Source organism: Flavihumibacter profundi (assembly GCF_020076305.1).
Lineage (GTDB): Bacteria > Bacteroidota > Bacteroidia > Chitinophagales > Chitinophagaceae > Flavihumibacter > Flavihumibacter profundi.
Window position 1 is genome coordinate 1,729,076 of the sequence record NZ_JAIQXE010000001.1, and the last position, 115,343, is coordinate 1,844,418.

Here is a 115,343-nt window from a genome sequence, read left to right on the forward strand (position 1 = left end):
TATAATGGCTATACTGATGCAGAACCCAATATAACGAGTGGCCAGGGAAACAGCAGCAGCCGATGGTCCCAGAGATACAGGCACAGATGAAATAGTATATACAATGGTTGGCACCATAATTATTCCTACACCAAGTCCCTGGATAAATAAAGGTAAAAAGTAATTTTCTTCATTTGCCTGGGTATCAAACAGGAAAAACATACTGATATGGAATGCCAGCAAAAGTAAAAAACCAGGAAGCCAGATATAGCGTATCCTTTTCTTTTGCAAGATCATCGCACAGGCAACAATAACGCCAATTACAATACCAGCCAGGTTGAGGAGGTTAATGTAAGAAACATGCATAGGGTCAAACTTCAGGACAGACAGGAAAAACGTATTGGAGATACCTGACGCGAAACGACATATATACATAATGAACAGTAAAAGCAAACCAATTTTGCAATTCTGAAATTTGAATATGCCAAGGTTTATATAAGGGCGTTTCATTCTTTTTTGCCTTGTGATCCCAATTAAGGATACACAAGCCATAGCCACTACACTGTACCTTATCCGCCTGTCTTCAAGCCAGTAATATTCCTGCCCATAGATCATAATATACCCTGCCAGGCATAAAATAATGCTGTACAGGGAAAAACTCTGCCAGTCAAGCTTATACAGAGGGAAGCGGATGTTTAGCCTGACGTTATTCATAGAGAGCAGAAGTAAAAAGAACCCCGGGACATAGGAAAATACGGCAGCCTTATAAACCACATTAAAATTATAGGAATCAATCAGATCTGCGGTTACGAAATTATTGAATGGTATGGCGCAAAGCAGCGTACCAAAAAAAACAGAAAAGCCGATTTCCCTGGCACGTTCGCTGTGCATCCTTGTAAACATCAAGGAAAGTGAAAGGTTTACAGTACTTGAAAACAGCATACCCTGGATAAACCTGATGGGAAAAAGGATAAACAGGTCATGCGTATGGTAACAAACAATTGCAGTAAGTACCTGGAGGAAAGTAAATGCAATAAAATATTCCTTTGTAGCCAGGTAAACGAAAAACCTTCGTTCCAGGCTGTAGAAGCCCGCGTAGCCAGCATAAAACAACGCCACAGCAAACTGTATGTCTGCCGGTTCGCTGCCGTAGAATCCGGCAGCTGCGTTAATATTGGCCAATGGAAGAAAGAAAAGGACAATGCTGGGCAATGGTAAAATGAACAGGATCACTTTAGCCAGCCAGCCCGGAACCCATTGCCTGAATATTGGAAATCCATTATCCATGATGGCTTTGTTTTTTCGGCACAAATACATTTACATTCATGCCAACCTTCAATGCATCTATCGCCTCTTTACTCCCATCCACGCGTATCCGCACCGGGACACGCTGAACGATCTTTACATAGTTACCAGTAGAATTATCCGGGGGCAATAAAGAAAAGCTGGAACCTGTAGCCGGTGACAAGGAAATGATGGTACCCTTAAACTCTTTATCCGGGAAAGCATCTGCTGTAAACTTCACGGAATCACCAATGTGCATAGCTGCGACCTGTGTTTCCTTATAATTGGCAATCACCCATTTATCTGTCTCATTATCTACTATAAATGCCAATACCTCTCCGGCATTGATCATCTGACCTGTTTCTATCGTCCTCTTACCCATCCTTCCATCATATGGGGCCGTTATTACTGTATAGCTGACATCCAATTTGTGCCTGTCAAGCAGCGCTTTCAGTCTTTTTATTTCTGCCGCTACGACTGTTTTTTCCGTTTCTATATCATTGATTTTAGAGAGAGAGGCATCATAGTTATCCAGTGAGGCCTGGTAATCGCTTTTATTGACATCCAATGCAGCCTGTATATTTTCAAGTTGTTGCTTAGTTGCAGACTCATCTTTGTACAATTGTTGATAGCGGTCATAATCAAGTTGCTGCCTCCATACTTTGGCCTTATTGGCAGCAATCTGGGATTTAACCGCCTGCGCAACTTTTTCCGTGGTATGCATATTGCTTTCCAATACCCGCAGGTGAGCTGCTTCTTTTTCTATGGATGCTTCCGTTTGTTCCTGCTGTATCAAATATTCCCGGTTATCAATCAAAAGCAAAGTGTCGCCTTTTTTGACCTGTTGGTTTTCTTCAAATTTCACTGCAACAATAAACCCGCCCGCCCTTGATATAACAGGGTTAACGTATTCCTGCACCTGGGCATCATTTGTCTGTTCATAATTATAGTACCCCCACAAGGTTTGTATTCCCCAAAGTGCCAGTACCACAACTGTGGCCCCCGCTATCCAACCCGTTATCCTTGTAATAATCCTGTCTGTGACTGTATATTTTTTCTTCATTTTAAAGGGTTCCAATAATGTTTTGCAGGAAATAATATTTGTTCTGGGCCAGTATATTAGCCGCAGCAAGCTCAAACCTTGTTTGAAGCACCTGGACATTCGCATCCAGCAAGTCTGTAATCAACGCTGCCTGGCTGAAATATGCATGCCTGATGATTCGTGCATTCTCTGTTGCATGGTCCAGGTTTATTTTTGCTACCTGTATTTGCAACAAAGCCTCCTCATACCTCAGGTAAGATTCCTTTACCTGCTACCTTACTTTATCCTGGGTATCCTTATGAGCTTCTTCCTCTTTTTCCAGTTCCATTGTTGCAGCACGAACCTTATGCACATTGTGGTATAAAGACGAAATTGGGAACGAAGCTTTGATGCCGCCAATGCCTAATGAATACCAATATGGGTTATATGGGTAGAGAAAAATCTGCGGATTGGCATAATAGAAGTCGCCATACATACCGATCTTAGGGCTGGCATTGGCTTTCGCCTCCTTCAAATGGATTTTGCCTAACTGGGTTTGCTGTTCAGAAACATGGTAAGAAAAGGAATGCTGCATTGCTTCAGCGAGGCAGGAATCATACTTACTGATGAAATTATTTTGTACATCCAGGCTGTCAGAAGGGTAGATTACTTTTTCATCCGGCTCACCAATAATGATATCCAGCTTCTGGCTGGCGATAAGGATGTCGTTTTCGATCTGTACCAATACCATCTTTCTTTTCGAGAGTTCCAGTTCAACTCTTAATACATCACTTTTAAGTACCACACCATTCTTATGCAATGCCCTTATCTCTGTCAACTGTTTTTCCTGGTCGGCTATATCTTCAACCATAAGCGACCTGAAAATCATGGATTTTTGAAGGTCAAGGTAAAGGGCAGCCGCTTTATACCTTATATCTGAAATGGTCTGATCCTGCTGTATAACAGCTATTTTATGCAATGTTTTCTCTTCCTGTATTTTCAGGTTCAGTTTATTGCCGTTATATATATTTAAATAGAGATCTGCCCCAGTCCTGTACAGCGTATGAATGACTTCATGTTGTACAGGTGGCTTGAAGAGCCCATTTTCATAAATGGGAATATTTGTAGCTTTTTCAATACTACCGGAAACCCCGATTTCGGGGTAGCGCTCCATTTGGGCATCTTTTATCTCCTCATAGTGTATTTCTGCTGACTTCCTTTTTATTTCAATAGCCCGGCTATGGCTGTCGGCTTTCTGCCATATTTCCTTAAGGGATATCCGAAGTGTGTCATTTTCCTGTGTCTTAATTTGTGAGTAACAAATGCTGCTGCATATGCTTGTTAAAGCAGCAACAAATAGCTTGTATTTATGCTTCATATCAATTCGTGCGCAAAATTATTGAACGGGCACAACGCAGCGTTTTTGTAAAAAGTCAATCATTTATTGATTCCAGCCAAAAACATAGTTTTGTGGTCAAACTTAATTGATGGGATTAATAGCGTCCTTACCGGAAATCGATAAGCAGCCGGAAGCAGTATTTGTAATGCACGAGAAATCAGAGAAACTTATTCCACTGCATTCCCATACCAAGGGGCAGTTGAGTTATGTAGAAGGTGGAATTGCCTATATAACTATAAACTTCAAAACCTATGTAGTTCCGGCACGCCACTATTTCTGGATTCCACAGGGCATGCCTCACGTTCTTAGGATCGGCCGTTTTGCAACAGTACTTCGCTCCTTATATTTTTATGTAAGAGATGATGCCAATGATGCTTTTTACGGCACCCTGGGTATATACCCGGCAAGTGAATTGCTGATACAAATGATTAACTACACAGAACGTTGGGATGGCAGGAATATCAGTGATAAAGATGATAATTTCGAATTCCTTGTAGCGTTAAAAAATATTCTTCCCCGGCAAAATAATACATCACTGCCCATTATCCTTCCAATTACCGACGACGAACGGATGGCGAAAATCATTAAATACATAGAGCAGAATATAGGGGAGCCTGTCAGTTTAAAAACCTTAAGTAAGAAATTCAATATGAGCGAGCGGTCCATATCCAGGATGTTTCAGTCGCATCTGCAAATATCGTTTCTCCAGTACCTTAAAACACTTCGTATGGTTAAAGCCATCGAAATGATACTCAAGACAAAAAAATCAATAAGTGATATAGCTTACCATGTAGGCTATGATACTTTAGGTTCATTTAGCAATACCTTTTATGCCTTTACCCAATCACGGCCTTCTGATTTCAGGAAATCATAATATACAGGGTGAATTGTATGGTGGGGTGAAAGAATAGTTGCATAACAAAGAATTAAGAAAACAAGCCATCGGTAGCCCTTTACAGGCAGGTGTTTCAGCGCATAAAAAAGGCCCCTCATTCAGAGGGGCGTTGTACCCCGGACGGGAATACGACTATTTCTATATAACTTAATGCATTATTGACTTTTATCGATTTTATGTATTGCCAAAGTGACGCCTGAGTGACGATAATTGTAAAAACGTGGACTTGGGGGTCAAAAATCAATCCCTGATACAACGAACAGACATACCGAATCGTTTGTTGAATTGGCTCTTGTAAAGATAGCCATCGTAGTAACCCAGAAGGCGGAACCAGGCGTCTGCTGGACTGCCTTCTGAAGAACTCCACCAGTAGCCGTAGTTCACAACACTGCCGAACGAACCATCGTCAACACGAGTGCCGCCTGGAAGGCCAGTGAATCCGCTACTATTTGTGGCACCGTCGTTTGGTGTTAACCAATGTGTGGTACCTGTTTCTTTCATTTTACCACCAGCAACTGGATCGCCGCCTAAACCTGTTGATAGTGAAGTCCATTCCACATCACTAGGCACATGCCAGCCTGTGGGGGCCAAACCTCTTGGGTCATGAACAGCATACCAGTTGTATAACTTGCCATATGTAGAAGCATAAGCAGCAGAATCATTATTATACCAACACCATGCTCCAGTAGTTAATCCAACCCAGGCTGTTGGGTCGGTTACCTCTGGTATGACATCCCCATTTCTATAACGAGTGGTCTTCAAGTTTTCTTTCATCCAGAGTTGACTACCAATACTTATAGTATCGTAAACATTGCCATCTATATCTTTATTAATAGGTGGAACAGAGGCTGGTGTTGAGCTTTTACTGCAAGCAGCAATTAAAATAATCATTGCAAATAGAGAGATTACCTTTCTTGTACTATACATAAAATCATTTTTAAAATTTACCGCCTACTCTTTTTTCAGTTTTTCGGCATTCACTGCTTCCATCGATGGTAATTCAAAAATAATTTCACTTAACCCCTTATACTAATTAGATCTTGCATGGTGGTGGTTTCATTCAGTAAAAAATACTAAACCCGTGCACCTGAAATTGAGAATAGCCTTATTTCTTGCAATTACTCCTGTGAATTTTAATGGAAATGGTTTGAATTAATAAAACATTTAAAGGAGAATAGTATTAATCACAAAATATTTCTACCTATCCTTTCCAGGGCCTTTTTGCCTTTGCCCCTTCCGCTTACCCAATCGCAGGTATTCAGGGCTGTGCGTTGAAGTCATGACACAATCGAAGTACCTGATATTCTCCTGACCCAGGCGTTCACAAGCCAAATGGCATTAGTGCTGTTGCAGAAACCGATATCGGCCGAGGAAACCTCTTTAAGGCATTCCGGTTTCTTGCCCGATGCGGTAACTTCCTTTGCAAGCTGCAGATTGCCTTTTATTGGTTCTTCGTTTCCCTTAGGAATGATTTATTTTCAAAACGTCACTTCAAGTGATGCCTGAGTGACGCTTTTTGCGAAAAGAAAAGAAGACGGCTGAAACCATTTTCAGGCAGGAGTTTCAGCGCACAAAAAAACCCCTCATTCAGAGGGGCCTTGTACCCGGGACGGGAATCGAACCCGTACTCGCTTTTTCGGCGAACAGGATTTTAAGTCCTGCGTGTCTACCTGTTCCACCACCCGGGTGGGTCTTTGCTGGAAAGCAAATGTCCTGCAAAAAAAAATCCAAACACAAGGTTTGGAATTTTTTAAGAGAGCGGAAGACCGGGCTCGAACCGGCTACCCCGACCTTGGCAAGGTCGTGCTCTACCAAATGAGCTACTTCCGCTTATTCCTAAAGAACTTTTTTCGATTGGGATGGCAAAGATAAGGACTCCACCATTTCTGCCAAATTTTTCCGCCGCTTTTTTACTTATTTGTACTTCGGCGTGTATTGGGTGCTTTCCTGAACATTCACCTTCGGCTTTCCTTTATAACGATGGGTATATAATCCATAGCATCCGCCTAAAACGAAGGCAGTTACACAGAAAACGGTCAGGTAAAATAGAAATGTAGAAGAATTAACCCAGTTATGTTTAAAATCCTTTTCAAGCGGATTTTCGAATTCATGAACGTTATGTTGCGACATAGTTAAATTATTGCTGTGCAAAAATAATGTTTCAGGCTATAAATTCATTTATTCCCTCCTACAATTTCAGAAAAATGTTTCTTTCCTTTTACAAAGTGCTGCCACACTACACTTCCCGGATACCAGCCTTTAGGTTTCCCGGTTTTTATTTTCGGGAAAACACTTTTATGGCGGCGTATCAGCAGCCAGCCCATAAAACCAATATGCGCTTCAAGGATTGCTTTAAAATAGGTCCGCTGACCATCAAAGAGGCTTTTCCAGGCCGAAATAGAATCCAGGAAAAACCGCAGCGGTATTTTCCAGACCGACTGGTGCAAAGGCAGGTTCTTGGCCAGCATAACCAGGTTATTGCGAAAATTCAGGAACACCTTCAATTCATTGCCTTTCGGTAAAGTACCGCCTCCCACATGGTAAACAACTGCCGGCGGACAAACCATTACCGTATATCCCGCCAGTTGCAGGCGCCAGCAGAAATCTATTTCTTCCTGGTGCGCGAAAAAGAATTCATCCAGTCCGCCCAGTTCATGGTATAACCTGCCCCGCACCAGCAAAGCCGCGCCACTGGCCCAGAATACGGGTTGTATATCGTCGTATTGCCCATGATCCGTTTCACAAAAATCGAATATCCTTCCCCGTGCGAAAGGGTAACCCAGTGCATCCAGCCAGCCACCGGCAGCCCCGGCATACTCAAACCTCGATTTATCATCATACATCCTGATTTTCGGCTGGCAGGCACCGATAGTTGGGTCGTTGTCGAGTAACGCCACCATCGGTTCCAGGAAATGCGGGGTCACTTCAACATCAGAATTCAGCAAAAAATAATAATCTGCAGCAACCTGTTTCAGGGCTTCATTGTATCCCTTTGCAAAACCATAATTTACCGGTAATTGTACGACCCTGACTGAAGGCCATGTAGCTTTAAGCCAGGCCACAGAATCATCAGTAGAGGCATTATCCGCCACAATAAGTTCCATATCCGGGTAACCACATGACGCTACAAAGGGCAGGAATTTCTCCAGGTACCTTTTACCATTCCAGTTCAGGATAACTATTGCAACGCTTGATGCCAAAATCGTTCAGAAATAAATTAGTGGGCAAAAATACAGGAAGCAAACTATTTGAATAGCTAAATTAGATGGATGATACCTTCCCTTTCCAATTGGCGCACACTCCTGGCCATACTAGCACTGGTTATTGTAACCGGTACAATTTTTTATTCCAGGTACCTGGCCAATAAAATTGCTGTGGAAGAAAGAAAGAAAGTGGAACTGTGGGTAACCGCCAGCAAAGCGATCTTCGATAACCCCGACCAGCCGCTTATTCTGCCCAATATGATCCGCAATGACCAGACTACCATACCTATCATTGAAACGAATGAGCAGGACAGTATCGTGAATTTTGTTAACCTCGATTCGGCAAAGGCCATGCAGGACAAGGATTTCCTTCCCGGGAAACTAAAAGAATTCAAGGGTGACAATGACCCTTTTATCCTTGTATTGAGTGATACGCCATATATAGCCAACAAATATTATTACGGCAATACCAGCTTATTGAAAGAAGTGCAGTATTACCCCATCATCCAATTGGTAATTGTCGGCATCTTATTATCCTTAACCCTGATGCTGTTGACCACGCAGCACCGTTCGGCGCAAAACCAGCTGTGGGCGGGACTTGCGAAGGAAACGGCACACCAGTTAGGCACACCGCTTTCTTCGCTGGAAGGATGGGTGGAAATGCTGAAAGAATCCGGACAGCAGGATAATATCACGAAAGAGCTGGAAAAAGATGTGGACCGCTTAAAACTGGTGAGTGAGCGGTTCAGTAAAATTGGCAGTACCCCGCAGGTTGTGTATACGGATATAATACAACAGGTAGAAAATGTAGTAGACTACATAAAAAGAAGGGCATCCGGCAAGATCCGGTTCGAATTACATAAACCAGGAATATCTCCATTAATGGTCCCCCTGTCCCCTACTCTATTTGACTGGGTAATTGAAAACCTGCTGAAAAATGCGCTGGATGCCATGGAAGGCATGGGCCAGGTCAGTGTAGATATTAAAAATTCAGACAATACGGTAATTGTAGATATAACTGATACCGGCAAAGGAATCCCTTCAAATGCACTGACAAGGGTATTCGAACCTGGGTTTACTACGAAAAAAAGAGGCTGGGGATTAGGTTTAAGCCTTTCGAAGCGGATTATTGAGCAGTACCACAAAGGCCAGCTCTTTGTGAAGCAGTCGGAACCCGGTAAGGGCACCACTTTCAGGATCATTTTACCCCATACTTCGGGATGATTTTTGGAAAACAGTTGGAAGCAAAGCCATGAAATACTTACATTTGCATCCGCTTTTAGCGAAGCCCGGGTGTTGAAACTGGTAGACAAGCCACCTTGAGGTGGTGGTGCTGGAAACGGCGTGCTGGTTCGAATCCAGTCCCGGGCACAAAAAAAACAAGGAACCCTTGAGAGTGTAAGCTTTCAAGGGTTTCTTCGTTTTTCAGGGGACCCGATGAATTAAATCTCAATTCACAAGGTCAGCCAAATTGAAGTCGCCACCTTAACCAGGGTTCCCACTTTGCTTCTGAAGGCAATTTAAGTTACCATTACGATGATCATTATAGTATAACAAATCTCTATGCCATCAAAATAATTGTTATGCAGGTTTAACAAAGTACAACTGAAACTGCTAATCCCCCTTCTGAGGTTTCTTTATATTTTGTATTCATATCTTTTGCCGTTTGTGCCATGGCTGCAATAGTAGTGTCAAGATCAACCCTTCTTTGTTCTGGTATTTCCTCACTGGCAATGCAAAATGCTGTCCACGCTTTGATGGCTCCATAAGCGCAACGTTCGATACAGGGAACCTGCACATATCCGGCAACAGGGTCGCATGTCATTCCCAGGTGATGCTCAAGAGCTGATTCTGCTGCATTGGATACCACTTTAGGGCCATACCCCATTGCCTGGGCAATCATTGCAGCACCCATTGCAGAACCAACACCAACCTCTGCCTGGCAACCACCTTCGGCTCCTGAGAGTGTAGCATTGTGTTTACATAGGTAACCAATTGCAGCTGCAGCCAGGAATCCTTCCCGAATATTATCATCAGGTATATTTAAATCTTTAAGGGATTTAAGCACAGCTGGAATGATACCTGCAGAACCGGCAGTTGGCGCTGTTACAATAATATGGCCGCGCGCATTTTCTTCACTCATGGCAAAAGCATAAGAGGCAACCTTTGTTATGGTTTTACCGGCTTCTCCCTTTTTTGTGTTTTTAAGATTTCGCTGCAACTCAGCAGCCTTGCTGTGAAGCTTGATTGGACCAGGGAGAATGCTATCCGTTTTAAGACCTGTTTCCACACCACGTAACATCACTTCAATAACCTGGTCAAGAAATTCCGATATCTCTTTTTCACTTTTACCCGAAATCGCCATTTCATTTTCCAATAATAATTTTGCCAGCGGGATATTATCATCAATGATATATTTCTTCAATTCCCCGGCATGCGCATAGGGATATTTTGGTTGCCCCTTTTTTGGCGCTTCATATCCTTTCCATTCAATAAAGCCACCGCCAACTGAATAATATTCCAGCTCATACAATGTTTCGTTACCAGCAAGAAGCTTTGCAGTCATTGTATTTGGATGGTAAAATTCACCTTTAGGTGCATCGAAAATGATGTCTTTAATTGTCAGATCCAGGGTAGCAGGTCCGATGGTTACCTGGTGAATCTCATCGGGGTTTGATGCAAGGGCATCCAGGAATTCAGGTGGACAAGTAGCCGGAGATTTACCCAGCAAACCAGCAAGGGCAGCCCTGTCAGTACCATGGCCTTTCCCTGTGGCACTAAGGCTTCCGAACAGGTGAACTTTAAGGGCTGTAGCCCGTTTTAGCTGATCTTCCGGTAGTTTGGAGATACGTTGAAAAAAATCATAAGTAATCCGCATAGGGCCCATCGTATGGGAACTGGATGGACCAGGACCAATTTTATAAAACTCTTCCAAAACAGTCAGGATAGGGCCTTTCGATTTCTGAACAACATTTAGTGCAGGTGAAAGACCTGATGCCAGTGAGTCTGGTTTGACTGGAATTTCAGTGGCCTTCTTTGGAGACTCTGAGCAACCAAAAAGCAATGCACCTGCAGATGCAGCCAGTATGGTTTGCCCAAAACTTCGCCTGCTCAATAAAGACTGATGCTGCTCCCCGTTCTTTACAGATTCCAAGGCATTACATCCTTTTGAACTACAGCTGCTACAGTCGTTTGCTTTGTTACTAAATAACTCATTTGTATTCATCCTATATACGTTTTAATTTCCAGTGAATAGTTAAAACAGGAAATACCTGATGGTGTTATTTTACTAAGCATACATGTAACAACAAGTAAAAGGCCTTTACCACAATTGCGGTGAGGTGAATACTATACTTTTCCTGCTTTCGCAATTAATTCATCCAAGGCATCCAGTTGTTCCCATGTGAATTCCGGTCTCCCGAAGTGTCCGTATGTGGCAGTTTTAAGATAGATAGGTGTTCTCAGTTTCAGGTGATCGATCATACCTTTAGGGGAAAGCGGAAAAACTTTACGAACGATGGCTGCCAATTTATTTTCATCGATCTTTCCGGTTCCATAAGTATTCACCATAACCGATACAGGGTCAACAAGACCGATACAGTAACCCAGTTGTACCAGGCACTCATCCGCCAAACCCGCTGCTACCAGGTTCTTGGCAATGTAGCGAGACATGTAACCCGCAGAGCGATCTACTTTTGTAGCGTCCTTACCACTGAACGCACCACCGCCGTGTACGGCCCAACCACCATAGGTATCGACCATGATCTTACGGCCGGTCATACCTGTATCACATTGCGGCCCGCTGACGAGGAACTTTCCGGTACCGTTAACCGTAATTTTGGTTTTAGTATCGATCAGGTTCCCGATTACCGGGTACACCACTTTTTCAATGATTTGTTTTTTCGCTTCTTCAGTGGTGAACTTGCCATCTGCAGTAATAACCTCATCGGTGTGTGAGGCGGCGATCACCACATAATCTACCCTTATCGGTTTACCATCCTGATACTCGACCGTCACTTGCGTCTTGCCATCCGGACCAAGGTATGGGAGCACGCCCTGTTTACGCACGGCTGAAAGCTGCATGGCGAGCTTATGCGCCAGCATGATGGGCAATGGCATCAGTTCTTCAGTTTGCCGACAGGCGTAGCCAAACATCAGGCCCTGGTCACCGGCTCCGATTTCGCCGCCCTCCCGGGAAACGCCAAGGTCGATATCAGGAGACTGGGGATGAATGGTTCTGATAACGGCTGCAGTATTGGCGTCAAAGCCAAATTTCGGTGACGTGTAACCGATGTTATTACCGAGTTCGCGGACTACTTTGGCAACATCAAATAGGGCCTTGGTGGTGACCTCGCCACCAACCAATAGCAAACCCATAGTAACTAAGGTATTGCAGGCAACGCGAGACATCGGATCGTGCCTGAGGCATTCGTCGAGTACAGCATCAGAGATCTGGTCGGCTACTTTATCTACGTGTCCTTCACTGACTGATTCTGAGGTGAAGAACATATTTTTTGGATACATTGACATGGTATAAAGTTTAGTGTGAAGTGATCGAACCTGCGCGTGTCCGAACCATCAGTTTTATGCTGCTTAATTATTGTATGGGCCCTGTACATTTATTGGATGCCGGGTAAGCCATTTCGTGGTTCTAATTCCGCACCACCATTTCAAGATGCTGCCTTTTGTCCCTGTGGCCTTCTGCAGGAGCCATTATTAACGCAACAGCGTTTTACACGAATGCTTACATCTTAGCCGTCTTCGCTACATCGGCCTCGCCTTGCGCAAAATCCTTAGCGAAGCTGAACTCAATAATCTCGCAGTCAACCGGGGCGTTCTTGTCAATGATCATGGTATGATCCTTTGGAAGGTAAAACACATCCCCAGCCTTAACGATCTCTTCAGTCCCATCTTTGTAACGCATGATCATCTCCCCCTTGAAGCAGTAACCCCAGTGAGGCACCGGGCACCACCCTCCAATTCCTGCGAATGCGGGGGTAATATCTGTTCCCGGAGCAAAATGGTGGACGGCACACACCATGCCGCCATGCTCCTCTCCCCAAATCTTGATATCAAAGTTCTCCGTAAAGTAGCTGTGCTTAGGGGTCATTTCATAAATGTTCTTTCTCATTTTCTTACTCCTTTTTTTTAATATGAATTGTAATATAGGTGGCGATAGTCAGTCGTAAATAAGGCGACTATCTTTTTCCTGTTCTTTATTTCTCCTGCGTATTGCGCCCAAAGGCTTCGTCAATTATGCCCCGCAAGTGCTGCAGTAATTCATCTGAAGGCGACTCAAAGTCTTTCAATTCATACACCTTTCCAAGGAACTCATACTTGCCTGTTCCGTAACGGTGGTATGGCAACAACTCATAATCAATCACGTTTTTGTATGGCCTGATAAATTCCAGTACCGCACGAATATGTTCTTCCGTGGCGTTGATCCCCGGAATAGTTGGTGTGCGCGTAATGAACTGCTTTTCCGGAAACATTTCATATGCTTTTTTGAAGTTTTCCAGGATTCTCTTATTATCAACGCCTGTCCATTTTTTGTGGCGCTCCGCATCCATCAACTTGTTATCGTGCAGCATCAGGTCTACATATTGCAGCACTTTTTCCATGTATGCCCACGGAACATTTCCGGCTGTTTCTATCGCTGTGTGGATGCCGCTTTCCTGGGCTCCGCGCAATATGGCAGCCGTAAAATCGGGCTGTAGGAGGCACTCGCCACCGCTTATGGTCAGGCCACCTCCGGTATTGCGGTACATGCTTTCATCCTTTAGCACTTCATCAAGTACTGCACGGGCGGTCATTTCCCTGCCAAATATGCCAATTGCTCCCGTAGGACATAAACCGGCCATCTCTTCTGTTATATTGGCCAGGTCCCAGTTGGCATGAACCTTATCATCCGGGCCATCCACCACATAAAATGCACCCTGAGGGAACGGTTCTTTCAGGCATTTTCCACATGCCGCTGCTCCTTTGCACAGTTTCCGGTCATAGTCCAGTTCGTACTTTTGTTTGATACTTTCAGGGTTACTGCACCATTTACAACGAAGGGAGCAGCCTTTCACAAAAACGGTCGTCCTTGTTCCGGGTCCATCCTCGCCACAATAGCGCTGTATGTTGAGCACCCTGCCTTTTATATCTAAATAATTTTCCATGACAATATTTTTTATTCTCCGGTAAAAATTCCCAGTGAGCGGGCGATTTCAATAAAATAGCTTTCCTCCTGTACGGTGCGCACTTTATTAAGCGAGTCAATAAGTGGCACAAATTGCATGGAAGGCGGCATAAAGGAGACCATGGTACCTGATTGCCCGGACTGTAATGCGCGAACTGATGCCGAACCATAGGCCAAACCGAGTTGCCGGTCTACTGCTGTGGCCGATCCACCGCGTGTCCAGGGACCCAACACCAGGGGAAAGATTTCTTCCGTCATCATGGACTGCAGCGCATTGCTCAATACCGCAGCGGCTTTCCCACTCCGGTTGATCACAAACTGGCCGCTTTCTTCTTCTTTGGCCAGTGGTGAAAGTGCTTTTTTTAATGCCATCGACTTTTCGGAAGTAGTCGTACCGGACAGGTTAGTAAATGAAGCCCCCTCGGCCACCACCACCAGTCCATATGGACGATCACGGTTGATCCGGCTTTTCAGGTGTTCGGCCAGTCTATTTACATCGCAGGGATATTCCGGCATAATCACCGCATCAGCCAGCACGGCGGTGCCGCTTTGCAAGGCCAGCCAGCCAGACTTTGCGCCTAAGACTTCTATTACGCCAACCCGGTGGGCGGACTTTGCCGCACCCTTTGCCCGGTCGAGCATTTCAATAGTAAAACTCAGGGCACTGTTGAATCCAAAACTTACAGCGGTGGCTGCCATGTCGTTTTCAACCGAACGGGGGATGCAAACCGACTGCAATCCTTTGAGATTTAGTTTGTGCAGGATACTGAGCCCACGTCCCATCATGATGGCGATGACGGCATCAATATTTTCTTTTTTCAAATTCTGCAATAACAGATCCGACATGTCCACCTCTTCCACCATGTCCAGGTCGTTGATGGACCTCACATTGAAAGGATCAACCATGGAGGCTGTACCCATGGCATCACTTTCCAGCGGGTTCAGCTTGCTAATGGTGTCAGCGTTTAAGTCAATTAATCCCTTATTGGGGTATCGCTCAGGGAAGAGTAATCCCTCAAAGCCATCTATGATCCCAACTACCTGCCAACCTAACCGGTGGGCGGAAATAGCAGCACCCATAATGATGGCATTTACACCGGGCGTGAAACCAGCTCCCAGTGCAATGGCTACTCGTTTTATTTCTTTCATAATTAGTTATGATTTTATGTTGATCGAAGAGAAAAGAGGTTGAATCTTTTATCTGACCCAACCTCTTTCTCATTTCAATTAATGGAAAGTCTGAAGCGTACGCTCGATGACTTCGTTTTGCACCCCTACATCCAGCTTGGTGAAGAAGGCACTGAAGCCGGCCACGCGTACTACCAGGTCGCGATAGTTTTCAGGATGCTTCTGCGCATCACGCAGCATTTCGGTATCCAGGCAATTGAACTGAATGTGATAACCATCATTGTCAAAATAAGTCTTGACAAGGCTCAGAACCTGATCCCTGCCCTTGCGGGATTTCAACTGATCGGGCTGCACCTTCATGTTCATGTGCGTTGCGGTGTATTTAACGGGATCCTGAGCTTTTGCTGCGGACATTACCAATGCGGTAGGGCCGTTGGTGTCCGTTCCCGGCATGGCCGACAGACTTCCATCGGTGAGCGCAACCCCGGCTTTCTTGCCGGTAGGCAATGCGCCTGTTACTTTTCCCATCAGGTTGTGGATGCTCTTGGTATAGGCATCAGGCGCTGATTTGATATCCTTACTGAGGTAGTTACCTCCGCCATCTACGTTATCGAAAGCATCGAGGATACTTTCATACACCCTATGCACCATCCTGTTCACTTCCGGAATATCATTGCCATGTTTAGGGGCTTCGTAACACAACTTCCTGACATTATCATATTCTCCCTCGAAGTTGGCTAACAGGGCCTTCTTCAATTCGGCCATGGTCAGTTTCTTTTCGTCAAAGACGAGATGTTTAACTGCCATGAGCCCATTGGCCGCGTCAATCCCACCAACAACAATCTGGGCGGTTGTGTAATAATTGGCTCCGCCATTCCATACCTCGGTGCCGGTTTCAATGCAACCTCCGGTCAGAATTGAGCGCCAGGTAACAGGCAGGAATTCAGCGCAAAGCATACTGGCGATCCATGCACCCCTGCGGAGGACGTCCTCACAGAATTGCAACTGCTGCTCGAATGCCGCGTACAGTTCTTCAAAGTTCTTGAATGTCTCCGGATCTCCGGTCTTGGGACCTACCTGCTGCTGGGTGCGGGGATCGAATCCATTATGCATCGTCAACTCAAGAATCTTGCCCAGGTTGGGTTGCCCTTCCACCGGGTGTCCGGTTTCGTATGGAATGTAAGAACCAACACAGGCACCAATAGCAGTCCGCCTGGCTTTTTCCAGGGTGATACCCTTTTCAGAAGAACCGAACATATTTAAAGCCCGTTTCAGCATCACATCGCCATTCACGAACTGTGGCATACCGATACCGGTGCCTATTACATCCAGCACCTTTTCCAGGAATTTGCCACTCATCTTTTCTGTGTAGATAACCGACAATGGTGGTTGTGGCAAATGCAGGTAATTACAAGCATCCAGGATCACATAATCCATTTCTGCGGTGGCATCCTCACCATCTTCGGTATAGCCTCCCAGCGAGATACTTTGTCCCAGGTCTGCAGAGTTCTGCAAGAGTACCTTCTCTCCATAATAATAGCCGATTTCGTTCAGCTTAATGACCAGGTTCTGGAACATAAAAGTTGCTTCTTCATAGCTAACCAGGCCAGCTTCCTTGTCACGTTGATAGAATGGTTCAAAGTTCTGGCCCAGGTAGGCCTCTGAATAACCACAACCCACCTGCTCGATTTCTGCCAGCACGTGACATAAAAAGTGACACTGGATGGCTTCTCTCAGGTTGCGGGCCGGATGCTCAGGCACCTGCTCGCAGGTCTCGGCTATTGCAATCAACTCCGCTTTGCGGGTTTCGTTTTTTTCTTTCGCAGCCATTTCCCGTGCCAGTTCAGCATAACGGTGAGACAGCCGGATAATGGCTCTCATTAGAATGAGACTGGCTTCATAGAAGTAGAACTTCTCGGCATTCGGTAAACGCATGTCGAGGGCCATTTGCCGCTCCTCTACCTCCTTGATCATACTCGCAAGCCCATTGTTGTAAACCCTGGGATAATTAAGGTTGCCTCCGCCACCGGGCCAATCAAAGAAACTAATAACAAAGCCGGAATCGTATGAAGGATTGGGATCAAAACCATACCTCTTTTGAAATATCTCCAGCGTACGGGGTTTCAGCGAACGCTTTTCCCAGTATTCAAGGGCCCATTGGTTTGCGGCCCGGTCTTCAGCAGTCTTTGACTTTTCAACGGTTTTCTCTTCTTTCATCCAATCAATGTTCCATTCCGGATAGGTGTAGATACCATTGACGGTGCTGGCCATGCTGCCCACAAAAAGATTTTCGTCTATGTAAATTTTTTTCCGCTCAAGCAGGGTTGCCATGAATTTGGCTCTGCGGATGATCTGCTGGTAACCGGCAGTGTCATCGTACACTTCCTTCATAATCCTGACCCGCTCAAAATCTACTTCAGCAGGTGTACTCCTGAGTTGTTCTTTAAGCCGGTCAATCCGTGCTTTATCGGCCGTTACTTTACCTGAACCTGCATAAGGTTTGCCGCTTAGTTTTCTTCCTGATCTTAAATAGGGATAAATACCTGAATCCGGTTTTTCTATTGTGCCAATTGTTTCTATTCCGTTTTTCATGTTAAAAGTTTTTTTTGATTTATTATTATTGTTTTTGTTTCTCTGATACAAACTGTTTTGTGTGCTGCATTAATGCTACAACCAGTTACCTGAAGCTTGATATTTCCCCTCTTTGCTTTTCAAAAGCTCATTTAGCTCTTTAGCGGTTCTTATTCGTTTCGAGACAATTTCCAGAAGCCCTTTCCTGAAACTGTGGAGGGTTAATTTGAAATTATCTATATCGTATATTTCACACACGGCACTATGATCAGTTGGATCATCGCCTTCCTGCTTACACTCATGCATAAAGCCATAAATAAAATTTACTCCGTTTATTTCCTCCTGTGATGTCCATTGCAACTCTCCACTGCCTCCAAATTCATTATGCCAGGTGCAACACCACCTGGATACATCGCTGCGCCATCCGGCTATAGCTACCTGATGGGTTTCATCTATTGCGCCTTTTTCAGTTGTAACCCCAAATCCTTCACCACTACTTAATGCTGAGTATTTTCCAAATAATTGCAGCCAGTTTAAAATTATTTCGCGTTGAAATTCTCCGTTTTTTGTAACCTTACCGGACCAGCTTCCGCCAAAATAATCCCGAAATAAATTAGCTGTTAATTTCGCCATGATACTGCTGCAAAAAGGTTGTATTCCGTCTAATATTCCTCTTTTCAGCTTCATAAAATTAAACCAGCTGTGATCCCCGGACTATACTGATGTTTGAGTATTTTTCTATATATTTAAAACTCAATCTTTCTATTTTACACTTTACCTATAATGAGAGGCAGACCATATAGCTACAGTATTTTTTTTGATTTTATTGACTCTTACCTGCCTTCGGGGTTCCGGATTATTAATGCGGAAGATCCTATTGTCCAGCGGCTTGATGAGTTGATGGAAGCACATGACCAGTTTTTCCTGATTATGGACCTTACACAGGTTAGTATCATTTATGCGAGTAAAAGATGTTTAAACATGATTGGTGTTGCTCCTGAGAAATTGACACCATACGAAATGATGGATGCCGTTCATCCGGAAGATGTTTACCGCTTTGGCATGGGAAGAACCAGGTTATTGAATTTGGATAAGGATTTGTATATTAACCAAAAAGGCAGTTCATTATTATCTACTACCATAAGAATGCGCAGACCTGATCAGGGATATTCAAACCTTCTTTTTCAATGCTATTTATTTTATAGCCCTATCCCGCATAAAGCAGTTTATGAAATTCAAATACATACCAATGTAGATTGGTTTAAATTCAAAAAGGGTCAATTCCATTATTATACCGGAAATGATATGTCATTATTCAGATTTGTGGACGAAGCCTTATTGAATATTAGTCATCATTTATCTTTACGGGAATTGGAGATTCTTAAACTGATTGAAAAGGGAATGAGCACTAAGCAAATCGCTGAAAAATTATTTATAAGTGTATTTACAGTCAATACCCATCGCAGTAATATGCTGGAAAAATCAGGAAAGATACTTGTTTCGGATTTGATTTATGAACTAAAGGAACAGGGGTTGCTTTGAAAAAGCAAGTGATTGCATAATTAGCCTCAAATTCACTTCCTCGCCAAAAGATGGGTTCATAACTGCCCTTTCTCCGCACCGATTAAATGAAAATGCTACATGAAGTTTGATATTAGGGCATTAACAAAATCATAGAAAGTTGAATGATTCGTTTTTATAGCACAATACATTAATTCTTTGTAAGAATCATCAGCTTCGATGTTGTACACATTTTTGAACCCGGCTTCAGGGAGCTTGTTTACAGCCATCACGCTACGACTACCAGAGCGGCGGGCCACTAAAATGATGTCACCAGGTTAAAAAAACCGCCAGTAAGTGTACTTAGAAGGTAAACGAAAAAAAAGGACAGTTCCGAAGAACCACCCACTTTAGTTAAGATTGGTTTACAACAACAAAACTTCACTAATGCATGAAATCAGAAAATTTCCCGGACAGCCGGTACTGTCTCAGATATTAAGTGTTATTCCAGGTTCTATTTTACATGCAGCAAATAGAAAGCATAAGTCAAACCGGTACTATAAAAGGTTACCCCCTTCGGGTTCATTTATTCAGCCTGTTTTATAAGGTGTTCAGCTTGTAAACAATTCATTACGGATTACTCAAACAGTACCACAGTTTTATCCCGGATTGCCAGTTGAAGGGATTAAGTATCAGGAATCAGAAGATTATTAACAGCACTACCAATCAACTTTTTAGCGAGATCCTGCGGTGTGTGGGTTGTAACCCTTTTCAGCAATGAGTTACAGTAAATAATAACCCGACTTTAGTCGGACAACACTGACAGAAAATCTAACAAATAACCATTTCAGTTTTTCCATAACCGGCTGAGCTGCCCGGATGCCTTCAGGTAATCAAGCCAGTAAACACCCATCTGCATTTTACTGAATTCGTATTCGGCTTGCACGCGCTGCAGGTCTGCCTCTTCCGAATTTAATGTGGAAGCGGACTCCTGCCCCTCAGCTACGCGGTCCTGAATAATCTGAATCGTTTCCCTGGACAGCGAAATATTTTCCTCCAGTGTTCGAAGTTGTTCCCGTACGCGGTCCATTTTTATTTTTGCTGTAACTGCATCCTTCGTATACTGCGCTGATTTGTCTTCGCGTTGTTGATTGAACTGCAATGCCTGAAGCTGCAGCTGCTGTATTTTGCTGTGTTTGTCTTCTCCAAAAAGCAGCGGATATTTCAAATCCAGGCCTATATAACTGTAACCGAACCAGGAACTGCCATCAACGGGATTAAAAGCACCCGTATATTGGTTGGCACCCAGGTATCCCTTCAGGCTCAGGGTAGGCTGGTACTTGGCTTTCTCTGAGTGCTGCTGTAAAACCGTAAGGCGCGCCTGATAATCCAGTTGCTGCAATTCCGGAATTGAATCATTTAATATTTTATAATTTTCACTTTGCCACTGATATCTATTTAAATCCAGGATGTCTGTTCTGATATCTGCCTTAATATTTGAATCTCCCATCAAAAACAACAAATACACCTTATTTTCCACCAGTTGTGAAATGGCATCCCTGAATTTCTGGATGGCATTGCCATGATTGACAAGCGCCTTATTTAAGTCAGATTTCAAGAGGCGTTTAGCGTCAAATTTATCTTTCAGAAGTTGATAACTGATCCAGGTTCTGCTGGTATCCGCCACAGCTGAATGTATCTGCTGCTCCTGAAGGTTGATATTTATATAGGCCTGCGCAACGTTATAGGCAAGATCATATTCTGTCTGCATTTGTGATGCCGCTGTTATTTTTTCCTGCAGTTCATATTCGTTAATTTGTCTTCTTATGGAAGCGTCCAATAAAGGTTGCGTAACGGTTGCGCCTGCTGCCTGTGACCATGGGGTTCCAAACTGGATGTTCTTGTATGCATCGGGAGGATAGGACGGATTGAACTGCCCGATGGGAAGAATGGAAGTCTGCAGAATTGGATTATACTGAAAAACATATTCCAGCGATACTTGTGGCCAGTATTTCCTGAACAACGCTTCTGTCTGCAATTTCCTGATCGTAAGATCTGATTTACCGGATTGTATTATTTTTCTGTTAGCCCAGGCCTTGTGAATAGCCTGTTGCAGAGACAGGGGTGTCTGCGCAATGGATTGAAATGACACAACCAACAAAAAAAGAATTATTTTAGGGATCATTTTATTCATTTAAACATTATCTGAAAACAGCAGCAGGTTCCACGCTACTGATCCTCCGCAAGGCAAAAGATGCACCGCCAAGGGAAATCAGCGCGATGGTTAAAAACATACCGGCGATCAGTAAGGGTGAAAAGCTGAAGATCAAACCAGAAAGGGCTACACCACTTCTAAAACCCTCCAGCAAAAGGAATCCGATGGTAAACCCTGTAATGGCGAATATTAAAGCCTGTGTTAAAATCAGCCGGCTGATATAGCGGTTACCTGCGCCGATTGCTTTGAGCGTGCCATAATCTTTCAGCCGGTCAAGCGCAGAGGAATACATCGTCAGGCCAATAATAAAAAAGCCGGAAATCAATGCAAAAATGATCAGGGTGCCGGTGCTTAATGCGATTCCGCTGCTGGAGAGTATTTTCTTAACCGTGGAAGCAGCCAGTTTTTTAGATGGCCAGGCGCGCACTCCGTATAATGTATGATTGATTCTTGAAGAAACCTCTTCCACATTAGCCCCGGGTTGAAGTTTCACCAAAACAGCACTGATGTTGTTCAGGGACTGGTTTGAATAAAAACGGGCCCTTTCAATAGTCGTAACACAAAAACTGCTGCCAAAACCGCGAAAGCCTTTTGTCTGCAAAGCAAAATATGCCCGCTTCCCATTGATCTCGAATTCAGTTCCGGGATCAATCTGATCTCCCAGGTTTTTCTTTTCAAAAAATTCACCACTTACTGCACCATCAGATTGAAGATCTGTTGGCCTTCCGGCAATTATTTTTCCCGAATCCAATACGGCATTTAATTGGGAAATATCCACACCAATAAGTGTAATGACCGAACTGGTTCCATTATTGAAATTACAGGAAGCACTACTTACAAGCAAAGGGAAGGCTTCCTGAACACCGGGTAAACCCTGTATTACCCTCAGGTTTCTGATATCCAGTTTGCCCAATTGGTTTACATCCTGCGTCTTACTGTCTACCACCCATATGTCGGCCTTCACATCCATTGCCAGCGCCTGCATGAGGCTGGTTAAAAAATTAAAAACACCAACCTGCTGCCCAATCAGGAAAGTGCTGATCAGTATGCCTACTATGACACCGATGCTTTTCGCCTTATCAAAACGAATGAATTTCCAGGCAGTCTTTAACACCTTGTTATTGTTTTTGAGTTACTGAAATATCGATAACACATTCAATTCTTGCGTTCAGTAATAATTTTGCGGGCTGGTCCAGTAAAATTTTTATTTCTCTCACCCTTCGGTCCTCTTTTTCTCCTGCCTGATCCGTAAATAATGATTTCTTCTTCATAAATGACGCCGTAAAATAAACTGTTCCGGTGGTCAGCGTATCCAGAGAACCCATATTGCGGATCCATGCCTTCTGTCCTTCCATCATTTTATCTGCGAACAATTCATCGATCTCGCAAACGGCAATGGTTTTCCCCCGGGGGCTTATTTGTGCAAATGCCTCTTTGCTATCAATTGAACTACCAATAAGTGTGCTGATCTCCAGCAATTTTCCATTCACCGGCGAGGTTATTATTTTCTGATCCCTTTCCCGTTCTGATACCACTAATGCAGCTTTTGTTTCTGCCAACCTTCTTTTGGAAACATCAGCAATCGCCCGAAGCCTGCTTAGATTAGACTGGTACGACTGCATATTGGTGCTGGCATCATCAACTGCTTGTTGCGTTTCAGCTCCTTTCGTTAGCAACTTTTGAAGTCTCTGAAGTTCCAAAATCGCATTATCATATTTCGCCTGGTATTCCTGGATGGCAGCTTCATCTGCTATTACCTGGGCATATTGCGTATTTACCTGGCTTACCAACTGTTTGATTTTGGCATCCTCCACCTCATGGTCCAGTTCAAGTATTATTTCCCCAGCCTTTGCTGAATCATTTTCACGCTTATTTATTTTTTTTACAATACCACTCACGGGAGAAGATAACTGGATGATATCAAATTCAGGTTCAATTTTTCCAATACCCACCACCTGACTGACTTTTACCTGTGCAACGGCTGCCTTTGCATCTGCCGAAGCATTTTCATTTAAGTTGGGATTGCTGCATCCGGCGAAAAGGAAAATCACAAGTACGATATATATATTCCTCTCCATATTACAAATTTATTGATATGCAATTTCATCCTCTATGGGCTTGTCGCTGATCGCGCCATCACTGACATATACTATACGATCGGCAAACGGCCTCAACCGACTGTCATGGGTTACTACAGCAACTGCTTTCCCATGCCTTGCCAGGGACTTCAGTTCTTCCATCACGATGCTGACGCTTTTTATATCCAATGAGGCTGTAGGCTCGTCACATAACATCATTTCCGGATTTGTAACAAGTGCCCTGGCGATGGCAACACGCTGTTGCTGGCCACCACTCAAATCGCCGGACAGGTTTTTAAGCCGGTCCCCCATACCTACTTTGATGAGTGCTTCTGTTGCTTTCCCTTTAGCTTCTTTGTCGGTAAAGCCTTGAAGCTGCAGGGGCATCATAACATTCTCAAGTGCCGTGAGAGGTGCTATCAGGTTGAATTTCTGAAATACAAATCCGATTTTCTGTAACCTGATCTTAGCCAGTTTTTTTTCACTGAGCTCATTTACCTGTACTTCATCAATCCAAACTTCTCCATAACTGGGGTAAATAACACAACCCAAAAGTGAAAGTAAAGTGGTTTTACCTGAACCGGACGGCCCAATGATCAGGGTAAGTTCGCCTGATTTCAGATCTATAGAAGTAGCCTGCAAGGCAGTAATCGTTGTATCTCCTGTTTTATACTCTTTGCCTGCTTTCAGGAGCCTTGCCACAATTTTTTTATCGACTTGCATTCCCACCAGTAATTTACTTTTACTAATTTTTTCAAAGTTAAATCTTATAAAGGCTGAACACCTGAAATGTTTTCATACTCCAAATCAGCTTCTATATGTTTAGGAGGATCATGTAGTCACCGGAAATAACTGGCGTAGAAAAATAGAAAAAATAAGGATCGCAGACAGCCGTTTGGATGAATTTATTTTGGGGTCCAGCTTTTTTACAGCCTTATCAGAAACGTATGTTCCGCGATTTATTCGTATTTGAAATGATTGTTGCTGACGAGCCGTCGTAGTTGCCAGGTGATGGCAAGAGGCTTTTGAAATGCATGTTCCGAAACGAAAACAAGGTTTGAGAATTGGTACGTATATAAAGCACATACCCAACGGCATCATGTACATAAAAGAATATGCCTTCACTCTGATTCCTGAAAATTTGAAGTTCCTGGAGATTCGTCACCAGACCGGCAGTCGGGCTAATGGTAAAAACACAAAAAGCACTGTGACAAATAAAATTAAAAATAAAAAATGGGCTGCCGAACCTACGCACCCACTTCTTGTATTCCATGAAGCAGGCTATGAAGTTAATCTGGTTTTAACCGAAGGTGGACAGTTAGAAATTTACGGTTACTCTAACCCATCTGATGCAGGTGGTTATTCGGCTCAGGATGCTATTTAGCTGGGTTATAAGCAACAAAATTCGTTCAACAAAATACTTGAAAATACCAAAATATTATCAGATGCCAATGCCAGGGAATATGGTGCTATTTTCCTGGCAGGCAGTAATGCTTTATGGGGTTGTAATGTTTTTGCATTTTATCTACTGAGAAGGCATATTTAGGCCGATATGAAATTAATTCCTTACAACAGGATGGTACAGTAAAGCAATATAATCCCTGCCATTTTGTGTTTTACACCTATTCCATTGACTTTGGTATCGGTTTGTTTTTCTTTTATTATTTTTATTGGAATACCCGTATAGCATTTTATACCCGAAGAGTTTCATAATAAAATTATTAGAAATGAATATAGCCATTATAGGTACAGGAAATGTTGGTGGCGCATTGGCTACTAATTGGTCAAAAAAAGGACACACCATAAATTTGGGTGTCCAAAATGTCAGTAGTTTTAAAGGCATTGAACTACTAAAAAACAATAACACAAAAGTTTTCTCAATTAGCGAAGCGGTTGCCAAATCAGAAGTTATTTTGATAGCAGTGCCACCCACAGTCATTTTTGAAATCATTGAACAATTGGGCGATGTTTCCGGAAAAATTATTATCGATGCAACAAATTCAGTTCGTCAAGCACCCGATCCTTACAAAACAGTTTATCATTGCCTGGCCGATAAAACCAAAGCTGAAATTGTAAAATGTTTTAATAGCACTGGCTTTGAGAATATGCTTAACCCTGTCTATAATGGCGAAGGTATAGATATGTTTATGGCTGGCGATAGTGAAAAGGCAAAGTCAGTAGCCACACAATTAGCTTTAGATGCAGGTTTTGGTTCTTGTCTTGATTTTGGCAAGGCCGATAAAGTTGAACTGTTAGAAAAATTTGCACTTTCCTGGATTAATCTTGCGATAATGCAAGGTCAGGGTCGTAATATAGCGTTCAAGGTTGTAAGAAGGTAATTTGTCATTTGAAGTGTGTCGGTATAATGGCATATAACGGCAGGGCATTGGCGCATTAGGGCCCTTCAGGAATGATTAGCCCGCTTGCTGAAAAAAAGGATGTGCTTTCAGAACCTGCAACCAACTATAGTTGATTAACGAGAAGACCTACTGCCCATCACTTGTTTTGTTTTAAAACTATTGCGGTTGGACCAATACCCTATTTTTTTTGTTCCCAGTACATCATTGGTTGCTGCAGGAATCAAAAAAGCTGTCACTACCCCCCATATAAATCCATTTATTTATTACTCTATTGGAAATCTATCCAGTTACCAATTCTTCAGAAAGCCCGCTTTGCCGGGTATTTTCAACCATAATTTCATTTTGCAATATTACAGGTAGAATACACCTTGTTATAAGTCTAACTCCATGGCTCAAATTAAACGGCACCATGGCTTAAAAATTGAGGGCATTTCACAAACAATTATTGTCCCGGATTCCGACATCCATACAATCCTGAAAGGGAAAACTGATGAGTGCACCAATCGGATTTGCCAGTTCCTTTACCAACAAATCATTCCATCCTTACCTGATATTTGGAGAATGGCACTTTTTAAATCATTTTCTTTAGCACACTATGACTCACTGTTGTGTCCAAGGTATTTACCATAATTCCATGCAAGTGTTCGGGTAATTCTGCTGAATTGAACCCGAACTTTTTTCAAGCGAAAAGTAAATGATTACTTCACTAAAACCTGACACCAATGCCTCCCATTGCACTACTGATCCATCCATCCCTATACCAACTGTTTGATGCCCATGCTATTTCATATTCACCGTTAACGAAAATTTTCTCACTAATAAATAACATAATTCCGGCACCTGCTCCCCCATAAAATCCAAAATCATTGCTACTTACACTTAAAGCCCCCTCTCTTTTAAGACTAGCAAACTGCATACCGAGGGCACCTTTAACAAATCCCTTGAATTTGTCCTTACCAAACAAATATTTTGGAGCATAGTATATCGGGATAGAATTGATTGTACTTGTAATTTTTCCATCAGCAGAACTTGAGGTCGCAGCAATACTCATATATCCAATTGATAATCCCTGAGCAACTTTGCTGGATTGTGTTTTAAATTCATATAACCCGTTTAGTCGCCAGCCTGTTGCTCTTGCATCAACGTCCTCAATATTTGCCGATGAGTAACCGCCACTTATTGTTACCATATTGTTTTGTGCGAAAATTCTCATAGTTACCAACATTAACAAGCTTACTAAAATTTTCTTTTTCATGTTTTTGATTTTTTGTTTTAACTATTAACCAATTTTTGAATTCCATGTTTATTTAATTCCGAATCAATGTAGCAGATCAAACGACAAATCCCGCTAAAGTCATATTACTTCATATTTTTTTCGTTGTTAGTTTCCGTTAGCTGAATACGAAGCCAGTTTTCCATATGCAGGACATCCTTCATCCAGCCCTCCATCCAGCCTTCGGGGAAAACCAGGGTTCAAAAACCTTAAAGCCCCAGTAATGCCTTTTCCCTTTCATTTAAAAGATTAAAACTAAATAATAAACTTAAAACCATAAAAGAATGAAAAGACAAAATTTTCTGTAAAAAAATCAAAAAAATATTAAACAACTGATGAAAGGTAAAACAGGATTATTTTCAAAACAAGTAAGGCTTATATAGGGCGAAAAAATCTCTTTACGCAGGATTAAACGCAGATGGCACATGGATTAAGCAGGTTACCATCATTGAAACAGGGGTAAGTTCCGGACTGCAGACCATAAAGATTAGCCACTTTTATTCCCCGGTTTTTGTAACTTCCAAATAAAATATTGCTATGTCTATTTCCCGCAGAAAATTTTTAAAGCAAACCAGTTTTACCATCGCCGGCAGCACTTTCCTTTCCAGCCGTATGATGGCGGCAATGTCTTCAGGCAGCGCGCTCCCTGAACTCACCGGTGTGCAGCTGTACTCCGTTCGCGACGAAATGAAAAAAGACGCAATGGGTACCCTCAAGGCCTTGTCTAAAATGGGCTACAAACATGTTGAACATGCCAACTACATCAACCGTAAATTCTACGGATGGCCCGCCAAAGAATTTAAAAAAGTATTGGACGACCTTGGCTTAAAAATGCCCAGCGGCCATACGGTTATGACCGCCGATCATTGGGATGCCACAAAAAAAGACTTCACAGATGTTTGGAAATATACAGTGGAAGATGCTGCTACCTGCGGGCAGAAATTTGTGATCAGTCCCTGGCTGCAGGAAGACAAAAGGAAAACAGAATCAGATTTAAAAGGCTTCCTGGAATTGTTCAACAAATGTGGTGAACTCTGCCAGAAATCAGGCATGAAATATGGTTACCACAACCACGATTTCGAATTCTCGCAAAAGTTAGGCGACCGTACCGTATTTGATATAATCCTCTCCGAAACAGATCCCCGGCTGGTGATGCAGCAGCTCGACATTGGGAATATGGTCAATGGCGGCGCCCAGGCATTGGATATCATGAAGAAATATCCCGGCAGGTTTGAATCCATGCATGTGAAGGATGAAATTGTTTCTGCCGGCGGTAATGAAAAATATGAATCTACCATTCTCGGCAAGGGTACCGTTCCCGTTAAGGAAATAATTGACCTGGGCCGCAAATGGGGGACCAAACATTTCATCATTGAACAGGAAGCATACCAGGGCAAAGCTCCACTGGATTGCGTAAAAGAAGACCTGGCTATCATGAAAGGCTGGGGCTATTAAAACGCCGATATAATTTCTTCTCCTTCCCAAAAGCCTTGCAGACAGACTGCAAGGCTTTTAAGGGGTTTGAACCAGAATAAATGTGTAGCTTAATACAGCGCCGGTTAACATAGATTAAAAATATGCCCCAAAACCAGGAAACCATAAATAATACTGAGGATGACAACGATTCAAAAGAAGAAACTTTGCTTGCCTCCCTTGGTTATAAACAGGAACTAAACAGGTCCTGGTCGGGGTTTTCGAATTTTGCTATTTCCTTTTCAGTTATCTCAATCCTCAGTGGCTGCTTCACTACGTTTAGCCAGGCCTGGAATAACGGTGGGCCGATCGCTATTTCAATTGGCTGGCCTATCATTTCAATCTTTATTTTAATTATCGGTTTTTGTATGGCTGAGCTCGCTTCAGCTTATCCGACTTCGGGCGGTATTTACTGGTGGGCTTCAAAATTAGGCGGCCCAAAAGCGGGTTTCTTTGCCGGTTGGCTTAATTTAATCGGACTGCTGGCAGTTAATGCTTCGGTTATATATGGTGCTGCTACATTTTTAAATATAATCCTGGGGACTTACTCCCGGGGCTATGCGACCAATTTTTTAAGCGGCGACATAATCAACCAGCAATTTTTCCTCTTTGTTGCAATAATGGTCGTTATCACCATACTTAATTCTTTCAGCAGTCATGTGCAGGCCGTTTTAAATAATATTTCGGTCTGGTGGCATGTATTCGGGGCTGCGGTAATAATTGCCATACTCCTCTTCACCCCCACCCAGCACCAAAGCCTGAAATGGATTTATACGACGCAGATAAACAATTCAGGCTTTGCAGGGGGCGCTACTTACTGGCTTTTTGTTTTGCCATTAGGCTTCCTGTTAACACAATATACCATTACCGGCTTTGACGCATCAGCGCATCTTTCAGAAGAAACCCATGGCGCCCACCTTACTGCAGCCAATGGAATATGGAAGTCTATTTTTTATTCTGCTATTGGTGGTTATATTTTGTTGCTGGCCTTTCTATTTGCAGCAACAAATCCAGAACAAGTGAGTTCATTTGATACTGCTGTAAATCCATATGGAGCAGGTTCAGTAATAGCGATTTTATACAGTTCGTTAAGTCCGGGTATGTTCATGCTGGTAATGGTCATTTCAACTGTCGGGCAATTATTTTGTGCAGTTGCCTGTCTTACTTCCTGTTCAAGGATGCTATTTGCTTTCTCCAGGGATGGTGCCGTGCCGGGGCACAAAAAATGGGCGAAAGTGAATAAAGACCATGTACCGGTAAATGCGGTCTTAATGTCGGCGCTAATTGGTGTCCTGATAACATTGCCGGCACTTTGGAAAAGTCCAAGGGGAATACCCAGTGCATTTTATGCGGTTGTATCCATAGGAGTTATTGGATTATACCTTGCCTTCCTGATCCCTATCTGGTTGCGCTGGCGTGAAGGAAATAAATTTACGCCGGGTGAATGGAACCTCGGTAACAAATACAAATGGATGAACCTTGTGGCTATTCTTGAAATTGTAATAGTGTGTTTTTACTTCATCATGCCCTTTGAGCCGGCTGCCATTCCGGGGAATAAGGAATTCACCTGGATCGCGGTCAATTATGCGCCCATCCTAATGGGAATTAATTTAATTTTCTTATGGCTTTACTGGACACTATCCGCCAAAAAATGGTTTACAGGTCCTAAAAGAACAATTTAAATAATTATGACGCGGCGCAGCCCTAATTTAATACCAAAGGATGCAAGTCTCCTCATAACGAAGATCCCGGCACTTGGCGGTGCAACAGGCATACAAAAACTGGAAGGCGGATTAACAAATACCAATTATCGCGTTGATACACCAAACGGCCCTTGTTTTATGCGGGTCAGTGACAATTCAGCAAACCTGCTTGGCATAAACAGAAAATTTGAAAAAATAAATACGGAAAGGGCACACCAGGCCGGTGTTGGTCCTGCCGTTATTGATTTTTTACCTGCCGAAAAAGTATTGGTCATAGAATGGATCAATGCAAGAACATTACATGCGGAAGATTTCAAGTCACAACCCGGGCTCCTTATTGAAATTGCAGCTGCATTAAGGAAGTTACATTCAGGCCCAAAATTCGAGGGCGAATTCAATTTCCCGAAAGTCAGGACCCGGTACCTTGAAACCGTTTTACAAAATGGTTTTTACCTTCCGGAAGGCTACTTAACTCTTCAACCGCTGGTAATAGCCTTAGAAAAAAAACTGGCAGCTAATCCTGAAGAAACTGTTCCATGCAACAATGACCTGCTTGCAGAAAATTTCATGCAGGATGGAAACAAGATATGGATCATCGATTATGAATATGCCGCGCAAAATGAACCCTCCTTTGAGATCGGGAACCTGGCAAGTGAATCAGTATTAAGTGATGGGGAACTGGCCAAACTCTGTGATGCCTACTGGCAAAATCACCTGCCATCGAAAATTGCAAGGGCAATGGCCTGGTCGATGATTGCAAGATTTGGCTGGGTAATGTGGGCCTCAATCCAGGAAGCAGCATCTTCTATTGATTTTGATTTCAGGAGCTGGGGACAGAAAAAATGGGACTCAGTTTTACCCGAACTCACCGGAGATCGTTATATTAAAGTACTTAACGCATTAAATCAATATTAACCGAAACAAACAAGTTCCATGAGCAATTTTCCGGACAAGGCAAGGATTGTAATTATTGGTGGCGGTGTAGCAGGCGCATCAATTGCGTACCATTTTGCGCTGAAAGGCGAAACCGATGTAGTTATCGTTGAACGAGGTGAATTGACAAGTGGTTCAACATTCCATTCAGCGGGACTAGTCGGCCAGTTAAGGGGGTCTGTTACCCTTACCTCAATGATGATGTACAGCGCTGAATTGTACAGGAAGCTGTCGAAAGACCCGGAAACAGATCCTGGCTGGGTTGAATGCGGTGGAATAAGGCTGGCCTGCACCCCGGAACGTGTGCAGGAATTGAAAAGGCAGGTTGGCTGGGCCACAACATTTGGCTTACCGCTTGAAGAAATAACAGCTGAACGAGCAAAGGAATTATTTCCCCTAATGTCCACTGAGGGTGTTCTGGGGGCTACTTACCTTCCTACTGATGGTTACCTGGACCCAAGCCTGTTATGTTTTTCCCTTGCCAATGAAGCGAGAAGGATGGGTGTCAAAATCTACCAGCAAACAAGGGTTACGGCAATTAATAAAAAAGGCAACCAGGTTGTTTCGGTTACTACGGACCGTGGGACTATAGAAACTGAAATGGTTGTTGCCGCCTGTGGTTTATATACAGCAGAAATAGGCCGCATGGTGGATGTGCGCATCCCGATCATTCCCATGAGTCACCAGTACCTGTATACAGCTGCATTCAGGAAAGTATCAAAAGGCGACGTGAGGCTACCCACGTTGCGCGATCCGGATAACCTTGTTTATTACAGGGAATCCGGAGAAGGACTTGTAATGGGTGGCTATGAAAGAAAATCCGCCCCTTCATTCCTTGACCAAAACCTCGTTGACAACGTGCCCAAAGATTTTAATGGAAAATTGCTCACAGAAGACTGGGACCGGTTTGAAGAAATCATGGTCAATTCGGCAATGCGGGTACCAGCAATGGCTACAGCTCCTATCAGCAAAGTAATTAATGGACCGGAAGCCTTTACTCCCGATAATGAATTTTGCCTCGGCCCAACTTCTGTAAAAGGATTTTTTGTTGCTGCCGGCTTTTGTGCCCACGGCATAGCTGGTGCAGGCGGCGTCGGCAGGGAGATGGCAACCTGGTTGCTGGATGGTTCACCAGGAATGGACCTGTGGGAAATGGATGTCCGCAGGTTTGGCGTACAATACAAATCGTATTCCTACACATTGGCCAGGGTAGTTGAAAACTATGAATCGTATTATGATATCCGTTATCCCGGTGATGACCGTAAATCAGGAAGGCCTTTAAAAATCAGCTCGGCCTATGAATGGCATAAAAACCATGGCGCCTTTTTCGGGGAGAAATCAGGATGGGAAAGGGTGAATTACTATACAGAGAATGAAAACCCATCGTATGAACCATTAAGGCCAACAGGCTGGGCAGGGAAAAACTGGAGTACAGCCATTATAACAGAAGCACTGGCAACCCGCGAAAAGATTGGACTGTATGATGAATCCTCTTTTTCAAAAATTGAAATAACAGGTCCCGGTGCTGCAGGATACCTTGAATATTTATGCGCGAATAAAATAAGCAAAGGCCCGGGACATGTCACTTACACGCAAATGCTGAATGAACATGGCGGCATCGAAAGTGATGTAACAGTTACCCAGGTTGATGCCAATACCTTCCGCATGATTTCAGGGACAGCATTGAATAGTCACGATACCGCCTGGCTTACGGATCATTTACCTTCGGATGGATCTGTTGTGCTGAATGATGTAACGGCCTCGCTCACCTGTTTTGGTGTATGGGGACCATCAGTCCGTGAGATGCTGTCAAAAATCACCAGTGCCGATTTATCAAACCAGGCGATGCCCTTCCTGAGTATGCGTGAAATCAAACTTGGTGATTACCCTGTACAGTTGGTGCGGGTAACATTTGTCGGGGAATTAGGTTATGAGATTTATGCTGACGTGAAACATGGCATGGCTCTATGGGAACTAATTTGGGAAGCAGGAAAGGAATTTGGCATGGTTGCCTGTGGCTATAAAGCGATTGATGCCTTAAGGGCTGAAAAAGGGTATCTCTATTGGGGTTCTGATATAAGTACGGACGTCACGCCTTTTGAAGCAGGCTTAAGTTTTGCGGTTGCAAAAGACAAAGACTTCCTTGGCAAAAAAGCAATGTTGGCAAAACATATTGAAAAGAAACTGGTCACCATAAAACTGGAAGACCCACTGGCAGTTGTACTTGGTAATGAGCCGGTGAGGCTGAATGGAAAAGTTTCAGGAAGGGTAACTTCAGGTGGGTACGGGGCAAGCACCCGCTTTTCCATAGCCTTCGCTTACCTGCCGGTGGAACAGGCAATCGCAGGAAATAAAATTGAAATACTCGTATTCGGGAACTGGATCCCGGGTGATATTGTCCGGGGACCAATATATGACCCTAAGGGACAGAAACTGAGATCATGAGTTTTCCCATGAAAGACATATTGATCGCTGCTTTAAAGCTTGGAGGCAAAACCCTGCTCGGATATTTCAATACGCCATTGGTCACTATACAAAAGGAATCTATCAGCAGTGTAGTTACAGCAGCAGATCTTGAAAGTGAAAGGCAAATTATAAAACTGGTCAGCGAAGCGTTTCCAACGCACAACATAATTTCAGAAGAAAGCGGATTTACCAACCATAATTCTGAATATACATGGATCATTGATCCTTTGGATGGAACATCGAATTTCGCAGCCGGCATACCCTGGTTCGGTGTGCTAATTTCACTCTTTAAACAAAATACACCCATTATGGGCGGGGCATATTTGCCGGTGCAGGATTTACTTTATATTACAGAAGCAGGTAAGGGCGCATTCAGGAATGGGGAACAACTGCCCATGCTGAATAATAAGGACCTGAAAGATTCATTGTTTGCTTTTTGCATGGATGACACACTGGATCAGGATTTATTAAACAGGGGCCTTGAAACCTATAAGCATTTACTTAAGGTATCAAGAAATATAAGATCGACAAATTGCCTTCTTGATTTCCTGTATGTTGCAGAAGGAAAATTCGGAGGGGTCCTGAATTTACATACTAAAGTTTGGGATATTTCCGCGCTTGGTTTAATAATTACTGAGGTCGGGGGTGTAATGAAAAACATGGATGGGGATGACATAAAATATGCAATAAGTGAGCAAATAATTACAGAGAATTTCCAGGTAGTAGCAGGCCCTGTGAAAATCATAACATCTTTAATAAGAAATTAATAGTCAAATGGGAATAAGTATGACCAGGTATTTTCTGGCATTAATCTGCCTTTGTGCATTCACGTTTAACCTGCGCGCCCAGGAATGGAAACCAGCAGGCGGACATATCCAGACAAGCTGGGGCGAAAAACTTGACTACAAAAAACCCCTGCCGGAATATCCCCGGCCGCAGCTCACCCGCAGCTCCTGGAAAAACCTTAATGGCTTATGGCAATATGCCATTGTTCCCAAAACACTGGAGAAGCAACCACAAACGATGGAAGGATCTATCCTGGTGCCCTTTGCGGTAGAGTCATCGCTTTCGGGTGTTGGCCGTACCGTAGGCAAAGACTCCCTGTTATGGTATACAACCCAAATAGAAATCCCTGTGTCACAACGGAAAGGAAGGGTCTTATTACATTTTGGCGCGGTTGACTGGCAATGCACAGTTTTTGTAAATGGCCAACAGGCAGGAATACACGAAGGGGGCTATGATCCGTTTAGTTTCGACATCACGCCTCTTCTTTCAAAAAATAAAATGCAGTCCATTTCCGTGAAAGTCTGGGATCCTACCAATGATGGCCCGCAGCCCGTTGGTAAACAAATGGTCAACGCACATGGCATCTGGTATACTTCTGTAACCGGCATCTGGCAAACGGTGTGGCTTGAAATGGTGCCCACTGATTATATCATCGCCACCAGGCAAACCCCGGATATTGACCAGGAACAATTACGACTATCTGTGCAATTGAATAATTTCAGTGCCGGAGACCAACTCAAGGTGAGTATTGGGGGCGAACAGGCCATTACTAAAAATGTAGCCGGTATCAACACAGCATTCACGATACCCATAAAGAACCCCAAACTCTGGTCACCCGATTCCCCGTACCTATATGACTTATCTATTGCATTGGTACGGAAAGGGAAAGTAGCAGACCAGGTCGGCACCTATTTTGCCATGCGTAAAATTTCAAGTGCAAAAGATGTGAACGGGGTAAAACGGATCCTGCTCAACAATAAATTCCAGTTCCAGTTTGGCCCGCTCGACCAGGGTTGGTGGCCTGATGGTTTGTACACCGCCCCTACTGATGAGGCCCTTCGGTTTGATATCGACAAGACCAAAGAACTGGGCTTTAACATGATCCGCAAGCACGTGAAAGTGGAGCCGGCCCGCTGGTATGCCCATTGCGACAAGATCGGGATGCTGGTATGGCAGGATATGCCTAATGGTGATGATGGCAGTAATTGGGAACCGCGTCCCGGTATTGATGGATTGGGTACTGAAATGGAACGGACCCCGGCTTCTGAAAATATCTACCGGAAAGAATGGTCCGCGATCAGGAATGCTTTATATAATTTTCCCTCCATTGTTGTATGGGTCCCTTTCAATGAAGCCTGGGGACAATTCAAGACTACTGAAATTGCAAAATGGACTGCCGAAGAAGATGCCTCCCGTTTGGTAAACAGTGCCAGCGGCGGTAATTTTTATGATGGTGGTGACATCCTTGATCTCCACAACTATCCCGAACCAGCCATGCCAAGCCCGAAACTCTTTGGCGAAAAATACGCATTGGTATTGGGCGAATTCGGCGGGCTTGGATTGCCCGTCAACGACCATGTATGGACGCCAAAAGAAAACTGGGGCTACCAAACTTTTACGAACGAGGAAGAATTATTTAAGCGATATGATGAACTGGTGAAGCGGATTCCTGCCATGATCAAAAAGGGGTTGTCAGCCGCCATTTACACACAGACCACCGATGTGGAAAACGAGACCAATGGCATATTTACCTATGACCGGAAAATATTAAAAATGCCAGAAGCAAAGTTCAGGGAAACCAACCAGGCATTGTATAATGTGCCCGTGGCGATACATTGACCATAGTGGGTAATCACGGCCTATTATTTTATTGCAACAACCCCGGATGCAACTGCAGGGAATATTGAAAACACTTTTGCATCATGCCCGGGAATAATATACTTTACGCCTGATGCCTGGGTCTTCATTCTTTGCATAGTCTTTACATAACCCGCATTATCCAGTGTGCCGCCTTTTGATGCTGGTACTAAATGGTCGAGGCTATAATACACCCAGATATTATCAGAAGCCAGCACAATTTTTTTACTACCTGTTTCAACCAGAACATACTGCGAATTAAAAGTATGCCGGGAACCGGTAAATACTTTTATACCAGGAATTATCTCTTTATTATCACCATCCACCAACGTTAGCCTGCCTGCGAGGTTCAGGTCGGTAAAAAGCCTTACATCCCGTGGATTAAACCCGCCATGGTCGCCATCTTTCTGCCAGGCTGAACCCACAAAATAATTAAAATCATCTTTCTGCATCCATACATGCGCGTTAGGAAATAAACCCGAGCCGTCAATATGGTCCCAATGCGGGTGACTGATAATAATGTCTGTAATATCCGCGGCTTTTAGTCCAAGTTTTTCCAGGGCTGAATCCGGTCGTACATAATTCACTACGCCAAAATCCTTTGCGTCTTCAATGTCATTCAGGAAACCGGCATCCAATAAAATATTTTTCCCATCCTTCCCTTTGATTAACCAAACCATGAAATCAATGTTTACGCTGTCCTTATCCGGCGCCTGGTCGGACCAGGCCGAAACCGGTGTGGGCTTTCCCATTGAAGCAAACCTTATGGCATAAACGGCATATGAATCCGTTTGCGATCTTGCGCTAAAGGAAAGAGATAGTATCACCAGCACAAACAAGATTATATTTTTCATACTGCCAGGTTAATTATTCTTCAAGGTAAAAAAATTGTACCTAATGATTAAAATCATTCGGTTACTTGACTATTCACATAATTGTTGTAATTTTTTGTGGAGATTTTTGATACCTTAATAATATTCAACGATAGATGCAAGGATTTTTTAAAAAGGCAAGTATTCTCATCGTATTCATAATGGGCAGCAGGCTTGCTGTGAGGGCCCAGGACCTTGAACCAAGGGCCTATACATGGCTTCCTATAAACGTAACCGCTATCACACCAGGCGCAAACTATTCTACAGGTGATGTGGTTACCGACCCGTCAATCCCTATCAAAGACCTTCATGGTAAAATCGCAACTCTCTCATTAGGATTGGCCCGCACATTCAACTTTTTCGGGCTAAGCGCCCAGGCATACGCAGTACTACCTTATACAAAGGCCCAGGCTACTGCTACATTAAATGGGGAACAGCGGACTGAAAACCGTACAGGGCTTGCAGATATGCGCATGCGGATGTCGGTACTTTTCCTGGGAGCGCCAGCCACTAACATTCGTGATTTTGCAAAGAGAAAAGCAGGTCATACTGTACTAGGGGCCAGCCTTACCATCCAGGCACCAACCGGCCAATACTTTCCCGACAAGATAATCAATATAGGCGCTAACCGATGGGGATTCAAACCTGAGCTTGCCTTTTCCCAACCTTTTAAATCAAAATGGCTGCTCGATTTGTATGCCGCAGTCTGGCTATATACCAATAACCCATCCTATTACTCCGGACATAGCCTACGCAGCCAGGATCCGATCGGTGCATTCCAGGGGCATATCAGTTACAATATCAGGCCCAATTTTTGGGCGGCAATTAATACAACGTATTATGTCGGGGGTAATTCTTCTATTGAGGGCATAACAAAGGATGACAGGTTATCCAATTTTCGCACCGGGCTCACACTAATGCTTCCAACAGGAAAGAAAAGTGCTTTGAGGCTTGCCTATAGCAGGGGGGCAATTGTTGTGGTTGGGACAGATTTCGAGAGTTTTTCCCTGGGCTGGACCTATTCCTGGTTTTAATGCATTGAGTAACCTTATTACCTAATATGACGAAGGTCATTATTGGTATTAGTAGTATCTGCTAACTTGTAATTTGTTAATGCAACATACTAATTGATTTATAATGCCATTTAAACAAAAATCATGAGTACTACTAAGGCAGGCATTGAAAAAAAACAACCCAAAAATCAAAAGGAGGAATTACATACTGTGGCCTTTGAAAAGCACTATTCGAGGGCAGAAAGTTATGCAATAGGCAAAACGAGGCGGGAGCTTTGCCCGCGCAATTTCCACGAAAAGTGGAAGGCGCCTTCTGACCGGCTTGATCCTGTCCAGTTTGTGGAGCAATCTGAAAAGGGGCGCGTTGCCGAACTGCTTCCGCTTCGCCACGGGCGCATGGTAGAATCGCCATTTACCTATTACCGGGCCTCGGCCCTCAGCATGTCTGCAGACCTTGCCAGCACCCCTAACTCAGGCATCCGTGTGCAATGCTGCGGAGATGCCCACATGCTCAATTTCGGCGGATTTGCTACCCCCGAAAGAAGGATAATTTTATCAATTAATGATCTCGACGAAACCTTGCCCGGCCCCTGGGAATGGGACCTTAAACGCCTGGCAACAAGTTTCATCATCGGCTGCCGTAATAATGGCTTAAGCGAATCCTCTGCAAAAGATGCTGCAGAAATATGTGCCAACTCATACCGCAAAAGAATGAATGAGTTCAGCGAAATGAACCCGATGGAACTCTGGTATTATTCCCTGGATGCTGATATGCTTACTACGACAATAAAAGATCCCGAAGTCCAGCGTAGGTTGATCAAACGACTTGCGGAAGAGCGTCAAAAAAGCAGGGCTGAAGAGATTTTTCCAAAACTGGCAAAAAATACGGGAGAATATGCCGTTATAAAAGACCAACTTCCGTCAATTTTCCACTGGAAGGACCACACCCCGGGGCAGATCCAGGACGTAGTAAAAAACACATTTGCACGCTACCGCGAAAGCCTGGCTCCTTCTTACCAGCTATTGCTTGATCGCTACGAGTTGAAAGACGCCGCAATTAAGGTAGTCGGCATTGGCAGCGTAGGTACCGCCTGCTGGGTTCTTTTACTTATGGATGGTGATGGGCATCCTTTTTTTCTCCAGGTAAAAGAGGCAAATAGTTCCGTGATGGAGCCTTACGCTGGCAAAAGCATTTACCCTAACCATGGACAGCGGATTGTAAACGGTTACAGGACGATGCAACCATACAGTGATATTTTCCTTGGCTGGACAAGGGGTGATATGGGAAGGGATTTCTTTGTCCGGCAACTCCGGGATATTAAGGTTAGTTTTCGCGCAGAGATTTTCGGAAAAGAAGATTTTAAAACTATTGCTGATTGGTGTGGTTGGGCGCTGGCACTATCCCATGCGCGGGCAGGTGAATCTGCCATGATAAGTGGTTATTTGGGGAAGAGCGATGTATTCGACAAAGCTATTGCAAATTTCTCTGTTGCTTATGCCGACCAGAACGAAAAAGACCATGAGGTATTTAAACGTGCTGTGAAAAGCGGAAAGCTGAAAGCAGTGTATGAGAAAGAAAAATAGTGATTCCCGGGGTAATTAATTTACCCTTTCTGAAATAAAGGTTCCGGCTTCAGTAAAGATTGCTTCCCAGCGGAGTCCACCGAAATAAAATTTTACTTTCCAGGTATTCCCATCTTCTTTTTGCCATTCCATTCGGGATGCTGTGGGATAATATTTTGCATTAAATGCATTAATTACCGGTGATGGAACATTTGATTTAACAATTTGGGATGAATCATCAGAAATATTGGGGTTGACCATGAATTTGTCGCAGGAAGTAATGGCGCTGATAAGAATCATTAAAATGGCTAAATTTTTCATGTTGGTTTTTTTACTGCTTTAATAGATAATTATTAATGAGTAAACCCTGTAACCGGATTTGTAACCAGCACGAAAATATCTTACTTATATTATTTATTTTATAATATGAAACATTCGCCACCCCTTAAAACCTTAAAGGGCTGATTGATTTTATTTGCTTCAATAATGAAATCGTTTACATCTGCCGTATTGAATTCGAACATATCATAATGGCAGGGAATTACAAAGCCGGCATTAATTGCTTTTCCCAATTCAGCGGCTTCCCTGCAATCTAAATTCCCGGCTACTTTTCTTTCCGGTTTATTACCATTGATGGGAAGAAGTGCGACATCCACTGAGAATGGCTTCAGCAGGTTAACCATTTCCTCATACCAAAGTGTATCGCCACTATGGTAAATTTTATAATTACCAAATTCAATTACATATCCCATGTATTTACAATTCCCCAGTTCATCCCTGTCCAGTTCATTATGTTTGGCCGGTACGCCGTGAATTGTAAATCCATCAAAACTTACCGATTGTTTATCATTCAATCCAACAGGAAAACCTATTGCACAGTTTACCCTTTCTGCCACAAAACTCCTGTTGGCCTCGGGGATGATAAATTTTATCCCGGGATTATTTTCTAATACAGGGATCAGGGTTTCAGCATCCAGATGGTCCGTATGGTTATGGCTGGAAGTGACAATTGAAATATTCTTCAGCAGTGCAGGTTTTATAACCAGTTCGCTCATCCTGGTATGCGGCTTATCAGTTGCGGCATATTTTTTTGTCAGGGAATCAGAAAGGTATGGGTCAATTAATATCCTTTTACCCCTCCACTGCAACAAAAAACCGCTTTGCCCAAGCCACCATAGGTAAAAATGGTGCTCATCTTTCAATGATGCATCCATTTCTGCAACCAGGGCCAGGTCTTTCTTTATGGCTGGTACAAGGTTCATAAACTTTCCCTTACCATTTTAGCACCTTTAACCATATTGATCAGTTTCTGCCTTGAAGCCCACCTGGCAGTCTGGCTTAATCCGCAATCCGGGGCTACGGATAACTTTTCGGCAGGAATATATTTCAGGCAACGGTTAATCCTCTCCACTACATCCGTCACTGTTTCGATATAATAATTCTTGACATCAATGATCCCGACAGCCACATTCATTTTCTCTGCAAATGTTTGTAATAATTCAATTTCAGAAAATTCGCGGTTGGCCATCTCGATATGGATTTCATCAACATTCAAATCCAAAAAATCCGGAAGCATGGGTTTAATACTTCTATATCCAACCGGCCGGCCCTTGAAATTCCCAAAACACAAATGTGTACTGAGATTACATTTGCCAACGATTGATTTTACAGTACGGTTGAAAATATCAACAAAGCGTTTTGTGTCTTCTTTGTATGCATAACAGCTCATGCTGGGCTCATCAACTGTAATTTCCGCACAACCAGCTGCCACCAGAGCTTCCAGCTCATTGCTGATCAACGGCAACAATGCCTCCGTAATATCATATCGGTCCTTGTATTTATCATTCGGCAGTAGTCTTCCGCTAAGAGTATAAGGACCAGGAACACTTGCTTTTAATGTTGGTCCGGATGGTGCCAGTTTCTGCAGGCGTTGAAACTCTTTTACAGCACCCAATCCATTTGGAGCAACCAGGTCCCCGACAATATTATTTTTTCCGCGTTGGTCATGGGCTGGCGGACCGAATTTCCTGGTCTCCGTATCATTGTTTTCAATTCCTTTTATGTATCCATAAAAAGATAAATTAAAGTCAAGCCTTGTCTGCTCGCCGTCGGTAATAACATCCAGTCCTGCCGTGGTTTGGTCATGTATTGCAGCAATCACCGCATCTTCAATCATTTCTTCAATATCGGCTTTGCCAAACTGGCTCAAATTCTTTGTAGCAAATTCAAGCCAGCCCGGAAATGGGTAGCTGCCAATAACCGTGGTCCGAATAGGGATTGTTTGCATGTCTTTATTTTTTTAAAAATTCTTCAATACCAGGGAATCTGTCAATTATTTACCGGCATCCGCATATAGCCTGGCGAGCCTGTGTGAATGTTCATCATATGCTGCTTCAAACAATTGCTTCGCTTTATCAGCCCCTACAATTGCCTGTGCAGTTAATACGAAAGGAGGCTGGCCGGCAAGGGTTAACAATCTTGCCACTTCAGCCTTAATACAATTTACGATCATGGCACCACCAACTGTAGAACCGGGTGATACAGGTGTTTCCAGTCCATCAATATATATCATAGAATCCCCAACCGGCGCGCCGGTATCTAAAACAATATCGGCAAAATCACCAAGTTTTTTTCCATCAGTCCTTTTACTCAGGCTTTTTTCAGAATGGTCTCTTGTGATTAAAGCCACGGTTTTAATCTTATTAAGCTGAAAAAGTTCCGCCATTTCAACAGGCACAATATTCGTTCCGCTGGAAGAAACAACCAGTGCACAATCAACCGGGCTTACTGAAAAATTCCGCAATATCCTTTCAGCAAGTCCGGGCACATTTTCCAGAAACATCGCCTGGCGCTGGCCGTTAGCGCCTGTCACATTATTATGATAGGTTAAGGATAACTCAACAATTGGATTGAAGCCGGGGAATGAACCATACCGCGGCCACATTTCCTCCACCATTATGCGGCTATGGCCTGTACCAAAAAGATGGACGACCCTTCCGGCCAGTATGCTTTCGGCAAACCATTGTGCGGCCTGCAGGATCAGGGGCTGTTGTGCTTTTACCCTATTAATTATTTCAGTACACTTATCAAGGTAGGTTTCTGTTAAGGTCATTGTATATTTTTATTACTATCTGTTATTTCATTGCAAAGCAGGCGGCGCCAATCGCACCAGCCATATCCCCAAAAACTGCCTTTTCAATTTCAGTTGTTTTTCCAAGAGGTTGCCACTCAAATTCCTTCATGAAATGTTTAAGGGGTAGAAATAAAGCATCCCCTGCTTGTGTTATTCCGCCTCCTAATACAATTAGTTCAGGGGAAAGGATATTCGCTATTGAGGCAAGCCCTACTCCTAACTGCCTTACTGATTTCAGCCAGACTTCCTTTGCAAAGCCGTCACCGTTCCTGTAAGCTTCCAGCAATTCATACGTTGAGTTGAACTTCCCTTCACTCCTTTTACTGATTGTACAATTGCCGATACAGTCTTCCAGGCTACCGGGCATACCTGTTACATCAGGTTCGCCTTCGTCATTAATAACCATATGCCCAATATGCCCGGCTTTGTTCATAGCACCCTGGTAGGGTTTACCATCGATCAATATTGCACCGCCAACACCTGTTCCCAGGGTCAGCATCACCACGTTTTTTTTATTTATTGCCGCGCCGAATTTTGCTTCACAGATCATGGCTGCGACCGCATCATTTAGTACATAAGTTTCCTGGTGTAAAAATTCGGACCAGTTAAAATTTTCCAACCCCTGCATACGGCCAGGCATACAGGCAATGCAGGTATTTTTATTATCCGGCAAACCCGGCGCGGATAAACCCACATTGAGGTTATGAGTTCCTAAGGCAGACTGCAATTCCTTTACTGCTGAGGCAACTGTTATTTTCCACCCCAGGTCATCCCCATCATTTGTTGGGTGATATTTTTCATGCAAAATATGCCCATCAGCATCTATTGCTACTGATTTAATCCTTGTGCCGCCTAAGTCAATTCCAATTGCAAATGAGCTCATATAAAATTTATTTCCACTGTCCTTCGCTGATGGACCAGCCACCGTCTACCGCCACCACTTGTCCGGTTGTAAACTTAGACAGGTCGCTCATAAAATAAATTGCCAGTCCGTCAAGGTCTTCAGGCTGTCCTATCCTACCACCATCCAACGGTTGTTTTGTGCTGATAAAAGATAAAATCTTTTCATCATTTGCTGCCCTTTGAGCCATTGGCGTTTCAACCAGTGCCGGGGCGATTACATTAATCCGGATATTATTTTTGGCATAATACGCTGCAATTGATTTGGTAAAACCAATGATTGCCGACTTTGCGGCAGCATACGCATGGGTCGTGAAATATTCAGGGGATGGAGAAAAACCCAACACTGATCCCATGTTCAAAATTGTCCCTGCTTTATTAAGCTCCAGGAATTTATTCACTGCCGCCTGGTTGGATAACATTAATGAGGTAAGATTCAATTCCATTGTTTTATTCCAGCCCTCTAAAGTCAGCTCATGCAAAGGGCCATCGCCCATTTTCCTGCCGCTGCCGCCTGCCACATGGTATAACCCATCGAAGCTTCCGAATTGGTGGATGCAGGTATGAATAGCAGTTATCGCGGTATCAGGATTTGCCGCATCACCAGTTTGGGCAATTGAATTTTCCCCTAAAACAGTTTTTGCCCTTTCGGCGCTTTCACTATTCCTCCCGACAACGACAATACTTGCGCCGGCGGCACCAAATGCTTTAGCAGCAGATAAACCGATGCCGGTGGTTCCGCCGATTATGACAATATTTCTACCCTGCAGGAAACTCATATTTACTATTCTATAGAACCCTAAATATATCTTATTCTATAGAATTGGAAACGACTATTATTAAAGCCATTTCCCTGATCCTGAAGGTATTATGGACAGGTTGGAAATTGACTGACAACTGCCAGGTATAAATAGAGGAAAAATGAATTACAACTACATTACTTTCTCAGAAACAAAGGTTCCATCTGCTTTAAATACAGCTTTCCATTGACGGTTATCCAGATCAAATTGCACTTTCCAGGTAGAACAATTATCTGGTAACCAAACAACCTCGGTAGCAGTTGGATACTTTGCGGAAAAAGCAGTCTGGACTGCTGTTGGAACACCTGTGGAGGACTGACTATTATTAACATCTGTAGCTGTACTGTTTAAAGAATCACTTTTAAATCCTTCTACAGTTTTACTACAGGAAGTAACGATTACGGCAATTATGACAAAAAGGATAATTTTTTTCATACTGCAATTTTTTATTATAGATAGTAATGAACCTTAGCTATTAGCTTTCCTGCTCAAATAATTAAATAATTTTAACATATAGCGCTTTTGTTTAATTTTATATCCTATAAAAATGCAGATGCTAAAACACGGGTAATTAGTTTACATCAATTCAATCTGGTTCATAACCATTTCAACAATCCCGTTGCACCTGGAGAGATGGAAATGCATAATATCTTCCCGCCTGTAGTAACCAGCAAGAGATTCCCTCAACATTGCTTTTGCACGATTCAGGCGTACTTTCACATTCACTTCACTGATAGAAAGGCATTCCTGGGTTTCTGAAACATTCATATTTTCAATTTCACGCATTACAAAAACGATCCTGTACTTTTCCGGAAGTTTACGGATGGCGCCATCCAATAAAGCTTTCAGTTCTGAATTAATAACTTTTGTATCAGGAGTTTGGACGTTCATTGATTGCCTGTTTCGAATTGCATAACCTGGATGTTGCCGTAAGGGACCTGGTTATGGCAGTCGGCGCTTTTGCTTTAGCGAAACTCTCAATGGGTTCCACTACAAAAAAAGCTACCCAGCATGTAAGAGCCTGACAATAAAGAAGACACGATAAAATAAAACAGATCCGGATTAAAAAGAAGCGGACTTAAAAGCCCCTACAAGAATGGTACAGTTAAGTTCAGTAGGATTGCTGATATTATGGTTGGTCTTTTGCGGAAAAATAAAAAAATCCCCCGGCCGGCCTTTATATAATTCATTATCTATTGCAAACTCAGGATTTCCTTCCAATACATAAACGTATTCATTTTTATCGGGATGCATATGTTCAGGGTAAATTGCAAAAGGATCGATCTTAATCAGTTTAAGACTCCCGTTTTCAAGGTGGATTAATTCTTTGGCACAAAAACCCTTCACTTTCCCCGAAGTCCATTTTAGAAAAGCTGGTTCAATTTTATTATTCATATACAACAAATTTGAAGTCTCTCTATGCATAACATTAATGACCTTCCCGGGAAAATTCAATCAGTGCATTATGCAGATCCTCCGTAATAAGTACCCGGCAGGCCAGCCAGGCAGGCAAACCAGTTAAACCTGCTTTGCAGATGGTGTTTTTTTTCACCCTTTACTTTCTCTGCATCTTCATCATCAGCTTCCTTCCATGCACCATTATTTTCCTGGTCCTGGCCGGAGAATCATAAACATGGTTTTTATTCTTTTGATCACTATAGTATTTCAAAATAGCTGCAGCAGTAATTACACCAACAGATTGCCTGCTCTCCTTATTATCCAAAACAAGTAAAGTATCCTTGCTATACTTACCCATCATTTCGGCAGCAAGACCAGCATCATCTGTGGTATAAACATACGGAAGGTTAACCTTACCGGCAGGCATATCCGATACAAGTTTTAGCACATTGGTTAATTGCAGTACATCCGGCTCATAGGAATCCGGGGTTTTTACTCCCCTGCGTTTAATCTTTTCTGTCATAATACTTCCTTTCATAAAAAAGAAGGAAACAAAATATGCAGATGCACAGGCAGCCAATAATGGCAACAAACCATTAACCTGGCCTGTTGTTTCCAATGCGAATACGATAGATGTCAGAAAGGCCCTTGATGCACCAGAAAACATTGCTGCCATACCAATAAGTGCAGCAGTTGGCAGGTTAATATCCAATGAAGGGAAAAAATGTAAAGCAGCAGTTCCCAGCAATGCGCCAGAAGCACCGCCAATTGTAAATAAGGGAGCCAGGGTACCACCGGAAGTACCGCTGCCAAGTGAAATAACCCAGGAAATATATTTCAGGAAACAAAGGGTTAATAACATACCCAAAGGCAAACTTCCTGCCAGGAGATCAGTAATATTATTATATCCTACACCCATAGTACGGGGTGCAAAATATCCGGTAATACCGACGGCAATTGCCCCTAGTGCCGGCCACCACATCCAGTGAATCGGTAATTTTTCAAAGAGGTCTTCCACCGCATAAACTGATCTTGAAACAAATGATGCAATAATGCCAATTAATACTCCCAGTATAACATATATAATTAGTGCGCTATTAGACGGAACGGGAATTGCAGGCATTGAAAATACAGGGTTATTATCAAATAGCAGGATATGCATACCAGCCCCTGTAATACATCCGAGCGCAACAGGTATTATGGACCTGGGCGAAAATTCGAATAATAATAATTCTATTGCCAGCAGTACAGCCGCAAGTGGGCTGCCGAATATTGCCGACATACCTGCGCAGGCACCAGCTGTCAGTATAATTTTCCTTTCTGCAGGTGAAATATGCATGGCCTGTCCGGTTAATGAACCAAGCGCACCTCCTGTTGCAATGATAGGGCCTTCAGCACCAAAGGGACCACCGGTTCCAATTGATATGGCAGCTGAAAGTGGTTTTAAAAATGTGATAACCGGTGGGATCTTACTGTCTTCCAGGATGATTTTTTCCATGGCTTCCGGAATTCCATGGCCTCTTATAGCTTTCGAACCAAACCTGGCCATTAAGCCTACAAGCAGGCTCCCTGCAACCGGGATAAAAATAACGAACCAGCCCAAATGATTGCCGGCCGGAGAAGATGACTCAATTGAAAACCTGCCAAAAAAAGCAAAATTGGTAATCAACGCAATGAGTGAGACCAGCAATTTTGCAATTAAACCAATAAATAACGCATTAAAAACTGCCTGGATGGTAAGGTAGAAAACCCGCTTGTCCACCGGTAATTTCCTGGATACCTGCTGCCTTCCAAAAAGTTGCTCTAATGATGGGGAAACGGGCGTACTTTCATCAATTCTGGACATATTTATGGACATCTGATTCTGCAAATATATTGCTTAAGCAATATATTTTATAGCTATTTATAATTATTATTGATTTTATTATTATTTATACAATATTTTATAATCTAAGGTATGAAGGACGAAAAATGTAACCTGAGCAGCTGTTTTTTGTGTAAACACTGTATTCCCGAATGGAAGGAAGTAGTTGCTGCGAAGAAAAAAACCATTCAATTTAAAAAAGGAGAATTGCTATTTAAGGAAGGCCAAAAGGTAAATGGTATCTTTTTTTTGTATTCCGGGGCTGCAAAAGTGCACAAACAATGGGTTGGCGAGAAAGAATTGATCATCCGTTTTACAAGGGAAGGCGACATACTCGGACACCGTGGCCTTGCTGCAGGGGAATTATACCCTGTTTCGGCTACAGCGTTGGTAGAATCAAAAGCCTGTTTCATCACCAACAGTTTCCTTGAAACAACACTTAAGGCAGATCATGGCTTTACATACAGGCTGCTTCAGTTTTATACCACTGAATTGCAAAAAGCTGAAATGCGCATGCGTAATCTTGCACTTATGGAAGTTAACGCCAGGATTGCTGAAACAATATTGGAAATACAGGAAGTATTCGGCAGGAACTCAGACGGATACATTACCGTACCCGTAACACGACAGGATATTGCGTCCTATTCGGGAAGTACTTATGAAACCGTTTTTAAATTCTTTAAGACGCTTACTGCTTCCAAAACGATCAGTGTGCTTGGTAAAAGCATCAGGATTAATAATGAAAAAAAACTTCAGATGATTATTGCAAATGCAAAGTAAGAGGATGCTGGCTCCATTGTAATTACCGCATAGTAGAAAAAAAGTATAATAAAAATCTTCAATTCCCCGGCTACAGCATAAACTTATGTAAACTGATAGTTAAATACGTGTTACCCATCCAATCCATTTTGCCGGGAAATCCATTGCTGGTTATTTTGGCAAAAAATAAGTTGCTGAATTTCATTTGGCAATTTGAAAATAATGTACCTTTTTGCGCTCAAAGAAACATCAAATCAACTGCAAAACATGAAACGAATATTTTCATTTTTATCTATTGCCCTTTGCCTTATCGTATTGACTTCAGCTACCAGGCCTCCGAAAAAAGGCTGGATCTCCTTGTTTGACGGCAAAACCCTGAATGGCTGGAAAGTGGGTACCAATGCGTCCACTTTCTCTATTGACAGCGGCCGGATAAAAGTGTTTGGTCCCACTGCGCATTTGTTTTATGATGGCGAGGTTAATAACCACCAGTTCAAGAATTTCGAATTCAAAGCAGAAGTAATGACAATGCCCGGCTCCAATTCAGGCATCTATTTCCATACAGAATACCAGGAAGGCGGCTGGCCGGCAAAAGGTTATGAAGTGCAGGTAAACAATTCACATGGTGATGATATACGCACCGGCAGCCTGTATGATATAGTAGATACCCATGAAGTCTATGCAAAGGACAATGAATGGTATACTGAATACATAAAAGTGGAGGGCAAAAGGGTGATCGTAAAAATAAACGACATTGTAGTGGTTGATTATACAGAACCCGAACACCCGGTACGTACAGCTGGCCATCCTTTAAGGCTTATTGGAAAGGGTACATTTGCTTTGCAGGGGCATGATCCCAAAAGCATAGTATTCTATAAAAACATCATGGTAAAACCATTAGCTGATTAAACAAAATTGCTATATAATGGGCGACGTTCAACTCAAGAAAAATCCAAAACAATACGATGTCATCATTGTCGGGTCAGGTGCCGGTGGTGGCATGGCCGCATATGTTTTATCAAAAGCAGGCCTGAAAATAGCACTGCTTGAAGCAGGTGCCGATTTTGATCCTGCCATTAATTCTTCCCAACTGAAAAATGCCTGGGATTCCCCGCGGCGTGGCGCCAGTACCAAGTTCCGGCCATTCGGTGATTTCGATGGTTCTTATTGGGGATGGGACATTGACGGTGAACCTTATACAAAGGCAGAAGGTACTAAATGGGATTGGTGGCGTGCCAGGATGGTGGGTGGCCGGACCAACCACTGGGGAAGGATATCCCTCCGTTTTGGGCCCAATGATTTTAAACGCAAAAGCATCGATGGACTTGGCGACGACTGGCCCATCGGATATGAAGATGTAAAACCTTATTACGATAAAATTGATGAACTGATTGGTGTGTTTGGAACCAATGAAGGGTTACCAAATGATCCTGACGGCATATTCCTGCCGCCGCCAAAACCAAGACTGCACGAGCTTTTCATAAAAAAAGCTGCCACCGGGATCGGGGTACCCGTAATTCCATCGCGCTTATCCATCCTTACCAAACAGATCAATAAAGACAGGGGCTCTTGCTTTTTCTGTGCGCAATGCGGACGAAGCTGTAAAGTATATGGCGATTTCTCTTCTTCTTCTGTTTTGGTAAAACCTGCAGTGGCAACGGGCAATGTTGACCTGATCACGCATGCGATGGTAAGGGAAGTCCTGACCGGTAAAGATGGCCTGGCTACCGGGGTTTCTTATGTAAATAAGATGGACCTCACTGAAAATGAAGTGCATGCCAGGGTAGTTATCCTTGCAGCCAGCACCTGTGAAACTGCGCGGCTTTTGCTGAATTCCAAATCAACCCGCCATCCCAACGGCCTCGCCAATTCCAGTGGCGTGGTTGGAAAATACCTGCATGATTCAACAGGTGCAGGAATGGGCGGGATTATCCCATCGCTGTTCGACCGGAAACGCTATAATGAAGATGGTGTAGGCGGATTGCATGTGTATACACCGTGGTGGCTGGATAATAAAAAACTCGATTTCCCCAGGGGTTACCATATTGAATATGGTGGTGGTATGGGGCAGCCTTTATATGGATTCAACTGGGGCATTGAAGAAACGAATGGTAAATTCCTGATCAACGGAAAACAAAAAGAAGCAGGCGGCTACGGAAAATCATTGAAAGAGGATGTTCGCTATCTATATGGTGCTGAAGTTGGTATGGCTGGCCGCGGCGAAGCTGTTGCCAGAGAAGATAATTATTGTGAGATCGACCCGAATGTGGTGGATAAATATGGTATACCAGTCTTACGCTTCAATGTGAAACACTCAACTTATGAGATCAACCAGGCAAAGCACATGAAGCAAACCTTCAAGGAAATTTTACACAGCATGGGGGCAGTGATTACCTGGGGACTCGAAAATGAAGACAATGCTTCCAATAACTGGGGACTGAATGACCCGGGCAATGTAATACATGAAGCGGGCACTGTAAGGATGGGTAATAACCCTAAAACCTCGGCCCTGAATAAATGGAGCCAGGCCCATGATTGTAAAAACCTCTTTTGTGTAGATGGCAGCCAGTTTGTTTCACAGGCCGATAAAAATATCACCTGGACCATTCTTGCTTTATCCATGCGCGCATCAGAATATATTGTTGATCAAATGAAAAAGCAAAATATTTAAGGATATGGACAGAAGGAAATCAATAAAAGCCATGTTTATTGGCACTGTATCCACAAGCCTTATCATTGAGGCCTGCAGGCAAAGTGAAACACCAAAAACCGCAAAGCCGGAAACAGCTGCAGCTGTAGTGGATATGAAAGACCGGATGGCAGAAGAACTTGAACATGATAAAGCACTTCATGAAGAAGTATTTTTCACTCCGGCAGAAATGACCACAATTACCGTGCTGGCTGATATAATTATACCAAAGGATGAAGTAAGCGGCAGCGCTTCGGATGCCAAGGTTGCGGACTTTATTGAGTTCATGGTAAAAGACAAACCGGAACTTCAGGTGCCTATGCGGGGCGGACTGAGATGGCTAGACCTTCATTCCCTGAAATATTATGAAAAGTCATTTACTGCCCTGGATGAAAAGCAGCAATTGGAAATAGTGGATGAAATCGCTTATCCACTTAAAACAAAAGCTGAGTTTAAGCAGGGAGCAGCCTTTTTCACCCTGATGCGCAACCTGACCATTTCAGGATTTTACACGACGGAAATCGGTGTGAAGGATATTGGTTATATGGGTAATAAGCCAAACCAGTGGAATGGTGTTCCCGATGAAGTATTGAAACAATACAACCTGGCCTATACGGAAAAGGAATTGAAGGAATGTATCAGTTTTGATAAAGCCTGATTATTGAATTATAGCAGTGCTAACAGCAAAATAAATAGCAGGCTTGACAAACTTAAAACAATACTCACCAGGGAAAAACTCCGGTATGTTTCCTGCATGCTTAAACCAGAAAACTGGGAGATCACCCAGAAATAGGCATCATTAGTATGACTCACCATCATTGCACCCGATGCAGTTGCGCTAAGCAATAATGATAATAAAAACGGATCCTCAAATCCGGCGACAGGGGCAATTGGTGCCAGTATGGAAGTTGCTATGATGATAGCTGAAGTGGTAGAGCCCTGTGCAGTTTTGAGCAAACAACCAATCGCGTAAGCAATCAATAAAAATACAATGGGTGAAAAGCTTCCGGCCTTCACCCATTGCCCTACAAAATCCGCCAAGGGTGTACTTTTCAGCACATTACCAAAAACGCCACCGGCTCCAACCAATATCAGGATAGGGCCAGCATGAACCATGGCTTCCGACATCCATTTTTTAAAAAGGGTGGATTCTTCCTTTCTGACCAGTAATAAAGAAAGCAATAAGCCACATAATAGCGCTAGTAGAGGATTACCGAAAAACTGCAGGATGCTTTTCATTTTTCCAGGCATGTTTAAGAGTGCGGTAAGAGAACCTCCGGCTATGAAGAATACCGGGATAACAATTGGCAAAATACTTTTCCATAATGCCGGGAGATATTTATTCTCTTCTTCTTTCACTTCATCAAAACTATCCAATCCGCCGGGCTTGTTTAAAAACCTTGATGCAAACCACCAGCAAATCATAGTAGTTGGAAAACTCACCAGCAGTCCGGTCAGGATAACAACACCAAGATTTTGACCCAGTCCAAGATTGGCGGCACCAGCCAAAGTGCCGGGGTGCGGCGGCAAAAAACAATGGGTGATATACAAACCACCTGCCAATCCACTGACAATTGCAGTATAGGACTTCCTGCTTTCCAAGCTAAGCGGTTTAGCCAGTCCATTTAAAATCACAAACCCGCTATCGCAAAAGATGGGAATACCCACAACAGCACCAATTATAGTAATTGCCAGTACTGGCTTATCCTTGCCAAACAAACGGACAATGCCATTTGCTATGCGCAACGTTGCACCTGTTTTTTCCAAAACCGTCCCGATGAGTGTGCCCAATATAACGACCAAACCGATATGTGTCATCATATTGCCAAATCCTTCATTTGCTATATTGGCAATATCCTTTATGGGCAATCCAACAAACAACCCGGTAAGTAAGGCGGTAACAAGCAAAGCCAGGAAGGGGTGCCAATGCAACCGCGAGCAGGCTACCACTATAAAAAGGATAGCCCCGGCGATTATGAACAAAAGTGGCAGCCCGGTTACCATTTTTTGAAATGAATATAGTTCAAATTAGAAATGTATTGCTCCCCCTACTCCACTATCACCACAACAAGATCCATCACATTTGTTTGTGTTGCCCCGGTTTTCAATAAACCACCTGCAGCTTCAAAAAAATGATAGGCATCCTGGTTATACAGGTATTGCCCGGGATCCAGTCCTTGTTCACCCGCGTTAACCAAAAGGTCGGCGTCTGCGATAGCACCGGCTGCATCAGTTGGCCCGTCGGTGCCATCGGTCCCTGCAGCCAGCAAAGTGATGCTATGATTCAATATGGTTATTCTTTCACTTGCCAAAACACAAACTGCGCTTAAAGCCAGGTGCTGGTTTCGGCCACCTTTGCCGCTGCGGGTGACCGCTACCGTTGTCTCCCCCCCATAAAGAAAACAGGCAGGTATATGCCCGGTATAGTTCCCGCAGGAATGGATTATTTCCCTTGCAATTAAGGCGGCATCTCCATCCAGTTTACCGGCCTGCAGCGGCACTGCATATCCCAGATCCTTTGCCTTTGCTGCAGCCGCATCAAGGGCAATGTGGTTGCTGCCAATGATTTTGTTCTGCACTTTCAAAAAAACAGGATCGTTGTTTTTGGGGGTTTCGGGTATTGATCCCTGTAAACCATTTCGAATATGCCGGGCAACGGATACAGGCAGTTTGTCTGCTAAACCATATTTTTCCAGTATTCCCTGGACATCAAAAAAATTGCTGGTATCAGGCACAGTTGGACCACTGGCAATAACCGACAAGTTATCACCCGGCACATCAGATATAATTAATGAAAACCAATTGGAATCGGGGGCATAGCGCAATAGTTGTCCGCCTTTAATAGCCGAAATATGTTTCCGGACAGTATTAAATTCATCAATACAAGCACCGCTGTTAAGCAATAACCGGAAAGTCATTTGCACATCTGCAAGGCAAGCACCATCGGGAATATCAATCCATAAGGCAGAAGCCCCGCCACTTATCAGGCAAATAATAATATCGTTTACCCCAGCCTGTTGTAGCAATTCAATTGTTTCAGCAGTAGCAGCCAATCCCTTTTCATCCGGAACAGGATGTTCGGCTTCCCGGCACCGGATGGTACTTAAAGGAATACAATGTGCATATTTAGTAATCACAATGCCAGCAGTTATACGGTTACCCAAAATATCCTCCACTGATTTTGCCATAGCTGCACAGGCTTTCCCGGCCCCTATTACATAAATATTTCGTGGCTCAGTCAGATCAAACTCCTCGTTAAAAACCTGCAGTGTATTATTTGAATAGTGGAGATGGGCCGGAATCAATTGTTCCGGCTGAACAGCAGATACCGCAGCTTTGAAAATTTGTATCGCTTTATCCCTGGTTGTCATTTATATGGATTAGCTGGTTTAATAAGCAGAAAATACATTAGAATATCTATTAAACAAAAAGAACTATCAAGACCTATATTTCGGTTCAGGAATAATTTCTTAAATTCAATGGCCTTATCTTTTTCATATCCGGAGAATTCCAACTCCTGACCAACAAACCAAACTGCTAAATTTAAATACATGAAAAAGATTTTTAAGTTCCTCGGCTATATTGTATTGTTATTAATACTATTTGTAGCGGGAATCCTCGTTTATGTAAAAATTGCACTCCCCAGTGTTGGTGAGCCGGAAAAATTGACCATCGAATATACACCCGAAAGGATCGAACGGGGAAGGTACCTGGCCAATAGCGTTACCATTTGTATGGATTGCCATTCCACCCGCGACTGGACAAAATTTTCGGGGCCGATAACACCCGGCACACTCGGTCAGGGTGGCGAGCGGTTCGACCAATCCGTTGGGTTTCCAGGTGTATATTATTCCAGGAATATTACGCCTGCCGGTATCAGCCGGTATACAGATGGCGAACTTTTCCGGGTAATCACAACCGGTGTTACCAAAGAAGGCAGGGCTATGTTCCCTGTGATGCCTTACCAGCATTATGGGCAAATGGATCCTGAAGATATCAAGAGCATCATTTCGTATATCCGTACATTAGATCCCATTCAAAAAGAGGTTCCGGAATCTGTATCTGATTTTCCCATGAATTTTATCATCAATACAATTCCAGCCAAAGCCAATTTGCAGAGAATGCCTTCTAAGTCCGACCCCCTTGCTTATGGAAAATACCTTGTTAATTCTTCAGCCTGTATCGACTGCCATACCCAGGTGGATAAAGGCAAGATCATTGAAGAAATGGCATTTGCCGGTGGAAGGGAATTTAAATTCAAAGACGGATCAGTAGTACGTTCGGCAAACATAACACCAGATAGGGAAAGTGGACTTGGCAGCTGGACAGAAGAAATGTTTCTAGCCAGGTTTACAGCATTTTCAGATTCATCTTACCAGCCACGTACAGTTTCTAAAGGTGAGTTCAATACGCTGATGCCCTGGAGCATGTATGCACATATGAATAAAGAAGACCTCTCTGCAATTTTCACCTACCTGAAAAGCCTGAAAGCAATCAACCATAGCGTAACAAAATTCACACCGGCCCAAAAATCATTATGATAAAATCTCCATTAGCGAAAGTGGCAGTTTCGCTCTCTATAATTTTTGCCACATCCACCTTACATGCGCAAACCGTTGACGGGAAATATTTAAACGCCATGAAATGGCGGATGATAGGTCCGCATCGTGGCGGCCGGACTGTTGGTGCTGTCGGGGTACCGCAACAACCGAATGTATTTTATATCGGCGTAAACAATGGTGGCGTTTGGAAGACCACAGATTATGGCCGGACCTGGTTCCCGATTTTTGATGACCAGCCAACCGGTTCCATTGGTGATGTGGCTGTTGCGCCATCCAACCCATCTGTTATTTATGTGGCCAGTGGTGAAGGTATCCAAAGACCCGACCTTTCTGTTGGTGATGGCATATACAAATCGGGTGATGGCGGTAAAACATGGGTGAATACCGGTTTAAGGGATGGACAACAAATTGGCGGATTAGCCATCGACCCCAATAACGAAAACCGTGTCTTTGCTGCTGTGCTTGGGCATCCTTACGGACCTAATACAGAAAGGGGCATTTACCGCACTATAAATGGTGGAAAATCCTGGGAAAAAGTATTTTATATAGACGAAAATACCGGGGCAATACAAGTGGCCATTGACCCGAAAAACCCGGATATCATTTATGCAGACCTATGGGCAGGCCGGCAGGGGCCCTGGGAAAATGGTGAATGGAACGGCGATGAAAGTGGATTATTCAAATCAACAGATGGAGGTAATACCTGGAAACAATTGACCAAAGGATTACCAACCACCAAACAGGGACTTGGCCGAATTGGTTTTTGCATAGCCCCCACCAATCCAAATCGGTTATACGCTACTGTTGATGCAGGTGAGTTTGGTGGTGTGTATACAAGTGCGGATGCAGGTGAATCCTGGACCCTGCTCACGAAGGATAGCAGGCTGTGGGGCCGGGGCGATGATTTCGCCGAAGTTAAAATTGATCCCCAGGATGAAAACATTGTTTATATCGCCGATGTGGTGGTTTGGAAATCGAAAGACGGAGGCAAATCCTGGAAAGATTTCCGGGGAGCGCCAGGAGGTGATGATTACCACCGGATCTGGATCAATCCCAATAATACAAATATTCTCCTCATAGCTGCCGACCAGGGCGCAATAATTACGGTAAATGGCGGCGAAACCTTTTCTTCCTGGTATAACCAGCCAACTGCCCAGTTTTATCATGTCAGCACAGACAATTCATTTCCCTACAATGTATTTGGCGGTCAACAGGAAAGTGGCTCAGTGGGCATTTCCAGCCGCGGGAATGACGGGCAGATTACATTTCGCGAATGGCATCCTGTAGGTGGCGAAGAATATGGCTATGTGCAGGCCGATCCTAAAAATCCTGATATCATTTACAGCGGTAAAATTGCGAAATACAATAAGCGCACAGGCCAGGTGCAGAATATTTCACCGGATGCCATAAGAACCGGTAAATACCGGTACATCCGCACCATGCCCATCGTTTTTTCACCGATCGATTCCACTACTTTATACTTTGGCAGCAATGTTGTTTTCTCTACCAGGAATGGCGGTGACAGCTGGAAAACCATCAGTCCGGATTTAACCAGGGAAACCTGGGAAATTCCCGCGAGCGTTGGCGTTTATTCCAGCGATGCACTGAAGAAAATGCCCCGTCGCGGCGTAGTCTATACCATTGCGCCATCTTTTAAAGACATCAATACCATCTGGGCGGGTACAGATGATGGTTATATACAGGTTACGCATGATGGCGGAACCAGCTGGACAAATGTTACCCCACCCCAGGTGACTTCCTGGAGTAAAGTATCGATGCTGGAAGCCAGTCACACCGATGTTAATACTGCCTATGCGGCGGTAAACAGGATTCGCTGCGACGACCTTCATCCGCATATTTATAAAACCAATGATGGCGGAAAAACATGGAAAGAAATTGTAAACGGATTACCAGATGATCCCATCAATACGATCCGTGAAGACCCTGAACGCAAAGGTTTACTGTTTGCAGGCAGCGAAAGGAAAGTTGAGGTATCTTTTGATGAAGGTGAACACTGGCAGTCCTTGCGATTGAATATGCCAGCCACCTCCATCCGCGACCTGGTCATTAAAGATAATGACATAGTTGTAGCTACCCATGGAAGGAGCTTTTGGATCCTTGACGACATAACTCCCCTCCGCCAAATAAACAATGAAGCCGCAATTGCACCTGCAATTCTTTATAAGCCGCAGCAGGCCATAAGGGTCCGTTGGAATATGAATACCGATACCCCATTGCCGCAGGAAGAACCAGCCGGACAAAATCCACCTGAGGGCGCCATTATCAATTATTTCCTGAAAGAAAAAATAAACGGGGAAATGAGCCTGCAAATAAAAGACCAGCAGGGCCGGGTAATCAGGAAATTTTCAAGCAATGATACATTATATACTATTCCACCATCAAATATTCCTTCCTATTGGATCAGGCCACAGCAATTGCTGTCAACTGATGAAGGTGCACATAGATTTCAGTGGGACATGAAATACACGCCGCTTGATGTACCTCCATCCTACCCCATAGCTGCTATTTACCAGAACACAGACCGGAATCCAACTTCACCCTGGGTAATGCCAGGCAGTTATATAGTAGAACTACAGGTAAATGGGAAAACATATTCACAGCCATTGATTATTAAAATGGATCCGCGGGTAACCAGTTCTATGGCCCAGTTGCAACAACAACATGATTTATCCTTACAGTGTTATGAAAACAGGAAAGAATGCCAGCGACTGTATAAAGAAATAAGCGGATTCAAACCGGCAAGCAAAAACGCAAAAACTAAAGCAGCAGATACCCAAAAATACCAGGGCTATAGTAACCTAGCGCAACAGCTGGAAAACAGTTTTGCCAGTTTGCATGGCATTCTGCAGGAAAATGACAATGCCCCAACCTCACAGGCAGTAAGCGCATGCGCAGAAGCCAATAACCAATTGCAGTCATTAAAAGAAAAATGGGCCGCCAGGAAATAATAACATGAAAAAACTTGCCATTTTAATCGGGGTATTCATTAGCGTGGTTCAAGGAATCCACGCGCAACTCTATTACCAGGCAGATATCCTGGGAAATGGTTTTCAAATGGCCACCATTCAACAACCCGATGATTATGAGGGCAAGGTAACCTGCACACTGGTAAGAAAGCCGGCAACAACCAATAGCACCAAAGCAGTGTTGTATATCCATGGTTTCAATGATTATTTTTTCCAGGAAGAAATGGCCAATCAGTACACTAGCCAGGGCTTCAATTTTTATGCATTGGACCTACGGAAATACGGCAGATCCTGGTTGCCTAACCAAAAGATGAATAATGTTAGGGACCTTAAAGAATATTTCGCAGATATTGATACCGCTTTACAGATTATTAAACAGGAAGGTGCAGTTTATACTTTATTGAGCGGACATTCCACCGGTGGTTTAATTGTTACTTATTATGCCCAGCAACATTATGGCAGTAAATTATTGCAGGGGCTCTTCTTAAACAGCCCGTTTTTTGATTTCAATTTACCACAGCCAACAAAGAAAACCGGGATACCAAAAATAGCCAAACAAGGTGTAAGGGAACCAGACCTCTTAAGGAAACCCGGAACATCCACACTATACGGAGAAAGCTTGCATCAATCAGGCAAAGGGGAATGGAATTACAACCTCACATGGAAACCATTCATTGCACCGGCTCCGAATTATGGATGGATAAATGCCATTTATACTGCGCAGAAAAAAGTAAAAAAGGGCGGCAAAATTTCCCAGCCCATATTGCTCATGTATTCAGACAATTCGGTATATACACAAACCTGGACAGATCAGATGTTCAAAGGCGATGCTGTGCTGGATGTAAAGGATATCGCGGAAAGAGGTGCAAAACTGAAGGGCAACAAAACAATTGTCGTCATCAAAAATGGTATGCACGACCTGGTACTTTCCCCCAAACCTGTAAGAGATACCGTTTATAAACAGCTTTTTACCTGGCTTGTAAAACAGTAATTGGCAGAAAAAATAACTCAAAGGGCTTACCTTAGATAGACTTGAAACTCTATATCAAATACATGGTTAGCATTCGTTGCAAAATGATTGTAAAAGCCGAATTGGAAAAACTAAATCTTCATTTCAGTTCAATTGATTTAGGTGAAGCAGAAATTTCAGAAGACATTACCCCTTTTCAATGGGAAAGCTTAAAGAAATCGCTTTTAACATCAGGCTTAGAATTGATGGATGATAAAAAAGCCATCCTGATAGAAAAAATAAAGAATGTAATCGTAGAAATGGTTCATTACTCAGATGAGCTACCAAAAATAAAGAAATCTGTTTTTATCAGTGAAAAACTAAACCATGATTATACATATTTAGCGAATCTTTTTTCTGAAACGACTGGCATAACTATCGAACAATTTATTATTGCCCATAAAATTGAAAGGGTAAAGGAAATGCTTTTATATGATGAACTGAACCTGACTGAAATTTCCTATAAACTGAACTACAGCAGTGTAGCCCATTTATCTACCCAGTTTAAAAAAGTTACGGGTCTTACACCCAGCTTTTACAAAAAGCTGAAACAAAAAAAACGCATTAACCTTGAAAATCTGTGAATACTCAGGACCCAATTTCCCATCACCTATCTAACCAGCAATTAGAAACCTACTAGCAGGGCATCACAGCTTTACAAACCACTATTTTTTTTCATGAGCCAAAACAGGCAGGAAGAAAACCTAATTCTTCCATATGTGTGGATTATGTAAGTAATAACCATATTTATGTAACATACGATCCGGTTATACCCGCGACCTTTGTACTGCATTTTTTTAATTACCTATCCTGCAATTGCAGGGACAAATTATAAACAATGAACACACAGGAAACAAAAGGAAACTGGAATGAAATGAAAGGAAAACTTAAAAAAAAGTTTGCCATCCTTACCGATAATGACCTTATGTATGAAGAAGGCAAAAAAGATGAAATGTTTGGAAAGCTTCAGCAAAAATTGGGCAAAACAAAAGACGAATTAAACAAGTTAATTGAAGCCCTTTAAACAACCCTTATCTGTGGTAAAATACCGTATGCCAGCATATGTGGCATACGGTATTTATTTTACATCCAATCCAATTTAATTCCGGTAATAAATTATTTATGGACACACCTGAAATAGAAAAATCAAAAGCACATATTACCGTAGAAATAATTGAATATGTTGCAAATTCTGTGGTTATCAAAACCATTCTTAAAAAATCGACAGGAAACATCAGTGTTATATCCTTTGACAGCGGGGAAGGATTGACAGAAAAAACATCACCCTTTGACAGTTTTGTCCAGATAATAGAAGGGAATGCCGAAATAGTAATCAGCGGGGATTCGCATTTCCTGGTTACAGGACAATCCATTGTTATACCTGCTCATGCAGCAAATTTCGTACGTCCAAACGGAAGATTTAAAATGATTCAAACTATTATTAAAAGCGGATATAACTGAAATGCACGGAAAATGGAATCAATAACCAGACCAGTGAATTATACAATTATAACCCAAAGTACTGTAATGATTGAAGAAGGATTACGACCGACCTTTGGGCAAGTATGAGAGTTTCATTATTTATTATAGCAATTATACCAGTTGGTTTGGCACTATTTCAAACATATGTAAGCGGTTCAGGCAACAAAACAAAAGTCCAGCAATACAACGTGGTCAGGCTTGGAAATGACTTTGAAGTACGATATTACCCGTCTGCGATGATGGCCACCATCCAATCCTCCGAAAAATCATACAAAGCAATTGGTCGCAAGGGATATACAAAATTGGTCAATTTTATTTTCGGTAACAATAGCAGGAAGCAAAAAATCACAATGACAGCACCGATTCATATGCAAGTGAATGCAACCTCATCTTCCATGTGTTTTGTAATGCCTTCCATTTACAATAAGGGAAACATACCCCAGCCTATTGACCCTGATGTAATGATCACTTTATCACCTAATGAATATGTTGCTGCAATAAAATTTAGTGGCTATGCCAACGATGAAAAAATTAATTATTATATCGAAAAGCTAAAGCAATCGTTAAAAGAAAATTCGATAACATATACCGGCGACTTCAGTTTTCTTGGATATAGCCCTCCATACCAGTTGTTTGACAGGAAAAATGAAGTAATTGTCAATATCAACTGGCATTAACAAAATAATACAATTCAAATCATGGAAAGGATAGAAACAACAAGGAAAATGCCGGATAATGAAGCAAAAAAAGAAAAAATAATTACTGATGACGTACCGGGAAATAAAGTCGATCTATCGGGCTCCAATTTAGATGATGCAATGGAAAATAAAGGTATTGAAGTTGAAGAAAAAAACTACTACAGCATTGGCATTGATGACCATAACAAGCTTAGAGAAAACAAAGAAGACTGATAATCACAAAAAATGAAATAAATAAAAAATGAGAAAAAGGAATAATGACCTGAGAATAGTTCTCGACAATTTTAAAGACAGCGGGAAAGAAGATCGGGTAAAATTTAAAACTGATTTCGATAAAGACATGGAAGACTTTGGAAATGCATTTAAAAACATTAAATAATATAATATGGGAAATCTTTTATATGCCATTGCGGTAATTCTTATTATACTATGGGCAATTGGCTATTTCGCTTTTAGCGCCGGCTACCTGATCCATCTGTTACTGGTAATTGCCCTGATCGTAATAGTACTTAGGCTAATTAAGGGCGAACGGGTACTTTAAAAAATTCAAACAATGATAAAAAATAAACTTTCGCTATTTAGTATAGCACTATTGATTCTGGTCGCAATATCATCCTGCGCCAAAAAGATAACCTTTCAAACATCCCCATATGTTCCGGCAGCGAGAGGGTATGTTAAAGTAAAAAAAGATAGTAACAAAAATTACGTGGTACAAATTCACTTAAATGATTTAGCCGAGGTTCAACGTCTGGAACCGACTAACCAGACTTATATAGTTTGGCTGAATACAGCTGAAGAAAAGCCTAAAAACATCGGCAAAATAACCAGCTCGGCAGCCACTTTTTCAAACAACCTGAAGGCCTCATTTGAAACTGTTTCATCAACCAGGCCCACGCAAATTTTTATTACTGCAGAAGAGGATCCGGGTGTGCAAATGCCGGGTTCAAAAATCATTCTTACAACAGATAGTTTTTAAGTACGGTTGGTTATGTTGGATTGATGGGTACATGCTTTGCATGTACCCTTTTTTAGGCCTCCACTATCATCTTCCCGGTATTTTCCCCTTTGAACAAACCGATTAAAGCATTCGGTAATTGATCAAAACCATGCAGTACAGTTTCTGTAAATTTCAACTGCCCGTTTTTTACCCACTGTAATAACTGTTGCCTTCCCTCGGGGAATAAATGCTGGTAATTGAAAATAATAAACCCCTGCATTAGTACGCTACGGGTTAAAAGCATGGGCTGCAACCTGGGACCCATTGGTATTTCAGTAACATTGTATAAAGAAATTTGTCCGCATAAAGGTATCCTTGCGTGAAAATTTATATTGCTGATCACAGCATCAGATATTTCACCACCAACATTATCAAAATAGATATCCACGCCATTTGGACAAGCCTCAGCAATTGCTTTTTTAATATCAGTAACTGTCCTGTAATTAATTGTCACATCAAAGCCAAAGTCTTTTTTGAGCAAGGCACATTTTTCATCCGAACCGGCAATGCCAATTACCCGGCAACCCTGAATTTTTGCAATCTGTCCGACCACCATTCCCACAGCCCCTGCTGCACCGGAAACTACCACCGTTTCACCTTCTTTGGGTTTGCCAATGTGCATCAATCCCACATAAGCGGTTAATCCGGGCATACCCAATATACCAAGGTAATAACTGGGTGGTGCGATTTCACCATCAATAATCTGCAGTTGCTTTTCCGACACAACCATCTGCTCCTGCCATGGCAACATACCAATAACCAAATCACCTGTTTTAAACTGATTCGAATTACTTTTTACGACTTTTGCCACTACCCCGCCTTCTATGTGTTGATCAAGCTGGAAGGGGGGTGTATACGATTTTGCCTCATTCATCCTTCCGCGCATATATGGATCAACAGAAAAAAACAGGCCGCGAACTAACACTTCACCATCATTAAGAGGTGACAATTCTATTGTTTCGATTTTAAAATTCTCAGGGATGGCAATTCCTATTGGCCTGGATTTAAGCACAATTCTCTTAGTGACCATAATATTTACTGATTTTTTTTCGCTGACAAAGACTTTTCTCCCCCACTTGCGCGAGTTTTGGTGAATATCGCGCATATGTTTCAATATTGGAACAAATAATCCTTGCAGTCGCTATCAGAAGCGGCTTACTGCATAATGTGTGAATGATGCAAATACATCTAACAATTGTATAATAATAAATACACTATCAAGCCTACTTTGCATGGTGATTTCACCAAAAAAAGTATATGAAAAAGACGATCATGAATTTTGCAATAGCTGGCCTTATATCCGGCTTAATATTAACCAGTTGCAGCAGCCCTTCCGAAAAAGTGGATAAGCAACAGGAAAACGTGGTAAAGCAGGAAGAAAAAGTGACAGAAGCTAAAGATGACCTCGAAAAAGCACGCCAGGAAAACAGGGCTGAAATTGAAAATTTCCGCAAAGAATCTGCCGAAAAAATTGAAGCCAACAACAAAAAAATCGCAGAATTGAAAGCAAGTATTGAAAAGGATAAAAAAGCAGTAAAGGCCGACTATATTAAAAAATTAAATGAGCTGGAAAAAAAGAATAAAGAACTGAAAATAAAACTTGATGAATACAAAGAGGAAGGCAAAGACAATTGGGAAAAATTTAAAACCCAGTTCAATAGTGATATAGATACAATTGGTGATGAATTCAAGAAACTAACGAACAATAAAAAATAAAAAATCCCTGCAACTGAAAGAAAGTTGCAGGGATTTTTCATTTTCCGGAGTAAACCAAATTCACTTCTACGTTATGTTCGACATGGTCATTGGTCATAATCACCATATTACCCTTTTGCTCAACACCATCAACGAATACGGTTATTAATTCTGCTTCACCTTTGGCCTGACTAAAATTTATCTTATAGCTGGTTTCTCCAAACCTGTATAAGACATAAAATGAATTCCATTCCCAGGGTATGCATGGATTCAGCAGTAATGAATCACCCACCCTTTGCAATCCAAGCACTGACTCCAATATCAACCTGTACATCCAGCCAGCTGAACCGGTATACCAGGTCCAGCCACCACGGCCACTGTGCAGGTCAATGGAATATACATCAGCAGCAACCACATATGGTTCCGCTTTATAAACAGCTATTCGTTCAGCGGTATTACCATGGTTAACAGGATTGATCAAGGAAAATAATTCCCAGGTCCTTTCTTTTTTCTTCATTGCTGCAAAAGCCATGACCAGCCAAATTGCTGCATGGGTATATTGCCCTCCATTTTCCCGGACACCGGGCACATACCCTTTGATATAACCCGGATTAAGATCCGACTTATCAAATGGCGGGTCCAATAATTGAATCAATGCTTTGTCTTTTCGGACCAGGTATTTATAGGCAGATTCCATGGCTACTGAAGTGCGATCGGCATCACCGGCATTGGATAATACAGACCAGCTTTGCGCAATGGAATCAATCCTGCATTCCTGGTTTTCTGCGGAGCCAAGTACTGCGCCATTGTCAAAATACGCACGTCGGTACCATTCTCCATCCCATGCGGACTTTTCAATATTTACTTTCAACCGATCAGCTTCATCAAGGCATTGTTCAGCAAAAACAATATCATTTCTTTTTCCGGACAGCACACTAAACTTCTTCAAAATATCATACAGGAAAAACCCGAGCCACACACTTTCCCCTTTCCCTTGGTTGCCAACTTTATCCATACCATCATTCCAGTCACCCGACCCCATCAAAGGCAAACCATGGCTGCCAAACTGCAGGCCATGTTGAATAGCACGCACACAATGATTATAAACACTGCCAGCATCGGAAGACCGGCCGGGCAGGTCATAGTAAGATTCTTCTTCATGATTCAGCACGCGACCTTCTAAAAACTGGACAGATTCATCCAGAATGGAAGAATCACCTGTACACAAAATATACCTGTAGACCGCATAAGGCAACCAAAGGAAATCATCAGAACAGCGAGTCCGTACACCTCTTCCGGTTGGGGGGTGCCACCAGTGCTGCACATCCCCTTCTTTAAATTGCCGGGATGCACAAAGCAGAATATGGTCTCGTACCATTTTTGGTTCTGCATGAAGGATAGCCATGGCATCCTGGATCTGGTCGCGGAATCCAAATGCACCGCCAGATTGATAGAACCCGCTGCGCGCAAAAAACCGGCAGGCAAGGGTCTGGTACATCAGCCAGCCATTACCCAGTAAATTGAATGATTTATCGGGTGTTTCAAACTGTACTGCACCTAAGGTTTTTTGCCAGTACGCACGCACTTTTTCGAGTGCCATAGCAACTGCCCCCGGTGCCCTGAACCGCTGCACAAGGCTTGATGCTGCACCTGTATTAATTCCGGTTCCCAATAGAAAAACAATTTCCTGTTCCTGGTTATCAGCCAGGTCGATAACGACCTGTAATGCACCGCAGGGATCCAATGCGGCACCTGTTTTACCGGATAGCCTGCTTCGACTTAATGCATCGGGATTATTCAGCGAACCGTTACGGCCAATAAACTCTGCCCTGTCTGCCGTAAAGGTCCTGGTTGCATCATTTACATCGAAGAAACAAACCTTGTCATTAAATTCCTTATTGTAAGGATTTTTCGCAAACAAAGCCCCTGTTTTGGTATCGACTTCTGTAAGGATATGCATGGCAGATTTTGGCCGCAAGTCTCCCAGCACCCATTCAACATAACCTGTTACAGAAAGTTTCCGTGGCCTGCCGGACATATTCCGTATACGCAATACCGTGAATTTCATGGTCGCCTCCAGGTCAACAAATACCTGCATGTTTGACTGAATGCCTTCTTCCACGTGCTCAAAGATGCTATACCCGAACCCATGCCTTGTTCTGTAATCAGACTTACCTCTTATTGGTAAAGCAGTTGGGCTCCAGAACTGTGCAGTTTCTTCATCCCGTATATAGAAGACCTCACCTGCGGTATCGCTTACAGGGTCATTATTCCAGGGTGTAAGGCGAAACTCATGTGCATTCTCTACCCAGGTATAGGACTGCCCGCTTTCTGAAATAACTGTACCAAATTGATGATTGGCAATTACATTCACCCAAGGCAATGGAGTAACCTGGTTTTGATGTGTGGTGATAACATATTCCGATCCGTCCGGTGAAAATCCGCCAAGGCCATTAAAATGTTGCAGTTTCTGTGCAGGTAATTCCAATTTAATTGCCGGCAGAAGATTTGTCCTGGTCACCAATTGTGGTATAACCGGTTTTAAAACAGGCCGCCTGTTTACCTGGCTTACAAGTGTTCCCTTATTATCGGAAAGCACCATCCTTGCAACCGTTTCAATGAGTATCCTGTCCTCCGGCGCGATCTGTTCGGTTATGCGTACAAAAATGCCACCGGGACGTTCAGTAGCTTCCATACCAACTCCGGCACTGATTAGTGCAAGCAACTGATTTTGTAAAAGCTGACGGTAGCCGCCATAATCTTCATTCCAGATAACCAGATCAACAATTAATCCTTTAAGGCGCCAGTAAGCATGGGCCTGCACCAATTGCCTGACAAGACTTATATTTTCAATATCCGCAACTTTTAAAAGCACAATGGGAAGGTCACCGGAAATGGAATAGCTCCACAGACCTGACTGTCCGCGGTGATTTTTCAGCAGTATGGACGGGTCTGCCCTTAAAGAAGTATTGGCATAAATAACAGAACTGGCAAGCCTTGCATATAACTGGGCATCTGCCTCAGTTGCATTAATTTGCCTTAATACCACCTGGCTATGTGTCCAGGCCAGTTCGAAGGCACGGTCCATAAAGGAAGGATCCTGGTATTTTTCAATAAGACCTTCTGTTGCCTCGAGTGTTTCACTTATACCATAAACCATATCAACTGTAACCGATTCCTGCGGGTCCAGAATTATCCTGTATTGAATACTCACTATCGGTTCCAGGACAGGACCTTCTGTTCCGCTTAAACCCTTATCTGTAGTCATTGCAGCCGGATTTGCGATGCTATTTCCCCTGCCAATGAATGACATGCGATCTGTTTCAAAGGATACCTGACTGGCATTTCCACTATTGGTTTTCATAACATGGAACATCCAGGGGCAACGCTCATCAGCCGAACGTGGCCGGCGGGTACAAAGTATGGCGTGCTTCTGTGGGATAATTTGGGTTTGTACAAAAAGATTGCTGAATGCCGGGTGAATTGTATCTGCGACAGCTGAAGTCAATACAACCTCCGCATAACTGGTTAACTCAATTGTTCTTTTCCTGCGTGACCTGTTGGTAATATGCACCCGCCTGATTTCAACATCATCTTCCGGAGATACTACTATTTCAGTATGGGTTTCAATATCATTATCCCTGCGGCGAAATTCTGCGCGACCCTGTGAAAAAACAGCTTCATAATTCTTTGCGGTTTTAATAGTAGGCTGGTGGCCAGTTGACCAGAAAGTACCCGTCTCGCTGTCCCGGATGAAACAAAAACTACCCCAGTTATCACAAGTACTATCCTCACGCCAACGGGTAACCGCAATATTCCTCCACCGGCTATATCCGCCTCCCGCATTGGTAACCATAACATGGTAGTTGCCGTTGGACAACAATTGCACTTCAGGAATGGGTGTATCAAGGTTCCTGATAACCCGCATTTGGGGAGCATCTGAAACGATACTGATATCAGCAATATCAGGAGGTGGGGAAAAGAATTTAATGGCTTTTGGAATACGTTCCTGCAACAAAAGCAAGGTGGCCTGGAACCGCGGTTCACTGGCAAATCTTTTCTGCATAGGCTGATCCAACAACAGGTAAGCAAGCGATAGCAGGCTCATGCCCTGGTGGTGTGCCATATACGACTTAATGGTAACACTGGTCTGGCCTCTTGGAAGTCTTGAAGGGGTATAATCGATAGCTTCATAAAATCCAAAAACTCCTTCATACTCGCCTGCTGTTAATCGTTCCATATTCTGGCAGGCTTCTTCAGGGTCCACCATCAATGCCAGGACAGTTGCGTAAGGTGCAATTACAAGGTCTTCGCTGAGTCCTCTTTTCAAGCCGAGTTCCGGAACACCAAATGCGCGATACTGATAGTTGAGGTTCGCATCTACCAGGTTGTATCCCGATTCGGAAATACCCCATGGCACCCCTAGTTGGTTACCATATTCAACCTGCCTTTTCACCATTGCCCTGCAGGTTTCATCCAACAAAGTATTTTCATAGGTTGGCATTACCAGCATTGGCATCAGGTATTCAAACATCGAGCCTGTCCATGAAAGCAACACTGACACCCCCCCCGCATTAGTAAGTTGCCGGCCCAGGGAAAACCAACTTTCCTGCGGTAATTTCCCCTGTGCGATACCAACAAAAGTGCTTAGCCTGGCTTCAGAAGCAAGCAGGTCATAGAAGCTGGGATCCCTGCGCTGTTCATCTGCGTTGTATCCGATGGCCAGCAAATGCTGCGACTTTTCATAAAGGAACTCGTACTCTACATCTGAAAGATCTAAACAGACCAGGGCAAGTTGTTCAATCAATAACAGTTTTTCCCGCGCTGATCCTGCCAACTTTTCCAATTGAAATGCGAAATTGACAAGTCCCTCTTTTTGAGCTGTATTAAGATTTCCAAGAAGTAATTCTTCTAATTCTATAGTTAGCCTGTTATCCAAATGAATGATATCTGACAAGGACGGAATTTCTCCCAGCTTCAGTATTTGCGCAATTTCTTCCGGAACCTGGGGTGGCGTTATCCAGGGCTTGAGCAGACCCAACTCTTCCTTTATTTTTATGGTCTGCAACAACAAGGCATGCACCCAAATATACAGGCTGCTTCCTGTTTCAGCAGTATGTTCTTCCACAACTTTTTCAGCAGCCTCCACCAGGCTATCAGTTAAACCATTGATCGCCGGCAAGGTAAAAGGCAATAGCCCGAGAAGGGAAAATAAAGTTTTTTGGAATGCGTGCAAAGTGACTGACTTTGGGATTTCTGCTATCACCAACCTGAGCGTATCATTTAAACCTTCAAATAATTTCGGTTCAATCATTGGCTGATTGGGCAAAGCCAAAATCCCCTGCCTCAGTGTCAAAAGGTGCCCTACGAGGTTACCGCTATCAACAGTTGAAATATAACGTGGCGGCAATGGGTCCATGGAAAGTGTATCATACCAGTTGTAAAAATGGCCCCGGTGCCTTTCCATTTTCTGCAAAGTGCTGAAAGTGTTAGATGTCCGTTCAAGGAACTGTGTATTGGTAATATATCCAAAATCCGATGCAGCCAGGTTCGCCATTAATGAAAGCCCGATATTCGTTGGAGAAGTCCGGTGAGCGATCCTTTCAACCGGATGTTCCTGGTAATTGTCGGGTGGCAGCCAGTTATCCACCGCAGTTACAAATTGTTCAAAATAAGCCCAGGTCCTCCGGGCTGTTTTGCGCAGGAAAATGATTTGCTGTTCATTCAAATCAGCCTGCTGTTTCTTCAATGGACGGCTAACCAACCATGCAGCAGCGGGAGAAAAGATCCAAAGTATTAATATGGGGTCTGCAACAAAATGATCTAATGGGGAGTAAAAAGAAAGAAATACCAGGCCGGCAAGGCCCAGAAAAGGTGCTATCCACATCGATTGGTAAGCTTCAGACAAACCACCGGAATGATGGTGTTTTGGGTTGCTGTATGGATTCCATTCGAGCAGGTGTTTGTGGCTGATCAACATCCGCCAGTTGGTGCGGAAAATTGCATCTATTGAGTAATATGCTTCATAAGGAAGGCATGTAATCGTGAAAAGGGTTTGTAAAAGGTTATTGACAACAGTATGTATTGAATCTGAGAAATGTTGTTTCAGCAATATTTCCTTTGGCTTATGCAGTATATCAAATGTTGCCGCAATAAGTGAAGGCAACAACAATAGTGCTGTAACCACCAGTGTCCAGAACCAGGCATCATATAAAACCGACCAACCCAGCAATAACAATACCATAAGCGCTGATGGCACCAGGCTCCTGCGGATATTGTCGAATATTTTCCATCGCGACAAAGCGGATAAATGGTTTTTATGCCAGCCTTTCCCCTCTGCCGGAATAAAGGGCAGTATCCAGGCTGCGATCTGCCAGTCGCCCCTGATCCAGCGGTGCCTGCGTTTTACATCAGCACTGAATTTTGAAGGGTACTCCTCATAAAGCTGTACATCACTTAACAATCCGGATCGCAAATAACAACCCTCCAGTAAATCGTGGCTGAGTATCCTGTTTTCCGGGAAACGGTTATCGAGACCCTGCCTGAATATATCCACCTCATAAATACCTTTCCCGATAAATGATCCTTCATCAAACAAATCCTGGTAAACATCCGATGTTGTTCTGGTATAAGGATCAATGCCAAGGTCACTGCCATGCATACGTGCAAAAAAGGAATTATGAGTACCGGGTATACTAAGTGCTACTCTTGGCTGAAGTATGCCATACCCTTCGGTTACCCGCTCTTTGTGTTCATCGTATTTTGCCCTGTTCAGGGGATGGGCCATGGTCGCTATAATTTTATAGGCGGCATCCCTTGGTAATTGTGTATCTGAATCGATAGTAATGACATAACGTATTTCAGGGAATATGTCCTTCCGGCCAACTATATGCGTAAATGCATCCCGTGCCTCACCTCGCAATAATGCATTGAGTTCGGTTAACTTTCCTCTTTTCCTTTCATAACCCATCCATTGGCGGTCTTGCCCATTCCATTTTCTTGGGCGGTGGAACAAAAAGAAAATATCACTATCGGTTTGGGCATATTTCGCATTCAGTTCTGCAATCCTTTGCGACGCTAACTCAATCAATGGCCCATCTTCAGGATCCGTTTCAGTAGCTGCGTCTTTGAAATCGGTCAACAAACCAAAATGTAAATGCTCAGCTTTATTCGCCAGAAAATGTACTTCCAACGCTTCCACCAAACCTTCAATTTCTGGCTTACTGGTAAGCATAGTTGGAATAATAATCAGTGTGCGGCAATCAGGTGGTATGCCCGATTCAAAATCCATGCGCGGCAATAATTGGGGGCGGATAAAAAGAGTAGTGAGCCAATTCACCAACGTAATTGCAAAATGGCTGGCACCGAAAAAAGATAAAAGGCAAACAGACGCTAAAATCCAATATCCTGTTCCGTCAGCATTGGCTTTGGTAAATAAACTCCATCCGACAAAAAGGGTAACCAGTAAAATTGTTCCTACGTAGAACAGCAATGGAAAACGACGCACAATTTCTTGTAGCCTGTCTTTTACCGGCAGATCCAATTTTATGCCTTTCTCAATATGCTGCAGCCCTTTTCCCACCAGAAAATAGCCAACATGTGCGGACCGGTCAGCCGGACCAATTTTTATAGCAGCATTTGCTGCTAATCGAACAGCCATCCCCGCAATATCCTGTTCTGACAAATCACTGTACCTGCTTAGCTTTTCTACAACATGGCGATAATGATCGCGCGTTGAAAAGTCCATTTTACTATAAATCCCACCTGTATCTTTTCTCAGCACCTGGTCAACTATGCTGAGTGATTCCACAAAATCACGCCAATCCATTGTTCCCAAAAAGCGCAGGCTTCCAATACTGTTACTCATGGAAACCTGGTCTGCGGCCTGCTTCTGGATCTCAGTATTAATCAGGTCTGCACTGGTTTGTCCTGTTTCCGATAACCGTTGTTCAATCCAGTTTAAGGGCAATGCCAGAGCCGGGCCTTTACCCTGTAATTGCCGGGTAAGTTCTGCAACAAAGGAACTCACCATTGGCGGATGTGACCTTGCCATATCTGCAATAACCAGTATAAGGCTTTTCGGATCTTTTTCGGCAATGGAAGTCATCTGTTCCACCCAATAATCTGCCAGGTTCTGGTTTATGCGGTCAAATGCAATTTGGGTGGACAGGCGACGGAGGTTTTCGATCAGCGCAAGCCTCAGCATAATGGGAATGGCCCACAATTCGCCCAATTGAAGCGGCGTAATTTCCTGGTAGGCAGCAATAAAACTGGCCAGGCTTTTAAGGTCCACACGGCCATCACTATGCGAAATAATTTCAATCGCAATATCATATACACGGGGCAACCCTGCAGACGCGCCTCTTAACAGGCGGGGCAAATTTTCACTATAGCCTTTTGGAAGGTGTTTTTTGCCGGTGCGTATCTGCTCCTGGATCAGGTAAAAATTATCCAGTAACCATTCGCCTGCCGGAATAATGCGCTGGTTGGTTTTAATTGCGTCTGTGAGCAAGTGGTGAACTTCCAGCAATAATTCTTCGTTATCGGCTAACCTGTTCAGCAATATATTTGGCGCCCTGCCAGCAATCAGTGCGTGCCTCTCGGCCAATATTTTGCCATAATGTTCCATCTGGTCTGCACTGTACAATTCAGAACGCAACGGAGGTTTCTCATTTGCATATTTCTGCATCAGGTTTTTACCTGGAAATGATATTCCGATGGAGGATAGGATATCCTGTATTGGATTAATTTTCACTGCTTATTTTTTTGAATGCCAGCTTACCTGTACAAAATGTCTGTTTTGTAAAGGATACAGCAGAATTTGTTCAACTAATAAAAAAGATCGTAACACAAATGATGCCTCTTTAAAGACATGCTCAGAGTAAGTGAGATACGGGAATTCTGGTATGGAATATTAATATTAAATAATAATCCACTACATAAATTGCAGTAATTTAGGCTAGAAACTTGTTCTGTAAGGTAAGTAAAATTGCGGGGAACAGGTGCGGGATGGCAAACAAAGGTAAAAAACCTGGAAGATTAAAACTCCAGGTGCCCCCTGATTGCAAAAACATGTACGGGACCACGATCCTTATTATATGCCGGATTCTGTACAAACTGGTAATCAGCAGACAGGAAGAAATTGGTAAATAATTTTGCCTGGTAATAGAGTTCAGTGATTGCTTCAGCACCATAATTCAGTTTCCCATCACCAATGATAAAACCATAAAGGCCTGCATTTAAAAAATCCTGGTGTTCGTGTGAAATACCATTTACAACTTCTGCAATACCAATATGATCATTGGGCCGCTTCCAGCCGGTTCCATTGATATGTAAGCCGGCACTGGCACTATGGTCTATTTCTGTAAATGCCCATGTGGCAGTCTTCCCGTCATTCCAGCTGGCCTTAAAAAAAGCACCAATGGATTTGCTGATTTCCTGTTCTGCATTTATCCCAAAACCAAACTTTATTCCACCATATACTTTCCATTCTTTCACCCCTGTATAAACATCAACACTGGTACTGTCACCAACTTTTATGTCTGTAAGGGTTTTGATGTAAGTGGGTGCTTGTGATGCAGTCCTGAATAATAAAAACCGAACCGCTCCCGGCCTTTTTAGTTCCCAGTTCTTCTCGAATTCAAATGTTTCAGAATGGGCTTTTGTTACCTTGTAATCCAGTTCCAGGCCGTTTGCTTTACGCGGGACAAGTGCCGAAGAAAAACGGATGGCCCACCCTGGTTTCACCAACTCAGCAACCAGGCCCTGGGTGTATCCCCGGGTATCAGCAGGATAATCCCATCCTCCGTTGCCCATTAAAGACCAGTTCAGGAATTGCGAACGCGGGTCATGGCTATAGGCATTATTATCAAAATAATCAGACAAGCTGATCTTACCCGCAGTAATGGTAATCCGTGAAGTAGGTATACTCTCCGCTACCTGATTATCATCAGATCTAACAAAAGCGTATGCCGAATTTTTCAAGGGGATATACTGTCGCAGGTAAAATCTTGCGATATACAATTTCGGATCAGCACTTCCAATCCTGAAAGTTTCACCATTGGTAAAGCCTGCAATTCCTCTGGCAGCACTGAGGCCTGAGCCACCGGCTATTTCAGGGTTAAAATAGGCAGATGCATTTTTCCAAAGTTTTCGCCCGACAAATAAAGTTGTAGTTACTGATAATTTACCGCCCTCCCTTTCTGATAACAAACTGTTTTCACCAGAATATTTTGCTGAAAAAGACGGGTGCGACTGACTGACGGCTGTCAACTGGAAATGGTAACTCCAGTTACCCAAAGTATCCTTTGCAGGTTGTGCCATAGCGACTGCAACCACACAAAATAAAGCCGCTAATAAAATTGTCCTTTTCATTAGCGGCGAAAGTATAATATTAACCAGGCGTCGAAGAATGAAAGGAGCCATTTAACCAATGGTTTACATCATCTTATTTCTTTTTTAACGAAGAGAGGTAATCCAGCAGGTTGGCCAGGTCCTGGTTGCTCATGTTTTGGTATAGCCCGTCAGTCATCATGGAAGACTTCATTTCCTCCATCGCAACTACTTCATTGGCTTTGAATTTCTTATGCGACCCGCCGGGGAATTTCACTTCAATATCTGTCTCGGTTTTACTCACGATCAACCCCGAAAACCCTGAACCATCCTTCATTTTGAAAGTCCAGCCTTCATACCCAAAACCTATACCTGCAGAAGGATGTACAATTGCTTCCAGTAAACCTTCCCTGGGCAGCTTTGACCCTATTTCTGAAAGGTTAGGGCCAAAATCAAGGCCCATACCTGGTACCTTATGACAGGTACCACAATTGTTTGAAAAAACTGTTTTGCCCTTTTCAGGATCAGGAACCAGTCCCTTCAGGTCTTCCATAGTAGGCGCATTCCTGGCCAATTTACTTTTACTGTCTTGGGGAAGGTAACCTGCAGCTTCATCCCGAACAGATTTCATCCAGGCTTCATCAACACTGGCTACTACATCCGGAATAAGTTCTTTAGGCACTTTATGTTGCTTTAGGATTTCCAGCACCCGGTTTTCGCCAGTGCCGCTTTTTCCTATTTTGGAAGCTGCCTGCTTTCTAACATCCATTTTATAGCTTTTTGACAAGGCAATGGATTGCAATAAATCCACGGAACGCTTGCTGCCAACGTATCCGAGGGATGCTAATAAAGATCTTGTAGCTAGGCTGTCTTTCCCCTTAATAGTTTTTATAACCAGGGGCTGTCCATCGAATTGCAATAATAACCCTGCAGCATCCTGCCCTAATGTTTCACTGGAATCAGTAATCGCCATATGCAGCAAAGTTTTATTCTCGGTCTTAACCGAAAACCTCGATAGCAATTCTATGAACTCGCTGGTACCCTTAACCGAATCAATCACCTGTTTCAATGCCTTTTGCGCAACGGGTGATTTTTTTACAGTGGCCACATCAAGGGCGTGCAATACCAGTTTATTGAGGGCAACATCCTGCGACTGGTTACCCTTGATTATATTCAGCAACAAAGCATATTTTGTTGGCCCGCTATTAAAATCGAATGCCCTGAAATACCGCTGCCTCTCTTTGACCGAAACTGTTGGATCGGCTGCCAGTTTTGCCAGGTATGGAATTGCCTTTTCACTGCGGGCCCGCCAGATAATATCTTTACCTGCAGCTGTGGCAAGCGGATCTTTCACTTTTTCCAGGTAAGCAACAAGGAACTTATCCCATTGGTTATCTGCGCCAATACCCAATGCTTCGAGGTACCAGCGATCTTTCCCATCATGCGCAATTGCCAGGCTTGTCCACCATTCTGCAGCCATTGGCATGGTCTGGTGATACAAGGCAAGAGCAGCTTCACGACGAACAGCAATATCCTGATCTGCAATTAATATGGGCAATACCAATTCCAGTTGCTTTATTTCGACCGCAGCCCTGATTGCTGCGATCCGGAAATCAGGATTTTCACTGCCGGCGGCTTCTGCCAGATATCTTTTCAGATCGGCACCAGGCATTTTCAATAAAGCCCATAATGCCCGAGCACGCATCCTGGGATTACTATTTTCTTTCCAGCATTTTTCCAGTTCAGGAACTGCCCCCTGGCCCATCAGTTGTAAAGCAGAAAAAGCATGGAACCGGACAGAAAGGTTTGGGTTTTGCAAGGCAGTCACCGCACCGGCAGCGGTGGTGAAATCAAGCTTTGGCTGTTTGTATTTCGCACCTGGTGGCGCAACCCGGTACACCCGGCCACGAACCTGGTCCCCGGCTGCATGCCCACCCACGCCCGGATCATACCAATCCGCTATATACAAGGAGCCGTCTGGCGCCACAGAAACATCGGCAGGCCTGAACCAGGGATCTTTATCTCCCTTTAAAATATTCTCTATTGTGGCTGTATACCCTGCACCACTTTTCTGCACAAGATATGACCGCACCACATTCGGACCCGCATCGCAATGGATCAGCTGGTTGCGGAATGTTGCCGGCAGCAAATCACCTTCATATACTACCATACCCGTGGGTGAACCAGCAAATGTTTGCAATAAATTAGGCACTTCGCCGGGATCATTAAGGTGCCAGTGCCGCAAAGGAATGGAGTCTTCCATATTCGTGCGGCTCGATTGCCAGGATGCCCCCGTCATTTCATCAGTATATCCGTAGTTACCGTTGGGCATCACGAAATTGATCCGCGTTCCCCGGTTACCATCATCATCGTTATCACTTTGCCAAAGTGCGCCATAGCTATCAACAGCAACTTCATATGGGTTCCTGAAATTATCGCCCAGGCATTCTACCTGGCTGCCATCGGGATTACACCGGAAAACCATTCCCTGCCTGTATTTCTTCGGACCTATTACATCACCATCCTGGTCCAGCACGTCTTTACCGGATTTATCTTTCAGCGTATGCGCTTCATTACCGAAATTGAAGTACAATTTTCCATCCACACCAAAACTGAAAGCATGCGCGCCATGGTCGTGCTGCTCACCACCAATTCCCTGGAAGAGTATTTCCTTACGGTCGGCTTTGTCATCTCCATTATCGTCATAAAAAGACCATACATAAGGACTTTGTGATACAATCACGCGGTTACCCAAAACGCAAATACCAAGTGGCGCATTGATTTCAGGACCCTGGTAGAATACCTTGGTTGTATCCGCATGCCCATCCCCGTTAGTATCTTCAAGTATGATAATCCGGTCACCAAGCGGATTTGTTGGATTGCCATTAACAGCAGGCCGGTAATTATACGCTTCTGTTATCCATACCCTGCCTTTTTCATCCACATCCATATTCGTTGGGTTCTGCAACATGGGTTCTGCCGCAAACGGCAATACTTCAAGTCCTCCAGCCACTGTTAGTCCTTTCAGCGCATTTTCAGGAAGCCGCTTTTGTGCTTCTGACAGGGTATCGGGCTGCTGTTGGGGCTTGGGTTTGGGTTCCGGGGTATTACAGGAAAAAACGCCGGTAAATAAGAAGATTATTAATGCTAAGGTGAATACTGCAGGCTGCCGTTGGAAGATTTTCATTTCCTAATCTACCCCATGAAAATGAAATGGCAAAATGACATTTTTCGCTAAATTGCCCGAATATGCTTACGAAAATAAAATGCCCCAATTGTGGCCACGAGTTTCCCTTAGACGAGGCTTTGAATGATGAGCTAAAAGAGGCTATTGAGGAACAGAAGCAGGAATTGCGTCAGCAAATGATCGAGTACAAGAACAAAAAAGAGGAAGAATTACGCATTAAGGAAGAAGCATTTGAACAATTTAAGCGGACCCAGGAAGATCGCTTCCAGGTACAATTGCAGGCTGAACTGAAAAAACAAAACCAGCAACTGGAAGAAAGCATCCGCAAAAGCACACAGGCAGATTTTGAAAACCAGTTACGGATGCTTACCGATACCAATAAAGAGAATGAAGAAAAACTGCGGATGTCGCGCCAGAAGGAACTGGAATACCTGAAGAAAGAACAGGATCTGAAGACCAGGGAAGCAGAAATGGAAATAGAGCTGCAGAAAAAATTGCAGCAGGAAAGAGGTAAACTGTCTGATGAGCTTCGCAAAATTGAAGAGCAAAAAATCGCTGCCAAGGAAAATGAATTCAACATGCGGTTGAAAGAGCTCGAAAAACAATTGGAAGACCAGAAAAAATTAGCTGAGGAAATGCGCAGGAAAGCCGAACAGGGCAGTATGCAATTACAGGGTGAAGTGCAGGAACTGGCCCTCGAGGAAATGCTGAAAACCACTTTCCCTTTCGATGTGATCAGTGAAGTAGGTAAAGGCGTTCGCGGGGCTGATTGTATCCAGACCATACGCAATCCATTCGGACAGGAATGTGGCCGGATCATTTTCGAAAGCAAACGCACCAAGATATTTACGGCCGACTGGATCGAAAAACTGAAAGCAGATATGCGCAGCCAGGGAGCTGATATTGCTATATTGGTTACCCAAACGATGCCGGCCGACCTGGTACAGTTTGGCGAAAAAAATGGCGTCTGGGTCTGCAGTTTTGCTGAAGTAAAACCACTGGTCCAGGTTTTGCGCGATGGCATAATCAGGGTTTTTAATGCAACCCGCAGCCAGGAAAATCGTGGCGATAAAATGCATATGCTATATGATTACCTCACCAGCAACGAATTCAGTGAGCAATGGAAAGCAATCCGTGAAGGATTTATGAGTATGAAACTGTCGATACAACGGGAACGCGACGCCATGGAAAAGCTTTGGAAAAGCAGGGAAAAGCAATTGGAAAAAGTGTTGCTGAATGCAGCCCATGTCCGCGGCAGTATTGAAGGCATTGCCGGCGCTGACATGGTTAACCTGCAACTGCTCGACCATGATGATACACCAGAATTAGGAGAATAAAAAAGTCCCGCTAAATAACGGGACAAATTTTTTTCAGAGACGATCTTTAACAAACATTCATAGAATCAGGTTACCTACTATTGGCCATTGGTTCAACTTTTAAATATCTCTTTTCGTTTTTCAAAGGATCGGATAATTGAGATCAGGTACGTTCATTTTTTCTTAGGATGATGGTCACCTGGTCATCAAAGGATACGGTTTGGTTTGGACTTAGGGACTAAAACAGGTTGCTGATACAAAGATGGCACAGGTTCTCCCGTTTCTGAAATCTCTTCGATAAGGGAGCCAATACTGTCGATTTTCGGGAGGATATGCCCGGTAAATCATTTTTCATAACAGTGTACATAAAAAAAGTCCCACTAAACAGTGGGACTAAATTATTTTTCCGGGAGACGATACCTTCAACTTTGGTTTCATGGGATTAGATTCCGGATCTTCTGCTGTTTCTTTGGTTTTCCTGGACTTTCTGTGGTTTTCAAAGGTTTGGACGATTGGGCCCGGATAAGGTTAATTGTATTTTCATAAGAACCTGGATAATTGAGCTTTCAAAGGATACGGTTTGGTTTGGACTTAGGGACTAAAACAGGTTGCTGATACAAAGATGGCACAGGTTCTCCCGTTTCTGAAATCTCTTCGATCAGGGGGCCAATACTGTCGATTTTCGGGAGATATACTTCGATCAGAATTAAAAAAAGGCTGCCCTTTGGGGACAGCCTGCTTTTCAATGTGCTTTAGATCGGATAAAGCCGGCCAGCGTCATGCCTGCATTACCGTAAGCTTCTGCAATTCTTTGGCCTGTATCAAAATCATTTTCGAACCAGGCACCACCAGGTGATTTTTCAATAAGTACTTTGGCAAGCACTTTATCTTTATTGGCAGTTTCAACCAGCCAGGCTTCCATGTTAATCCTTGCGTTTTCGCGATGAACAACAATATTAAAACCCGGTTCAGTAAACGTAGTTTTAAGCTTTAGCGTGTACTTGGCAGCAGCCATTGGCCCGGCAGTCATACCACCGCTAAACTGGTTGAAAGACATAATGAATTTTGGTTCAAAGCGTGTCTGTCGGTCGTCAACCCAGGCTTTAGCCCAGGTATCCCCCCTACCAGCTTCCTTTTTGTTGTACTCGTCTTTTTTCTTGTTTACATAATCTTCCTCGCTCATTTTTCCTACGCGCATATTGGAATATTCAAATTCCAGGTTTAATTCCTTTTGGCCAGCCAGGGGCGATAGGTCACCTTCCGAAAGGGAAACTTTTTGCGCCTGAACACTACTGAAAATAAAAGGGGAAAAAACCAGCAATATGCCGAACAATTGCTTTTTCATGTCTTGACTGTTTTATATCAGAAATTTAATTAATATTCTAATGCCAGCCAAGAGATTATGTATTATAACGCAATCAGGTAATTACATAGGCCAGGACGAGCGGTTCAAAAATCCTGGCGTGAAGCGTTACTGGTACTGCTTCTTCTTTTTTAAATAAAAAAGGCAGGGTCATCCATTCATTGGACGCATAATTTAACGGGCCATTTAATTGCATATGCTGGCGAAAATCAACCTGTCCATCGCCGTACCATTTGAACAGGGCTTCCTTGGAACTCCACATCACGGTGGTCAATTCCTGTTGCAGCAGGTCAAATAACCGCCACTGCTGCAAAAAGGCTTTTTCCTCTAAAGACAAAAACTTATGGGCAATTTTTTCAATACGGGGAGAAACAAGTTCAATATCCAATCCTACCCTTTTGTCTCTGCTGGCAATTGCTGCGGCGAAGTTGCCACTATGGGAAACAGAAAAATGGTACTTTTCTCCGGGCAGGTAGGGCTTACGAGTGTCGGCCACCATAATTTCTTCAAGGGGAAAATCATCAAACAAAGTGGGCAAAAGGTACCTGCCGGCCAGGTGCTGCAACCGCTTGTAGGGATGGGTAACTTCCTTTTTAATGGGAACCTTTTCCAGGAAAAAAGCTTCCGGCTCTTCAATACGCCAAATCCCCAGTCTGGTGGTATGGTTGATATTATGTTGATAAAATAAGGCCAAGGTTGCAAATTTGCTGGTAACATTGCAGCAGCCAAAATGGCTACCGCTATTCAAATATAAATTAAGCAAAGCAAATGATACTGTCGGATAAGCGTATCCTTGAAGAAATGGAACTGGGTACGATCAAAATTCAACCTTATGAGCGCGAATGCCTGGGCAGCAATTCATACGATGTTCACCTTGGCAAATGGCTGGCTACTTATAAAGAACATATCCTTGATGCCAAAAAACACAACCAGATCGAATATTTTGAAATTCCCGAGGAAGGCTTTGTGCTTTATCCGCATATATTTTACCTGGGAGTAACCGAAGAATATACCGAAACGCATGCCCACGTTCCTTTCTTGGAAGGCAAATCCTCAACCGGCCGCCTGGGAATTGATATCCACGCTACTGCAGGTAAAGGGGATGTTGGCTTCTGCGGTAACTGGACCCTCGAAATTTCTGTCAAGCAACCGGTCAAAGTTTACAAAGGAATGCCCATTGGCCAATTGATCTACTTCCCGGTAGAAGGAGAAATTGAGGTGAAATACAACCAGAAGAAAAATGCAAAATACAGTGGCCAGCCCGATAAGCCAATTGAAAGCATGATGTGGAAAAATTCATTTTAATAAGTAAGGAGCACTGCTCCCTACTTTACCACCAATGCCTTATCAATAAGGAACGCCAGGTTCATCCTGTGTGCCTTGGTCTGCTCATTAGTACTAACTGCACCAGAAAGCATATTCTTAACTTTTTTTAGTGTCAGCATGGCTGCAGCCCTGGATGAATTATCATAACCGGATGGTGCAGCAACAATAGCAGCTAGAGCTTTTACAAACTCAGTCTGCAGGTTCTGTCTATATAGATTCACGTTTCCTTTCAGGTCCTCATTGAAAATTCCTTTGGCCATATCTCCCATAACATCAGCTACACTATAAGTATTTCCATAAAGGCTGCTATTGCTGATACGTGCCAGTGTATTGGGATGCAGGATATGTGCCAGGGTTGGCATTTGAACATTCGAAATACTGGACTGCGCTTTAAAGTCTTCCCCAACACCAAAGAATTCAAAACCCCGTCTTTGTATCTGCAGGAAAGGGAACAATCTGGAATCTGTTTCAAAAGCGGTTGGCGAATACAGGTATTTGGAAAGCAGCGCCATAGCCTTCTTCTGGTATTCTACCGGAACAACCGTAAAGGGTTTGTTACTGCTTTTTTGTCCGGGATAACTTCTATCCACATACACCCCACCAATATAACGGCTAACAGCACTTGCCATTTGGCGGCGTTGGCCTTGTAACATCAGGTATCTTGCCCGTAACTCGTTCCAACTCTGGTCTGGACGGGCAAACCGGTCTTTAAGTTTTGGGATCATTGAATTAACCAGCTTGAAGCGATCTTCAGCATAAGCAACCATATCATTGCTAAGATCACCAACCATTACACGCGGATCAATGCCACCTGAACCACGCATATCATCTGCATCATTACCAAATGCAAGCTGCGGATCAGTGCTCCTGCCCAGGATCTTTGCCAGTCCAGCTTCTTCTTCAGCGGCACTAAATGGCGTATATCCATATTCGATAGCCCAAAGATCATAGGGGCCTGCCTTGGTTGTATAATAATCACCCTGCCTGGCCCGGTTGCTGTTTACGTTCACAGCCGGATAATCCATCACAGAACCCTGCAAACCAATTTTAGATGTAAGGTCCTTATCATGAACCTGGGCCGGACTCAGCATCTGACTAGCCTTCATATTATGGTTCAGTCCAAGTGTATGTCCCATTTCATGCATGATCAGGTAATAAAGGAACTCCTTATGCATTTCACTGATTTCCGATCCTGCCTTCCCATTTGCCGGAACCCCATCCAGTACTTCAACAGCAGTAAGTCCGGTTTGGAACTGGATGGCCAATTCCCTGGCCATACTGCAGGTTTCAAGATGCCTGGGATTGAACCCTCCAAATGAGGCGGCTGCCTGCTTCACTGCATCATCCGGGTTCTCCCATGGGAGGTCGGTAGCAGTAGTTGAGAGACCACCATTGAAAAGATCATTTAACATGGGAATACCTGCACCACTTCTCCACTCAACAGTAATATCAGCACCAAGTATCTGTCCTGTCCTGGGATTGAAAAAGCTGGGACCAATGGCTCCATACTGTGGATAGGGACTGCTCACCCAACGGATCACATTATAACGGATATCGGCTGGATCCCAGTCTGCATCATCCGGCATGATCTTCATAACAATTGCATTTTTGAAGCCAGCCTTTTCAAAAGCTTCATTCCATTTTTCCCCTGCTATTTTAATGGTTTCCCTTAGCTCCAGGGGTGTTGTATTCTCGATCCACCAAACTATAGGTTCAACGGGCTCACTAATAGCCGCGGAAGGGTCCTTCTTCACCAGGTTCCACCTACTTATAACATCTTTGTAAGGGGTAAAAGAGATAGAAGTAAGGTCATCTACCTGGGCCCCAAAATAGCCCACCCGTGGATCATCCCTGCGAGGATGGTAATTGTTTACCGGCATTTCGAGGAAGGAATGCTGCAACTTCACGCGCACAAAACGGGCGTCCGTAATATCTTTTCCACCCCCATTCAATGGCATTGGATTATCATAAGCCAGTTCCACAAGCACGTCGGTATTATTCGGGAAAGAACGCACCATACCATATTTACTCTTGGCGGTATTCAGGTTACCCAGGTTGAAAACAGAACCCGGGGGAAGGGTTGGCGGGAATATCGGCTTAACCTGGTCGAGTTTGTCGCCCAGCAACAGTCCATCCACTGGTATCAGGTAACCCAAACTGTCTTCCGCACTATATTTATCTGAAAAGAAAACTGCATCACTCACATCTACATTCGCAGACTTGCTTACTGCATTATTCTTATCATAGTAAAAATTCGTGTTCAATTGGAGGAACTCGAGTTTGTCGTAAGATTTCTGCACTTTAAAAGGAAAAGTTGCCCGTAACATGTTCTGGTTTAGAAACAGTTCGGTAGGTCCGCCTATGGAAAAGCTTTGGTAGATATATTCTTTACCCAACTGATCTTTTTTCAGGTACATCTGCACGCTGCCTGTTACGGTATCCTGGTAAAGGGTGAACATACCATCGATCTTTTTGCTGGACTTGACTTTATCTTTTATTGAAGTTTTGGCCGGAGCATCGGCAGCTGCTTTTTTCACTGTATCTGCCACAGGGGCAGGTGGTATATTATTCTTTTTCTGCGCGTTTGAGCTGGCCGCAATAAAAAGAGAAAAAAGCAGCAATAAACTGGCACTTCGCATACGTATTTATTATAATACAATTTGCGATAATTCCTTCAATATCCTTTAAGTTTTATTTTGATCGGTAAACTAAACCTCATCCATACCATATTTCCTTATATAAGCGATCACCAGCGCTACCACCTGGTTATAGCTCATCATCCCTCCGGGTTGCTGGTTAACCCGCAGGTATTGTGCATATATACTGCGCACTAAAGGTTCCAGGAGGCCAACATGCTGGTTGTTGAATTCGCGGAGCGCGATCAAATCATCTTTAACGCCCGGGGATAAGCGCTCAAACAAGATTTTTGAGCGGGCTGAATCGCGGGTATACAGGTCGCGCATGGCATAGAGATATACATCGAAATAAGCGGAATATCGAAAAGCCGCACTGGCACTATGCTTAGCAGTAAGGAACCCCGCCATGTTGGCTTCATTTTCTTTCGCATAGCCCAACTGGTGGCCAATTTCATGGCAGGTAGTAAAAGGCTGGACAAAAACCGGCACAGTAGTATTAACCTGTGCCTCTCCGGTAAATGGATTATAATAGCCGGTAAATCCAAGGTAATTACCCAGGTAGCTAAACAGCGACGGCTTCACTGACTGTCCACGAAACTTCAAAAACGGCAATTCTTCCGATGGCACCTGGTATGATTGAAAGGAATTCCGGAATAAAGTCCTTTTGCGCACAAGGTCATTTCTTTCAGGAACACCTGCATCCCTTAACCTATTCATGCGGTCGATTAGCGTTACTACAAGTGTATCCACTTCTGCATTATGATATTCCGTTACATTCAGTCCGGCCTGATCTGCAATGCCCAGGCGATTATAATTCAATCCCCAGAAAACATTAAAAATGATATATACCCATAACCATACCGTCATAACCTTGACACCCAATCGAAGTAACCAGTCAAGGTTGACTTTTTTCTGCCTGATGGACCTGATTAATTTCCAGCAACCAGCCAGTAAAAGCAATGCGGCTATTGCATAAAAAATATCGCCAATACTGAAAGGAATCCACCCGAATAGCCACCTTAATACCCTTGAAATAACCGGGTAAGCGCCATTGGAATAGTATTTTTCAATAGCCGAAGGAAAAAGGGAAAAAATTTTAATGAACAATGCCACTCCCACTAAAGTGAACAGCATTGCGTAGCGGTATATTTGATTCATTGGCCAGAGGTTGGGTATAAAACTACATGCAAAAATGAATTGTTCACCGTAATTACCTGATACTAACAGCCGTTTGTTTTTCGGTTGGCTTCTCCGTACTTTGCGGCATAACCGGAACCAGCCATGAATATTGAACAGAACCGTAATGAAGATGCCCTGAAACTTCAGCTTAGCGAATTAAGATCGCGTTTTGAAAAAATCAGTTTAGGTGGTGGTAAGAAAGCCAAAGAAAAGCAGCATGAAAAAAATAAACTGACCGCAAGGGAAAGGATTAGCTATCTCGTAGATGATGCTGCCCCGTTTATTGAAATAGGTTCTTTTGCAGGTTATGAACAATATGAAGAGCAGGGCGGATGCCCGGCTGGTGGAACAGTTGCCGGCATAGGTTATGTAAGCGGCCGCCAATGTGTTATTGTAGCCAATGACCAGACTGTTAAAGCCGGCGCCTGGTTCCCGATTACTGGTAAGAAAAACCTGCGCATGCAGGAAATAGCAATGGAAAATTTTTTACCGGTCATTTACCTGGTAGACAGCGCAGGTGTTTTCCTGCCGATGCAGGATGAAATTTTTCCTGATAAAGAACATTTCGGCCGGATCTTCCGAAATAATGCAGTCATGAGTGGTATGGGTATTACCCAGATTGCTGCTGTGATGGGCGCCTGTGTGGCAGGGGGTGCCTACCTTCCCATAATGAGTGACGAAACACTGATGGTAGAAGGTAACGGGTCAATATTCCTGGCCGGCCCCTACCTTGTTAAAGCTGCTATCGGGGAAGACATCGATACAGAAAGCCTCGGTGGGGCAACCACACATACTGCGATAAGTGGCATTGCCGATTATAAATTTGCTACTGAAAAGGAATGCCTTGACCAGGTGAAAAAGATAATGGGAAAATTAGGCCATCCTTTAAAAGCCGGATTTGACCGCATTGCGGCAGTTGCTCCCAAAAATGCAATCGAAGATATCTACCGTATCCTACCGGAAGGCGGCGGTAAAACATATGATATGCGCGATATCATTGCCTGCATAACGGATAATTCAGAATTTGATGAATTCAAGGCTGATTATGGCAAAACTATTTTGTGTGGGTATGCGCGGATTGACGGGTGGGCTGTTGGCATCGTTGCCAACCAACGCCTCATTGTCAAAAATAAAAAGGGGGAAATGCAGATGGGTGGTGTAATTTATAATGACAGCGCCGATAAAGCAGCCCGGTTTATCTTGAACTGTAACCAGAAAAAAATCCCGCTGGTTTTCCTGCAGGATGTTACTGGTTTTATGGTAGGCAGTCGCAGTGAGCATGCCGGCATCATTAAAGACGGTGCTAAGATGGTAAATGCCGTGGCCAACTCAGTAGTACCAAAAATCACTATAATCATAGGCAATTCCTATGGTGCAGGTAATTATGCCATGTGCGGTAAAGCCTACGACCCCCGCTTCATCTATGCCTGGCCAACAGCACGCATTGCCGTGATGGGTGGCGACCAGGCTGCCAAAACTTTATTGCAGATACAGGTTGCCGGTATGAAGGCACGCGGATTAACTATTGCCCCTGAAGATGAACAAAAATTACTGGATGATATAAAGGGCCGGTATGAAAAACAAACATCACCATATTATGCGGCATCACGATTATGGGTAGATGAAATAATTGATCCAGCCTCCACCAGACTGGTTATTTCGCAGGGCATACACGCTGCAAACCATAACCCGGTAGTTGCTAAAATGAATACCGGCGTCTTCCAGGTCTAACCCATCACCAATTCACCATTCACTATTTACTATTTACCAATTGGTACAATCTATTTTCTTCATCGATGCATTCACTGAAAATATTTTCGGCGGCAACCCGGCTGCAGTATTATCGCTGGCAACCATTCCTGCAAGGGGCGTAATATGTACTGCAAAAGGCGATGCCACTGATTTTGTGTCACGCTGTTTTTATCCGCATACTGGCATTAATGAAGACCCGGTTACTGGTTCTGCCTATACTATCATGGTGCCCTTTTAGGCCGACCAATTGAATAAAAATTCACCCGATGCCTTGCAATTATCCCAACGTAAAGGATATTTGCGTTGTTCATTACAAGGAAACAGGGTATTGATGACCGGTAAAGCCATCACCTACCTGGAAGGAACAATACACATATGATGCAACAACATGGAGGGTTGGTGATATACACAGATGGCGCAAGCAGGGGCAATCCTGGTCCGGGCGGCTATGGTACAATTTTAAAATGGGGCAGCAAGGAGAAGGAAATTTCCCAGGGTTACCGTAAAACCACCAATAACAGGATGGAATTAATGGCTGTGATCGCCGGACTTGAAGCTTTGACTAAAACCGGACTGAACATTGCCATTTATAGTGACAGCCAGTATGTGGTAAAAGCGGTGGAAGAAGGCTGGCTGCGCAACTGGATTGCCAATGACTTTAAGGGAGGCAAAAAAAACAAGGACCTCTGGACCCGCTTCTACAGGCTTTCCCTGCAACACCAATTGAAATTCCACTGGGTAAAAGGACATGCCAATAATCCCTTTAATAACCGATGCGATATATTGGCTACAACTGCAGCAGACAGCAGGCACCTGTTGGTTGATGAAGGATATGAATCTGGTTTGGCCGGTTAGTTTCACATCCGAAAAATGTTGGATATTTGATTGATGAGTAAATCAATTCAGGCAGAAGACTTGCTGATTCTTCAGCTGCCGGAAGGCCAGTCGCCGCCAATGGATCTTCTGTTGCTGGCTGACCCGAATCCACAACAAATCAACACCTATATTGATTTTTGCCTTATCCTGCTTGCGGTAATTAAAGGAAAAACCATTGGTGTGCTAACCATAAGCCCGGAAACAAAAGAAAAAGCAGAGATCCGGAATATTGCCATTGCCCCTGATTACCGCGGCAAAGGTTACTCGCGGCAATTAATCCACGAAGCTTTTATCCGCGCTACCAGGTTGGGATATTCTTCCGTACAGGTGTGCACGGGCAATTCCAGTACCAGGCAATTTAAAATTTACCAGCAATTTGGCTTTGAATTAAGCGATGTTCGCTGGAATTATTATACCCAGCATTTCCCTGAACCAATTATTGAAGACGGCATTGTTTGCAGACACCAGCTTGTTTTGTCAAAACAACTGGGCAGATCCCGGAATGAAGCCTCTAAATAATTGCGTCCAATGCTAAATAATACCATAATTTATTTTAAACACCGGCCAAGCCGGAGCATTGGTTTTTTATTCATGGTTTCCAGCCTGTTACTAGGCATCTGGGTGGCAGCCATCCCACAAATTAAAACCAGGCTCGGTTTGTCTGATGCCTCATTAGGCTTGTCTTTGCTGCTCGCCCCAATTGGTGCATTAACCGGAGTCGTTGTATCCCCTTTTGTTTTTAAAAAAATAAAGGTTGGCAAATGGCTGGTAACAGGCCACCTGGCTTACTGCTGTATTTTCATTCTGCAGGTTATCGCGTTAAACCCCATTATGCTTTGGCTGAGTTTATTCGGCAACGGACTTATTGGGTTCCTGAACGGCGTATCTGCAAATGCAGTAGTTGACCAACTGGAAAAAAAACACAACCGCCATATCATGAGCACCAGCCATGGCATGTACAGCACAGGTGGGTTTGTAAGTGCAGGCCTCGCCGCCATTTTTTACTCTTTTCAAATGAGTCCTTTCTGGCAGATTATTATCGTTGCAGGGGCGCTCATAATAATTATTTTGTCTTTGCGCCAACATCTTTTCAGCTACCAGGATAATATTGAATCTGACAGTGGATTCAGCCTGCCCTCAGGCAGTTTAATCGGTTTAGCCTTTATCTGTTTTGTAACTTTTATGGGGGAAGGTTGTGTCGCAGACTGGAGTGCCATTTACATGAAAGAATCCTTACATAGTTCAAAAGCGATAGCCGGATTAGGATTCGCAGGATTTTCTATTGCCATGGCTATCGGCAGGTTGAACGGGGACAACTGGATACCAAAGTATGGCAGTAAGCGATTGGCCATTACCGGTAGTTTGGTCGCTGCATTGGGATTCTTACTGGCTATCGCATTTTCAACCATCCCAACAGCAATTGCCGGATTCACATTAATTGGAATTGGTTTCTGTTGTATAGTACCCATCCTGTTCAGCGCTGCTACCGGGGTGCCGGGAGTTAGTCCGGTTAAAGGTATTTCAGCTGTTGCCAGTGGAGGGTTAATTGGCTTCCTTGCGGGCCCTTCAATGATTGGCCTTGTTGCAGAGCAATACAATGTGGCTGCAGGCTTATCCATTGTTTTTTTCCTGGCTGTTGCAGCCGCTATAGTTGCCTGGAAGAATGATTTCCTTATGAACAAGAATTCAAGGGCACCAGAAGTGAATTACCTGGACCAGCATTTTTGAGTGAATCGTAAATGGTGAATCGTAAATCGCGAGATAGTGCTTAGCCTTTTACTTGTTGCATTTTTCGTTGTGCTACAATCATATAATAGCCACCAAATAAAACAGCACAAAATACTATTGTAGAAACCAGGTTACCCCTGTAAAAAGGAAGGCCGTCAGCAAAGCATTCCAGCAAACCGCCAAATGTTTTAGGCCGCTGAAAACCTGCGCCGGCAGCCCATACGAAGAAATTAGATAAAAGGAAATAAACTGTTGGTGCTACCAATGATGCTAAGGCAACTGAAAATATATTGACTTTGCGAATTGCAAAACCAATCAGCGTTAATCCTGCGAACAAAATATAATTGGTCAGTTGACCTTCATAAAAACCTTGTATATCGCTCATACCTGCACGGTACAACAATTCGTATAAGGCGTCACTTAGGAACATAGAGAATATCGGCAGCGCAAAAGCCCATTTGCGGTCCTTAATTATTGCGCCCCCGAATAAGGCCATAGCTATATGCGGTACAAACCCAAGCGGGCGGGAAGGTATAATGCGGTACAATGCGGCTACAATAATAAGCAGCACCAGGGAAATCAATATAGATCTATTCAGTTTCATATATTATTAACTATGTGTGGGCAAAAATAACTGAAAACTTGCTATTTGCCAGTTTAGATTCTTCAATCTATGCTGAAGGCACAGTTGCTTTATAAATAAGCGCTCCTTTAGCGGAAGTCAAAACAATATCCGCTCCGTCTGTCAGCAAAAGGCTTCCCCCCTGGTGAACAGCCAGCGCCGGGCTACCAGCTGAATCCGCATTTACCTCACCTTCTATTACGATCAGGATTTCTACAGTACTGGCTTTCAGCGGATACCTGTCCCCTTTGTCCAGGTGAATTTCATGTAATTCGAAATCTGCAGCCGGAGTGGGATACCTTTTCTCATAGGCATTCATCGTTTCCCCCTTTAAAATCGACGGCACAACCGGTGCAAACCGCACATGTTTCATTAATTCCGGCACATCAATATGCTTTGGGGTTAATCCGCCCCTCAATACATTATCAGAATTCGCCATAATCTCCACATTCTGCCCTTCAAGGTATGCATGCAAAATGCCGGAATCCTGGAAAATGCCCTCGCCCTTATCCATACGCACGAGATTTAGAAGATACACTGAAAAAATTCCGCGGTCAATTGAACCAGGCTGGTTAAATGTAAGGGCGGCCCGGGCGGCCCAGAAATCGGGACTGGCCTTGGACAACCTGTCTGCCTGGTATAATGGTATGATTCGATCTAGTAATGGTTGCAATCTTTCTTTCACTTCCAAAACATCCATTTCCATCACCAGGCGGTAAACTGCTTCATAATCGCCTTTCTTAAAAACCGGCAACAGGAACTGCAATTCCGGTTGTTCCTGCAGGATATTAATCATCGATGCGGGTGCCCTGAATCCGTGCAATAGCCAAAACTCTCCCAAAGCTGCCATAAGCTCGGGTTTATGGTTATCATCCTTATAATTCCTATAAGCAGCAGTTAACGGTATGCCCTTTTCATTTTCCTGCTTAAAGCCGGCTACAGCATCAGCTTTGGTGGGGTGTAATTGTATGGAAAGCATATCCCTTACATCCAGTATTTTCAGCAGGTATGGCAGGCTGCCGAATTTAAGCCGCACTACTTTTCCAAGTGCTTCCGGATGCTCCCGGAGAAAACCATCAAGTAATCCATTTCCGGCAATTTGAGACGGCCCCTGCACATGTGCCCCCAGCCAGTATTCGGCAAAAGGCTGCTGTTGTTCATTTGACCGTGATAACAACTTAGGCAGGTAGGTGAAACCACCCCATTGATAATGCTGCACTTTGCCTTCCAGCGCAAATATTTTATTTTGTTTTCCCATAGTAGTACTTCGAAAATACAGTAAAACAGGAATATTGTCCACCCATTTAGACATCGGCCGTTTTGGCGAACAGATTGCCGCAGAATGGCTGTTAAAGCAAGGTTACGATTTGTTGTCCAGGAACTGGAAATACAGGCGCAAGGAAATTGATATTATTGCCTGTAAAAATGGGATACTACATTTTATTGAAGTAAAAACAAGACGTGCAGATTTTTTCGGCCTGCCTGAAGAGCAGGTAAACCGGAGAAAAATAAAACACTTGCAGGAAGCCGCTGCCGCTTACCAGGAAGAGCATCCGCAGTGGCGAAGGATGCAATTCGATATCCTGGCCATAAACCTCAACATAAAAGGGAATTCCATTTTTTTACTGGAAGATATTTCCTGATGGTGAAATCAGGGATTCAGCCTGGCTTTCATTTTCTCAACCATTTTGTAAGTAGCCGGACAATACTCAATGTTTTGTTTATGTGTATCCACATGATCCACCAGCTTCTTTTTGGTAAGGTGGGGAAAACCGGCACAGTCAGCAGGCCTCACCTCATAAATTGAACACATATTGGTTTTGAGGTCAAGGAACTGGCAGGGTTGTTTTACGTTCATCCAGTCTTTGTCCTTCTTATCAAAAAACAACCACTTTTCCTTGAAGGCCGGAACGGTCATATTGAGATGGGCTGAAATGCGGGTGATATCTTTTTGCGAAAAAGTGGGGCTCATTTTTTTGCAGCAGTTCGCGCAGGTAAGGCAATCCACTTCTTCCCAAACTTCCTTATCTAAAACCGGTGTAAGCTTGTCCAACCCCCTGGGCCTTTCCGTTTCGATTTTAGTTAGGAATCTTTTAAATTTCCTTTTATTATCCTTTACCTGCTTCTTAAACTGACGAAGGTTTACTGCGCGGGGATTGCTCTGGGCACTCATGCTGGCTTTTGTAATTTTTAAAACCGCAATATAAAGGATTCAATGCTTAATTTGCCGCAGAATAAATTTTGTCTGCACAAATGTGGGTAGCTTATAAAAAAGGATTCAAGGCATGGTTGCGACTGGAGAAATCTTTATCGGACCATTCCGTATCGGCTTACCTGCACGATATAGAAAAACTCACTCAATACCTGCAGCTGCAGGGTTGGATGTACAATCCCGACCAGCTGACCATGGAGCACCTCCAGCAATTTATCCGCTGGATCGGGGAATTGGGCATGACACAAACCAGCCAGGCCAGGATACTTTCCGGTTTACGCAGTTTTTATACCTATTGCCTTACGGAACAAATTACCAGGGAGGATCCAACTGTTTTGCTGGAATCACCCAAACTGAAAAGGACCTTACCTGACACCCTGAGTTTCCCTGAAATTGAATTATTGATAAATGCCATTGATCGCAGTAAGCCCGAAGGTGAACGAAACAAAGCCATCCTTGAAACCATGTACAGCTGCGGATTGCGGGTGAGTGAAGTGGTTGGCTTACAGATTTCCTGCCTCTTCCTGGAAAGCGGATTTATACGAGTTGTCGGAAAAGGCAATAAGGAAAGGCTGGTACCGATTGGTGATAACGCAATCCGCCAAATTGGAATATACCGCGAACATACCCGGCGGTTCCAGGAAATCAAACCCGGCAATGAAGACATCCTATTCCTTAACCGACGGGGAACTGCATTAACAAGGGTAATGATCTTTTTGCTGATTAAGGAACTGGCGAAAAAAGCCGGCATCACTAAAAGTATTTCACCACATACCTTCCGGCATTCCTTTGCCACACATTTGGTTGAAGGGGGTGCAGACCTCAGGGCTGTACAGGAAATGCTTGGCCATGAAAGTATTACTACTACTGAAATCTACACCCACCTCGACCGGGAATTCCTGCGCAAGACGCTGGCGAATTTCCATCCGGCTTTTCACTGATTAATTATCACTCAGGTCGCTTTCTTCAGGTTCACTTGTCACATATAAAACAGCTGATTTTTTCACCAGCTTAATGAATTCCTTACGGTATCCATGTTCATCCACACCTATTGATTTGCCAGCCATTTTTATAATATGCTCAAAGGATGACTCCTGTTTAAATAAGGAATTATTCAACAACATTCCCCACTCTGCTACGGCCGCTGCAAAAAGAAAGTTTTGCGAGGCTTGCGGCAGCATCAGCAGGTCCTTTTTCTCAATAGTCCTAACAATCAATCTGCTCTCATTACCATCAGGTTGCTTATACCTGAATTTCACCTGCATTATTTCACCATTCGCTGCTACCGGAACTGCTGGTAATTTTTGGTATTTTAAAACATCTACGCTGTCAATGAAAACATCTTTCACACCAGTTGGGATTATTTCATATAAAGCAGTAACCGTATGGCCACTGCCCAGGTCACCCGCATCTTTTTTATCATTATTGAAATCTTCTTTCTGCAATAACCTGTTTTCATAACCGATCAGGCGATAGGCGGAAACATTAACCGGATTAAATTCAATCTGCAGCTTTACATCTTTGGCAATGGTGAACAGGGTTCCGCCAAATTCATGCACCAATACTTTTTTGGCTTCAGCAATGCCGTCTATATAAGCATGGTTGCCATTTCCCTTATCGGCCAACAACTGCATTTTACTGTCTTTGTAATTCCCCATTCCATACCCAAGGACTGTTAAAAAAATGCCCGATTCCCGCTCTTTTTCAATCAATTTTTCCATATCGGCATCACTTGATGCACCTACATTGAAATCACCGTCGGTACAAAGGATTACGCGGTTATTCCCCGCCTTGCTAAAATTTTCCTTTGCGATTTTATAGGCCAGCCTGATCCCTTCGCCACCTGCTGTGGAACCCCCGGCTTCAAGGGCGTCAATGGCTTCCTTTATTCCTGTTTTATTTGCTCCACTAGTTGCTGGTAAAACCACTCCTGCATTACCGGCGTATACCACCAGGGCAACCTTATCCTGTTCCCGCAATTGGTCCGTTAATAATTTAAGGGATGTTTTTACGAGAGGCAATTTATTCCAGCTCATCATCGAACCGGATACATCGATCAGGAAAACAAGGTTGCTGGGCGGCAGGTTATCCACCGGGATTTTCCTGCCTTGCAGGCCAATGGAAACGAGGTGGTGGTGCCTGTTCCAGGGACATTCCACTATTTCGGTATGGATAGCAAATGGCCGGTTGTCCGTCGGTTGAGCATAATCGTAATCAAAATAATTGATCAACTCCTCTGTCCGCACCGCACCCGGAGGAGGTAATTGGCCCTGTTGCAGAAACCGCCTTACATTACTGTAGGAAGCAGCATCAACATCAATGGAAAACGTAGATACGGGGTTTCCGGTAACTGAAAGGAAATTATTCTCATGGACTGCACTATATTCTTCCGTATTGAAACCCTGATCAGCCGAACCGTAAATAACCGGAGAGTTACCCGGCAAAGCCCGGCTGCCCCTTAACCTGACCTGCACACCAGCCGCCTTCCCCTGCAGGCTTTGGTTTACCCCAGTAACAGCGCCCAATGGCTCCGCCTCTTTTTTAATTCCATAGCCCGTAACCACAATTTCTTCCAATTCTTGCCCCCCGGGCTGAAGGAATATTTCCAACTCCTTCCCCGGCTGGCTTATGGTTACTGACCGTGATGTATAGCCGACAAGACTGATTTCTACAATTGCCGGACTACTATTTATGGCTAAACTAAACCTTCCGTCAGCCCCTGTTTGAACAGAATGGTTACTCCCTTTTTCCTGGAGTGTCACGCCAATTAAGGGTTTCTTTGTTGCAGCATCTTTTACAATTCCCTTTACGGTGGTTTGAACAGGCCGAAGGGCGGCAGATAGCATAACTGCCAGGAGCAGCATACAAATTATTCCCATGGAGCGTTTAATGGTTCGCATATGATTATTTTCCATTTGGATGCGGCCATTTCCAGTATTACACAATTCCTTTTAAAATATTTTTTCCACCCTAAGCACCAGGTTAATATTATATTGCTTTTGAACATTTTGGCATTCCTGCGTAACATAACAGACACAACTGCAACCGATAACGAATTGGTTCAGTCTTACCGGCAAACCGGGAACCTCGACATATTGGGGCAATTGTACAGCAGGTATATGGACCTTGTATACGGACTTTGCCTGAAATACATGGAGGACCCTGAATTTGCCCGTGATGCTGTAATGCAGATTTTTGAAGAACTGGTGGAGAAATTAAAAAAGCATAAAGTGGAGTATTTCAAAAGCTGGTTATATGCATTGGCGAAAAATCATTGCCTAATGCAATTGCGCAGTGGGAAAAGTAAAAAAACAATTGCACTGCCACCTGAACTTATGCAATCTGAAGAAAACCTGCATCTGAATGGCAGCCTGCATAAAGAGGCTCAATTTGAATTGATGAAGAAATGCCTCGAAAAACTGACCCAGGAACAGCAATTGACAGTAATACTATTTTACCTGGAAGAGAAATCGTACAATGAGATAGTTTTACACACAGGGATGGAATGGAATAAAGTGCGCAGCCTTATTCAAAATGGCCGCAGGAACCTGAAAATATGTATGGATAAAAATAGCTGATGCCCGGGCGTAACGACGATATGAACCAATACACTGCTTCCGATATTGCAAAATACTGGAATGGCGAGTTAACTCCTGCACAGATGAATGCGATGGAGAGGGCCTCCCTCGACGATCCGTTCCTGGCAGATGCAATGGAAGGATTTGGGCAACTGGAAGCTAACCATCCAGGTCTTCAGCCTGCTCATCTTGCCGAGTTGAAAGAGCGGCTTTCGCGTCGTATTTCCAATGACATTAAAAAGCCTTTCCCAAACAATTGGTGGAAACCGGCAATTGCTGCAATACTTATTATCTCTGCCGGTATAGGGGGTTACCTCCTGTTACTTCCGAAAAACGAATCTGAAATCATTGTCGTAAAACCTACTGTCCAGGCAACAGCACCTGATCGGGCAAAGGCTAAGCCTTCACCGGCCGTTGATACTTCCCACCCTTTACCTGGAGACGTTGCAGTGCTGGGGCCGAAACAAAAAATCATGCCCTCTCCACAACTTATGCCATCATCCCCGAAACCAGGTTCAATAGAATTGAACACTGAAAAGCTGGAAGACGGCAAGGAAACAGAACCGGCTGCGGTTACAGCAAAAATGCCAGTTCCATCGGATGCCAAACAGGAAGAAAAATATGTCATCAGGGGTGTAGTCCGCAACCAGCAACAACAGCCAGTTGAAGGCGCTTCCGTTAGCCTGGCAGGAAAGGCAGCCGGTATAAATGTTGTTACCGATGCAGAAGGCCGGTTTCAGATTCCGGTTACAGACACCGCTGCACAGTTAAAAATCACTTCTGCAGGATATGAATCCAACGAACTACTCGTATTGGTAGCCGATAGCAACAAAGATTTGGCAGTAAACCTGAAACCGGCCAGCAACGCAGCAGATGAGGTTGTAGCTGAGGGCTATGGAGCACGAAAAAGATCCGCCGCACCCCAACAACAGGAGAAACAAAAAGACCTTACTGTAAAAGTTCAGAATGCGATTCCTGTAATTGGGTGGAACGATTATAATGAATACTTAAAAAAGAATATGGTTATTCCCGACAGCCTGGTTCAACGCCACGGGAATGTGGTGGTCTATTTTGAAGTGACCACAAAAGGAAAGTTATCTGAATTTTCGATCGAGCAGTCATTGCACCCGACACTTGATAGTGAAGCCATCAGGCTGGTAAAGGAGGGACCAGCCTGGAAAATACTCAAAGGCCGTAAAGCTGGGGTTTATGTGATCGTACCGTTTTAATGCCCTAAATTTGGGAACTAAAATTATGCTACGATGAAGAAATTGATCTTATTTATGGCAATTGCAGTATGCTTCCTTCAGCAGGCAGAAGCACAGCAATTGCGCACTCCCGCGCCAAGTCCCACTTCTACTGTAAAGCAGGAATTTGCCCTGTCTTCAGTTGAATTGTCTTACTCACGCCCAGCAATAAAAGGTCGGAAAATTTTCGGCGATCTGGTTCCTTACGGAAAAGTTTGGCGTACTGGTGCCAACAGTGCAACCACAATTACATTTGGCGAAGATGTGGTTTTTGGCGGCAAAGCTGTTCCAGCTGGCAAATACGGATTATTGACTATTCCGGGTGAAACAGAATGGACTGTTATATTATCCAAGCAACTGGATGTAACCAGTCCGGCTGCTTATAAGCAAGACCAGGATGTTGTTCGGGCACAGGTTAAACCTACCCAATTGCCATTGACCGTAGAGAATTTAATTATCACATTCGACGATATCAAAGCGAACAGTATGAATATGGACATCATTTGGGATAAAACCGCGATTGTGGTGCCCATCACCGCTAATATCGATGAACAGATCACCAAACAGATCGATGAACTGATGAACAAGGACAATCGTCCTTATTTTGCCTCTGCTATGTACTACATGGAGAACGGCAAGGACCTGAATAAGGCTGCTGCCTGGTTCGACAAAGCAATCGAGCAAACGCCTACAGCCTTCTGGGTTTATTACCAGAGAGCCAATTGCCTTGCTAAACTGGGCCGTAAACAGGATGCCATTGCATCAGCAAACAAATCCATTGAATTGGCTAAAGCTGCGAAAAACGACGATTACGTTACATTGAACCAGAAATTACTGGCAACCCTGAAATAATCTATTTCAATACCTGGTATCCAGATGGTGCCAGGTATTTTCATTTTACCCTCTCGAAACAAAGCTGGCAATCCGTACAATTAATAAATGGCCTGATAGAACTTGAAGGAAGGTTGAACAGAACCCCCTTTTGAAGCCAGTTAAACCAATACCGCTTAAAATCTCCGGCAATCTTTAAATGGCCGTACTGAGCAATATCAATAGCGTTGTTTTTTAGATGGATACTATAACTGAAAGACCTGCGAAGTTCGGCTGCATTGGCATGCAATCTGTAGGCCATTGAGTTATCAAATAAAATCAGGTCATCATTTTCTTTATAAATCACAAGGGTATCTGCACGATGCTGAACATCTACCCAAACTCCCATCAATTCACGGCCCGAAAGCGTTTTCTCTTCCTCTTTGCTGCATCCGCCTGAAAGAAGTAATACAATGAAAGTACCTGCTATACAAACCAGCCGCGGGGTCATTCACTAAGTTTAGCTCTTTGACCGATTGATCCCCCAAAGCGTTGCATGGATTATAAATGCCAGAAACACTAAAATGATCGCACCAATGGCGTTAAGCCATAGGAACCCAACATTTGTTTTAAGGAAAAGCCAGATGACCAGTAATTCAGTAAATATGGCGCTCCAGAAAGTTGCATCCCCGCCAATATTTTTGAAGAAAAACGCGATCAGGAAAATCCCCAGCATAACGCCATAAAATAAGGAACCGAGGATATTAACTGCTTCAATCAAGCTTCCCATATTATTGGCAAACTGGGCAACTATAATGCAAAAAATACCCCAGCCTAAGGTATACAATTTAGACAGGCGATATTCCTGTAATGGTGTTTCAGTTGTTTTCGCATATTGCTTGTGGATATCGCACATAGTTGATGACGCCAGTGAATTGAGTGCGGCTGCAATACTTCCCCAGGCAGCCAGGAAAATTACTGCAATCAGCAACCCCACCAGTCCTTTGGGCAGGTGATCCACGACAAACCTGAGGAATATATAATTAGTATCATTCACATCTGCTGCCGGCAAAGCTGCTTTAAGGGTCGATTTATAGGACGCCCTTGTTTCGTCAAGCCCCTTCTGGTTGGCACGTATTTCATCTGCCAGTTTTACATTCTTTGGTTGTTGTACAAATTCACGTACCAGGCTGGACTGGTGACTTGACAGTTCCTGGTAGTTTTTTTCGATATCGAGTAATCGCTGTGAAGCTATCGGATCCTTTATCTTACCAGTGACAGCCTGGTTAAAAAAAACTGGCGAAGGGTTAAACAGATAGTAAGCAAATACCAGGGCACCAATTAATAAAATAGCAAATTGCATGGGCACTTTGATTAACCCATTCATCAGTAACCCTATCCGGCTTTCAGAAATATCCTTTGCGGTAAGGTATCGCCCCACCTGGCTTTGGTCTGCTCCGAAATAGGATAGCGACAGAAAGAAGCCGCCGATTATACCACTCCATATATTGTACCTGTCGGTCCAGTCAAATCCATTTTTATTCACACCGGTAGTAATGACATTTAACCTGCCCAGTTTGCCACTCACTTTTAAGGCATCAATAAACCCGACACCATCAGGCAACAGGTGAACCATCATATAAGCCGCTATAAACATTCCTGAAAAAATGATCAGCAATTGCAATTGCTGCGTATATGCAACGGCTTTAGCTCCGCCACTTACAGTATAAATAATCAACAGTCCGCCCATGAAAATATTGGTCCAGTATATATTCCAGCCTAATAAGGACGAGAGGATTATTGCTGGCGCATAAATACTGATACCAGTTGAAAGTCCGCGGGATACCAGGAAAAGGGAAGAGGTGAACGTGCGGGTTTTTTTATCAAATCTTCCTTCCAGGAATTCGTAGGCTGTAAATACTTTCAGCTTATGAAAGATGGGTACAAAAAAAATGGAGATAACGATCATGGCCAGGGGAACGCCAAAATAGTATTGCACAAATCGCATACCATCGGAATATGCCTGGCCTGGGGCAGACAAAAAAGTTATTGCGCTGGCCTGGGTACCCATGATGCTCAGCAAAATCAGGTACCAGGGCATTGAACGGTTGCTTAGGAAATATCCATCCAGGTTTTTGCTGGTAGTACTCCTGTACAGGCCATAGGCAATGATGCCTGTTAAGGTGGTAATGAGGATAATCCAATCAAGGCCGCTCATGAAAAATGTTGTGTAAAAAAATGAAAGCCAATAATTTCCAGCAACAGCACTACCAGTAAAAAAATGTACCAGTGCCGCCAGGATTTAAACAGAGGTATCTTTTTTTCATTCTCCATATGACTGCTTTAATTTCTTATTTTTTCCGGCCGGATATCAATCCGGATGCCAACAGACCTAATGTGAGCCCAATAACCAGACCAATAGTAACCCGTTTTATAAAGGTGCCGATTATCAATCCAAGTATGATGCAAATGGCAATGCCGATATCTCTCCTTCCCTGATTTGTAGAAGCCATATTAAAATCCCTTCTTTTGGTTCAATGCAATAATGTTGGCAAGCAGGCGGTATGCGCCGGGAACACCTGCAGGCAATTCCCTGAAAAAAACCATACCCGTATATACAAAATATCCCTTCCCATAACGGGCCATAATCAGGCTGCCGGAATCTGGATTTTCACCAGTGTCATTCATGGTAAAGATAGTTTCATAATGGCTATCCCAATTGGCCGCATGGTATATACTTCTTTCCTGGATCCAGCCTTCAAAATCCTTTTGCGTTATTTTATTTGGGAAATTCATTATGTCATGCCCGGGATTAGTCACACTAACAACAGCTTTTTCGTCGGTTATTCTTGTACGTGATATGGTGAATGGATAAGGGCCGATTTTAGATTTAACCGGGCCTATCTGGCTGGAGGTATTGTATTGCACAACCAGGTTCCCGCCCTTTGCGATATAGTCCATAAGTTTATCATAATAATTACTCAGTGACTCTTTCACATTATAGGCACGAACTCCTGTAATAATGGCGTCGAAACGCTGCAGGTTTGTTGATGCAAGGGCAGCGTCATCAAGGATTTCAACAATATATCCCATTTGTTTAAGGGCCTCTGCAACACCGTCACCTGAACCCGGAATATACCCAATGCGTTTGCCAACAACTTTAATTTCTTCATTAACCACCTTAATACTGTTGGGAAAGAAATAGTGAACTGTGGGAATATGGTCATACTGGATCAGTTTCATGGCATTATTGTACCCTATTGCTTTGCCATCTCCCGGGATTTCTATCCAGGGATAAATCTGTTGTGGTTTTTCTTTCGCAAATAATGAATCAAAAGGCAGTGTTATGACCTGCAGGATGTTCTTTGGACGGGCTAACGGGTAGCCCATATTTTTATCCTTAAGGCTGTTCCCGCCTTTCAGTTCAAAACGGATACTACCTTTAACCGTGTCAAGCTGTGCATAGCTCTTATAAGTTAACTGCAATTCCTGTGGGTGATGAGGCTGAAGGTTATTCAGGACAACCGTAGGCATAGCACCTACAACAATGGGGGGCACAGTAAAAACAGGCTGATAAATTTCACCTTTAACCGGATCAGTGAATTTGTATAAAAGCGGATAGTCATCCCTGAAAGAATATTTGCCAACAGTAAAACTTAGGTGTACATCATTTTTTGGATTTTGTGCAAAACCTATCAGCGCCTGTGATTCCACATTAAAACTCCCGGTATCCATTTGTTCCCGCAACCAGTAAGGCTGGTCGGCAAGGAAGCTTTCCCGAACGAGGTACTTATAGGTAATGGAATATTGCTGGTTCAGCCTCGTTTCAGGTGTTAATTGAAAAGCCGTATCCAGGTAGGAAATTTTTACATTATTTACAGGGATATTACTTCTGTTCACAATGCTGAAACTAACCTGCAATGAATCGCCCGTAACCGCCACCTGCTGTCCTGCTACCGCTTCAAAATATAAACCCAGCGCAGATTTCAACACCTGGTTAATTTCCCTTAGTTTTTGTTCGCGCCAGTAATCATCTGTTATCTTTTCGGATACCCTTTGCCGCAATGCAAATAATGCCGGTGCAATAGCTGAAGGGGCCATTGGATTAAATGCAGCGATAATACTATCGATTGACTGGTTGACAAATCCACCACCCACCCTGTTCCAGTTGGTTTCAATGCCATCCATAAGATCGGTTTGAATAGAGTCTCCGGCTGTTCCTGAAAAATACTCGAAAGATGACCCTCTTTGCCTTGGAACACCAAACCCCTGGCTCTTATGCTGGCTGCGGCTTTCAGCAGCCAGTTCACCATAACCCTTGCCAAGGAGCGGGTTATACACACCAACGTCAATTTTATATTGATTTTCGTTCTGGGTATTGAGCCCGCCAAAATTGAAGGTGTTCCAAAGAATGCGTTTTGCCTGCCAGGGTTTTACAAATGCCAGCTGTTCCGGAAATTGTGCGGGGTCTGCTGCAGCTTTGAATGCTTCAATGGCCAATACTGCCGATGCCGAATGATGGCCGTGCCCGGCCCTGTTATCCGGAGGAAAGCGGGTAATAATCACATCCGGGCGAAATTTCCGGATAACCCAAACAACGTCACCCAGGATTTTATTTTTATTCCATATCCTTAAAGCTTCTTCTGTTGATTTGGAGAATCCGAAATCATATGCCCGGCTAAAAAATTGTTCAGCCCCGTCAATTCTCCTTGCAGCGAGCAATTCCTGTGTTCTGATCAACCCTAAGGATATGCCCTGTTCATCGCCTATCAGGTTTTGTCCACCATCCCCGCGCGTGATAGACAGGTACCCAGTCCTGAATTTTCTTTCCTTAGACAGGTAAGCCAGTAAGCGGGTATTTTCATCGTCGGGATGCGCCGCAACATATAATACGGATCCCAATACCCTGAGTTTTTGTAAACTCAGCAAAATATCCGAAGAGGAATAGGTTTGCGGTGTTTGTGCCTTAATAACCAGGCCGGCCAACACAAGGCAAAACCCCGAAATCAATCTTTTCATCACTATAAAGGTTTAAACTTTACCCGCCGGGTAATTCCCGCCGGGTGAAATAGAGAGAACTCATTGTCCAACCAGGAAAACCGCATTACTCAGCAACAACTTTCCATTTTCCCAGAAACTCCTGAAAATAGGATTATCAGCGAAATATACCACTTGCCCCCGGCCAAAATTCTGGGTGCCAATTAATAGTCCGTCTTTTAACTTTTCTTTTACTGTACTGCCGGCAAAACCACTAACATAATTATCCTTTTTGATGATGCCTACATTCCAGCCACCATCGTCCATGAATTCATAAATATTAGGATCCTGTTTTAGGGTATAATAAAATTCCGGATAACCGAAGCCAAGCGGATGAGTATTGTCAAGTTCCAGTTTAAAAATGGAACCGGGCATACTTGTCACCAATTCATCCCGTTCACGGTTCTCATATTTTTTCAAAACGCTGTAATCTGTTTTTCCTGATTCATCCTTTTTATCTTCATCACGTCGTAATTTAATACCCCAGTCGGCCTTTGCCATTTGGGCCACTGCATTTTCAATGGCAATTATTTTACCACCGCGACGTACCCAACCCTTCAGTTCATCATTGGCATCTTTCTTTCCCAGAAAATCATAATTACCATCTGCAAGGATCAATACATTATAATGACTCATCCCACCCTGAAGAAAGTCATTAGCACTGATAATGGTAATCGGGTATCCTAATTGCTGATCAAAGAAATGCCAGATTTCACCCATTCCCAGGGAGGATACATTTTCTCCATACAGCAGTGCGACTTTTGGAGCATTAATGATCCGGACGCGGTCAGAACCAAAATCAAATCCTTTGTCCACAAATCCCGAACTGAGTGAATAGACGGTTGTCCCAGTCCGTTTAGCGACACTTTCAACAGCCTCAAGCAAAGGCCTTCCTTCATTGGATGTTTTTGTTACAAGCAAAGTGCCTTTATCAAAATGCTCGGAACCGGTTATAAAGGGTTGCTCCGAATACCTTACCCTGACACCCGCCTGCAACAACCCGGATAGGAATTTTGCACTATTCAGTCCATCCCATTTTATCGCATATGCATATGCGTTTTCTGATAACGTTTTTTGTGGCGCTTCAGGTAAACTATTTGAATTTGCCGGACTGAAATTCGCCATCCCATAGGTTTTCAATCCATAGGCAAACGGAATGGACCATGCTGTAATATCGTATGTTGCTGAATCGCTGAGTTTAGATTTCCTTTCAAAAAGCACTTTGATAAGATTACCCTTCGGTTGATTTGCATTGATTACAAGATCGCCAGGTTCAGCTTTAAAAGACTCCTGTTTACCGTTAAAAAAATTAAGGCCCTGTAAATTTCCTGCATTGGCATATGACCAGTCAATTTCATTCTGGTTCAGCAGCTGCTTCAGCCTTGCAATCCTGTCCGTACTGTCATTTTTCACCAACCACGATTTGAATTCACCGGCAGGCTTATTGATCGCATTGTTGAAGTAATTGCGGAACTCATGAACAAGTTTTGCAGCGTTCAGAGAAGTGACTTCTACTGTGCTGATCCCGGTGGTGAAATGATGCATAACCCTGTCCCGAAGAGTTAGCGTATCTCCATCTTCATTAAGGATGCCCAGCCCCGAACGGATCCCGCCCTGCTCGAAAGTCATGCCTATGGATCCGCTGTATATCGGATAGGTATCCCCATAAGATGGATAAAACAAATCAAAGCGTTGTTTTGTAAAATACAACCAGCCATTTTCGTCAAAATGACGGGCATTATTTTTACCTACCGTATTTTGGAATTCGCGCTGCCATTTTGTAATCACTTCATGGTAAGGTTCGGCAGCCGGTGCAAAATAATAGGGTTCATTAAATCCCTGTTCGTGAAAATCAACATGCACCTGTGGAAGCCATTGATTATATTTCTTCACTCTTGCACGGCTCTCTGCCTGCGATTGCCAGGCCCAGTCGCGATTAAGGTCAAAATTGTAATGGTTGGTCCTGCCGCCTGGCCATGGTTCACGGTGTTCACGGGCATGTGGTTGCAGGTTGATCCTGTTCCCAATTACAGATGTATACCAATTCACGTAACGGTCACGGCCATCCGGATTCAGGCAGGGGTCTATCAGCACAACTGTATTTTTCAACCAGTCGCGGAATCGCTGGTTTGCAGGATTAGCCAACTCGTATAAGGTAAGCATTGCTGCTTCAGAAGAGGAAGTTTCGTTACCGTGCACATTATAACTCAGCCAAATTATAACAGGCGCAGTTTCAACAGGCACTTGCTTGTCTTTAGCAACATTGGCAAGCCGGAGGTTATTCATTCTGACCTGTTCTATGTTAGCCAGATTTTCGGGGGAAGTGATAGTTGCCAGTAACAGCGGTCTGCCTTCTGTGGAAGATCCGTATTGTTCTAACTTGACCTGGCCGGGAACCTGCTGGGCAACATGCTGGAAATATAGTACAATCCGGTAATGAGGAGTATACCGGGTTCCGACAGGATACCCTAGAAATTGCTCCGGTGACAGCAGCTGGGCAAAAGAAATCAAACCTGCCAGCACCAATATGGCCATAAAAAAGAATTTTTTCATCGTATATACAAACAGAATTACTGGTTGAAAAAACAAGCTGTGAAGCTAATGAATTATGTTCTACACCCGCCGGGTAAAACCCGGCGGGTGTAGAACGATGAATAAACGGTTTGTATTAACGCTATTTCACGCTACTATGAATTAACTGGAAATTGGATTTTTACCACATGGCTTCAAATTATCCCAAAATAAGACCAGGCAGCTTCGCCCATATTTGCAACCGTGCAATAGGCAACGAATTACTTTTCAGAAGAAAAGAAGATTATTCTGATTGAATGGCCTGTATTGAAAAATACCTGATTCCCATTGCAGACATTCATGCATTCTGCCTGATGTCAAATCATTATCATCTGGTTTTACAGACGCATGAAACAACTACCCATGACCTTCTCTGTAACAGTATAGGCACTTTGCAAAGTACTTATGGCAAGGCTTTCAATGGGCTATACCAGCGGAAAGGTGGTCTGTTCATGAGCCCGTTCAACCGAATCCCGATTCTTGATGAAGCCCAATTGGCATGGGTTTTCTGGTATGCCCACAGAAATCCCCTGCACCATGGTATTACCCTTAATTGGGAAGATTGGGAATACTCCTCTTACCACCTGTACATGAGCAGAAATCCAGGCTTTATAAAAACAAAATTCTTTATTGATTTATTCGGGGGTATTGATCAAATTAAAATGCATCACCATATGAATGCATATGCATTCCGCCCCGAAATGAAAAAACTTATCCTTGAATAATTTTACCTGGCGGGTAATACCCGGCGGGTGAAGAATCGTTATTTTTAATGCCTAATCAAATTAGCATGAAATTTTCTTTGACCCTGGTCGCTACTCTTCAACTTGCACTTTTTTCTGCTGCACAATCAACCATCAACCCTTACCAATACAGCATCAATAAAAACTTCACGGGCAGGAAAGGAGCTGTGGTATCTGCACATCCGCTCGCCAGCCAGGTTGGGGTAATGATAATGAAAAAAGGCGGCAACGCAGTTGATGCTGCAATTGCCACACAACTGGCCCTTGCAGTTGTATACCCGGGTGCAGGCAATATTGGCGGTGGTGGATTCATGGTAATACACTTATCCAACGGGACTAACACCACAATTGATTTCCGGGAGAAAGCACCAATAAAAGGCCATCGCGATATGTACCTCGACGCAAACGGAAATCCCAATCTGGATAAAAGCCAGAATGGTCATCTTGCAGTTGGGGTTCCCGGCACCATCGCTGGAATATTTGCCGCAAAAAAATACAGCAAACTGCCTTTTTCAGACCTGATCCAACCGGCAATTGACCTTGCGGAAAAAGGCTTTATCATTACAGCTGCAGAAGCAGGTGGACTTAACGAAGACCGGCCAAATTTCATCAAATACAATACCCGCCCGGTTGCATTTGTAAAAGGACAGCCATGGAAAGCCGGTGATACCCTTATCCAGAAAGACCTGGCACAAACCCTAAAGAGAATTAAGGCAGCAGGCCAGAAAGGGTTTTATGAAGGCGAAACAGCCCGGCTAATCGTGGAGGAAATGCAACGGGGGAATGGTATAATTGGGTATGAAGATCTGAAGCAATACACTGCAAATGAAAAAAAACCATCACAGTTTTCCTATAAAGGGTATGAAGTCATTACCATGCCTTTACCAAGCAGCGGCGGGGTATTACTTCCCATGATGATGAAAATGACATCCCGGTTTCCGATAGCCGATTATGGTTTTCATTCCTTAAAAGCAGTACAATTGATGACTGAAATTGAAAGGCTTGCATACGCAGACAGGGCAAAATTCCTGGGCGATCCTGATTTCTATAAGGTCCCCGTTAAACAACTTACCAGTGAAACTTACATATCAGAAAGATTGCGTTTATACAACCCCGATAGCGCTGGCGACAGTAAAAAGATCCAGGCAGGAGTTGTAAACAAAGAAAGCGAAGAAACCACCCATTTCAGCATTGTTGACAAAAGCGGTAATGCTGTTTCTGTTACAACAACTCTTAATGGCGGATATGGTTGTTATACAGTTGTTGGTGGTGCCGGTTTTTTGCTGAATAATGAAATGGATGACTTCAGTATAAAACCAGGCGTACCAAACATGTATGGCGCGATAGGTGGTGAAGCCAATGCCATTGCTCCGGGTAAACGCATGCTAAGTTCGATGACGCCTACAATTGTACTGAAAAACAAGAAAACATACATTGTTGCAGGCACCCCAGGGGGCACAACAATCACTACGTCGGTTTACCAGACACTGCTTAACCTGATAGACTTTAAACTGAGCACTTACGATGCAGTAAACAAACCAAAATTTCATATGCAATGGCTACCAGATGTGGTTTTCATTGAAAATGACTTTCCTGATGAAATTATTACCGGATTACAGAAAATGGGCTATACAGTAAACAAACGTGAACAAATCGGCAGGACAGATGTGATTAAAATATTAAATAATGGTACAATTGAAGCAGTTGGCGATAAAAGAGGCGATGACACCGCTGAAGGCTTTTAATAACATTAAATCCCCAGACCATGTCTTTTGAAAGTTCTTATATCCGAAGTATCCGGAGCCATTTTTTAGCGTATAAAACGCTTGGAGAAAAAGCTATGGCCCAGCTAGAGGAGTCCGACCTTTTTTACGAGCCGGCGCCAGGATCAAACAGTATCGCTATCATTGTCCGCCACCTTCATGGCAATATGAAAAGCCGTTTCACCAATTTTATTACCGAAGATGGCGAAAAACCCTGGCGGCAACGCGAAGAAGAGTTCCAATCACCCGCCGGGTATTACCCGGCGGGTGATTGGGAAGCAGGCTGGGAATGCCTTTTCCAGGCTATCAACTCGCTGGAACCCGGTCAATTATTACATACCATTACTATCCGGCAGGAGCCCCATTTGGTATTGGATGCCCTTAACCGGCAACTTGCACATTATGCATCGCACGTCGGCCAAATTGTGTATATCGCAAAAATGATAAAAGGGGAAAAATGGACTTCGGTTTCCATCCCAAAAGGGGGATCAGACCAGTTCAATAAAGAGATGGACCAAAAATTCAAACCGCACTAGAAATTCCTCAGTGGATTACGCTTCCCCTCCATTATATACTGTTTAATATTCATCCAGAAAGCAGTGAAAATGTAAAAAATTATGGGGGAACCCATGGTCAACAGAGATACATACATGAAATACCTGCGAATTGTGGCCGGGGCTATGCCCATCTTTTCACCAAGGTAGGAGCAAACGCCAAACACGTGCCACTCTATAAAGTGTTTGAAGTTCTTCATACTGCCAAATTAGTAATTTTCATCAATTTCACCATCGAAAAGGTGTTAAAGGGATTGCAATTATCGGTAAATTCGCGGTTCTGGCTCCCCCATCCCGGGGCTGGGTTTCTTCAGGACCGGGATCAGAAAGGGAAAATATCAAAACTCAAATATTCATAGCTATGGTTTTCGACCTCGAGATGATTAAAAAAGTGTATGCCAACTTCCCCGGCAGGGTAAATGCCGCCCGTAATGTAGTTGGCCGTCCCCTCACACTGACAGAAAAAATTTTATACGCCCACCTCTGGCAGGGTAACGCCACCCAGGTTCTTGAAAGAGGAACTAGTTATGTTGACTTCGCACCAGACCGTGTGGCCATGCAGGACGCAACAGCCCAGATGGCCCTGCTTCAATTTATGCAGGCGGGCCGCGACAAAGTTGCAGTTCCCTCTACGGTTCACTGCGACCACCTGATAGTGGCTAAAGACAATAGTAAAGTAGACCTTGAACGTGCCATAAACGATAGCCGTGAAGTATATGATTTCCTGGCCTCTGTTTCCAATAAATATGGTATTGGATTCTGGAAACCGGGCGCAGGTATTATTCACCAGGTTGTTCTTGAAAATTATGCATTTCCCGGGGGAATGATGATCGGAACAGACTCACACACTGTAAATGCCGGCGGACTGGGTATGATCGCCATTGGCGTTGGCGGTGCCGACGCTTGTGATGTAATGAGCGGACTGGCCTGGGAACTGAAAATGCCCAAACTTATCGGTATTAAATTAACTGGCAAACTCAGCGGATGGACAGCTCCGAAAGATGTAATCCTTAAAGTAGCCGGCATCCTTACTGTAAAAGGCGGAACCGGCGCTGTAGTTGAATATTTTGGCGAAGGTGCTACCAGCATGAGTTGCACAGGAAAAGGCACCATTTGTAATATGGGTGCTGAAATCGGTGCAACTACCTCAACTTTTGGATATGACGAAAGCATGAGCCGTTACCTTAAAGCCACAGGCCGGGAAGAAGTTGCGGCCCTTGCAGATGGTATACGCGAACACCTCACTGCCGACGCAGAAGTGTACGCAAATCCGGAAAAATATTTCGACCAGGTAATTGAAATCAACCTGAACGAACTGGAACCACACCTGAACGGGCCGTTCACACCCGACCTGGCAACGCCTCTGTCAAAAATGAAGGAAGAAGCTGTTAAAAACGGCTGGCCTTTAAAAATAGAAGTGGGATTAATCGGATCCTGCACCAACTCTTCATATGAAGACATCAGCAGGGCCGTTAGCCTGGCTAAACAGGTTGCCCAAAAAGGATTAACGCTTAAATCCGAATTTCACATTACCCCGGGTTCGGAACAGGTCCGCTATACAATTGAAAGGGATGGTTTCCTGGAAGTTTTCAATAGCATAGGTGCAAGTGTTTTCGCCAACGCCTGTGGCCCCTGTATTGGTATGTGGGAACGTGTTGGCGCAGAAAAACAAGAGAAAAACACTATTGTACATTCCTTCAACCGGAACTTCGCAAAACGCGCTGATGGTAACCCCAACACAATGGCTTTTGTAGGATCTCCGGAACTGGTTACAGCCCTCGCTATAGCCGGTGACCTCGGATTTAACCCGATTACCGATACCCTGACCAATAATAAAGGGGAGCAGGTTAAATTAGATGCCCCTACTGGTTATGAACTTCCTCCAAAAGGATTTTCAGTTGAGGATGCAGGCTACCAGGCCCCGGCTGCTGACGGCAGTAAAGTACAGGTACTGGTTGATCCGGCTTCAAAAAGATTACAATTGCTTGACCCATTTGCAGCCTGGGAAGGCACTGACCTGAAAGGACTTAAACTACTGATCAAGGCAAAAGGCAAATGTACTACTGACCATATTTCAATGGCCGGCCCCTGGTTGAAATTCCGTGGCCACCTCGACAACATTAGTAATAACCTTTTGATTGGCGCGGTGAATTACTTTAATGAAAAAACAGACTCTGTAAAAAATCAACTTACAGGGGAATATGGTACTGTCCCCAATACCCAGCGTGCTTATAAGGCCGCAGGAATTGGCAGCCTGGTTGTAGGAGACGAAAACTACGGTGAAGGTTCAAGTCGCGAACACGCAGCGATGGAACCCAGGCACCTTGGTGTTCGGGCAGTTCTCGTTAAAAGCTTTGCGCGTATCCATGAAACCAATCTCAAAAAACAAGGTATGCTTGCCCTCACTTTTGCAGATAAGAGTGATTCTGACAAGATCCAGGAAGACGACACTATCGACATAATTGGTCTGACCAGTTTTACTCCTGGAAAAGCATTGGAGATTGTATTGCACCATAAAGACGGCAGTAACCATACTATATTGGCCAACCATAGCTATAATGAACAACAGATTGAATGGTTTAAAGCAGGTGCGGCCCTGAATATTATCAGGAAGCAATTCACAAGCAACTAATCAATTCCACATTTTCTAAAAAGCCGGCATCTTCTGATGCCGGCCTTTTTTTTTCCCGTATGGTTTTCACCCGCCGGGTAGTACCCGGCGGGTGAAAACCATACGGGAAAAATACCCTTCTATATGGGTGCAAACACCCACTGATAGACAGAACTAACCATATTAGCTTTAACAGGTCGGGATGCTTCCTGAACAAATTACCATTAAACCATTTCCTTATCCGGGTGATCCCCACCAGTGAAGAGAAATATCCAGCCAGGTCCAACAGGTATCTGAAACCGACTGAAGGGCCCGCGTTATGGCGGCCCTTTTTTATTATGCTGAAGAATGCGCATATCCGTCACCGCGATCACATCATTACGGGAAAAACACCCCTTGAAATAGTGGATTCTCCCCTTCACCATCAAAAATTCATCTGCTATTTTTAATGTTGTAAATCAGGTTCAGTCGGTCATGGTTGTGGTTGTCAAATGACGCCACATCCTTACCGGCTCCCAGAGTGCAAAATCCCCAAAGCTCAGTTATGAAACAAACACTGGAACTATCTATATTGGTGCTTCCCTGGTTAATGATTATCCTGGCAGGCATGACCATTCTTACCATGATGGTTATCCTCTACCAAAAAAGGCAAAACCACCATAAACTGAACCGAAAGGAATGATTTACGGTAGATTAGTTTGCTTACCTTAACAATACAACCAGGGGCATTCCACATTTCCCCTGGTTTCCCTCCCTCATTTAAATTAACTTCAAATACATCAACCAACCAATCTTCAGGTTATGAAACAGTTATTTTTAGCAGCATTCACCTTAATCCTGTTAGCATCCTGCTATAGCAAGAAACTGACCTATGTTTCTACTCCGGAAAATTTCCAGGTCAGGGAAATCAGTGACGACTCTGCAAAAATTTACAGAAAAAACTACGAAGACGATCCGAAATTTAAGGCTGATTTCAGGCAGGGAATGTATATCCCCATAAAAATTATTGACGCGATAAGGACTGAACAGGGTCTTAATGGTATTATGATCTATTATGGTAAAACGCCGGAATTTAAAAGCCCTGTATTCCTGGTTTCCGGAACAAAGGATATTTTAAATTATAAAAGAAGTAAGGATTACAGCGGACCTCTTGGAATAACAACTTATATGGTATACTATCCCTGCCCAACGCAATGCGGCAAATAATAATTAATAAACCATTTAAAAAGCCCTTCATAAACCATGGACTTAACGATCGCCACTTATATTAAACTTGCGATTATAGGTCTTGGCATTTTAGTTGGCTTTTCCAGGCAGTCCAGTTTTTCAGAAGCAAACAGACTTTTCTGGCTGTTCCTTCTTGTTGCATTTGCAGGTGAAATCCTGGAGAGCCTTATGAGTAAATACTTCAGGAATAATTTTCCACTTTATCATGTCTTTCGCCCACTTTATTTTATCTTATTAACCCTGGCGCTTTCTGAAGAAATGGGCCGTTTTAAAAAACTGTTCCAGCTGACTATTCCAATTGTAGTTATTGCAGCCTTACTGAATGGATTATTCTTCCAGTCCCCTATAAAAGAACTAAATACAGTAATAATTACCTTAATCAGCATTTTCCTGGTATTGCAGGTACTCTTTTATATTGCGATACTTTTTGAACACTACAGTTGGCATGAAACCATTTATTTCCATTCATTCTTCATTTGTTTGGGCATCCTGATAAACTCAATTTCCTCCTTTCTCACCCTGGGTGTTTATAACTTTCTGGAAGGGGATGGCCAAAATAGCATCATTTTGTTTTTGATCATCAGTGAATGGATATTTTACAGTTCCTTTATCCTGAATTTCGTCATCCAGAAAAAGAAACCTTTGCAATAATGTTGCTTATCAATGCAACCAGATTTGAAATCATTTTTACTTTGGCCGCATCAGTGATTATCATGCTGGCATTGAGCGGCTTTGTGATTTATTTTATACTCGCCAGCCAGCGCCGCCGGCTTAAACAACAGCATGAAAAGGAACAATTAAAAGAAACATACGAGAAAGAGGTACTTACTACCCAGATTGAAAGCCGCGACCAAACCCTGCGCGATGTTAGCCAGGAAATTCACGATAATATGGGCCAGTTACTTAGTGTTGCAAGGATCAATCTGAATATCCTGGAAAAGGAATTGGATGGCCATCACCAGTTAAAAAGAATCCAGGACACCAACGGCCTGCTTGCTGACGTTATTAAATATATCCGGATGCTTTCTAAAGGATTGAATTCCGATATGCTATCTACCTATGGCCTTCGGGAATCCATTAAATTCGAACTTAAGCGTATAGAACAAAGCGCGATGATCACCTGTAATTTCAGTACTGAAGGGGAAGACTTTTCCATTGATGCAAAAAAAGAAATAGTGATTTACCGAATGGTACAGGAAATCCTGAATAATATCATTAAACATGCCGCTGCAAGTGAAATCACCATTTCTATGAATTATACCCCTACTAATTTCCATTTGGATATTAATGACAACGGTACCGGATTTGTCAAACAGGAAACCACAAACAGGAATATTACCGAATCAGGATCCGGTTTAAGAAACCTTCAGAAAAGAGCGGCACTGGTTGGTGCAGACCTCCGGATTATAACTGCTCCCGGACAAGGAACTAAAATTATGATCACCCTGCCAAAATCAATTGACAATGCCAGCTAACCAGGCAATAAAAAAATACACTGTAGCCATTGCAGATGACCACCGTTTAATCGTTCAATCGCTTTCACAACTGATTAATAATATACCGGGCTTTGAGGTTATCATCCAGGCTATTAATGGCAGCGCTTTACTGGAAGAACTTTCGAAGGCAACAATTCAGCCAGATATTGCAATCCTGGACATAAACATGCCGGTGATGAATGGAGTAGTAACCGCCCGTGAAATCTCAACTCGGTTTCCCCTTATCAGGCTGCTGGCCCTCAGTATGAATGATGATGAATCTTCAGTTATCCAGATGATCCGGTCCGGATGCAGGGGATACCTGCTAAAAGATTCTACCGAGGCTGAATTGGAAAAAGCAATGACGGAAATAATCGAAAAAGGTTTCTATTATTCTGAATACGTAACCGGTAAATTAATTCATACCATCCACAAAGAAGAAAAGGAGCAGGAACAGGGTATAAAACTC

The 115,343-nt window shown here is 43.5% G+C and carries 97 protein-coding genes, 3 tRNA genes and 1 pseudogene (2 of these 101 running past the window's edge); 51 read left to right on the plus strand and 50 right to left on the minus strand.

Translation table 11 applies throughout. The features are described from left to right. The 3 genes and pseudogenes from LAQ65_RS07445 to LAQ65_RS07455 form a co-directional block, all read right to left on the minus strand. Positions 1–1,266, minus strand: partial view of an MFS transporter gene (locus tag LAQ65_RS07445; RefSeq protein ID WP_224116321.1) — the 5' portion only. Its footprint begins 324 nt before the window's first position; 1,266 of the gene's 1,590 nt are visible here — the first part of the coding sequence; its start codon is at positions 1,264–1,266; its stop codon lies beyond the left edge, outside the window. Continuing rightward, a complete protein-coding gene (locus LAQ65_RS07450; RefSeq protein ID WP_224116322.1) occupies positions 1,259–2,326 on the minus strand; it encodes an HlyD family secretion protein in 1,068 nt (355 codons plus the stop codon). The genes LAQ65_RS07445 and LAQ65_RS07450 overlap by 8 nt, the downstream gene beginning before the upstream one ends. Position 2,327: 1 nt before the next feature. Continuing rightward, positions 2,328–3,662 (minus strand): annotated as a pseudogene (locus LAQ65_RS07455) (TolC family protein). Positions 3,663–3,771: 109 nt separating this feature from the next. Between LAQ65_RS07455 and LAQ65_RS07460 the strand changes: the two are divergent. After that, the gene (locus LAQ65_RS07460) at positions 3,772–4,557 is read left to right on the plus strand and encodes an AraC family transcriptional regulator (RefSeq protein WP_224116323.1); all 786 of its coding nucleotides are present in this window, start codon (positions 3,772–3,774) and stop codon (positions 4,555–4,557) included. A 261-nt stretch (positions 4,558–4,818) separates the two neighbouring features. Here the strand turns inward: LAQ65_RS07460 and LAQ65_RS07465 are convergent, their stop codons facing one another. From LAQ65_RS07465 to LAQ65_RS07485, 5 genes are all read right to left on the minus strand, one after another. Next, positions 4,819–5,505 carry a fibrobacter succinogenes major paralogous domain-containing protein gene (locus LAQ65_RS07465; RefSeq protein WP_317196989.1) on the minus strand — a complete coding sequence of 229 codons (687 nt, stop codon included), beginning with the start codon at positions 5,503–5,505 and terminating at the stop codon, positions 4,819–4,821. 674 nt (positions 5,506–6,179) lie between these two features. Beyond that, a tRNA-Leu gene (locus tag LAQ65_RS07470) sits at positions 6,180–6,266 on the minus strand. Between the two features lie 69 nt (positions 6,267–6,335). Beyond that, positions 6,336–6,408 (minus strand) — tRNA-Gly (locus LAQ65_RS07475). A gap of 84 nt (positions 6,409–6,492) precedes the next feature. Further along, positions 6,493–6,708 carry a hypothetical protein gene (locus LAQ65_RS07480; protein WP_224116324.1) on the minus strand — a complete coding sequence of 72 codons (216 nt, stop codon included), beginning with the start codon at positions 6,706–6,708 and terminating at the stop codon, positions 6,493–6,495. Between the two features lie 44 nt (positions 6,709–6,752). After that, positions 6,753–7,778 carry a glycosyltransferase family 2 protein gene (locus tag LAQ65_RS07485; RefSeq protein ID WP_224116325.1) on the minus strand — a complete coding sequence of 342 codons (1,026 nt, stop codon included), beginning with the start codon at positions 7,776–7,778 and terminating at the stop codon, positions 6,753–6,755. 69 nt (positions 7,779–7,847) lie between these two features. Here LAQ65_RS07485 and LAQ65_RS07490 point away from each other — a divergent pair, with 69 nt between their 5' ends. Next, positions 7,848–9,005: a sensor histidine kinase gene (locus LAQ65_RS07490; protein ID WP_224116326.1), complete on the plus strand. Its 1,158-nt coding sequence runs from the start codon at positions 7,848–7,850 to the stop codon at positions 9,003–9,005. Between the two features lie 63 nt (positions 9,006–9,068). Further along, positions 9,069–9,152 (plus strand) — tRNA-Leu (locus tag LAQ65_RS07495). A 220-nt stretch (positions 9,153–9,372) separates the two neighbouring features. Here LAQ65_RS07495 and LAQ65_RS07500 read toward each other — a convergent pair. The 7 genes from LAQ65_RS07500 to LAQ65_RS07530 all read right to left on the minus strand — a co-directional run bounded on the left by LAQ65_RS07500 (position 9,373) and on the right by LAQ65_RS07530 (position 18,351). After that, positions 9,373–11,007 (minus strand): L-serine ammonia-lyase, encoded by a 1,635-nt coding sequence (locus tag LAQ65_RS07500; RefSeq protein ID WP_224116327.1) that lies wholly within the window; start codon positions 11,005–11,007, stop codon positions 9,373–9,375. A gap of 122 nt (positions 11,008–11,129) precedes the next feature. Continuing rightward, on the minus strand, positions 11,130–12,311 hold the full coding sequence (gene metK / locus LAQ65_RS07505) for a methionine adenosyltransferase (RefSeq protein WP_224116328.1): 1,182 nt from the start codon (positions 12,309–12,311) through the stop codon (positions 11,130–11,132). Between the two features lie 214 nt (positions 12,312–12,525). After that, positions 12,526–12,912, minus strand: coding sequence for a cupin domain-containing protein (locus LAQ65_RS07510; RefSeq protein ID WP_224116329.1), 387 nt, complete (start codon positions 12,910–12,912; stop codon positions 12,526–12,528). A gap of 85 nt (positions 12,913–12,997) precedes the next feature. Beyond that, positions 12,998–13,945: a glycyl-radical enzyme activating protein gene (locus tag LAQ65_RS07515; protein ID WP_224116330.1), complete on the minus strand. Its 948-nt coding sequence runs from the start codon at positions 13,943–13,945 to the stop codon at positions 12,998–13,000. An 11-nt stretch (positions 13,946–13,956) separates the two neighbouring features. Further along, entirely contained in the window at positions 13,957–15,114 is a 1,158-nt protein-coding gene (locus LAQ65_RS07520; protein ID WP_224116331.1) for a 6-phosphofructokinase, read from the minus strand. Positions 15,115–15,192: 78 nt separating this feature from the next. Continuing rightward, positions 15,193–17,685 carry a pyruvate formate lyase family protein gene (locus LAQ65_RS07525; protein WP_224116332.1) on the minus strand — a complete coding sequence of 831 codons (2,493 nt, stop codon included), beginning with the start codon at positions 17,683–17,685 and terminating at the stop codon, positions 15,193–15,195. 75 nt (positions 17,686–17,760) lie between these two features. Then, positions 17,761–18,351, minus strand: coding sequence for a hypothetical protein (locus LAQ65_RS07530; protein WP_224116333.1), 591 nt, complete (start codon positions 18,349–18,351; stop codon positions 17,761–17,763). A gap of 96 nt (positions 18,352–18,447) precedes the next feature. On the opposite strand from LAQ65_RS07530, the gene LAQ65_RS21100 reads away from it, so the two are divergent. Beyond that, positions 18,448–19,206, plus strand: coding sequence for a LuxR C-terminal-related transcriptional regulator (locus LAQ65_RS21100; RefSeq protein WP_317196990.1), 759 nt, complete (start codon positions 18,448–18,450; stop codon positions 19,204–19,206). Positions 19,207–20,011: 805 nt separating this feature from the next. On the opposite strand, the gene LAQ65_RS07540 is transcribed toward LAQ65_RS21100, so the two are convergent. The 4 genes from LAQ65_RS07540 to LAQ65_RS07555 are packed head-to-tail and all read right to left on the minus strand — an operon-like array spanning position 20,012 to position 24,180. Continuing rightward, a complete protein-coding gene (locus LAQ65_RS07540; protein ID WP_224116334.1) occupies positions 20,012–21,349 on the minus strand; it encodes a TolC family protein in 1,338 nt (445 codons plus the stop codon). 16 nt (positions 21,350–21,365) lie between these two features. Continuing rightward, positions 21,366–22,493, minus strand: a complete 1,128-nt coding sequence (locus tag LAQ65_RS07545; protein WP_224116335.1) for an ABC transporter permease — start codon at positions 22,491–22,493, stop codon at positions 21,366–21,368. Between the two features lie 4 nt (positions 22,494–22,497). Then, the gene (locus tag LAQ65_RS07550) at positions 22,498–23,457 is read right to left on the minus strand and encodes an HlyD family secretion protein (protein WP_224116336.1); all 960 of its coding nucleotides are present in this window, start codon (positions 23,455–23,457) and stop codon (positions 22,498–22,500) included. Between the two features lie 9 nt (positions 23,458–23,466). Then, on the minus strand, positions 23,467–24,180 hold the full coding sequence (locus tag LAQ65_RS07555) for an ABC transporter ATP-binding protein (protein WP_224116337.1): 714 nt from the start codon (positions 24,178–24,180) through the stop codon (positions 23,467–23,469). Positions 24,181–24,556: 376 nt separating this feature from the next. Between LAQ65_RS07555 and LAQ65_RS07560 the strand changes: the two genes are divergently transcribed. Both LAQ65_RS07560 and LAQ65_RS07565 read left to right on the plus strand, forming a co-directional pair. Continuing rightward, positions 24,557–24,841 (plus strand): type 1 glutamine amidotransferase family protein, encoded by a 285-nt coding sequence (locus LAQ65_RS07560; protein WP_224116338.1) that lies wholly within the window; start codon positions 24,557–24,559, stop codon positions 24,839–24,841. Between the two features lie 343 nt (positions 24,842–25,184). Next, positions 25,185–25,796 (plus strand): NADPH-dependent F420 reductase, encoded by a 612-nt coding sequence (locus tag LAQ65_RS07565; protein ID WP_224116339.1) that lies wholly within the window; start codon positions 25,185–25,187, stop codon positions 25,794–25,796. A gap of 727 nt (positions 25,797–26,523) precedes the next feature. Here LAQ65_RS07565 and LAQ65_RS07570 read toward each other — a convergent pair. After that, the gene (locus LAQ65_RS07570; RefSeq protein WP_224116340.1) at positions 26,524–27,072 is read right to left on the minus strand and encodes an outer membrane beta-barrel protein; all 549 of its coding nucleotides are present in this window, start codon (positions 27,070–27,072) and stop codon (positions 26,524–26,526) included. 555 nt (positions 27,073–27,627) lie between these two features. Between LAQ65_RS07570 and LAQ65_RS07575 the strand changes: the two genes are divergently transcribed. The 6 genes from LAQ65_RS07575 (at position 27,628) to LAQ65_RS07600 (ending at position 36,290) form a co-directional block, all read left to right on the plus strand. After that, positions 27,628–28,545: a sugar phosphate isomerase/epimerase family protein gene (locus tag LAQ65_RS07575; RefSeq protein ID WP_224116341.1), complete on the plus strand. Its 918-nt coding sequence runs from the start codon at positions 27,628–27,630 to the stop codon at positions 28,543–28,545. Between the two features lie 122 nt (positions 28,546–28,667). Then, complete coding sequence (locus LAQ65_RS07580) at positions 28,668–30,245, plus strand: amino acid permease (RefSeq protein ID WP_224116342.1); 1,578 nt, start codon at positions 28,668–28,670, stop codon at positions 30,243–30,245. Between the two features lie 6 nt (positions 30,246–30,251). Then, the gene (locus LAQ65_RS07585) at positions 30,252–31,181 is read left to right on the plus strand and encodes a choline kinase family protein (RefSeq protein WP_224116343.1); all 930 of its coding nucleotides are present in this window, start codon (positions 30,252–30,254) and stop codon (positions 31,179–31,181) included. Between the two features lie 18 nt (positions 31,182–31,199). Continuing rightward, positions 31,200–33,644, plus strand: a complete 2,445-nt coding sequence (locus tag LAQ65_RS07590) for a GcvT family protein (RefSeq protein ID WP_224116344.1) — start codon at positions 31,200–31,202, stop codon at positions 33,642–33,644. Beyond that, a complete protein-coding gene (locus LAQ65_RS07595) occupies positions 33,641–34,432 on the plus strand; it encodes an inositol monophosphatase family protein (protein WP_224116345.1) in 792 nt (263 codons plus the stop codon). Before LAQ65_RS07590 ends, LAQ65_RS07595 begins: the two co-directional genes overlap by 4 nt. 19 nt (positions 34,433–34,451) lie before the next feature. Beyond that, positions 34,452–36,290: a glycoside hydrolase family 2 protein gene (locus LAQ65_RS07600; RefSeq protein WP_224116346.1), complete on the plus strand. Its 1,839-nt coding sequence runs from the start codon at positions 34,452–34,454 to the stop codon at positions 36,288–36,290. A 23-nt stretch (positions 36,291–36,313) separates the two neighbouring features. On the opposite strand, the gene LAQ65_RS07605 is transcribed toward LAQ65_RS07600, so the two are convergent. After that, positions 36,314–37,162, minus strand: a complete 849-nt coding sequence (locus LAQ65_RS07605; RefSeq protein WP_224116347.1) for an N-acyl homoserine lactonase family protein — start codon at positions 37,160–37,162, stop codon at positions 36,314–36,316. Positions 37,163–37,296: 134 nt separating this feature from the next. Here LAQ65_RS07605 and LAQ65_RS07610 point away from each other — a divergent pair, with 134 nt between their 5' ends. Both LAQ65_RS07610 and LAQ65_RS07615 read left to right on the plus strand, forming a co-directional pair. After that, the gene (locus LAQ65_RS07610; protein ID WP_224116348.1) at positions 37,297–38,214 is read left to right on the plus strand and encodes a transporter; all 918 of its coding nucleotides are present in this window, start codon (positions 37,297–37,299) and stop codon (positions 38,212–38,214) included. 123 nt (positions 38,215–38,337) lie between these two features. Continuing rightward, the gene (locus LAQ65_RS07615) at positions 38,338–39,777 is read left to right on the plus strand and encodes a DUF2252 domain-containing protein (protein WP_224116349.1); all 1,440 of its coding nucleotides are present in this window, start codon (positions 38,338–38,340) and stop codon (positions 39,775–39,777) included. 15 nt (positions 39,778–39,792) lie between these two features. Here the strand turns inward: LAQ65_RS07615 and LAQ65_RS07620 are convergent, their stop codons facing one another. From LAQ65_RS07620 to LAQ65_RS07665, 10 genes are all read right to left on the minus strand, one after another. Further along, the gene (locus LAQ65_RS07620; protein WP_224116350.1) at positions 39,793–40,077 is read right to left on the minus strand and encodes a hypothetical protein; all 285 of its coding nucleotides are present in this window, start codon (positions 40,075–40,077) and stop codon (positions 39,793–39,795) included. 98 nt (positions 40,078–40,175) lie between these two features. Next, the gene (locus LAQ65_RS07625; protein ID WP_224116351.1) at positions 40,176–41,018 is read right to left on the minus strand and encodes an MBL fold metallo-hydrolase; all 843 of its coding nucleotides are present in this window, start codon (positions 41,016–41,018) and stop codon (positions 40,176–40,178) included. Then, positions 41,015–42,043 (minus strand): cobalamin-independent methionine synthase II family protein, encoded by a 1,029-nt coding sequence (locus LAQ65_RS07630; protein ID WP_224116352.1) that lies wholly within the window; start codon positions 42,041–42,043, stop codon positions 41,015–41,017. The genes LAQ65_RS07625 and LAQ65_RS07630 overlap by 4 nt, the downstream gene beginning before the upstream one ends. Before the next feature lie 45 nt (positions 42,044–42,088). Next, complete coding sequence (locus LAQ65_RS07635; protein ID WP_224116353.1) at positions 42,089–42,868, minus strand: sugar isomerase domain-containing protein; 780 nt, start codon at positions 42,866–42,868, stop codon at positions 42,089–42,091. A 22-nt stretch (positions 42,869–42,890) separates the two neighbouring features. Continuing rightward, positions 42,891–43,772: an ROK family protein gene (locus tag LAQ65_RS07640; RefSeq protein ID WP_224116354.1), complete on the minus strand. Its 882-nt coding sequence runs from the start codon at positions 43,770–43,772 to the stop codon at positions 42,891–42,893. Positions 43,773–43,779: 7 nt separating this feature from the next. Continuing rightward, positions 43,780–44,568 (minus strand): SDR family NAD(P)-dependent oxidoreductase, encoded by a 789-nt coding sequence (locus LAQ65_RS07645; RefSeq protein WP_224116355.1) that lies wholly within the window; start codon positions 44,566–44,568, stop codon positions 43,780–43,782. Between the two features lie 153 nt (positions 44,569–44,721). Then, on the minus strand, positions 44,722–45,024 hold the full coding sequence (locus tag LAQ65_RS07650; protein WP_224116356.1) for a hypothetical protein: 303 nt from the start codon (positions 45,022–45,024) through the stop codon (positions 44,722–44,724). Between the two features lie 141 nt (positions 45,025–45,165). After that, complete coding sequence (locus LAQ65_RS07655; RefSeq protein WP_224116357.1) at positions 45,166–45,480, minus strand: sigma-70 family RNA polymerase sigma factor; 315 nt, start codon at positions 45,478–45,480, stop codon at positions 45,166–45,168. 171 nt (positions 45,481–45,651) lie between these two features. Beyond that, positions 45,652–45,984 (minus strand): cupin domain-containing protein, encoded by a 333-nt coding sequence (locus LAQ65_RS07660; RefSeq protein WP_224116358.1) that lies wholly within the window; start codon positions 45,982–45,984, stop codon positions 45,652–45,654. 160 nt (positions 45,985–46,144) lie between these two features. Then, on the minus strand, positions 46,145–47,833 hold the full coding sequence (locus LAQ65_RS07665; RefSeq protein WP_224116359.1) for a chloride channel protein: 1,689 nt from the start codon (positions 47,831–47,833) through the stop codon (positions 46,145–46,147). Positions 47,834–47,944: 111 nt separating this feature from the next. On the opposite strand from LAQ65_RS07665, the gene LAQ65_RS07670 reads away from it, so the two are divergent. From LAQ65_RS07670 to LAQ65_RS07685, 4 genes are all read left to right on the plus strand, one after another. Further along, complete coding sequence (locus LAQ65_RS07670) at positions 47,945–48,631, plus strand: Crp/Fnr family transcriptional regulator (RefSeq protein ID WP_224116360.1); 687 nt, start codon at positions 47,945–47,947, stop codon at positions 48,629–48,631. A gap of 246 nt (positions 48,632–48,877) precedes the next feature. Further along, the gene (locus LAQ65_RS07675) at positions 48,878–49,519 is read left to right on the plus strand and encodes a 3-keto-disaccharide hydrolase (RefSeq protein ID WP_224116361.1); all 642 of its coding nucleotides are present in this window, start codon (positions 48,878–48,880) and stop codon (positions 49,517–49,519) included. Between the two features lie 16 nt (positions 49,520–49,535). After that, entirely contained in the window at positions 49,536–51,281 is a 1,746-nt protein-coding gene (locus tag LAQ65_RS07680; protein ID WP_224116362.1) for a GMC oxidoreductase, read from the plus strand. Between the two features lie 4 nt (positions 51,282–51,285). Then, positions 51,286–51,957, plus strand: coding sequence for a gluconate 2-dehydrogenase subunit 3 family protein (locus LAQ65_RS07685; RefSeq protein WP_224116363.1), 672 nt, complete (start codon positions 51,286–51,288; stop codon positions 51,955–51,957). 8 nt (positions 51,958–51,965) lie between these two features. Here the strand turns inward: LAQ65_RS07685 and LAQ65_RS07690 are convergent, their stop codons facing one another. Together LAQ65_RS07690 and LAQ65_RS07695 are read right to left on the minus strand one after the other, a co-directional pair. Next, on the minus strand, positions 51,966–53,303 hold the full coding sequence (locus tag LAQ65_RS07690) for a GntP family permease (RefSeq protein WP_224116364.1): 1,338 nt from the start codon (positions 53,301–53,303) through the stop codon (positions 51,966–51,968). 44 nt (positions 53,304–53,347) lie between these two features. Further along, complete coding sequence (locus LAQ65_RS07695; protein WP_224116365.1) at positions 53,348–54,670, minus strand: glycerate kinase type-2 family protein; 1,323 nt, start codon at positions 54,668–54,670, stop codon at positions 53,348–53,350. A 180-nt stretch (positions 54,671–54,850) separates the two neighbouring features. Between LAQ65_RS07695 and LAQ65_RS07700 the strand changes: the two genes are divergently transcribed. The 11 genes from LAQ65_RS07700 (at position 54,851) to LAQ65_RS07750 (ending at position 63,013) form a co-directional block, all read left to right on the plus strand. Continuing rightward, the gene (locus LAQ65_RS07700; RefSeq protein ID WP_224116366.1) at positions 54,851–55,840 is read left to right on the plus strand and encodes a c-type cytochrome; all 990 of its coding nucleotides are present in this window, start codon (positions 54,851–54,853) and stop codon (positions 55,838–55,840) included. Then, positions 55,837–58,830: a WD40/YVTN/BNR-like repeat-containing protein gene (locus LAQ65_RS07705; RefSeq protein ID WP_224116367.1), complete on the plus strand. Its 2,994-nt coding sequence runs from the start codon at positions 55,837–55,839 to the stop codon at positions 58,828–58,830. Before LAQ65_RS07700 ends, LAQ65_RS07705 begins: the two co-directional genes overlap by 4 nt. Positions 58,831–58,834: 4 nt before the next feature. Further along, positions 58,835–59,839 (plus strand): alpha/beta hydrolase, encoded by a 1,005-nt coding sequence (locus tag LAQ65_RS07710; protein ID WP_224116368.1) that lies wholly within the window; start codon positions 58,835–58,837, stop codon positions 59,837–59,839. Between the two features lie 62 nt (positions 59,840–59,901). Beyond that, entirely contained in the window at positions 59,902–60,441 is a 540-nt protein-coding gene (locus tag LAQ65_RS07715; RefSeq protein ID WP_224116369.1) for a helix-turn-helix domain-containing protein, read from the plus strand. 254 nt (positions 60,442–60,695) lie between these two features. Beyond that, on the plus strand, positions 60,696–60,881 hold the full coding sequence (locus LAQ65_RS07720; RefSeq protein WP_224116370.1) for a CsbD family protein: 186 nt from the start codon (positions 60,696–60,698) through the stop codon (positions 60,879–60,881). Between the two features lie 98 nt (positions 60,882–60,979). Further along, a complete protein-coding gene (locus LAQ65_RS07725; RefSeq protein ID WP_224116371.1) occupies positions 60,980–61,318 on the plus strand; it encodes a cupin domain-containing protein in 339 nt (112 codons plus the stop codon). A 146-nt stretch (positions 61,319–61,464) separates the two neighbouring features. Then, complete coding sequence (locus tag LAQ65_RS07730; RefSeq protein ID WP_224116372.1) at positions 61,465–62,016, plus strand: SOUL family heme-binding protein; 552 nt, start codon at positions 61,465–61,467, stop codon at positions 62,014–62,016. A gap of 21 nt (positions 62,017–62,037) precedes the next feature. After that, on the plus strand, positions 62,038–62,250 hold the full coding sequence (locus tag LAQ65_RS07735) for a hypothetical protein (RefSeq protein WP_224116373.1): 213 nt from the start codon (positions 62,038–62,040) through the stop codon (positions 62,248–62,250). Positions 62,251–62,278: 28 nt separating this feature from the next. Continuing rightward, on the plus strand, positions 62,279–62,416 hold the full coding sequence (locus tag LAQ65_RS07740; protein WP_224116374.1) for a hypothetical protein: 138 nt from the start codon (positions 62,279–62,281) through the stop codon (positions 62,414–62,416). A gap of 6 nt (positions 62,417–62,422) precedes the next feature. Continuing rightward, positions 62,423–62,578: a lmo0937 family membrane protein gene (locus tag LAQ65_RS07745; protein ID WP_224116375.1), complete on the plus strand. Its 156-nt coding sequence runs from the start codon at positions 62,423–62,425 to the stop codon at positions 62,576–62,578. Between the two features lie 12 nt (positions 62,579–62,590). Further along, positions 62,591–63,013, plus strand: a complete 423-nt coding sequence (locus LAQ65_RS07750) for a hypothetical protein (RefSeq protein WP_224116376.1) — start codon at positions 62,591–62,593, stop codon at positions 63,011–63,013. Between the two features lie 52 nt (positions 63,014–63,065). Here LAQ65_RS07750 and LAQ65_RS07755 read toward each other — a convergent pair whose 3' ends face one another. After that, a complete protein-coding gene (locus tag LAQ65_RS07755; protein ID WP_224116377.1) occupies positions 63,066–64,064 on the minus strand; it encodes an NADP-dependent oxidoreductase in 999 nt (332 codons plus the stop codon). A gap of 227 nt (positions 64,065–64,291) precedes the next feature. On the opposite strand from LAQ65_RS07755, the gene LAQ65_RS07760 reads away from it, so the two are divergent. Continuing rightward, a complete protein-coding gene (locus tag LAQ65_RS07760) occupies positions 64,292–64,750 on the plus strand; it encodes a sll1863 family stress response protein (protein WP_224116378.1) in 459 nt (152 codons plus the stop codon). A gap of 37 nt (positions 64,751–64,787) precedes the next feature. Here LAQ65_RS07760 and LAQ65_RS07765 read toward each other — a convergent pair whose 3' ends face one another. The 3 genes from LAQ65_RS07765 to LAQ65_RS07775 all read right to left on the minus strand — a co-directional run bounded on the left by LAQ65_RS07765 (position 64,788) and on the right by LAQ65_RS07775 (position 78,248). Further along, a complete protein-coding gene (locus tag LAQ65_RS07765; RefSeq protein ID WP_224116379.1) occupies positions 64,788–73,484 on the minus strand; it encodes a GH36-type glycosyl hydrolase domain-containing protein in 8,697 nt (2,898 codons plus the stop codon). 284 nt (positions 73,485–73,768) lie between these two features. Continuing rightward, the gene (locus LAQ65_RS07770) at positions 73,769–75,103 is read right to left on the minus strand and encodes a carbohydrate porin (protein ID WP_224116380.1); all 1,335 of its coding nucleotides are present in this window, start codon (positions 75,101–75,103) and stop codon (positions 73,769–73,771) included. Between the two features lie 73 nt (positions 75,104–75,176). Beyond that, positions 75,177–78,248 (minus strand): PVC-type heme-binding CxxCH protein, encoded by a 3,072-nt coding sequence (locus tag LAQ65_RS07775; protein WP_224116381.1) that lies wholly within the window; start codon positions 78,246–78,248, stop codon positions 75,177–75,179. A 62-nt stretch (positions 78,249–78,310) separates the two neighbouring features. On the opposite strand from LAQ65_RS07775, the gene LAQ65_RS07780 reads away from it, so the two are divergent. Further along, a complete protein-coding gene (locus LAQ65_RS07780) occupies positions 78,311–79,585 on the plus strand; it encodes a DUF2130 domain-containing protein (RefSeq protein WP_224116382.1) in 1,275 nt (424 codons plus the stop codon). 721 nt (positions 79,586–80,306) lie between these two features. Here the strand turns inward: LAQ65_RS07780 and LAQ65_RS07785 are convergent. Continuing rightward, positions 80,307–80,909 (minus strand): hypothetical protein, encoded by a 603-nt coding sequence (locus tag LAQ65_RS07785; protein ID WP_224116383.1) that lies wholly within the window; start codon positions 80,907–80,909, stop codon positions 80,307–80,309. A 73-nt stretch (positions 80,910–80,982) separates the two neighbouring features. Beyond that, a complete protein-coding gene (locus tag LAQ65_RS07790; RefSeq protein WP_224116384.1) occupies positions 80,983–81,621 on the minus strand; it encodes a 4'-phosphopantetheinyl transferase family protein in 639 nt (212 codons plus the stop codon). A gap of 74 nt (positions 81,622–81,695) precedes the next feature. On the opposite strand from LAQ65_RS07790, the gene dcd reads away from it, so the two are divergent. After that, entirely contained in the window at positions 81,696–82,232 is a 537-nt protein-coding gene (dcd, locus tag LAQ65_RS07795; RefSeq protein WP_224116385.1) for a dCTP deaminase, read from the plus strand. A gap of 20 nt (positions 82,233–82,252) precedes the next feature. Here dcd and LAQ65_RS07800 read toward each other — a convergent pair whose 3' ends face one another. Next, on the minus strand, positions 82,253–84,892 hold the full coding sequence (locus tag LAQ65_RS07800; protein ID WP_224116386.1) for a zinc-dependent metalloprotease: 2,640 nt from the start codon (positions 84,890–84,892) through the stop codon (positions 82,253–82,255). A gap of 69 nt (positions 84,893–84,961) precedes the next feature. After that, positions 84,962–86,047 carry a DUF3810 domain-containing protein gene (locus tag LAQ65_RS07805; RefSeq protein ID WP_224116387.1) on the minus strand — a complete coding sequence of 362 codons (1,086 nt, stop codon included), beginning with the start codon at positions 86,045–86,047 and terminating at the stop codon, positions 84,962–84,964. Positions 86,048–86,170: 123 nt separating this feature from the next. Here LAQ65_RS07805 and LAQ65_RS07810 point away from each other — a divergent pair, with 123 nt between their 5' ends. From LAQ65_RS07810 to LAQ65_RS07830, 5 genes are all read left to right on the plus strand, one after another. Next, complete coding sequence (locus LAQ65_RS07810) at positions 86,171–87,799, plus strand: acyl-CoA carboxylase subunit beta (RefSeq protein ID WP_224116388.1); 1,629 nt, start codon at positions 86,171–86,173, stop codon at positions 87,797–87,799. 40 nt (positions 87,800–87,839) lie between these two features. Then, a complete protein-coding gene (locus tag LAQ65_RS07815; RefSeq protein ID WP_224116389.1) occupies positions 87,840–88,058 on the plus strand; it encodes a PhzF family phenazine biosynthesis protein in 219 nt (72 codons plus the stop codon). A gap of 137 nt (positions 88,059–88,195) precedes the next feature. Next, positions 88,196–88,675, plus strand: a complete 480-nt coding sequence (gene rnhA / locus LAQ65_RS07820) for a ribonuclease HI (protein ID WP_224116390.1) — start codon at positions 88,196–88,198, stop codon at positions 88,673–88,675. Between the two features lie 33 nt (positions 88,676–88,708). Further along, complete coding sequence (locus tag LAQ65_RS07825; RefSeq protein ID WP_224116391.1) at positions 88,709–89,215, plus strand: GNAT family N-acetyltransferase; 507 nt, start codon at positions 88,709–88,711, stop codon at positions 89,213–89,215. A 9-nt stretch (positions 89,216–89,224) separates the two neighbouring features. Then, positions 89,225–90,424 (plus strand): MFS transporter, encoded by a 1,200-nt coding sequence (locus LAQ65_RS07830; protein ID WP_224116392.1) that lies wholly within the window; start codon positions 89,225–89,227, stop codon positions 90,422–90,424. 40 nt (positions 90,425–90,464) lie between these two features. On the opposite strand, the gene LAQ65_RS07835 is transcribed toward LAQ65_RS07830, so the two are convergent. After that, on the minus strand, positions 90,465–91,028 hold the full coding sequence (locus tag LAQ65_RS07835) for a DUF6580 family putative transport protein (RefSeq protein ID WP_224116393.1): 564 nt from the start codon (positions 91,026–91,028) through the stop codon (positions 90,465–90,467). A 67-nt stretch (positions 91,029–91,095) separates the two neighbouring features. Continuing rightward, positions 91,096–92,304, minus strand: a complete 1,209-nt coding sequence (manA, locus tag LAQ65_RS07840; RefSeq protein ID WP_224116394.1) for a mannose-6-phosphate isomerase, class I — start codon at positions 92,302–92,304, stop codon at positions 91,096–91,098. A 34-nt stretch (positions 92,305–92,338) separates the two neighbouring features. Between manA and LAQ65_RS07845 the strand changes: the two genes are divergently transcribed. Then, the gene (locus tag LAQ65_RS07845; protein ID WP_224116395.1) at positions 92,339–92,689 is read left to right on the plus strand and encodes a YraN family protein; all 351 of its coding nucleotides are present in this window, start codon (positions 92,339–92,341) and stop codon (positions 92,687–92,689) included. 8 nt (positions 92,690–92,697) lie between these two features. Here the strand turns inward: LAQ65_RS07845 and LAQ65_RS07850 are convergent, their stop codons facing one another. Beyond that, on the minus strand, positions 92,698–93,219 hold the full coding sequence (locus LAQ65_RS07850; RefSeq protein WP_224116396.1) for a YkgJ family cysteine cluster protein: 522 nt from the start codon (positions 93,217–93,219) through the stop codon (positions 92,698–92,700). 68 nt (positions 93,220–93,287) lie between these two features. Between LAQ65_RS07850 and xerD the strand changes: the two genes are divergently transcribed. Beyond that, positions 93,288–94,199 (plus strand): site-specific tyrosine recombinase XerD, encoded by a 912-nt coding sequence (xerD, locus tag LAQ65_RS07855; RefSeq protein WP_317196991.1) that lies wholly within the window; start codon positions 93,288–93,290, stop codon positions 94,197–94,199. Here xerD and LAQ65_RS07860 read toward each other — a convergent pair whose 3' ends face one another. Beyond that, the gene (locus LAQ65_RS07860) at positions 94,200–96,158 is read right to left on the minus strand and encodes a vWA domain-containing protein (RefSeq protein WP_224116397.1); all 1,959 of its coding nucleotides are present in this window, start codon (positions 96,156–96,158) and stop codon (positions 94,200–94,202) included. Here LAQ65_RS07860 and LAQ65_RS07865 point away from each other — a divergent pair, their 5' ends adjacent. The 3 genes from LAQ65_RS07865 to LAQ65_RS07875 are packed head-to-tail and all read left to right on the plus strand — an operon-like array spanning position 96,159 to position 98,935. Beyond that, positions 96,159–96,836 carry an RNA polymerase sigma factor gene (locus tag LAQ65_RS07865; protein ID WP_224116398.1) on the plus strand — a complete coding sequence of 226 codons (678 nt, stop codon included), beginning with the start codon at positions 96,159–96,161 and terminating at the stop codon, positions 96,834–96,836. Beyond that, positions 96,836–98,065, plus strand: a complete 1,230-nt coding sequence (locus tag LAQ65_RS07870; RefSeq protein WP_224116399.1) for an energy transducer TonB — start codon at positions 96,836–96,838, stop codon at positions 98,063–98,065. Before LAQ65_RS07865 ends, LAQ65_RS07870 begins: the two co-directional genes overlap by 1 nt. Before the next feature lie 33 nt (positions 98,066–98,098). Then, entirely contained in the window at positions 98,099–98,935 is an 837-nt protein-coding gene (locus LAQ65_RS07875) for a DUF2911 domain-containing protein (RefSeq protein ID WP_224116400.1), read from the plus strand. A gap of 40 nt (positions 98,936–98,975) precedes the next feature. On the opposite strand, the gene LAQ65_RS07880 is transcribed toward LAQ65_RS07875, so the two are convergent. The 4 genes from LAQ65_RS07880 to LAQ65_RS07895 all read right to left on the minus strand — a co-directional run bounded on the left by LAQ65_RS07880 (position 98,976) and on the right by LAQ65_RS07895 (position 106,465). Beyond that, positions 98,976–99,404, minus strand: a complete 429-nt coding sequence (locus LAQ65_RS07880; protein ID WP_224116401.1) for a hypothetical protein — start codon at positions 99,402–99,404, stop codon at positions 98,976–98,978. Between the two features lie 9 nt (positions 99,405–99,413). Further along, complete coding sequence (locus LAQ65_RS07885) at positions 99,414–101,111, minus strand: sodium:solute symporter (protein ID WP_224116402.1); 1,698 nt, start codon at positions 101,109–101,111, stop codon at positions 99,414–99,416. 296 nt (positions 101,112–101,407) lie between these two features. Continuing rightward, entirely contained in the window at positions 101,408–103,912 is a 2,505-nt protein-coding gene (locus tag LAQ65_RS07890) for a PIG-L family deacetylase (protein ID WP_224116403.1), read from the minus strand. 60 nt (positions 103,913–103,972) lie between these two features. After that, entirely contained in the window at positions 103,973–106,465 is a 2,493-nt protein-coding gene (locus LAQ65_RS07895) for a M14 metallopeptidase family protein (protein WP_224116404.1), read from the minus strand. A 293-nt stretch (positions 106,466–106,758) separates the two neighbouring features. On the opposite strand from LAQ65_RS07895, the gene LAQ65_RS07900 reads away from it, so the two are divergent. From LAQ65_RS07900 to LAQ65_RS07910, 3 genes are all read left to right on the plus strand, one after another. After that, positions 106,759–107,226, plus strand: coding sequence for a hypothetical protein (locus tag LAQ65_RS07900; RefSeq protein ID WP_224116405.1), 468 nt, complete (start codon positions 106,759–106,761; stop codon positions 107,224–107,226). 65 nt (positions 107,227–107,291) lie between these two features. Then, positions 107,292–108,989, plus strand: coding sequence for a gamma-glutamyltransferase (gene ggt, locus LAQ65_RS07905; protein ID WP_224116406.1), 1,698 nt, complete (start codon positions 107,292–107,294; stop codon positions 108,987–108,989). A 20-nt stretch (positions 108,990–109,009) separates the two neighbouring features. Then, positions 109,010–109,543, plus strand: coding sequence for a DUF1572 family protein (locus tag LAQ65_RS07910; RefSeq protein WP_224116407.1), 534 nt, complete (start codon positions 109,010–109,012; stop codon positions 109,541–109,543). On the opposite strand, the gene LAQ65_RS07915 is transcribed toward LAQ65_RS07910, so the two are convergent. Then, positions 109,540–109,761 carry a PspC family transcriptional regulator gene (locus LAQ65_RS07915; RefSeq protein ID WP_224116408.1) on the minus strand — a complete coding sequence of 74 codons (222 nt, stop codon included), beginning with the start codon at positions 109,759–109,761 and terminating at the stop codon, positions 109,540–109,542. The genes LAQ65_RS07910 and LAQ65_RS07915 overlap by 4 nt on opposite strands. A 161-nt stretch (positions 109,762–109,922) precedes the next feature. Here LAQ65_RS07915 and LAQ65_RS07920 point away from each other — a divergent pair, with 161 nt between their 5' ends. The 6 genes from LAQ65_RS07920 to LAQ65_RS07945 all read left to right on the plus strand — a co-directional run. Next, complete coding sequence (locus LAQ65_RS07920) at positions 109,923–112,193, plus strand: aconitate hydratase (protein WP_224116409.1); 2,271 nt, start codon at positions 109,923–109,925, stop codon at positions 112,191–112,193. A gap of 523 nt (positions 112,194–112,716) precedes the next feature. Next, a complete protein-coding gene (locus tag LAQ65_RS07925; RefSeq protein WP_224116410.1) occupies positions 112,717–112,854 on the plus strand; it encodes a hypothetical protein in 138 nt (45 codons plus the stop codon). A gap of 119 nt (positions 112,855–112,973) precedes the next feature. Then, positions 112,974–113,378 carry a hypothetical protein gene (locus LAQ65_RS07930; RefSeq protein WP_224116411.1) on the plus strand — a complete coding sequence of 135 codons (405 nt, stop codon included), beginning with the start codon at positions 112,974–112,976 and terminating at the stop codon, positions 113,376–113,378. A 36-nt stretch (positions 113,379–113,414) separates the two neighbouring features. Further along, positions 113,415–114,050 carry a hypothetical protein gene (locus LAQ65_RS07935; RefSeq protein WP_224116412.1) on the plus strand — a complete coding sequence of 212 codons (636 nt, stop codon included), beginning with the start codon at positions 113,415–113,417 and terminating at the stop codon, positions 114,048–114,050. Continuing rightward, positions 114,050–114,874 carry a sensor histidine kinase gene (locus tag LAQ65_RS07940; RefSeq protein WP_224116413.1) on the plus strand — a complete coding sequence of 275 codons (825 nt, stop codon included), beginning with the start codon at positions 114,050–114,052 and terminating at the stop codon, positions 114,872–114,874. The genes LAQ65_RS07935 and LAQ65_RS07940 overlap by 1 nt, the downstream gene beginning before the upstream one ends. After that, positions 114,864–115,343: the 5' portion of a response regulator transcription factor gene (locus LAQ65_RS07945; RefSeq protein ID WP_224116414.1), read on the plus strand. 192 nt of this gene lie beyond the right edge of the window; only the first 480 of its 672 coding nucleotides appear in the window; it begins with the start codon at positions 114,864–114,866; its stop codon lies off the right edge, out of view. Before LAQ65_RS07940 ends, LAQ65_RS07945 begins: the two co-directional genes overlap by 11 nt.

Coding starts and splice junctions, on each gene's coding strand:
- LAQ65_RS07450 (WP_224116322.1), bottom strand. CDS start 2,326: ATGAAGAAAAAATATACAGTCACAGACAGGATTATTACAAGGATAACG.
- LAQ65_RS07460 (WP_224116323.1), top strand. CDS start 3,772: ATGGGATTAATAGCGTCCTTACCGGAAATCGATAAGCAGCCGGAAGCA.
- LAQ65_RS07465 (WP_317196989.1), bottom strand. CDS start 5,505: ATGTATAGTACAAGAAAGGTAATCTCTCTATTTGCAATGATTATTTTA.
- LAQ65_RS07480 (WP_224116324.1), bottom strand. CDS start 6,708: ATGTCGCAACATAACGTTCATGAATTCGAAAATCCGCTTGAAAAGGAT.
- LAQ65_RS07490 (WP_224116326.1), top strand. CDS start 7,848: ATGATACCTTCCCTTTCCAATTGGCGCACACTCCTGGCCATACTAGCA.
- LAQ65_RS07500 (WP_224116327.1), bottom strand. CDS start 11,007: ATGAATACAAATGAGTTATTTAGTAACAAAGCAAACGACTGTAGCAGC.
- metK (WP_224116328.1), bottom strand. CDS start 12,311: ATGTCAATGTATCCAAAAAATATGTTCTTCACCTCAGAATCAGTCAGT.
- LAQ65_RS07510 (WP_224116329.1), bottom strand. CDS start 12,912: ATGAGAAAGAACATTTATGAAATGACCCCTAAGCACAGCTACTTTACG.
- LAQ65_RS07515 (WP_224116330.1), bottom strand. CDS start 13,945: ATGGAAAATTATTTAGATATAAAAGGCAGGGTGCTCAACATACAGCGC.
- LAQ65_RS07520 (WP_224116331.1), bottom strand. CDS start 15,114: ATGAAAGAAATAAAACGAGTAGCCATTGCACTGGGAGCTGGTTTCACG.
- LAQ65_RS07525 (WP_224116332.1), bottom strand. CDS start 17,685: ATGAAAAACGGAATAGAAACAATTGGCACAATAGAAAAACCGGATTCA.
- LAQ65_RS07530 (WP_224116333.1), bottom strand. CDS start 18,351: ATGAAGCTGAAAAGAGGAATATTAGACGGAATACAACCTTTTTGCAGC.
- LAQ65_RS21100 (WP_317196990.1), top strand. CDS start 18,448: ATGAGAGGCAGACCATATAGCTACAGTATTTTTTTTGATTTTATTGAC.
- LAQ65_RS07540 (WP_224116334.1), bottom strand. CDS start 21,349: ATGATCCCTAAAATAATTCTTTTTTTGTTGGTTGTGTCATTTCAATCC.
- LAQ65_RS07550 (WP_224116336.1), bottom strand. CDS start 23,457: ATGGAGAGGAATATATATATCGTACTTGTGATTTTCCTTTTCGCCGGA.
- LAQ65_RS07555 (WP_224116337.1), bottom strand. CDS start 24,180: ATGCAAGTCGATAAAAAAATTGTGGCAAGGCTCCTGAAAGCAGGCAAA.
- LAQ65_RS07560 (WP_224116338.1), top strand. CDS start 24,557: ATGTACATAAAAGAATATGCCTTCACTCTGATTCCTGAAAATTTGAAG.
- LAQ65_RS07565 (WP_224116339.1), top strand. CDS start 25,185: ATGAATATAGCCATTATAGGTACAGGAAATGTTGGTGGCGCATTGGCT.
- LAQ65_RS07570 (WP_224116340.1), bottom strand. CDS start 27,072: ATGAAAAAGAAAATTTTAGTAAGCTTGTTAATGTTGGTAACTATGAGA.
- LAQ65_RS07575 (WP_224116341.1), top strand. CDS start 27,628: ATGTCTATTTCCCGCAGAAAATTTTTAAAGCAAACCAGTTTTACCATC.
- LAQ65_RS07580 (WP_224116342.1), top strand. CDS start 28,668: ATGCCCCAAAACCAGGAAACCATAAATAATACTGAGGATGACAACGAT.
- LAQ65_RS07585 (WP_224116343.1), top strand. CDS start 30,252: ATGACGCGGCGCAGCCCTAATTTAATACCAAAGGATGCAAGTCTCCTC.
- LAQ65_RS07590 (WP_224116344.1), top strand. CDS start 31,200: ATGAGCAATTTTCCGGACAAGGCAAGGATTGTAATTATTGGTGGCGGT.
- LAQ65_RS07595 (WP_224116345.1), top strand. CDS start 33,641: ATGAGTTTTCCCATGAAAGACATATTGATCGCTGCTTTAAAGCTTGGA.
- LAQ65_RS07600 (WP_224116346.1), top strand. CDS start 34,452: ATGACCAGGTATTTTCTGGCATTAATCTGCCTTTGTGCATTCACGTTT.
- LAQ65_RS07605 (WP_224116347.1), bottom strand. CDS start 37,162: ATGAAAAATATAATCTTGTTTGTGCTGGTGATACTATCTCTTTCCTTT.
- LAQ65_RS07610 (WP_224116348.1), top strand. CDS start 37,297: ATGCAAGGATTTTTTAAAAAGGCAAGTATTCTCATCGTATTCATAATG.
- LAQ65_RS07615 (WP_224116349.1), top strand. CDS start 38,338: ATGAGTACTACTAAGGCAGGCATTGAAAAAAAACAACCCAAAAATCAA.
- LAQ65_RS07620 (WP_224116350.1), bottom strand. CDS start 40,077: ATGAAAAATTTAGCCATTTTAATGATTCTTATCAGCGCCATTACTTCC.
- LAQ65_RS07625 (WP_224116351.1), bottom strand. CDS start 41,018: ATGAACCTTGTACCAGCCATAAAGAAAGACCTGGCCCTGGTTGCAGAA.
- LAQ65_RS07630 (WP_224116352.1), bottom strand. CDS start 42,043: ATGCAAACAATCCCTATTCGGACCACGGTTATTGGCAGCTACCCATTT.
- LAQ65_RS07635 (WP_224116353.1), bottom strand. CDS start 42,868: ATGACCTTAACAGAAACCTACCTTGATAAGTGTACTGAAATAATTAAT.
- LAQ65_RS07640 (WP_224116354.1), bottom strand. CDS start 43,772: ATGAGCTCATTTGCAATTGGAATTGACTTAGGCGGCACAAGGATTAAA.
- LAQ65_RS07645 (WP_224116355.1), bottom strand. CDS start 44,568: ATGAGTTTCCTGCAGGGTAGAAATATTGTCATAATCGGCGGAACCACC.
- LAQ65_RS07650 (WP_224116356.1), bottom strand. CDS start 45,024: ATGAAAAAAATTATCCTTTTTGTCATAATTGCCGTAATCGTTACTTCC.
- LAQ65_RS07655 (WP_224116357.1), bottom strand. CDS start 45,480: ATGAACGTCCAAACTCCTGATACAAAAGTTATTAATTCAGAACTGAAA.
- LAQ65_RS07660 (WP_224116358.1), bottom strand. CDS start 45,984: ATGAATAATAAAATTGAACCAGCTTTTCTAAAATGGACTTCGGGGAAA.
- LAQ65_RS07665 (WP_224116359.1), bottom strand. CDS start 47,833: ATGTCCAGAATTGATGAAAGTACGCCCGTTTCCCCATCATTAGAGCAA.
- LAQ65_RS07670 (WP_224116360.1), top strand. CDS start 47,945: ATGAAGGACGAAAAATGTAACCTGAGCAGCTGTTTTTTGTGTAAACAC.
- LAQ65_RS07675 (WP_224116361.1), top strand. CDS start 48,878: ATGAAACGAATATTTTCATTTTTATCTATTGCCCTTTGCCTTATCGTA.
- LAQ65_RS07680 (WP_224116362.1), top strand. CDS start 49,536: ATGGGCGACGTTCAACTCAAGAAAAATCCAAAACAATACGATGTCATC.
- LAQ65_RS07685 (WP_224116363.1), top strand. CDS start 51,286: ATGGACAGAAGGAAATCAATAAAAGCCATGTTTATTGGCACTGTATCC.
- LAQ65_RS07690 (WP_224116364.1), bottom strand. CDS start 53,303: ATGGTAACCGGGCTGCCACTTTTGTTCATAATCGCCGGGGCTATCCTT.
- LAQ65_RS07695 (WP_224116365.1), bottom strand. CDS start 54,670: ATGACAACCAGGGATAAAGCGATACAAATTTTCAAAGCTGCGGTATCT.
- LAQ65_RS07700 (WP_224116366.1), top strand. CDS start 54,851: ATGAAAAAGATTTTTAAGTTCCTCGGCTATATTGTATTGTTATTAATA.
- LAQ65_RS07705 (WP_224116367.1), top strand. CDS start 55,837: ATGATAAAATCTCCATTAGCGAAAGTGGCAGTTTCGCTCTCTATAATT.
- LAQ65_RS07710 (WP_224116368.1), top strand. CDS start 58,835: ATGAAAAAACTTGCCATTTTAATCGGGGTATTCATTAGCGTGGTTCAA.
- LAQ65_RS07715 (WP_224116369.1), top strand. CDS start 59,902: ATGGTTAGCATTCGTTGCAAAATGATTGTAAAAGCCGAATTGGAAAAA.
- LAQ65_RS07720 (WP_224116370.1), top strand. CDS start 60,696: ATGAACACACAGGAAACAAAAGGAAACTGGAATGAAATGAAAGGAAAA.
- LAQ65_RS07725 (WP_224116371.1), top strand. CDS start 60,980: ATGGACACACCTGAAATAGAAAAATCAAAAGCACATATTACCGTAGAA.
- LAQ65_RS07735 (WP_224116373.1), top strand. CDS start 62,038: ATGGAAAGGATAGAAACAACAAGGAAAATGCCGGATAATGAAGCAAAA.
- LAQ65_RS07740 (WP_224116374.1), top strand. CDS start 62,279: ATGAGAAAAAGGAATAATGACCTGAGAATAGTTCTCGACAATTTTAAA.
- LAQ65_RS07745 (WP_224116375.1), top strand. CDS start 62,423: ATGGGAAATCTTTTATATGCCATTGCGGTAATTCTTATTATACTATGG.
- LAQ65_RS07750 (WP_224116376.1), top strand. CDS start 62,591: ATGATAAAAAATAAACTTTCGCTATTTAGTATAGCACTATTGATTCTG.
- LAQ65_RS07755 (WP_224116377.1), bottom strand. CDS start 64,064: ATGGTCACTAAGAGAATTGTGCTTAAATCCAGGCCAATAGGAATTGCC.
- LAQ65_RS07760 (WP_224116378.1), top strand. CDS start 64,292: ATGAAAAAGACGATCATGAATTTTGCAATAGCTGGCCTTATATCCGGC.
- LAQ65_RS07770 (WP_224116380.1), bottom strand. CDS start 75,103: ATGAAAAGGACAATTTTATTAGCGGCTTTATTTTGTGTGGTTGCAGTC.
- LAQ65_RS07775 (WP_224116381.1), bottom strand. CDS start 78,248: ATGAAAATCTTCCAACGGCAGCCTGCAGTATTCACCTTAGCATTAATA.
- LAQ65_RS07780 (WP_224116382.1), top strand. CDS start 78,311: ATGCTTACGAAAATAAAATGCCCCAATTGTGGCCACGAGTTTCCCTTA.
- LAQ65_RS07785 (WP_224116383.1), bottom strand. CDS start 80,909: ATGAAAAAGCAATTGTTCGGCATATTGCTGGTTTTTTCCCCTTTTATT.
- dcd (WP_224116385.1), top strand. CDS start 81,696: ATGATACTGTCGGATAAGCGTATCCTTGAAGAAATGGAACTGGGTACG.
- LAQ65_RS07800 (WP_224116386.1), bottom strand. CDS start 84,892: ATGCGAAGTGCCAGTTTATTGCTGCTTTTTTCTCTTTTTATTGCGGCC.
- LAQ65_RS07805 (WP_224116387.1), bottom strand. CDS start 86,047: ATGAATCAAATATACCGCTACGCAATGCTGTTCACTTTAGTGGGAGTG.
- LAQ65_RS07810 (WP_224116388.1), top strand. CDS start 86,171: ATGAATATTGAACAGAACCGTAATGAAGATGCCCTGAAACTTCAGCTT.
- rnhA (WP_224116390.1), top strand. CDS start 88,196: ATGATGCAACAACATGGAGGGTTGGTGATATACACAGATGGCGCAAGC.
- LAQ65_RS07825 (WP_224116391.1), top strand. CDS start 88,709: ATGAGTAAATCAATTCAGGCAGAAGACTTGCTGATTCTTCAGCTGCCG.
- LAQ65_RS07830 (WP_224116392.1), top strand. CDS start 89,225: ATGCTAAATAATACCATAATTTATTTTAAACACCGGCCAAGCCGGAGC.
- LAQ65_RS07835 (WP_224116393.1), bottom strand. CDS start 91,028: ATGAAACTGAATAGATCTATATTGATTTCCCTGGTGCTGCTTATTATT.
- manA (WP_224116394.1), bottom strand. CDS start 92,304: ATGGGAAAACAAAATAAAATATTTGCGCTGGAAGGCAAAGTGCAGCAT.
- LAQ65_RS07850 (WP_224116396.1), bottom strand. CDS start 93,219: ATGAGTGCCCAGAGCAATCCCCGCGCAGTAAACCTTCGTCAGTTTAAG.
- LAQ65_RS07860 (WP_224116397.1), bottom strand. CDS start 96,158: ATGCGAACCATTAAACGCTCCATGGGAATAATTTGTATGCTGCTCCTG.
- LAQ65_RS07865 (WP_224116398.1), top strand. CDS start 96,159: ATGATTATTTTCCATTTGGATGCGGCCATTTCCAGTATTACACAATTC.
- LAQ65_RS07870 (WP_224116399.1), top strand. CDS start 96,836: ATGCCCGGGCGTAACGACGATATGAACCAATACACTGCTTCCGATATT.
- LAQ65_RS07875 (WP_224116400.1), top strand. CDS start 98,099: ATGAAGAAATTGATCTTATTTATGGCAATTGCAGTATGCTTCCTTCAG.
- LAQ65_RS07880 (WP_224116401.1), bottom strand. CDS start 99,404: ATGACCCCGCGGCTGGTTTGTATAGCAGGTACTTTCATTGTATTACTT.
- LAQ65_RS07885 (WP_224116402.1), bottom strand. CDS start 101,111: ATGAGCGGCCTTGATTGGATTATCCTCATTACCACCTTAACAGGCATC.
- LAQ65_RS07890 (WP_224116403.1), bottom strand. CDS start 103,912: ATGAAAAGATTGATTTCGGGGTTTTGCCTTGTGTTGGCCGGCCTGGTT.
- LAQ65_RS07895 (WP_224116404.1), bottom strand. CDS start 106,465: ATGGCCATATTGGTGCTGGCAGGTTTGATTTCTTTTGCCCAGCTGCTG.
- LAQ65_RS07900 (WP_224116405.1), top strand. CDS start 106,759: ATGGCCTGTATTGAAAAATACCTGATTCCCATTGCAGACATTCATGCA.
- ggt (WP_224116406.1), top strand. CDS start 107,292: ATGAAATTTTCTTTGACCCTGGTCGCTACTCTTCAACTTGCACTTTTT.
- LAQ65_RS07910 (WP_224116407.1), top strand. CDS start 109,010: ATGTCTTTTGAAAGTTCTTATATCCGAAGTATCCGGAGCCATTTTTTA.
- LAQ65_RS07915 (WP_224116408.1), bottom strand. CDS start 109,761: ATGAAGAACTTCAAACACTTTATAGAGTGGCACGTGTTTGGCGTTTGC.
- LAQ65_RS07920 (WP_224116409.1), top strand. CDS start 109,923: ATGGTTTTCGACCTCGAGATGATTAAAAAAGTGTATGCCAACTTCCCC.
- LAQ65_RS07925 (WP_224116410.1), top strand. CDS start 112,717: ATGAAACAAACACTGGAACTATCTATATTGGTGCTTCCCTGGTTAATG.
- LAQ65_RS07930 (WP_224116411.1), top strand. CDS start 112,974: ATGAAACAGTTATTTTTAGCAGCATTCACCTTAATCCTGTTAGCATCC.
- LAQ65_RS07935 (WP_224116412.1), top strand. CDS start 113,415: ATGGACTTAACGATCGCCACTTATATTAAACTTGCGATTATAGGTCTT.
- LAQ65_RS07940 (WP_224116413.1), top strand. CDS start 114,050: ATGTTGCTTATCAATGCAACCAGATTTGAAATCATTTTTACTTTGGCC.